The sequence below is a fragment of the Cutibacterium nasicola genome (assembly GCF_052654715.2).
Window position 1 is genome coordinate 1,838,398 of the sequence record NZ_CP199745.2, and the last position, 111,617, is coordinate 1,950,014.

The 111,617-nt window shown below is 62.9% G+C and carries 114 protein-coding genes, 3 pseudogenes and 2 riboswitches (2 of these 119 only partly in view); of the genes and pseudogenes, 60 read left to right on the forward strand and 57 right to left on the reverse strand.

Features of this window, described 5'->3' with window-relative positions; genetic code table 11:
- The 8 genes from cobM to ACUCCZ_RS08710 form a co-directional block, all read right to left on the reverse strand.
- Window positions 1-374, reverse strand: the beginning of a protein-coding gene (gene cobM, locus ACUCCZ_RS08675; RefSeq protein WP_063810876.1) for a precorrin-4 C(11)-methyltransferase. 598 nt of this gene lie to the left of the window's left edge; 374 of the gene's 972 nt are visible here — the first part of the coding sequence; it begins with the start codon at window positions 372-374; the stop codon falls past the left edge of the window.
- Window positions 371-1,099, reverse strand: a complete 729-nt coding sequence (cobI, locus tag ACUCCZ_RS08680; protein ID WP_428991949.1) for a precorrin-2 C(20)-methyltransferase — start codon at window positions 1,097-1,099, stop codon at window positions 371-373. The genes cobM and cobI overlap by 4 nt, the downstream gene beginning before the upstream one ends.
- Window positions 1,086-1,313: riboswitch (cobalamin riboswitch) on the reverse strand. It overlaps the preceding gene by 14 nt.
- A 16-nt stretch (window positions 1,314-1,329) precedes the next feature.
- The gene (locus ACUCCZ_RS08685; protein ID WP_002549709.1) at window positions 1,330-2,790 is read right to left on the reverse strand and encodes a cobyric acid synthase; all 1,461 of its coding nucleotides are present in this window, start codon (window positions 2,788-2,790) and stop codon (window positions 1,330-1,332) included.
- A gap of 1 nt (window position 2,791) precedes the next feature.
- Complete coding sequence (locus tag ACUCCZ_RS08690; RefSeq protein WP_241497669.1) at window positions 2,792-3,706, reverse strand: CobD/CbiB family cobalamin biosynthesis protein; 915 nt, start codon at window positions 3,704-3,706, stop codon at window positions 2,792-2,794.
- Window positions 3,707-4,145: 439 nt separating this feature from the next.
- Window positions 4,146-4,757, reverse strand: a complete 612-nt coding sequence (locus tag ACUCCZ_RS08695) for a response regulator transcription factor (RefSeq protein WP_002549688.1) — start codon at window positions 4,755-4,757, stop codon at window positions 4,146-4,148.
- Entirely contained in the window at window positions 4,754-5,860 is a 1,107-nt protein-coding gene (locus ACUCCZ_RS08700) for a sensor histidine kinase (RefSeq protein WP_063279365.1), read from the reverse strand. Before ACUCCZ_RS08700 ends, ACUCCZ_RS08695 begins: the two co-directional genes overlap by 4 nt.
- Before the next feature lie 27 nt (window positions 5,861-5,887).
- On the reverse strand, window positions 5,888-6,640 hold the full coding sequence (locus ACUCCZ_RS08705) for an ABC transporter permease (protein WP_063810873.1): 753 nt from the start codon (window positions 6,638-6,640) through the stop codon (window positions 5,888-5,890).
- Complete coding sequence (locus tag ACUCCZ_RS08710; protein ID WP_042842943.1) at window positions 6,637-7,560, reverse strand: ABC transporter ATP-binding protein; 924 nt, start codon at window positions 7,558-7,560, stop codon at window positions 6,637-6,639. The genes ACUCCZ_RS08705 and ACUCCZ_RS08710 overlap by 4 nt, the downstream gene beginning before the upstream one ends.
- A gap of 92 nt (window positions 7,561-7,652) precedes the next feature.
- Between ACUCCZ_RS08710 and ACUCCZ_RS08715 the strand changes: the two genes are divergently transcribed.
- Window positions 7,653-8,240 (forward strand): histidine phosphatase family protein, encoded by a 588-nt coding sequence (locus ACUCCZ_RS08715; protein WP_063279368.1) that lies wholly within the window; start codon window positions 7,653-7,655, stop codon window positions 8,238-8,240.
- 19 nt (window positions 8,241-8,259) lie between these two features.
- Here ACUCCZ_RS08715 and ACUCCZ_RS08720 read toward each other — a convergent pair whose 3' ends face one another.
- A complete protein-coding gene (locus ACUCCZ_RS08720; protein ID WP_435917157.1) occupies window positions 8,260-9,276 on the reverse strand; it encodes an NADP-dependent oxidoreductase in 1,017 nt (338 codons plus the stop codon).
- Between the two features lie 109 nt (window positions 9,277-9,385).
- Between ACUCCZ_RS08720 and ACUCCZ_RS08725 the strand changes: the two genes are divergently transcribed.
- A complete protein-coding gene (locus ACUCCZ_RS08725) occupies window positions 9,386-9,901 on the forward strand; it encodes an O-acetyl-ADP-ribose deacetylase (RefSeq protein WP_435917159.1) in 516 nt (171 codons plus the stop codon).
- A gap of 9 nt (window positions 9,902-9,910) precedes the next feature.
- Here the strand turns inward: ACUCCZ_RS08725 and ACUCCZ_RS08730 are convergent, their stop codons facing one another.
- Window positions 9,911-10,273 (reverse strand): DUF488 domain-containing protein, encoded by a 363-nt coding sequence (locus tag ACUCCZ_RS08730; RefSeq protein WP_016667025.1) that lies wholly within the window; start codon window positions 10,271-10,273, stop codon window positions 9,911-9,913.
- 24 nt (window positions 10,274-10,297) lie between these two features.
- Window positions 10,298-11,128 carry a DedA family protein gene (locus ACUCCZ_RS08735; RefSeq protein ID WP_036975756.1) on the reverse strand — a complete coding sequence of 277 codons (831 nt, stop codon included), beginning with the start codon at window positions 11,126-11,128 and terminating at the stop codon, window positions 10,298-10,300.
- A gap of 125 nt (window positions 11,129-11,253) precedes the next feature.
- On the opposite strand from ACUCCZ_RS08735, the gene ACUCCZ_RS08740 reads away from it, so the two are divergent.
- Genes ACUCCZ_RS08740 through ACUCCZ_RS08755 form a run of 4 tightly spaced genes read left to right on the forward strand, consistent with a single transcriptional unit; the run spans window position 11,254 to window position 14,357 of the window.
- The gene (locus ACUCCZ_RS08740) at window positions 11,254-12,078 is read left to right on the forward strand and encodes an ABC transporter ATP-binding protein (RefSeq protein WP_016667023.1); all 825 of its coding nucleotides are present in this window, start codon (window positions 11,254-11,256) and stop codon (window positions 12,076-12,078) included.
- Window positions 12,075-12,728: an ABC transporter permease gene (locus tag ACUCCZ_RS08745; RefSeq protein ID WP_435917160.1), complete on the forward strand. Its 654-nt coding sequence runs from the start codon at window positions 12,075-12,077 to the stop codon at window positions 12,726-12,728. The genes ACUCCZ_RS08740 and ACUCCZ_RS08745 overlap by 4 nt, the downstream gene beginning before the upstream one ends.
- Window positions 12,725-13,420: an ABC transporter permease gene (locus ACUCCZ_RS08750; RefSeq protein ID WP_435917161.1), complete on the forward strand. Its 696-nt coding sequence runs from the start codon at window positions 12,725-12,727 to the stop codon at window positions 13,418-13,420. Before ACUCCZ_RS08745 ends, ACUCCZ_RS08750 begins: the two co-directional genes overlap by 4 nt.
- A gap of 22 nt (window positions 13,421-13,442) precedes the next feature.
- Entirely contained in the window at window positions 13,443-14,357 is a 915-nt protein-coding gene (locus ACUCCZ_RS08755) for an ABC transporter substrate-binding protein (protein ID WP_435917162.1), read from the forward strand.
- A gap of 26 nt (window positions 14,358-14,383) precedes the next feature.
- On the opposite strand, the gene ACUCCZ_RS08760 is transcribed toward ACUCCZ_RS08755, so the two are convergent.
- From ACUCCZ_RS08760 to ACUCCZ_RS08785, 6 genes are all read right to left on the reverse strand, one after another.
- Window positions 14,384-15,574 carry a glycine C-acetyltransferase gene (locus ACUCCZ_RS08760; protein ID WP_435917383.1) on the reverse strand — a complete coding sequence of 397 codons (1,191 nt, stop codon included), beginning with the start codon at window positions 15,572-15,574 and terminating at the stop codon, window positions 14,384-14,386.
- Between the two features lie 35 nt (window positions 15,575-15,609).
- Window positions 15,610-16,647, reverse strand: a complete 1,038-nt coding sequence (gene tdh / locus ACUCCZ_RS08765; protein WP_435917163.1) for an L-threonine 3-dehydrogenase — start codon at window positions 16,645-16,647, stop codon at window positions 15,610-15,612.
- A gap of 106 nt (window positions 16,648-16,753) precedes the next feature.
- Window positions 16,754-17,647 carry a carbohydrate ABC transporter permease gene (locus ACUCCZ_RS08770; protein WP_004810671.1) on the reverse strand — a complete coding sequence of 298 codons (894 nt, stop codon included), beginning with the start codon at window positions 17,645-17,647 and terminating at the stop codon, window positions 16,754-16,756.
- Window positions 17,640-18,599, reverse strand: coding sequence for a carbohydrate ABC transporter permease (locus ACUCCZ_RS08775; protein WP_069101840.1), 960 nt, complete (start codon window positions 18,597-18,599; stop codon window positions 17,640-17,642). Before ACUCCZ_RS08775 ends, ACUCCZ_RS08770 begins: the two co-directional genes overlap by 8 nt.
- A complete protein-coding gene (locus ACUCCZ_RS08780) occupies window positions 18,599-19,894 on the reverse strand; it encodes an ABC transporter substrate-binding protein (protein WP_435917165.1) in 1,296 nt (431 codons plus the stop codon). Before ACUCCZ_RS08780 ends, ACUCCZ_RS08775 begins: the two co-directional genes overlap by 1 nt.
- A 25-nt stretch (window positions 19,895-19,919) precedes the next feature.
- Window positions 19,920-22,223: an ROK family protein gene (locus tag ACUCCZ_RS08785; protein WP_435917166.1), complete on the reverse strand. Its 2,304-nt coding sequence runs from the start codon at window positions 22,221-22,223 to the stop codon at window positions 19,920-19,922.
- Between the two features lie 255 nt (window positions 22,224-22,478).
- Between ACUCCZ_RS08785 and ACUCCZ_RS08790 the strand changes: the two genes are divergently transcribed.
- The 10 genes from ACUCCZ_RS08790 to ACUCCZ_RS08835 all read left to right on the forward strand — a co-directional run bounded on the left by ACUCCZ_RS08790 (window position 22,479) and on the right by ACUCCZ_RS08835 (window position 38,120).
- The gene (locus ACUCCZ_RS08790) at window positions 22,479-23,909 is read left to right on the forward strand and encodes an L-serine ammonia-lyase (protein ID WP_435917167.1); all 1,431 of its coding nucleotides are present in this window, start codon (window positions 22,479-22,481) and stop codon (window positions 23,907-23,909) included.
- A 197-nt stretch (window positions 23,910-24,106) separates the two neighbouring features.
- Window positions 24,107-25,303 (forward strand): S1 family peptidase, encoded by a 1,197-nt coding sequence (locus ACUCCZ_RS08795; RefSeq protein ID WP_252908462.1) that lies wholly within the window; start codon window positions 24,107-24,109, stop codon window positions 25,301-25,303.
- Window positions 25,304-25,833: 530 nt separating this feature from the next.
- Window positions 25,834-26,934 (forward strand): ABC transporter ATP-binding protein, encoded by a 1,101-nt coding sequence (locus tag ACUCCZ_RS08800; protein WP_435917168.1) that lies wholly within the window; start codon window positions 25,834-25,836, stop codon window positions 26,932-26,934.
- A gap of 286 nt (window positions 26,935-27,220) precedes the next feature.
- On the forward strand, window positions 27,221-29,119 hold the full coding sequence (locus ACUCCZ_RS08805) for a hypothetical protein (protein WP_069101844.1): 1,899 nt from the start codon (window positions 27,221-27,223) through the stop codon (window positions 29,117-29,119).
- A complete protein-coding gene (locus ACUCCZ_RS08810; RefSeq protein WP_435917169.1) occupies window positions 29,119-30,813 on the forward strand; it encodes a class I SAM-dependent DNA methyltransferase in 1,695 nt (564 codons plus the stop codon). The genes ACUCCZ_RS08805 and ACUCCZ_RS08810 overlap by 1 nt, the downstream gene beginning before the upstream one ends.
- Window positions 30,813-32,012 carry a restriction endonuclease subunit S gene (locus ACUCCZ_RS08815; protein ID WP_435917170.1) on the forward strand — a complete coding sequence of 400 codons (1,200 nt, stop codon included), beginning with the start codon at window positions 30,813-30,815 and terminating at the stop codon, window positions 32,010-32,012. The genes ACUCCZ_RS08810 and ACUCCZ_RS08815 overlap by 1 nt, the downstream gene beginning before the upstream one ends.
- 51 nt (window positions 32,013-32,063) lie before the next feature.
- Window positions 32,064-33,218, forward strand: a complete 1,155-nt coding sequence (locus ACUCCZ_RS08820; RefSeq protein WP_435917171.1) for an AAA family ATPase — start codon at window positions 32,064-32,066, stop codon at window positions 33,216-33,218.
- 5 nt (window positions 33,219-33,223) lie between these two features.
- Window positions 33,224-33,808 carry a hypothetical protein gene (locus ACUCCZ_RS08825; RefSeq protein WP_435917172.1) on the forward strand — a complete coding sequence of 195 codons (585 nt, stop codon included), beginning with the start codon at window positions 33,224-33,226 and terminating at the stop codon, window positions 33,806-33,808.
- Window positions 33,805-36,966 carry a type I restriction endonuclease subunit R gene (locus ACUCCZ_RS08830; RefSeq protein WP_435917173.1) on the forward strand — a complete coding sequence of 1,054 codons (3,162 nt, stop codon included), beginning with the start codon at window positions 33,805-33,807 and terminating at the stop codon, window positions 36,964-36,966. Before ACUCCZ_RS08825 ends, ACUCCZ_RS08830 begins: the two co-directional genes overlap by 4 nt.
- A 50-nt stretch (window positions 36,967-37,016) precedes the next feature.
- Window positions 37,017-38,120: a hypothetical protein gene (locus ACUCCZ_RS08835; RefSeq protein ID WP_435917174.1), complete on the forward strand. Its 1,104-nt coding sequence runs from the start codon at window positions 37,017-37,019 to the stop codon at window positions 38,118-38,120.
- A gap of 333 nt (window positions 38,121-38,453) precedes the next feature.
- On the opposite strand, the gene ACUCCZ_RS08840 is transcribed toward ACUCCZ_RS08835, so the two are convergent.
- From ACUCCZ_RS08840 to ACUCCZ_RS08875, 8 genes are read right to left on the reverse strand one after another with little or no spacing between them, the layout of a single operon-like run.
- Window positions 38,454-38,810 carry a hypothetical protein gene (locus ACUCCZ_RS08840; RefSeq protein ID WP_016667005.1) on the reverse strand — a complete coding sequence of 119 codons (357 nt, stop codon included), beginning with the start codon at window positions 38,808-38,810 and terminating at the stop codon, window positions 38,454-38,456.
- Complete coding sequence (locus ACUCCZ_RS08845; RefSeq protein WP_334354764.1) at window positions 38,803-39,327, reverse strand: Asp23/Gls24 family envelope stress response protein; 525 nt, start codon at window positions 39,325-39,327, stop codon at window positions 38,803-38,805. Before ACUCCZ_RS08845 ends, ACUCCZ_RS08840 begins: the two co-directional genes overlap by 8 nt.
- Entirely contained in the window at window positions 39,318-39,893 is a 576-nt protein-coding gene (locus tag ACUCCZ_RS08850) for an RNA polymerase sigma factor (protein WP_435917175.1), read from the reverse strand. Before ACUCCZ_RS08850 ends, ACUCCZ_RS08845 begins: the two co-directional genes overlap by 10 nt.
- Window positions 39,894-39,953: 60 nt before the next feature.
- Window positions 39,954-40,670, reverse strand: coding sequence for an alkaline shock response membrane anchor protein AmaP (gene amaP / locus ACUCCZ_RS08855; protein WP_435917177.1), 717 nt, complete (start codon window positions 40,668-40,670; stop codon window positions 39,954-39,956).
- The gene (locus tag ACUCCZ_RS08860; protein WP_435917178.1) at window positions 40,667-41,221 is read right to left on the reverse strand and encodes a DUF6286 domain-containing protein; all 555 of its coding nucleotides are present in this window, start codon (window positions 41,219-41,221) and stop codon (window positions 40,667-40,669) included. Before ACUCCZ_RS08860 ends, amaP begins: the two co-directional genes overlap by 4 nt.
- 1 nt (window position 41,222) lies before the next feature.
- On the reverse strand, window positions 41,223-41,636 hold the full coding sequence (locus tag ACUCCZ_RS08865; protein WP_435917179.1) for an Asp23/Gls24 family envelope stress response protein: 414 nt from the start codon (window positions 41,634-41,636) through the stop codon (window positions 41,223-41,225).
- Complete coding sequence (locus ACUCCZ_RS08870) at window positions 41,636-41,821, reverse strand: DUF2273 domain-containing protein (protein WP_435917180.1); 186 nt, start codon at window positions 41,819-41,821, stop codon at window positions 41,636-41,638. Before ACUCCZ_RS08870 ends, ACUCCZ_RS08865 begins: the two co-directional genes overlap by 1 nt.
- Before the next feature lie 11 nt (window positions 41,822-41,832).
- Window positions 41,833-42,348 carry an Asp23/Gls24 family envelope stress response protein gene (locus ACUCCZ_RS08875; RefSeq protein WP_435917181.1) on the reverse strand — a complete coding sequence of 172 codons (516 nt, stop codon included), beginning with the start codon at window positions 42,346-42,348 and terminating at the stop codon, window positions 41,833-41,835.
- 149 nt (window positions 42,349-42,497) lie between these two features.
- Here ACUCCZ_RS08875 and ACUCCZ_RS08880 point away from each other — a divergent pair, with 149 nt between their 5' ends.
- Together ACUCCZ_RS08880 and ACUCCZ_RS08885 are read left to right on the forward strand one after the other, a co-directional pair.
- Window positions 42,498-43,667, forward strand: a complete 1,170-nt coding sequence (locus ACUCCZ_RS08880; RefSeq protein WP_435917182.1) for a trans-sulfuration enzyme family protein — start codon at window positions 42,498-42,500, stop codon at window positions 43,665-43,667.
- A 54-nt stretch (window positions 43,668-43,721) separates the two neighbouring features.
- Window positions 43,722-45,140, forward strand: coding sequence for a DUF4032 domain-containing protein (locus tag ACUCCZ_RS08885; RefSeq protein ID WP_435917183.1), 1,419 nt, complete (start codon window positions 43,722-43,724; stop codon window positions 45,138-45,140).
- Between the two features lie 9 nt (window positions 45,141-45,149).
- Here the strand turns inward: ACUCCZ_RS08885 and ACUCCZ_RS08890 are convergent, their stop codons facing one another.
- Window positions 45,150-45,383: a hypothetical protein gene (locus tag ACUCCZ_RS08890; RefSeq protein WP_435917184.1), complete on the reverse strand. Its 234-nt coding sequence runs from the start codon at window positions 45,381-45,383 to the stop codon at window positions 45,150-45,152.
- 47 nt (window positions 45,384-45,430) lie between these two features.
- Here ACUCCZ_RS08890 and cysS point away from each other — a divergent pair, with 47 nt between their 5' ends.
- The 12 genes from cysS (at window position 45,431) to ACUCCZ_RS08950 (ending at window position 56,919) form a co-directional block, all read left to right on the forward strand.
- Window positions 45,431-46,861: a cysteine--tRNA ligase gene (cysS, locus tag ACUCCZ_RS08895; RefSeq protein WP_435917185.1), complete on the forward strand. Its 1,431-nt coding sequence runs from the start codon at window positions 45,431-45,433 to the stop codon at window positions 46,859-46,861.
- A 13-nt stretch (window positions 46,862-46,874) separates the two neighbouring features.
- Window positions 46,875-47,837 (forward strand): 23S rRNA (guanosine(2251)-2'-O)-methyltransferase RlmB, encoded by a 963-nt coding sequence (gene rlmB / locus ACUCCZ_RS08900; protein ID WP_435917187.1) that lies wholly within the window; start codon window positions 46,875-46,877, stop codon window positions 47,835-47,837.
- An 86-nt stretch (window positions 47,838-47,923) separates the two neighbouring features.
- Entirely contained in the window at window positions 47,924-49,399 is a 1,476-nt protein-coding gene (locus ACUCCZ_RS08905; RefSeq protein WP_435917188.1) for a glycine hydroxymethyltransferase, read from the forward strand.
- A 472-nt stretch (window positions 49,400-49,871) separates the two neighbouring features.
- Window positions 49,872-50,867: an asparaginase gene (locus ACUCCZ_RS08910; protein WP_435917384.1), complete on the forward strand. Its 996-nt coding sequence runs from the start codon at window positions 49,872-49,874 to the stop codon at window positions 50,865-50,867.
- 205 nt (window positions 50,868-51,072) lie between these two features.
- Window positions 51,073-51,366, forward strand: coding sequence for a PTS sugar transporter subunit IIB (locus tag ACUCCZ_RS08915; RefSeq protein ID WP_435917189.1), 294 nt, complete (start codon window positions 51,073-51,075; stop codon window positions 51,364-51,366).
- Window positions 51,367-51,623: 257 nt separating this feature from the next.
- Window positions 51,624-51,917, forward strand: coding sequence for a PTS sugar transporter subunit IIB (locus ACUCCZ_RS08920; protein ID WP_435917385.1), 294 nt, complete (start codon window positions 51,624-51,626; stop codon window positions 51,915-51,917).
- Between the two features lie 78 nt (window positions 51,918-51,995).
- Window positions 51,996-53,480 carry a PTS galactitol transporter subunit IIC gene (locus ACUCCZ_RS08925; RefSeq protein ID WP_435917190.1) on the forward strand — a complete coding sequence of 495 codons (1,485 nt, stop codon included), beginning with the start codon at window positions 51,996-51,998 and terminating at the stop codon, window positions 53,478-53,480.
- A gap of 6 nt (window positions 53,481-53,486) precedes the next feature.
- Window positions 53,487-53,906 carry a hypothetical protein gene (locus ACUCCZ_RS08930; protein WP_435917191.1) on the forward strand — a complete coding sequence of 140 codons (420 nt, stop codon included), beginning with the start codon at window positions 53,487-53,489 and terminating at the stop codon, window positions 53,904-53,906.
- Window positions 53,907-53,973: 67 nt separating this feature from the next.
- Window positions 53,974-54,432 (forward strand): PTS sugar transporter subunit IIA, encoded by a 459-nt coding sequence (locus tag ACUCCZ_RS08935; protein WP_435917192.1) that lies wholly within the window; start codon window positions 53,974-53,976, stop codon window positions 54,430-54,432.
- 2 nt (window positions 54,433-54,434) lie between these two features.
- A complete protein-coding gene (locus ACUCCZ_RS08940; RefSeq protein ID WP_435917193.1) occupies window positions 54,435-55,085 on the forward strand; it encodes a class II aldolase/adducin family protein in 651 nt (216 codons plus the stop codon).
- On the forward strand, window positions 55,082-56,116 hold the full coding sequence (locus tag ACUCCZ_RS08945; protein ID WP_435917194.1) for a zinc-dependent alcohol dehydrogenase: 1,035 nt from the start codon (window positions 55,082-55,084) through the stop codon (window positions 56,114-56,116). The genes ACUCCZ_RS08940 and ACUCCZ_RS08945 overlap by 4 nt, the downstream gene beginning before the upstream one ends.
- Window positions 56,117-56,169: 53 nt before the next feature.
- Window positions 56,170-56,919 carry a phosphoglyceromutase gene (locus ACUCCZ_RS08950; protein WP_435917195.1) on the forward strand — a complete coding sequence of 250 codons (750 nt, stop codon included), beginning with the start codon at window positions 56,170-56,172 and terminating at the stop codon, window positions 56,917-56,919.
- Window positions 56,920-57,011: 92 nt separating this feature from the next.
- On the opposite strand, the gene ACUCCZ_RS08955 is transcribed toward ACUCCZ_RS08950, so the two are convergent.
- Window positions 57,012-57,845, reverse strand: coding sequence for a polysaccharide deacetylase family protein (locus tag ACUCCZ_RS08955; RefSeq protein WP_435917196.1), 834 nt, complete (start codon window positions 57,843-57,845; stop codon window positions 57,012-57,014).
- A gap of 67 nt (window positions 57,846-57,912) precedes the next feature.
- On the opposite strand from ACUCCZ_RS08955, the gene ACUCCZ_RS08960 reads away from it, so the two are divergent.
- The gene (locus ACUCCZ_RS08960; RefSeq protein WP_435917197.1) at window positions 57,913-58,098 is read left to right on the forward strand and encodes a hypothetical protein; all 186 of its coding nucleotides are present in this window, start codon (window positions 57,913-57,915) and stop codon (window positions 58,096-58,098) included.
- A gap of 150 nt (window positions 58,099-58,248) precedes the next feature.
- Here the strand turns inward: ACUCCZ_RS08960 and phoU are convergent, their stop codons facing one another.
- A complete protein-coding gene (gene phoU, locus ACUCCZ_RS08965; RefSeq protein ID WP_435917198.1) occupies window positions 58,249-58,917 on the reverse strand; it encodes a phosphate signaling complex protein PhoU in 669 nt (222 codons plus the stop codon).
- A gap of 159 nt (window positions 58,918-59,076) precedes the next feature.
- Between phoU and ACUCCZ_RS08970 the strand changes: the two genes are divergently transcribed.
- From ACUCCZ_RS08970 to ACUCCZ_RS08980, 3 genes are all read left to right on the forward strand, one after another.
- Entirely contained in the window at window positions 59,077-60,258 is a 1,182-nt protein-coding gene (locus tag ACUCCZ_RS08970) for a sensor histidine kinase (RefSeq protein WP_435917199.1), read from the forward strand.
- Window positions 60,255-60,935 carry a response regulator transcription factor gene (locus tag ACUCCZ_RS08975; RefSeq protein ID WP_435917200.1) on the forward strand — a complete coding sequence of 227 codons (681 nt, stop codon included), beginning with the start codon at window positions 60,255-60,257 and terminating at the stop codon, window positions 60,933-60,935. Before ACUCCZ_RS08970 ends, ACUCCZ_RS08975 begins: the two co-directional genes overlap by 4 nt.
- A 375-nt stretch (window positions 60,936-61,310) precedes the next feature.
- Window positions 61,311-61,796, forward strand: coding sequence for a CarD family transcriptional regulator (locus ACUCCZ_RS08980; RefSeq protein WP_435917201.1), 486 nt, complete (start codon window positions 61,311-61,313; stop codon window positions 61,794-61,796).
- An 89-nt stretch (window positions 61,797-61,885) separates the two neighbouring features.
- Here the strand turns inward: ACUCCZ_RS08980 and ACUCCZ_RS08985 are convergent, their stop codons facing one another.
- On the reverse strand, window positions 61,886-62,182 hold the full coding sequence (locus tag ACUCCZ_RS08985; protein WP_435917202.1) for a PTS sugar transporter subunit IIB: 297 nt from the start codon (window positions 62,180-62,182) through the stop codon (window positions 61,886-61,888).
- A 198-nt stretch (window positions 62,183-62,380) separates the two neighbouring features.
- On the opposite strand from ACUCCZ_RS08985, the gene ACUCCZ_RS08990 reads away from it, so the two are divergent.
- Window positions 62,381-62,776 carry a PTS glucitol/sorbitol transporter subunit IIA gene (locus ACUCCZ_RS08990; RefSeq protein ID WP_435917204.1) on the forward strand — a complete coding sequence of 132 codons (396 nt, stop codon included), beginning with the start codon at window positions 62,381-62,383 and terminating at the stop codon, window positions 62,774-62,776.
- Here the strand turns inward: ACUCCZ_RS08990 and ispF are convergent.
- On the reverse strand, window positions 62,754-63,236 hold the full coding sequence (ispF, locus tag ACUCCZ_RS08995) for a 2-C-methyl-D-erythritol 2,4-cyclodiphosphate synthase (RefSeq protein ID WP_435917205.1): 483 nt from the start codon (window positions 63,234-63,236) through the stop codon (window positions 62,754-62,756). The two genes, ACUCCZ_RS08990 and ispF, sit on opposite strands and share 23 nt — an antisense overlap.
- Window positions 63,236-64,051 (reverse strand): 2-C-methyl-D-erythritol 4-phosphate cytidylyltransferase, encoded by an 816-nt coding sequence (ispD, locus tag ACUCCZ_RS09000; protein ID WP_435917206.1) that lies wholly within the window; start codon window positions 64,049-64,051, stop codon window positions 63,236-63,238. Before ispD ends, ispF begins: the two co-directional genes overlap by 1 nt.
- 236 nt (window positions 64,052-64,287) lie before the next feature.
- On the opposite strand from ispD, the gene ACUCCZ_RS09005 reads away from it, so the two are divergent.
- From ACUCCZ_RS09005 to ACUCCZ_RS09015, 3 genes are read left to right on the forward strand one after another with little or no spacing between them, the layout of a single operon-like run.
- Entirely contained in the window at window positions 64,288-64,977 is a 690-nt protein-coding gene (locus tag ACUCCZ_RS09005) for a triose-phosphate isomerase (protein WP_270236765.1), read from the forward strand.
- Between the two features lie 31 nt (window positions 64,978-65,008).
- Window positions 65,009-65,542, forward strand: coding sequence for a YjbQ family protein (locus ACUCCZ_RS09010; protein ID WP_016666977.1), 534 nt, complete (start codon window positions 65,009-65,011; stop codon window positions 65,540-65,542).
- 4 nt (window positions 65,543-65,546) lie between these two features.
- Window positions 65,547-66,389: a class II fructose-bisphosphate aldolase gene (locus tag ACUCCZ_RS09015; protein WP_435917207.1), complete on the forward strand. Its 843-nt coding sequence runs from the start codon at window positions 65,547-65,549 to the stop codon at window positions 66,387-66,389.
- A 65-nt stretch (window positions 66,390-66,454) separates the two neighbouring features.
- Here ACUCCZ_RS09015 and ACUCCZ_RS09020 read toward each other — a convergent pair whose 3' ends face one another.
- The 6 genes from ACUCCZ_RS09020 to srlA all read right to left on the reverse strand — a co-directional run bounded on the left by ACUCCZ_RS09020 (window position 66,455) and on the right by srlA (window position 71,821).
- Window positions 66,455-67,411 (reverse strand): sugar-binding transcriptional regulator, encoded by a 957-nt coding sequence (locus tag ACUCCZ_RS09020; RefSeq protein WP_435917208.1) that lies wholly within the window; start codon window positions 67,409-67,411, stop codon window positions 66,455-66,457.
- Between the two features lie 304 nt (window positions 67,412-67,715).
- Window positions 67,716-69,014, reverse strand: a complete 1,299-nt coding sequence (locus ACUCCZ_RS09025) for an NAD(P)H-dependent oxidoreductase (RefSeq protein ID WP_435917210.1) — start codon at window positions 69,012-69,014, stop codon at window positions 67,716-67,718.
- A gap of 60 nt (window positions 69,015-69,074) precedes the next feature.
- Window positions 69,075-69,503, reverse strand: a complete 429-nt coding sequence (locus ACUCCZ_RS09030) for a transcriptional regulator GutM (RefSeq protein WP_435917212.1) — start codon at window positions 69,501-69,503, stop codon at window positions 69,075-69,077.
- A gap of 1 nt (window position 69,504) precedes the next feature.
- Window positions 69,505-69,888, reverse strand: a complete 384-nt coding sequence (locus ACUCCZ_RS09035; RefSeq protein WP_016666971.1) for a PTS glucitol/sorbitol transporter subunit IIA — start codon at window positions 69,886-69,888, stop codon at window positions 69,505-69,507.
- Between the two features lie 59 nt (window positions 69,889-69,947).
- Window positions 69,948-70,982 (reverse strand): PTS glucitol/sorbitol transporter subunit IIB, encoded by a 1,035-nt coding sequence (gene srlE / locus ACUCCZ_RS09040; protein WP_435917215.1) that lies wholly within the window; start codon window positions 70,980-70,982, stop codon window positions 69,948-69,950.
- Window positions 70,979-71,821, reverse strand: a complete 843-nt coding sequence (srlA, locus tag ACUCCZ_RS09045; protein WP_435917216.1) for a PTS glucitol/sorbitol transporter subunit IIC — start codon at window positions 71,819-71,821, stop codon at window positions 70,979-70,981. Before srlA ends, srlE begins: the two co-directional genes overlap by 4 nt.
- Before the next feature lie 103 nt (window positions 71,822-71,924).
- Between srlA and ACUCCZ_RS09050 the strand changes: the two genes are divergently transcribed.
- The 3 genes from ACUCCZ_RS09050 to ACUCCZ_RS09060 all read left to right on the forward strand — a co-directional run bounded on the left by ACUCCZ_RS09050 (window position 71,925) and on the right by ACUCCZ_RS09060 (window position 74,689).
- Window positions 71,925-72,191, forward strand: coding sequence for an HPr family phosphocarrier protein (locus ACUCCZ_RS09050; RefSeq protein ID WP_435917217.1), 267 nt, complete (start codon window positions 71,925-71,927; stop codon window positions 72,189-72,191).
- Window positions 72,192-72,196: 5 nt separating this feature from the next.
- Window positions 72,197-73,870 carry a phosphoenolpyruvate--protein phosphotransferase gene (ptsP, locus tag ACUCCZ_RS09055; protein ID WP_435917218.1) on the forward strand — a complete coding sequence of 558 codons (1,674 nt, stop codon included), beginning with the start codon at window positions 72,197-72,199 and terminating at the stop codon, window positions 73,868-73,870.
- Window positions 73,871-73,951: 81 nt separating this feature from the next.
- The gene (locus tag ACUCCZ_RS09060; RefSeq protein ID WP_435917219.1) at window positions 73,952-74,689 is read left to right on the forward strand and encodes an SDR family NAD(P)-dependent oxidoreductase; all 738 of its coding nucleotides are present in this window, start codon (window positions 73,952-73,954) and stop codon (window positions 74,687-74,689) included.
- 31 nt (window positions 74,690-74,720) lie between these two features.
- Here ACUCCZ_RS09060 and ACUCCZ_RS09065 read toward each other — a convergent pair whose 3' ends face one another.
- The 3 genes from ACUCCZ_RS09065 to ACUCCZ_RS09075 are packed head-to-tail and all read right to left on the reverse strand — an operon-like array spanning window position 74,721 to window position 77,593.
- Entirely contained in the window at window positions 74,721-76,106 is a 1,386-nt protein-coding gene (locus ACUCCZ_RS09065; RefSeq protein WP_435917220.1) for a sugar transferase, read from the reverse strand.
- A 40-nt stretch (window positions 76,107-76,146) separates the two neighbouring features.
- Window positions 76,147-77,091 carry a CAF17-like 4Fe-4S cluster assembly/insertion protein YgfZ gene (gene ygfZ / locus ACUCCZ_RS09070; protein WP_435917221.1) on the reverse strand — a complete coding sequence of 315 codons (945 nt, stop codon included), beginning with the start codon at window positions 77,089-77,091 and terminating at the stop codon, window positions 76,147-76,149.
- A 1-nt stretch (window position 77,092) separates the two neighbouring features.
- A complete protein-coding gene (locus ACUCCZ_RS09075) occupies window positions 77,093-77,593 on the reverse strand; it encodes a nitrobindin family protein (RefSeq protein ID WP_435917222.1) in 501 nt (166 codons plus the stop codon).
- Between the two features lie 194 nt (window positions 77,594-77,787).
- On the opposite strand from ACUCCZ_RS09075, the gene dtd reads away from it, so the two are divergent.
- On the forward strand, window positions 77,788-78,225 hold the full coding sequence (dtd, locus tag ACUCCZ_RS09080; RefSeq protein WP_435917223.1) for a D-aminoacyl-tRNA deacylase: 438 nt from the start codon (window positions 77,788-77,790) through the stop codon (window positions 78,223-78,225).
- Window positions 78,226-78,247: 22 nt separating this feature from the next.
- On the opposite strand, the gene ACUCCZ_RS09085 is transcribed toward dtd, so the two are convergent.
- The gene (locus ACUCCZ_RS09085) at window positions 78,248-79,141 is read right to left on the reverse strand and encodes an NADase-type glycan-binding domain-containing protein (protein ID WP_435917224.1); all 894 of its coding nucleotides are present in this window, start codon (window positions 79,139-79,141) and stop codon (window positions 78,248-78,250) included.
- Window positions 79,142-79,190: 49 nt separating this feature from the next.
- Between ACUCCZ_RS09085 and ACUCCZ_RS09090 the strand changes: the two genes are divergently transcribed.
- The 11 genes from ACUCCZ_RS09090 (at window position 79,191) to ACUCCZ_RS09140 (ending at window position 90,214) form a co-directional block, all read left to right on the forward strand.
- Window positions 79,191-79,886: a winged helix-turn-helix transcriptional regulator gene (locus tag ACUCCZ_RS09090; RefSeq protein ID WP_435917225.1), complete on the forward strand. Its 696-nt coding sequence runs from the start codon at window positions 79,191-79,193 to the stop codon at window positions 79,884-79,886.
- A 125-nt stretch (window positions 79,887-80,011) separates the two neighbouring features.
- Window positions 80,012-82,117, forward strand: coding sequence for an RNA degradosome polyphosphate kinase (locus tag ACUCCZ_RS09095; RefSeq protein ID WP_435917226.1), 2,106 nt, complete (start codon window positions 80,012-80,014; stop codon window positions 82,115-82,117).
- A gap of 6 nt (window positions 82,118-82,123) precedes the next feature.
- Window positions 82,124-83,071, forward strand: coding sequence for an NUDIX hydrolase (locus ACUCCZ_RS09100; protein WP_435917227.1), 948 nt, complete (start codon window positions 82,124-82,126; stop codon window positions 83,069-83,071).
- A gap of 170 nt (window positions 83,072-83,241) precedes the next feature.
- Window positions 83,242-84,411, forward strand: a complete 1,170-nt coding sequence (gene pstS, locus ACUCCZ_RS09105; protein WP_435917228.1) for a phosphate ABC transporter substrate-binding protein PstS — start codon at window positions 83,242-83,244, stop codon at window positions 84,409-84,411.
- Between the two features lie 107 nt (window positions 84,412-84,518).
- Window positions 84,519-85,523 (forward strand): phosphate ABC transporter permease subunit PstC, encoded by a 1,005-nt coding sequence (gene pstC / locus ACUCCZ_RS09110; protein ID WP_435917229.1) that lies wholly within the window; start codon window positions 84,519-84,521, stop codon window positions 85,521-85,523.
- The gene (gene pstA, locus ACUCCZ_RS09115; RefSeq protein ID WP_435917230.1) at window positions 85,520-86,452 is read left to right on the forward strand and encodes a phosphate ABC transporter permease PstA; all 933 of its coding nucleotides are present in this window, start codon (window positions 85,520-85,522) and stop codon (window positions 86,450-86,452) included. Before pstC ends, pstA begins: the two co-directional genes overlap by 4 nt.
- A gap of 18 nt (window positions 86,453-86,470) precedes the next feature.
- Entirely contained in the window at window positions 86,471-87,247 is a 777-nt protein-coding gene (gene pstB, locus ACUCCZ_RS09120) for a phosphate ABC transporter ATP-binding protein PstB (RefSeq protein ID WP_435917231.1), read from the forward strand.
- Between the two features lie 113 nt (window positions 87,248-87,360).
- A riboswitch (cobalamin riboswitch) is annotated at window positions 87,361-87,477 on the forward strand.
- A gap of 56 nt (window positions 87,478-87,533) precedes the next feature.
- A complete protein-coding gene (locus tag ACUCCZ_RS09125) occupies window positions 87,534-88,556 on the forward strand; it encodes a FecCD family ABC transporter permease (RefSeq protein ID WP_435917232.1) in 1,023 nt (340 codons plus the stop codon).
- Entirely contained in the window at window positions 88,553-89,314 is a 762-nt protein-coding gene (locus ACUCCZ_RS09130; RefSeq protein WP_435917233.1) for an ABC transporter ATP-binding protein, read from the forward strand. Before ACUCCZ_RS09125 ends, ACUCCZ_RS09130 begins: the two co-directional genes overlap by 4 nt.
- A gap of 307 nt (window positions 89,315-89,621) precedes the next feature.
- Complete coding sequence (locus ACUCCZ_RS09135; protein ID WP_435917234.1) at window positions 89,622-89,876, forward strand: hypothetical protein; 255 nt, start codon at window positions 89,622-89,624, stop codon at window positions 89,874-89,876.
- A 29-nt stretch (window positions 89,877-89,905) separates the two neighbouring features.
- Complete coding sequence (locus ACUCCZ_RS09140; protein WP_435917236.1) at window positions 89,906-90,214, forward strand: hypothetical protein; 309 nt, start codon at window positions 89,906-89,908, stop codon at window positions 90,212-90,214.
- A 121-nt stretch (window positions 90,215-90,335) separates the two neighbouring features.
- On the opposite strand, the gene ACUCCZ_RS09145 is transcribed toward ACUCCZ_RS09140, so the two are convergent.
- From ACUCCZ_RS09145 to ACUCCZ_RS09160, 4 genes and pseudogenes are all read right to left on the reverse strand, one after another.
- On the reverse strand, window positions 90,336-91,157 hold the full coding sequence (locus tag ACUCCZ_RS09145; protein ID WP_435917237.1) for a DUF929 family protein: 822 nt from the start codon (window positions 91,155-91,157) through the stop codon (window positions 90,336-90,338).
- Between the two features lie 252 nt (window positions 91,158-91,409).
- Window positions 91,410-91,629: pseudogene (locus ACUCCZ_RS09150) on the reverse strand (hypothetical protein).
- Between the two features lie 41 nt (window positions 91,630-91,670).
- Window positions 91,671-91,910: pseudogene (locus tag ACUCCZ_RS09155) on the reverse strand (hypothetical protein).
- A gap of 41 nt (window positions 91,911-91,951) precedes the next feature.
- Complete coding sequence (locus tag ACUCCZ_RS09160) at window positions 91,952-92,095, reverse strand: toxin-antitoxin system toxin subunit (protein WP_435917238.1); 144 nt, start codon at window positions 92,093-92,095, stop codon at window positions 91,952-91,954.
- Window positions 92,096-93,132: 1,037 nt separating this feature from the next.
- On the opposite strand from ACUCCZ_RS09160, the gene ACUCCZ_RS09165 reads away from it, so the two are divergent.
- Window positions 93,133-93,276 (forward strand): hypothetical protein, encoded by a 144-nt coding sequence (locus ACUCCZ_RS09165; RefSeq protein ID WP_435917407.1) that lies wholly within the window; start codon window positions 93,133-93,135, stop codon window positions 93,274-93,276.
- An 11-nt stretch (window positions 93,277-93,287) separates the two neighbouring features.
- On the forward strand, window positions 93,288-94,283 hold the full coding sequence (locus ACUCCZ_RS09170) for an ABC transporter substrate-binding protein (RefSeq protein WP_462981538.1): 996 nt from the start codon (window positions 93,288-93,290) through the stop codon (window positions 94,281-94,283).
- A gap of 57 nt (window positions 94,284-94,340) precedes the next feature.
- Here the strand turns inward: ACUCCZ_RS09170 and ACUCCZ_RS09175 are convergent, their stop codons facing one another.
- Window positions 94,341-95,741, reverse strand: a complete 1,401-nt coding sequence (locus ACUCCZ_RS09175) for a mycothione reductase (RefSeq protein ID WP_435917240.1) — start codon at window positions 95,739-95,741, stop codon at window positions 94,341-94,343.
- Between the two features lie 278 nt (window positions 95,742-96,019).
- Here ACUCCZ_RS09175 and ilvD point away from each other — a divergent pair, with 278 nt between their 5' ends.
- Genes ilvD through ACUCCZ_RS09190 form a run of 3 tightly spaced genes read left to right on the forward strand, consistent with a single transcriptional unit; the run spans window position 96,020 to window position 100,250 of the window.
- Complete coding sequence (gene ilvD / locus ACUCCZ_RS09180) at window positions 96,020-97,897, forward strand: dihydroxy-acid dehydratase (RefSeq protein WP_435917241.1); 1,878 nt, start codon at window positions 96,020-96,022, stop codon at window positions 97,895-97,897.
- 11 nt (window positions 97,898-97,908) lie between these two features.
- Window positions 97,909-99,432, forward strand: coding sequence for a threonine ammonia-lyase, biosynthetic (ilvA, locus tag ACUCCZ_RS09185; RefSeq protein WP_435917242.1), 1,524 nt, complete (start codon window positions 97,909-97,911; stop codon window positions 99,430-99,432).
- A gap of 23 nt (window positions 99,433-99,455) precedes the next feature.
- Complete coding sequence (locus ACUCCZ_RS09190; protein WP_435917243.1) at window positions 99,456-100,250, forward strand: SDR family NAD(P)-dependent oxidoreductase; 795 nt, start codon at window positions 99,456-99,458, stop codon at window positions 100,248-100,250.
- Between the two features lie 33 nt (window positions 100,251-100,283).
- On the opposite strand, the gene ACUCCZ_RS09195 is transcribed toward ACUCCZ_RS09190, so the two are convergent.
- From ACUCCZ_RS09195 to ACUCCZ_RS09245, 11 genes and pseudogenes are all read right to left on the reverse strand, one after another.
- Entirely contained in the window at window positions 100,284-101,747 is a 1,464-nt protein-coding gene (locus tag ACUCCZ_RS09195) for a GerMN domain-containing protein (protein ID WP_435917244.1), read from the reverse strand.
- A pseudogene (locus ACUCCZ_RS09200) lies at window positions 101,734-101,829 on the reverse strand (c-type cytochrome biogenesis protein CcsB); the annotation flags it as partial. The pseudogene ACUCCZ_RS09200 and the gene ACUCCZ_RS09195, both read right to left, overlap by 14 nt.
- 77 nt (window positions 101,830-101,906) lie before the next feature.
- Window positions 101,907-102,575, reverse strand: coding sequence for a histidine phosphatase family protein (locus ACUCCZ_RS09205; protein ID WP_435917245.1), 669 nt, complete (start codon window positions 102,573-102,575; stop codon window positions 101,907-101,909).
- A gap of 67 nt (window positions 102,576-102,642) precedes the next feature.
- The gene (locus tag ACUCCZ_RS09210) at window positions 102,643-104,358 is read right to left on the reverse strand and encodes a bifunctional uroporphyrinogen-III C-methyltransferase/uroporphyrinogen-III synthase (RefSeq protein WP_435917246.1); all 1,716 of its coding nucleotides are present in this window, start codon (window positions 104,356-104,358) and stop codon (window positions 102,643-102,645) included.
- A 123-nt stretch (window positions 104,359-104,481) separates the two neighbouring features.
- Entirely contained in the window at window positions 104,482-104,676 is a 195-nt protein-coding gene (locus ACUCCZ_RS09215; protein ID WP_435917386.1) for a hypothetical protein, read from the reverse strand.
- Between the two features lie 162 nt (window positions 104,677-104,838).
- A complete protein-coding gene (locus ACUCCZ_RS09220) occupies window positions 104,839-104,940 on the reverse strand; it encodes a 30S ribosomal protein bS22 (protein ID WP_002550589.1) in 102 nt (33 codons plus the stop codon).
- Window positions 104,941-105,075: 135 nt separating this feature from the next.
- Window positions 105,076-105,867, reverse strand: a complete 792-nt coding sequence (proC, locus tag ACUCCZ_RS09225) for a pyrroline-5-carboxylate reductase (protein WP_435917249.1) — start codon at window positions 105,865-105,867, stop codon at window positions 105,076-105,078.
- On the reverse strand, window positions 105,864-106,895 hold the full coding sequence (locus ACUCCZ_RS09230; protein WP_435917250.1) for an aspartate-semialdehyde dehydrogenase: 1,032 nt from the start codon (window positions 106,893-106,895) through the stop codon (window positions 105,864-105,866). The genes proC and ACUCCZ_RS09230 overlap by 4 nt, the downstream gene beginning before the upstream one ends.
- A gap of 43 nt (window positions 106,896-106,938) precedes the next feature.
- Entirely contained in the window at window positions 106,939-107,772 is an 834-nt protein-coding gene (locus ACUCCZ_RS09235) for a CPBP family intramembrane glutamic endopeptidase (protein WP_435917387.1), read from the reverse strand.
- 2 nt (window positions 107,773-107,774) lie between these two features.
- The gene (locus ACUCCZ_RS09240; RefSeq protein ID WP_435917388.1) at window positions 107,775-108,671 is read right to left on the reverse strand and encodes a proline dehydrogenase family protein; all 897 of its coding nucleotides are present in this window, start codon (window positions 108,669-108,671) and stop codon (window positions 107,775-107,777) included.
- A 59-nt stretch (window positions 108,672-108,730) separates the two neighbouring features.
- On the reverse strand, window positions 108,731-109,561 hold the full coding sequence (locus ACUCCZ_RS09245; protein ID WP_435917390.1) for a sugar phosphate isomerase/epimerase family protein: 831 nt from the start codon (window positions 109,559-109,561) through the stop codon (window positions 108,731-108,733).
- A gap of 214 nt (window positions 109,562-109,775) precedes the next feature.
- On the opposite strand from ACUCCZ_RS09245, the gene ACUCCZ_RS09250 reads away from it, so the two are divergent.
- Both ACUCCZ_RS09250 and radA read left to right on the forward strand, forming a co-directional pair.
- Window positions 109,776-110,414 (forward strand): VOC family protein, encoded by a 639-nt coding sequence (locus ACUCCZ_RS09250; RefSeq protein WP_435917251.1) that lies wholly within the window; start codon window positions 109,776-109,778, stop codon window positions 110,412-110,414.
- Window positions 110,415-110,663: 249 nt separating this feature from the next.
- A protein-coding gene (radA, locus tag ACUCCZ_RS09255; RefSeq protein ID WP_435917252.1) for a DNA repair protein RadA crosses the window boundary here: on the forward strand, window positions 110,664-111,617 show its 5' portion. It continues 504 nt past the right edge of the window; only the first 954 of its 1,458 coding nucleotides appear in the window; the start codon lies at window positions 110,664-110,666; the stop codon falls past the right edge of the window.

The following is a 111,617-nucleotide window of genomic DNA, read 5'->3' on the forward strand; positions in this document are numbered from 1 at the left end:
GACGGGTCACCGGTGTGGACCCTCGCCACCACCAGCCCCTCGTCACGGGCGCGGGTGTAGAGGGGCTCGAGGTCCTCCAGCGGGATGGAGGCGGAGTCAATGAGCTCGGCTCCCGCCTTGTGACGGGCCACCATGTCGGGGTGAACGAGGCTGGAGGCCCAGATGATGATGTCAGCGGTCTCGATGACACGGGCTCCGCGCAGGCTCACCAGGTCCGGAGCGCCCGGTCCGGCACCGACGAAAACGACCCTGCCTGCTCCCTCGGGGATCTCCCGCCACGGTACCGGAGGCGGCTCGATGGCGTTGTGGTCCAGATCCTCCAAGACCCTCTCAGAGGCGTGCTGAGTGGGTCGTGCAGCTTGAGGTTCGTTCACAGTTTTCCTCCCGTGATGGTGCGCTCTGGAGTGGTGAGGACGGTCGAGAAGTACGGCAGAGCCTGAGTATCAGCGACCTCACCGAGGGTGACGATCTGCTCGGACTCCAGCGTGACGTCGGTGCCGATGACAGCCTGACGATCCCGCTGCCGCAGCTGCTCGACAACGTCTGGGAGTTTGCGTCCCCCCTTGTAAATCGCCACTGAGTCGACGAGGTCGAGGACCTGGCCAAGTTTTTCCATCCCGACGGTGGCCGGGACGAGGGCCAGGACCTCCTTGCCCTCCACCAGCGGGCGCCCGGACGCCGCCGACAGGGCCTGCATGGCGGTGATACCTGGGCTCAGCTCGACGCTGACGTCGGGGAGTCTCTCCTCGACATTGGCGCGCAGGTAGGTGAAGGTGGAGAAGACCGTCGGATCGCCGACGGTGGCCAGGGCGACAGTGCGAGCCCCTTCGTCGAAGGCCGTGATCGCCGCATCGGCGGATACCTGCCAGGAGGCCCTGCGCTTCTCGCCGACACCAGACCTCTCCCGCATGGAGAAGGGGATGCGCTTGATGCGCTCGACGATCTCCGGGGCGACGGCAGTGATGATGGTCTCGGCACGTCCGGGACCGTCGGTGGTGGCCTCGGTGTAGGGCACGAGGATGACATCAGCCTCGCGCAGGATGCGCACGGTTCTCAGGGTGACCAGCTCTGGGTCACCCGGCCCCACTCCGACCCCGATGAGGGTTCGTCCCGACTTGTGGTCAGGATGTACAGGGGCATAGCTCATGACGGCCTCCTCAGGTGTCCTCGCCCGATGACGTGCGCAACGAACCGTTCGAGTGTCTGGCTGCCATCACCGCGGCGATGGTCACAGTGGCGGGACCGCGCCGGACTCACACCGGCTTCCTCGAGATCGGTCGTTGTATCGATCCTCCCACATCGTGGCACCACACCACGACACGGCCGGGGTCAGCTCCCGCCTGCCAGGGAGAACAGACGGTCAAGACCGAGATGCTCCTCAACGGCGTCGGCCAGCACGTCGATCATCTGCTCGCGGCGCTGCCCATACCCGATGGCACCCTCCACCGGGCGCCACGCCGATCCGGCATGCTCGGCAGCCTCGGCCAGCCAGGCGCGCCGGAAATCGTCACATTCGAAGGCACCATGCCACATCGTCCCCCAGACACTTCCGACGCGGACTCCGTCGAGGAAGGGCTCCCCCGCCGACAGGTCGACATCCATTCGGCCGTGATGGATCTCGTAGCCGCCGACCTCGATCCCCCGCCAGGATCCGCTCGGGATGGCCAGGGTCTTGTCGGCACCGAAGGTCACCTCGACCGGCAGTAGCCCGAGTCCCTCGGTTCGCTCGGTCGGCGATTCCTGACCCTCGGGGTCGAGGATGAGGCGGGTGAGCATCTGGTAGCCGCCACAAATGCCCAGCACAGTGCGACCTTGACGGGCACGGCGGGCCACGACCTCAGCGATTCCGGTGGACCTCAGCCACTCCAGATCACGCACGGTGGACCGCGATCCGGGCAGGACGAGCACGTCGGCCAGTTCGCAGGTGTTGGGGTTGGTCGTCACCTGGACGTCGACCCCGGCCTCGGCGGCCATGGCGTCGACATCGGTGGCGTTGGAGATTCTCGGCAGCCGGACGACGGCAACCCGCAGATCGTCGGTGGAAACGGAGTTCCCGTCGTGACGCCAGCGTCCCACCTCCAACGCATCCTCACCGTCGAGCCACACCTCGGGGACCCAGGGCAGCACCCCAAAACTCGGCATTCCGGTGCGACGAGTGATCTCTTCCAGACCAGGAGCGAGAACGGACTCATCACCGCGGAATTTGTTGATGACGTACCCGGCCAGCAGGGAACGGTCCGCGTCGTCGAGCAGCGCCCAGGTGCCGAAGAGGCTGGCGAGCACCCCGCCGCGGTCAATGTCCCCGACGAGCACCACCGGCAGGCTCTTCTCCCTTGCCAGTCCCATGTTCGTGTAGTCACCGGCACGCAGGTTGATCTCGGCCGGGGAGCCCGCACCCTCGCAGATGACCATGTCGTGGGCGGCGGAGAGCTCGTCGTAGGCGGCCCATGCGGCTTCCGCGAGGTGACGTCGTCCGGTGGCGTACTGTCCCGCTTCCAGCACGCCTCCCGGCGTGCCACGCAGCACGATGAAGGAGCGACGATCGGTGCCAGGTTTGAGCAGCACCGGATTCATGGCTGATTCCGGAGTCACCCTGGCGGCGCTGGCCTGCAGGTACTGCGCCCGGCCGATCTCGGACCCGTCGGGGCAGACCATCGAATTGTTCGACATGTTCTGGGCCTTGTAAGGAACGACGTCGATCCCACGACGCCACGCGGCCCGGCAGAGGGCAGTGACGACCAGCGACTTCCCGGCGTCAGAAGACGTTCCGGCGACGAGGATTCCACTCATCTCACTTCTCCTTCGCGCTCGAGTCGTAACGACGAGGCAGGATGCCGCCGTAGAACCTGAGGTGGGCGATGGCCGCTACGCCGAGGCAGGCGGCAGCCGTCGCCATCCCGGTGACCCCGGTGACGAGGTCGGCAGCGTCCGCGACCTTCCGACCGTCCGGGCGTGCGCCGTCTCCCAGCAGGGGACGATCCTCGTGACGATTGCCGTAGTAGACATTGCGTCCGCCCAGTTGCACCCCGAGGGCGCCCGCCCAGGCCGACTCGCACCATCCCCCGTTCGGACTGGGGTGATGGCCATGATCACGCATCATGATCTGCACTGCCCGACGCCGGTCTCCCCCGACGGTGGGCGCCAGCAGGCAGGCGAACAGTCCGGTCAGCCGGGCGGCAGGGAGATCCAGCAGATCGTCAAGGTGGGCGGCAACCTTCCCGAAGTTCTCGTAACGCTCGTTGTGGTGTCCGATCATGGCATCGAGGGTGTTCGCCCCTCGATGTACCAGCATTCCCGGTACTCCGGCCACGGCTCCCCACCACAGGGATGCCACGGCGGCGTCGGCGGTGTTCTCGGCCATGGACTCCACGGTCGCCCGAGCCAGTTCCGGCTCGTCGAGCTGGTCGGCGTCACGGGAGCACAGGTGGGACAGCTGCTCGCGGGCCCCGGCCAGGTCGTCCTCGTCGAGCCGGACGTACATTCGCTGACCTTCGTCGGCCAGCGAGGTCGCCCCGATGACCGCCCAGGTCGTCGCAGCCGTCGTGATCACGCGCAGCATCGGGTGTTTCGCGGTGACCTTCTCGACCCCTGCCCCCAACAGGGCCAGAGGGACGAGACATGCAGCCACATGAGCACCGCCACGCGCGACGGAGTCGGCCCAGTCACGCTTCTCGAGGGCAGCGGCGGCATTGCCAAAGACCGCCACCGGGTGGTGTTCCTGCGGATCACCGAACAACCGATCGGCGACGACACCTACTCCCAGCCCCACTGCCCGGGCGGCCAACCCGAGCCCACGACGACGGTCACGATGACACAGCATGCCCACACCCTAGAGCAGCGGCCCGGACTGATGAGGAGAGGAGTCGCTGATGAAGGGTCCAGAGGGGATTGGTACCCGCCCCACGAAAGGACCGACCAGTGCGGCCCAATCCAGCAGGAGCCGACCGACACCTCATGCGGGGCTCTGGGTTGACGGCATGTGGTGACGGGCACCGGGACCGCACCACACGAGCAGCCACGAGTCGGAGGTTTGGTGTTGGTTCGACGCGGGGAGTGGGTGTCGGGCGCTTTCACGGTGCCTCCTTGAACTGCCTGCCACGGACCTGGACAATCGGTGGTTCCAAAAGCTGGGAGCACCTCCGCCTTCACAACCAGCCGCGTCTCCTGGCCTCGGCAACTGCCTGGGCCCGATTGACGCTGTTGGTCTTCGCGATCGCTGAGGACACGTGGTTACGGACCGTTCCGGTCGACAGGGAGAGCTTCCTCGCGATGACGGCGATCGGCTCCCCCGACTCCGCCTCCCGCAACACACCTCGCTCCCTCTCCGTCAACGGGTTGTACCCCTCCAGCAGGGACTCCGCGGCCAAGGATGGGTCGATGACGCGGCCTCCCTGATGAACCTTGCGCACTGCCTGGGCCAGTTCGGAGGCCGGGGTGTCCTTGACGACGAATCCCGCCGCCCCGGCATCCATCGCCCGGCGCAGGTACCCGGGGCGTCCGAAGGTGGTAACGATGAGAATCTTGACGTCAGCCCCAGCCAAGCGGTCCGCCACCTCGATGCCGTCCATTCCGGGCATCTCGATGTCGAGCAGCAGCACATCGGGACGGGTCTTCTCAACCGTCAGGACGACCTCGTCGCCACGACTGCACTGGCCGACCACCTCGATGTCGGGTTCCAGGGAGAGCAGAGCGACAAGGGCACCGCGTACCAAGGCCTGATCATCGGCGAGAACGAGTTTGATCGACTCGTCGGTCATAACACCACCACCTTGGTTCCCCGACCATTGTCCCCCGAACCGATGTCCAGCTGCCCACCGACGCCCTCGACCCGACGCCTCATCCCCGCCCGACCGGAACCTTCCTCGGCGTCGCCGACACCGATGCCGTCATCGATGATGCACATCCGGTCGTCGGACAGATCGATCCAACAGCACCTGGCCTGAGAGTGGCGGATGATGTTGGTGACGGCCTCACGCACCACCCATCCCCACACGGCGTCATGGTCGGACTCACCGGTCCGCTCGTCGCGGACCCGAAGGGAGATGCCAGCTGTCGTCAGGGCTGTCGCCGCGGTGGCGAGTTGGGAGTCCAGGTCAGCCTCGTTGAGGTCACTGACCAGGCCTCGAACCTGCGCCAGGGCCTCGCGAGTCAGGTTGTGCGTGTCCGCTGCCTGTTCCTTGGCAGCCTCCGGGTTGATGTCGATGAGTTTGCCGATGAGTTCGGCTTTCATGGAGATCACCGTCAGGCTCTGGCCGAGAAGGTCATGGACGTCGGAGGCGATCCTCTCCCGCTCGGCATAGGTGGCCTCGATCTTGTGCTGCTTGTTCTGCTCGAGTCGGTTGTTGCTCCACACCCGACTGATGCATCCGGCCAGCAGAATCATGGCCATTGACGGCAGTCCGATGAGCCACCACTGTCGCTGGTCGTCGATGATCCGGGCCACCAACAGCGCGGCGACCTCGAGCACGAGGATCATCAGGACTGCGGATGTCGACATTAGGAAGAGGGTGAAGGCCAGCGGAAAGGCGAACATCTCGACGGCCGCCGGCGGATCGACGAGGGCCACCCCGCCGTTGAGCAGGCATATCACGGCCAGAAATGCCCAGGGCCAGCGAGGCATCCAACGTCGCGAGAGCCAGGTCTCCAGCGTGTCGACCCCCAGCCAGAATCCCAACAGGTAGACCAGCACGAAGAGGCCGATGAGGACGAACCCGGTGACCCGCTGGGACCTCACGAGCTCGGGGTTGGCAGCTATGTGCTCGATGGGGTAAGCAAGGAAGATCGTCCAAATCCCGGCGTACAAGGTCTGCGTCCCGCGCGCGCCCCATATCGACAGCGAGCGTCTGGAGCGTTTGCGCATCGGCCTGTTCTCCTCCCAACTGGCCTCTCAGCAGTCCCTGTGACGGCGGGAGACCAGCCATGCCAACACGACGAAGACAACAGCCCACGCCACTGCGCTGATGATGGCACGGAAGAGGTCGACCTCGACCGGCCCCTGGGTCGTCATCTCGTATCCTCCCATGATCGGCCACCGCGGCAGCAGGTTGACACCCCACAGCGGGGTGAAGCGGGAGAGCTTGAGCATGAACCCGCCCAAGGGCATGAAGACATTGCCGAGAAAAGCGAAGGCCAGCACGAAGAAGGACACCAGGGAGGCAGCGTTCTCGTTGCGGATGAGTATCGCCATTCCAAGACCGAAGATGGTGTAGGGAACGCAGCACACCCATGCCAGGAGGAAGGTCCACAGCCATCCGATGCCGTCGATACGCGCACCCGAGAGGGCGCCGACGAGCAGCACGAGGGCCACCGGCACGGCCGCGACGACCTGGATCGAGACGATCTTGGTGACGAGGTAGTTCCACTGGGTCATCGGGGTGGTCGCCAGCTGCCGTCCCCATCCCGCCTGTTGCTCCAGAGCCGACGACGACCCCAGACCTGAGGCGGCGGTGGCAGTGCCATAGAGGGCCATCGACGCCATCACCGCGGCATTGACGTTTCCATGTGCCACCAGGATGGTGCCGTAGTCCTGGATTGCACCGAAGAGCACGTACATCGCGACCGGCATGACGAAGGCGAAGATGATGATCGACGGGGTGCGAACCATCCGCCGGATGTCGAGAAGGGAGTAGGTGATGTTCATGAGGCACTCTCCGCCCGGTCGATGCTCTCGCTGGTGAGTGAGAGGAATGCGTCCTCCAGAGTGGTGCGGGCGACCAGCACGTCGTGGGCCTCGGTGTGGTTGAGCAAATGGCGCACCAACTCGTCGGAGTCGTCGGTGGTGAAGGTGACGGTGTCGGACTTGATGTCGTAGTGGTTGACGTAGGGCAGGCGATCGAGGGTCGCGGGATCCACGTCGGGCCAGACGACGGTCACCGTCGAACCGGAGACCGACGCACGGATCTCGGCGATCGGTCCGTCTGCGATGATGCGGCCGTGGTTGATGAGGATGACCCGGTCGGCGAACTCGTCCGCCTCGGCAATGTAGTGGGTGGCGAAGATGATGGTGCGGCCGTCGTCAGCGGCCTTGTGCATCTGGGCCCAGAAGTGACGCCGTCCATCGACGTCGAGACCCATCGTCGGCTCGTCCAGAACCAGGAGATCCGGATCGGGCAGCATCGCCAGGGCGAAGCGCAACCGCTGTTGCTGACCGCCTGAACACTTTCCGACCTTCCGGGAGGCGAAATCCTCCAGCTCCCAGACCCGCATCTGCTCATCGATCCGGGAGCGCGGGAGCTTGAAGGTCGATCCGATGACTCGCAGGGTCTCGTGGACAGTGAAGTTGTCGAGCAGGCCACGGGTCTGTTGTACCGCCGAGACCCGGCCGGATCGGGCCCCCTCCTCGGCGTTCCGGCCCATCAACTCGACTCGGCCGGAGGTCGGGTCGGTGATCCCCAACAACATGTCGATGGTTGTCGTCTTGCCGGCGCCGTTGGGGCCGAGGAAGGCGACAACCTCCCCTTGCTTGATGGTGAAATTGATGTGGTCGACGGCCGTCAGGTGTCCTCCCTTGGCAGGGAAGGCCTTGACGAGATCCTCGACGACCACCGCTGTTTCGTTCATGCCTCCATGACACCCCACCAGGCGTGGTTCCGCCCATGGTCCGGCGTCACGACTTCGCCATGACATTCGTCATGGGGGGTTAGGCTACGGCAATGACTCGAATCGTCCTGGTACGCCACGGCCAGTCCACCTGGAACCTGGAGCACCGCGTCCAGGGACAGACGATGGAGGTCCCCCTGACCAGGAGAGGCCATCGTCAGGCCGGTGAGGCCGGACGGAAGGTCGCCGTATTGGTGCCTCGTCACACCGCACTGCTGAGTTCGGACCAGAAACGTGCCCTGCAGACCGCTCAACGTGTGGGTTGCGCGATCGGGTCGACACCTCAGGCTGACGCCCGGCTGCGGGAGCAGTACTTGGGTGACATGGAGGGCAAGCTGTCCAGTGAACTGCACGAGATGCCGATCCCCGAGGATGCCGACATTGCCGAGGTCGGCTGGGGTGGCGGGGAGTCACTTCTCGACGTCTGGCGACGCTGTCGCGATCTGTTGGACGAGCTTGCCCAGAATCCCCCCGAGGCCGTCGTCATGGTCAGTCACGGGGACACCCTGCGCGTCATGCTGTCGGCCCTGTCCGGAGGCACCCACCGTGACTGCGACTACTCCCTCGCGCTGACGAATGGGATCGTCATGTACCGGGATCTCGACCTGCACGAGCTGGTGGAGAGCCTTCCGAACCTGTGAGATTCCGTGCCGGGGAATCTCACAGTCTCACGAGCATCTTCCCGGTGTTGGCACCCTCGAGCATGTCGATGAAGGCCTTGGGCGCCACGTCGAGGCCATCCCGGTAGGTCTCGTCCCAGTGGATCTCGTCGTTGGCCAACCACTGGGCCATCTTCTGCTGGAACTCCGGACGGACTTCCTCGGCGTACTTGGCGATGACGAAACCCCGCAGCGTCAGCCGCTTGCCGATGGCCAGCCCCAGATTGCGCGGGGCACACGGCGGCTCGACGGAGTTGTACTGGGAGATCGCCCCACACATGGCCACGCGACCATCGGTGTTGAGGTGGTTGATGGCGGCCTCCAGGTGGTCTCCCCCGACGTTGTCGTAGTAGACGTCGATGCCGTCGGGAGCGGCCTGCCCGAGCAGGTCGGTCACCGGGCCGTCGTGGTAGTTGAAAGCAGCGTCGAAACCAAGGTCACGCAGTCGGGCAACCTTGGCATCGGTGCCGGCAGAGCCGATGACCCGAGTCGCCCCGAGCAGGCCTGCCAACTGGCCGACCATCGAGCCGACGGCCCCGGCGGCGCCGGAGACGAAGACGGCATCTCCGGCCTTCATCTCCGCGGCGCGGGTCAGACCCGCGTAAGCGGTGAGCCCGGTCATGCCCAGAACACCAAGGTAGGCCGAGGCGGGTGCGATGTCGACGTCGATGGCCCTCGCATCGGAGGCGTCAAGAACCGCGTGTTCACGCCATCCGAGCTGGTGGACGACGTGCATCCCTTCCAGAATGCCTTCGCTGCGCGACGCGATGACGGTGCCGACCGCTCCGCCGTCGAGGGGCTGGTCGACCTGGAATGGTGGCACGTAGGACTTGACGTCGTTCATCCGGCCGCGCATGTACGGGTCGACCGACATCACCTCATTGGCGACGAGGATCTGCCCGTCGGCCAGCTCGGGAAGGGGGATCTCCTCGATGCGAAAATTGTCCTCGGTCGGTGCACCGTGTGGTCGGGATGCGAGATGGACAGCGCGGGTGGAAGTCAGATGGGTGGTGCTCATGGGAGTGTTCCTCTCTCGACGCCGGTCAACATCTCGACCATCGCACGCCTCATGCCACCAGACCAGCAGATTCCGCGGAGGGTGATCGCCGGTCATGCACAATGGGGTCATGGCCGAGATCAGGGTCCTTCGCACTGACATCACCACTCTCGATGTCGACGCCGTCGTCAATGCGGCGAACCGTCGGCTGGCTGGCGGCGGAGGGGTCGATGGCGCCATCCACCGGGCTGCAGGGTCTGAGTTGTCGGCGGCTTGTCGCAAGCTCCGCGAGACCACCCTGCCCGACGGCCTACCCACGGGGCAGTCGGTGGCCACCACCGCGGGAAAGATGACTGCCAAGTGGATCATCCACACCGTCGGTCCGGTCTGGGCGAAGACCATCGACAAGTCTGACCAGCTCGCCTCCTGCTACCGCACGTCCCTGCAGGTGGCTGACAAGATCGGTGCGAAAACCGTCGCCTTCCCGACGATTTCGGCAGGGGTGTACGGCTATCCCATGGACGAGGCCACCCGCATCGCCGTCGAAACATGCAAGGAGACCGACACCTCGGTGGAGACGATCTACCTCGTCGCCTTCAACGCCGAGGCCGAAGCGGGATACCGCTGCGCCCTTGGAAACGGATGATCGGAATTCTCATCCAGCCAGATCGTTGAGGATTCGCTCCAACACGACGGCGTGGTTGACCTCGCGGTCGCCGGCACCGAAGAGCAGGATCACCTCGTCGTGGTCGGCGCACTCGTCAACGAACTTCTTCGCTGCTCCCGACTCGTCGAGATCAGCCTCGTAACGGCCTGCAAACTCGTCGAACCGGTCAGCGTCGTGGTTCCACCAGGTGCGCAGTTCCGAGGAAGGGGCCAGATCGGTGCGACGCTCATCGAGCTCAGCATCGTCCTTCTTGACCCCTCGCGGCCACATGCGATCAACGAGGACCCGATATCCCTTGGCCGGGCCCGCCTTGAGGTCGTCACGGATATTCACTGCGCGGAAGGTTGTCATGCCTTCCACTGTGTCACGCCGGGATCAAGCCTTCTTCTTGGACTTGAAGAAGAGGGGGGCGAGGATGACGACGAGCAGGATGATGGCCACCCAGTTCGCAATCTTCGCATAGTATTTCAGTGCGTCAACGATGGGATCACCGACTCCCCACCCCAGAGTGAGGTAGCCCAGGTTCCAGACTGTGGCGGCGACGAAGTCCAGCGCGACGAACCACTTCACCTTCATCCCGGAGGCACCCGTCAGGACGAAGACCACCGGCATGATCGGCAACGGAATCGGCACATAGGCGACGAGAACACCCAGCCAGCCGAGCTTGCGAGCCCACCTCTCCGCCTGGTCGTAACGGCGTCGGGACCGCTCGGATCGTCCGGCCCAGACCTCGATCATCCCTCGGCCCCACAGCTTTCCGGCCCACCAGTAGACCCAGTCAAGTTTGATCGACATGATCGAGCCCAACAGCAACCACCACAGCCAGTGCGGGGCCTGATTGACCGATGCCAGAGCTCCGGTCGCCGCTGCACCGGTACGGGATCCCGTGAGCCCCACGAGGATCGGCGGATCAAGGCCGAGCAGCCAACCACGCAGCGGGAGCATGGCCAACGAGAAGATGCCAAGGAAGCCGATCCACCCCATGCACCAGTAATCGGAGCGGCCTGGCTTGTGGTTCCAGGGCATGCCCTCGGCCTTCCACCACTCCTCGTCCTCGGCGGAGTCGTTACCGGCGGCGGACCTCTCCAGTTCATTCTCGGCCGCGGCAAGGGCGGTGGCGGCAACGGCGAAGGAATCCTTCTCCCCCGCAGCCGCAGTACTCATCTCGTCCTGCACGCCGTCGAGGATACCCAGTGCAGGTGACAGTCCTGCAGCTGCGATGTCTGCCGAGAGGGGAACACACTTCTCCTAACCTCGTACGGACGGTAGCGTGATCTCTCAACCGGCGTCACCCACAGCACACGCGAACTGGCCGGGCGGGGAAGGACCGCATGATCCGTTTCGACCACGTCAGCAAGCGTTTCGACGAGGACACTGTCGCCGTCGAGAATTTTGACCTGAAGGTGGAATCCCACCACCTGGTCGTCTTGTTAGGGTCCTCCGGATGCGGAAAGACCACCCTGCTGAGGATGGTCAACCGAATGGTCGATCCGTCCGAGGGCCGAATACTCATCGACGACACCGACGTCGCCACGGTTGATCCGGTCAAGCTGCGTCGTCAGATCGGATACGTCATGCAATCGGGTGGGTTGCTCCCCCACCGAACCGTGGTCGACAACATCGCCACAGTGCCGCTTCTCTCCGGGACTTCTCGGAGCGCTGCCCAGTCGCGGGCCATGGATCTGTTGGAGAGGGTCGGCTTGGACTCCTCGTTGGCCCGCCGCTACCCCACCCAGCTGTCCGGCGGTCAGCGCCAGCGGGTCGGAGTGGCCCGGGCCCTTGCCGCCAACCCTGACATCCTCCTCATGGACGAGCCCTTCGGCGCCGTCGATCCGGTGGTGCGTGCCGAGTTGCAGCAGGGTCTTCTACGTATCCAGGAGGATCTCGCCAAGACGATCGTATTCGTCACCCATGACGTCGACGAGGCCTTCTTGCTCGGCGACGAGGTCCTCGTGCTGAGACGCGGTGCCCAGGTCGCCCAGCGGGGCCGCCCCGATGAGATCCTGCTCCACCCCGTCGACGACTTCGTCTCCTCCTTCATCGGTGGAGATCGTCGCAGTCTCCACGTCGAACTGCGCGACGAGCCTCCCACCGTCGTCGACGCCGGTGGCCGACTCGTCGGTCGTCTCACGGGAACTCCCGAGGAGAACTCATGAACACCCGGTGGATCGACGAGAACCGGGACCAAATCTGGCAATTGACGAGCCACCATGCCGTGCTCGGCATCATTCCGGTGGTCGTGAGCCTCGTGCTGTCAGTCCCGCTGGGGTGGTGGGCGCACCGCTCTCGGACCGCACGCCGCCTCCTGGTACCCGGCGCCTCCATCCTGTACGCCCTTCCCTCCTTGCCACTGTTCGTCCTGTTACCGCTCATCCTCGGCACGAAGATCCTCGATCCGATCAATGTCATCGTCGCCCTCACCCTCTACGGCATCGCCCTGTTGGTGAGAACAGCCACCGACGCCTTCGACTCGGTGGGACGTTCGGTGCGTCGTGACGCCATCGCCGTGGGGCACTCCGATCCCCAGGTTTTCTGGCGGGTGGCCCTGCCACTGGTAGTACCCGCCCTCACCGCGGGAATGCGGGTGGTCTCGGCGTCCACATTGTCCTTGGTCAGCGTCGGTGCCCTCATCGGGGTCCCCTCTCTGGGCTACTTCTTCACCGACGGCTATCAGCGTTCCTTCCCGACCGAGATCTGGGTCGGGGTCATCGGAACCCTCCTCCTGGCGATTGTCTTCGACCTCATCATCGTCGTCGTCGGTCGCTTGCTGACGCCGTGGCAGCGTCGCAAGGAAGTGACGACATGAATCAGATTGCAGCCGCTTTCACCTGGTTGGCAACCTCGTCGCACTGGAGTGGCCCAGGAGCCATCGGGGTCCGGATCGGCGAGCATCTCTGGTACACCCTGTTGGCCATCCTCCTCGCCTCGGTCATCGCGATCCCCGCTGGTCTGGCGATTGGCCACACCGGCCGCGGAAGGACCGTCGCGGTGACCTGTTCAGGGGCTCTGCGCGCACTGCCGTCCCTCGGGCTGCTCACCTTGCTGGCCATCTCGACGACGATGGGAATCGAGCGTCCCATCGTCCCGGCCACCATCGTGCTGGCGATCTTGGCGATCCCGCCCCTGCTGGCCGGCAGCTACTCCGGGATTGAAGCCGTCGACGACGAGGTGACTGACGGAGCTCGAGCCTGCGGCATGACCGGGATGCAGGTCCTGCGCCGCGTCGAGTTGCCGCTGGCTGCTCCCCTGCTGCTGGGCGGGTTGAGGTCGGCCACCCTGCAGGTCATCGCGACGACGACCATCTGCTCGTACCTGGGTATGGGTGGTCTTGGACGTCTTGTCCTTGACGGTCTGGCGGTCTCCGATTACCCGCAGATGCTCGCCGGGTCCATCGTCATCATCGGACTGGCCCTTGTCATCGACGGCCTGCTCGCGCTGGCAACGCGTCTACTCACCAGTTCAGGTGTACGACACGCCCTGGCCCTCAACCCACAGTGACCCCTCGTCGAATGGAGCAAGCATGACCACGATGACTCGCCGAACACTGGTCACAGCAGCATTGCTGACCGGCCTGGCGGCGTGTTCCTCCCACGATCCTCTCGCGTCGAACGACTCCGGTTCCGGCGGAGCAGGTGTGACTGTCGGTTCGGCGAATTTCACCGAGTCCGAGATCATCGCCGAGGTCTACGCCCAGGCCCTCGAGAAAGCCGGCGTCACCGTCACACGTCGGATGCAGATCGGCGCCCGCGACGTCTACGTCAAGGCGCTCAAGGACGGCTCCATCGACCTCGTCCCGGAATACTCCGGGAATCTCCTTCAGTTCTTCCAGGGGTCCTTGACGGCCTCTGACGAGGAGTCCGTCATGTCTGCCCTGCGCAAGACGGTGCCGTCGGGCATGTCGCTGGGCGAACCATCAGCGGCTCAGGACGCTGATTCCTGGTGCGTCACCTCCGAGTTCTCCACTGCGCACAGGGTCACGTCCCTGGCAGATCTGGCCACGCTGGACACCGTCAAGGTGGGTGGAAATCCTGAGCTCAAGGAACGCCCCTACGGCCCCACGGGGCTGACGAAGGAGTACGGGGTTCCGGCATCCAAGATCAAGTTCACCGCCCTCTCGGATTCCTCGGGCCCGCTCACCGTCAAGGCGTTGACGTCGGGAACGGTCGACCTCGTCGACCTCTACACGACGACTCCGGCGATCAGGGAACAGAACCTCGTCGTCCTGAAGGACCCCAAACACCTCGTCGTGCCGCAGAACGTCGTCCCGCTGATGAACACAAAGGTCAACGACAAGGCCCGCGATCAGCTGGCCAGGGTCTCGAAGTCGCTGACCACCGACGATCTCATCACCATGAACCAGCGAGCTCAGGGGGAGGAGAAGGCCTCGGCGTCAACCATTGCCAAGGATTGGTTGGACACGAAGGGGCTGGCCTGATCGCCAGCCCCTCCCCTGGAGGATTCTCAGCCGATCTCCTCGCGAGCCTTCTCGAAGGCCTTGATGGCCTTGTCGAGCTGTTCACGGGTGAGCCCAGCAGACATCTGGGTACGGATACGGGCCTTGCCGCGGGGAACCACCGGGTAGCTGAAGGCGCGGACGTAGATGCCCTTGGCCAGCATGGAATCAGCCATTTTCGCGGCCTTGACGGCGTCACCGATCATGACCGGGCAGATCGGATGATCCGATTCCGGGATGTCGAATCCACGCTTGGTCATCTCGGCACGGAAGTACGCGGTGTTGTCGCGCAGACGATCCAGCAGGTCGGAGCTCGACTTGAGCAGCTCCAGGGTTGCCAGGGCAGCACCGGCTATCGACGGTGCCAGCGAGTTGGAGAACAGGTAGGGACGCGAGTTCTGACGCAGCATCTCGACGACCTCGCGATGGGAGCAGGTGTAGCCACCCGAGGCTCCCCCCAACGCCTTGCCGAGGGTGCCGGTGAGCACGTCGACACGTTCGCGGACTCCCCAGCGCTCCGGCGTGCCAGCACCGGTCTCGCCCACGAATCCGACGGCGTGGGAGTCGTCGACCATGACCATCGCGCCGTACTTCTCGGCAAGATCACAGATCTGCGGTAGCGGGGCGACGAAACCGTCCATGGAGAAGACCCCATCGGTGGCAACCATGATGTGCGTGCAACCCTTGGCCCGGGCGTCCTTGAGCTGGGTCTCCAAGTCGGCCATGTCCTGGTTGCGATAGCGAAAACGCTGTGCCTTGCACAGCCGGACACCGTCGATGATCGAGGCGTGGTTGAGCTCATCAGAGATGATGGCGTCGTCGGGTCCCAGCAACACCTCGAACAGACCACCGTTGGCGTCGAAGCAGGACGAGTACAGCACGGTGTCCCAGTCGTCAGGGTCGTCGGGGTGCAGAAATTCGGTGATGGCCCGTTCCAGCTTGTGGTGCAACGTCTGGGTGCCACAGATGAATCGCACCGAGGCCATACCGAAGCCCCACTCGTCAAGGGCTTTCTTGGCCGCGTCAATGAGCACCGGGGAGTCGGCCAGACCGAGGTAGTTGTTGGCGCACAGGTTGATGACCTCGCGTCCGTCGTCGACGGTGATCTCGCCCGACTGCGGGCCGGTCAACGGGGCCTCTGCCTTGTACAGCCCCTCCTCCTTGAGGGCTGTGATCTTGGCGCTGAGTTCGTCCTTCATGGATCCGTACATGGTGCTTGTCCTTCCTTCGTTCGTCAGTCGAGGCATTCCCAGTTCATGACGACCTTGCCGCCATGCCCCGAGCCGGCAACGTCGAATGCCTCGCGGAACTCCGTGATGGGGAATCGGTCCGTGATGACCCCGGAGATGTCCAGACCGGAACGGATGAGGGAGGCCATGGTGTACCAGGTCTCGAAGATCTGACGACCGGTGACTCCCTGGATCGTGATCATGTTGAAGATGATCTTGGCCATGTCGAGGGTGATGCCCCGGCTCGGGGTTCCCAGCAGGGCGATACGGCCACCATGAGTCATGTTGTCGATCATGGAGGTCAACGCGGCACCCGACCCGGACATCTCCAGGCCGATGTCGAAGCCCTCCTTCATGTCGACGCGGTTCCACACCGTCTCCAGCCCTTCACAGGAGACATTGACGGTGTTGTCCAGGCCGAGTTTCTGGGCCAATTCGAGTCTCTCGTCGAATAGGTCGGTGACGACGACGTTACGCGCCCCCTGGAACTGAGCGACAAGGGCCGCCATGATCCCGATGGGCCCGGCTCCCGAGACGAGGACGTCCTCAGCCAAGCAGGGGAACTGCAACGCCGTGTGAACGGCATTACCGAAGGGGTCAAAGATCGCCGCGACATCAGGGTCGAGGTTCGGGATGTGATGGACCCAGATGTTGCTGGCTGGCATCACGAAGTACTGGCAGTAGGCCCCGTCAACGGCATATCCGATGCCCTGGGTATTGCGGCACAGGTGTCGTTTGCCGGCCAGGCAGGCCCGGCAGCGCCCGCAGACGTAGTGGCCCTCACCGGAGACGAACTGGCCAATCTCCAGGTCATTGACCTCTGAACCGAGTTCGACGATCTCGCCGCAGAACTCGTGTCCGAGGACCAGCGGGGTGTGCACCGTCTTGGAAGCCCATCCGTCCCACTTGTCGATGTGTACGTCGGTGCCGCAGATACCACTGCGCAACACCTTGACGACGGCATCGTTCGGCCCCGGGGTCGGGTCGGGAATGTCAATGAGTTCAAGCCCCGGTTCCGGCCGGGTCTTCGCCAAGGCCTTCATGGCCCCTCACCTTTCCGGGGCGTGACCCCCTCAACCACATCTTTGTGACGACACAACTGTGCCACTACCCGAACAGTGCTGCACGTCGGGTGGTGAACTCCGGGGCTCAGCCCTTCAAACCCGAGCTGGCCAGCCCTTCGATGACCCTCTTCTGCATCGAGAAGAACAGCAGGAAGATCGGTGCCATGGCCATCACGGAGGCGGCCATCATGAGGGCGAACTCGCTGGAGTGCTGTCCGGCCAAGGTGGCTATACCCACGCTCAACGGCATGGATTCCTCCCGCGTGGTCACGATGAGTGGCCACAGCAGGTCATTCCAGGACCACAACACGGTCGTAATCATGACGGCGAACAAGCCTGGCTTGACGACGGGGACCATGACTCGCCAGAAGGTCTGCCACGGATTGCACCCGTCAAGGCGGGCTGCTTCCTCCAACTCGACGGGCAGGCTCATGAACGACTGCCGCATCAGGAAGACGCCGAAGGCCGAGAAGAAACCTGGCAACACGATGCCCCACGGGGTCTCCAGCAGGCCAAGGTCACGAATGATCTGGTACTGGCCAATGAGATAGGACTGTCCGGGCACCATGAGGATGGCCAGCACGAACCCGAAAAGGATGGACTTGCCTCCGAATTTCATCCGGGCGAAGGCGTATCCACCCATGGCGCACAGGATCAACTGCGCGACGGTTCGCAGGACGGTGATCGTCACCGAGACACCGAACTGCTTGAGGAATGGCAACCTCGTGAAAACGTCGGCATAGTTCTTGAACTGCCACTCGTCCGGGATGAACTTGGGCGGAACGGCCTGAATCTCAGCGTTCGTCGACAAGGACATGAGCACCTGGTAGACGAACGGGAACACCATGAAGATGCCGCCAATGATCAGTAATATGTGGACGCCAACCAGGCCTTTCTGGGAGTTTCGGTCGCCCTTCTTGACGAGCTGGTCGATCTCCTGCTCACTCAAGCCCTCGCCAGCCTGCGTGATCTCAGACATAGTTGACCCACTTCTTCTGACCCAGGAACTGAATGAAGGTGACGATGGCGACCAAGAGGAAGATGACAATGGCGATCGCAGCGCCTACCCCTTGGTCGTTGTTGACAAAGGCCTCCCGGTAGAACAGGGACACCAAGGACCTCGTTCTGGGCTCAGCCGGATTGCCGGTACCGATCATGGCGTATAAGGCATCGAAGAGCTGGAATCCGCTGATCGTCGTCATGATCACCAGGAAGAAGATCGACGGTGACAACAGCGGAACCGTGATTGACCGGAACTGGCGCCATCTCGAGGCACCGTCAATGGATGCGGCCTCGTACAACTCTCGAGGAATCGATTTCAGACCTGCCGACAAGATGATGACGTTGAAACCAATGGATGCCCACAGCCCGAACAGGGCAACCGCGAACAGCGCCCATCCCGGGGTGACGAGCCAATAGGGAGGATTGCTTGCACCAAGTCCACGAAGTATCTGGTTGAGGAGACCGAACTGGCCGTTGTACACGATCTTCCAGACCTGGGCGACAGCCATCGGCATGGCCAGGTAAGGCATGAAGTACAGCGCTCGATACAACCCCTTGAACTTCAGGCCTGGCAGTTCAATCATCGACGCGATGATGACCGACAGTGGGATCCCCAGCAGGACGATGAGCGTATACAGCAAAGTGTTGAGCATCGCCGAGCCCAGATCAGGACTCGAGAACAGGTCGTTGTAGTTCTGCAGTCCGACGAACTCGGGATTTCCTCCGAACGCATTGGTCTGCTGCACCGAGGCGACGATGTTCTTGACGATGGGCCAGTAGTAGAACACCGCGATGCCGAGCATGAGCGGACCGATGAAGAGGATGGGCCACGCTCCGACGCTCGTCGGATTTGGTCGTCCGGGCCGGTGGGATCCCGACCCGGAGGGCGAGGCAGCCGCCTGACTGCCTCGCACACCGGGCCGTGGCATCACTTCTCCTTGCTCAGAGCGTCGTTCATAAAGGCTGCCAGCTTCTTGGCAGCCTGAGGCACCGGGGTCTCGCCGGCAAAGGCCGGGTTGAGGAAATCAGCCTCACGGTTGACCCAGGCGTCGGTGTTACGGCTAACCGGGTAAGTCACGGCGTAGCTCGTCGCGGCGGCGACAAACATCTTGCAGTTCCACTTCGGGTAGCTCTTGATCCACGCGTCCTGAGTTCCGTTAAAGGCTGGGATGGCGGTGCCGTTCTTCGCCTCGACCTCCTGGCTCTCTTTGCCTGACATGTGAGCAATGAGGGCTAGGGCTGCTGCCTTGTTCTCGCTCTTGGCGGAGGCAACCCATCCGAGACCGTGGATGATGGTGCCTTTCTTTTCCTTCTTAGGCAGGTCGATGACGTCGTAGTCGTCCTCCTTGCCCCTGAACTCCTCGGCTAGCTCGGAGGCCGTCCAGTCACCAGTCCAGAACATGGCGGACTTGCCGCTCTTGAACATCTGGGACGGCTTGGTGTCAGTGACGACCTTCGGGGAAGCGACCGATCCATCCTTGACCCAGTCAGCCCAGCACTGCAGTCCTTCGATGCTCTTGGGGTCGTCGAATCCGGACTTGTTGTCCTTGATGACGTAACCACCGGCCTGGGCGATCGTGTTGTAATAAGTGCCCTGTCCGTCGCCGTTTATGGTGGTCGCACATCCGTAGATGCCCCTGGGTTTGCCCCAGTCGGAGATCTTCTTGGCCTTGTTGTGGAAGTCGTCCCAGGTCCAGTCAGCGGTCGGGAAGTCGACTCCGGCCTCCTTGAAGATCTTCTTGTTGTAGAAGACGCCAATGGTGTCGAAGTCCTTCGGCACTCCGTAATGCTTGCCCTCGTAGGTGTAGAGGTCGACAAGGGCTTTCGGGTAGTCCGACCACTTCACGCCGGCATCCGTGATCTTGTCGATCGGGGCGAGCATACCGTTGGCGGCGTACAGCTGGATGTTGGGACCGTTCATCCAGAACACGTCGGGAAGCTCGTTGCCCTGGGCCTGGGTGCGCAGCTTGTTCCAGTAATCCTTGAACCCGGCCAGGTTCGTCTTGACCTTGATGTTCGGGTACTTTTTGGCGAAGGACTTGAGGTTCTCCTCGATCGTCTTCGTCTGGTTCTTGTCCCAGTAGGCCAGGGTCAGCTCAGCGGACGTGTTCGAGTCGACGCTTGGCGAGACGTCCGTCTTGTCGTTCTTGCTCGACGACGAGCATCCGGCGATGGTCAGGGTGGCGAGGGCCGCCCCTCCCATGATGAAACCTCTGCGATCCATGATTGACCTCTCTGTCTCGTTGTGATCACTTGACCTGGTTGTTGTTGAAGTATTGGACGATCCCCTCGTCCAGCGTCGGCACCTGGCGCGGCGTCGACCCTTGACGCAACGACTCAGTGGCCTCGATCCCCGCTGCGACCGCATACCAGGCGCCCAACGGCGAAGTATCCGTACGGGTTCCGTTCCTCACGAAGTTGAGGAACTCGGTGACGGTCAACACGTCGGCGTCACCGTGTCCATTGGCGTCCCCGATGATCGGGACGGTCTCATCACCGTCGGCGTTGTAGTGGGTTCGCTTGTTCCACAGTCGAATGACACCTCCCTCACCGTCACCGAAGTTCTCGATGCGCCCCTCCGTGCCGATGACGGTGTAGTTGCGCCAGTAGTCCGGGGTGTAGTGGCACTGCTGGTAGGACGCGAAGACGCCGGACTCCATCCGCATGAGCATCATCGAGATGTCCTCGACGTCGATGACCGGGTTGAGTCCCTTCTGGGTCAGCGGAGGCCAGTTGTCGAGGGAGTACCAGTCGCCCATGAGCTGGTCAGAATTGTCGCGACGATCAGTGATCCGGTCGTAGAGGGTGAGCCCGCCCATCCCGACGACGTCAGTGGTGTGGGAATCGGCGAACCAGTGCATAACGTCGATGTCGTGGGCAGCCTTCTGCAGCAGCAGACCCGTGCCATGCTCGCGAGTGGCATGCCAGTCCTTGAAGTAGAAGTCACCGCCCGACCCGACAAAGTGACGACACCAGATGGCCTTGACCTCGCCGATCCGGCCAGAGCGGATGAGATCGCGCATCGACCGCACGACGTTCATGTGGCGCATGTTGTGACCGACGTAGAGCTTCGTCCCGGTCTCGTAGGCGGTGGTGAGAACCTTGGTCGCCGAATCCATCGTGATGGCCAGGGGCTTCTCCAGGTACACCGGGATCCCCGCCTCCAACAGCTGACAGGTGACCTCGGCATGGGTGTCGTCAGGGGAGGTGACGAAAGCGACGTCGATTCCCGATGCGATGAGCCCGGCAACGTCAGAGGTGATCGTGATGGAGTCGGGGTCCTTCCCGAGCCGGTCGGCCACCCGCTCGCGGGCCAGGTGATGGGGCTCGCAGACAGCGGTCACGAGGCCGTCGTTGCCCTCCAGCTCGGCGTTGAGAGCCAGGCGCGAGCGCGCGCCGACGCCGACGACGCCTACCCTCATGCGATCGCCAGTGTGTCCTTCTCGATGGGTTGTCGTCATGACGCTGTGCTGTCCTTTCTCGACTTCGGAAACGACTTTGGCCATGCCACGCAAGGCCACGGGATGCGGGTGTCCGGTACCGAGGGCCTTCCTCGTCACCAGTTCCAGTGCGGTGTTGAGGGCCCCGACGACCGATGCAGCCTGCCCCAATTCCTCGACCTCGGCGGTCATCGCCTCCGAGTCGAGAGGACGCCGAGCCATGAGCCGAGCGATGATGCGGCGAATCACCGTGACCGACGCATTCGTGGGTCCAGACATGACGATGACGTCCGGGTCGATGACGGCCGCGACCGAACCGGTCGTCAGGGCTGCTCGATCGATCCAGTCGTCGTCGGGCATCTCGTCGCCGTCCAGGCGAAGATCGAGCACGTCGCTGATCTCACCGGCGTTCCAGGTACGTCCGCGATGCAGTTGTCCGTCGAGGACCAGTCCGGTGTGCAGTCCGCGGGTCATCCGCACCAGGAGCATGTCAGCATCGGTGTCGAGGCGACCGCGCTGACGACGCTGGCAGAACTCGCCATAAGCAGCCATGTTGATGTCGTTGTCGACGGTGACCGGGACATCAAGGCGCCGGGAGAGCGTTCGGCCCAAGTCCAACCCGGTCCACTGCGGCACGAGGTCGCTTCGCACGATGCGACCATCGCCGTCGATGACGCCCGTCGTCGAGACCGCCAGGTGCAGCAACGGCCCCTTGTCCCCGCACGCATCTCGCAATGACTCGATCGCGCTCACGACGGTGTCGAGACGGGCTTCGGGTCGGTGCTGGTCGAGCCGAGAACTACGGGCGTCGAGGATCGTCCCGCCGAAAGTGGCCGCCACCAGGAGCATCGAGTCGACGAGGATGTCGGCCCCGATGACGATTCCGACGTCCTCACCCAACGACCACACCGAGGCAGGGCGCCCCAGACCGCCACCATCGGAGGTGCCACGGACCACCCATCCGGACGACTCGAGGTCATTGAGGATTGAGATGACGGTCGGACGTGACAACCCGGTGCCCTCGACGAGATCGGCCGCGCTCATGGCCTCTCCGGCACGCAGTTCGAGCAGGATGTCGTCGGCTCTCTCACTGCGTCGATCACGCTTCGCCACCGTCACCACTCCTTCTCCGCGACCAAGGTCACCGTGGGTCCATGCCCTCACGATCCTTGTAAAGGCATATTTCAAAACATGGTTTCAATTCTTGTTGGAAAGAGAATGGACCACCACGGCGAGTTGGTCAAGGGGTTTGTCGGAACTCGTCATCACGATGCCTTGCGGTGGCCCCTTCAGCGGCGGACAACCCAGTGCCACGGCATCATTGTGCTTCACTGACATTGCGCCTCGGTCTTTGGCAAAATCAATGCCGTGGCAGTCAGTGTTTTCGACATCTTCAAGGTGGGCATTGGCCCATCCAGTTCCCACACCGTCGGCCCGATGCGAGCCGCACAGATCTTCGTGACTGATCTGGCTCAATCACCGGTGTGGCCCGAGGTCACCCGGGTGTGCGCCGAACTCTTCGGTTCCCTGGGGGCGACCGGGCACGGACATGGCTCCGAGGCCGCCGTCCTGTTGGGCCTGGAAGGAGAAGACCCCGCCACCGTCAACACCGACCAGACCCCAGCTAGGGCCGCCACTATCGCCAACAGCGGCCGCATCACCCTCGATGCCATCCATGACGGCCGGGAGATTTCCTTCGACGTGACGACGGACCTCATCCTGCATCGCAACCGGTCCTTGCCCTTCCATCCCAACGGCATGACATTCACGGCGTGGTCGGGTCAGGAGGTCGTCGCCGAGCGCACCTTCTACTCCATCGGCGGTGGCTTCGTCGTCGAACACGGTGAGGACGAGCATCCCGCCATCGTCCGTGACTCGGCTCCGGTCCCCTACCCCTTCAAGACAGGCAAGGAACTGCTGGAACAGTGCTCTGATTACCGGATGAGCATCCCCGAGGTCACCATGGCCAATGAGATGACTGTCCGCGACGAGGAACACGTGCGCGGCGAACTCCTGGACATCTGGGCCGTCATGCACGCCTGCGTCGAGCGTGGTTGTTCCCGCTCCGGCGTTCTCCCAGGTGGACTGCACGTGCGTCGCCGCGCCATGAAGATGCACCGCGATCTCGCTACCCGGGAGCGCATCACCCCAGGCAAGCCAGAACCCTTCGGATCAGTCGACTGGCTGACGGTGTGGGCCTTGGCGGTCAATGAGGAAAACGCCGCGGGTGGTCGTATCGTCACCGCTCCCACCAATGGCGCAGCCGGCATCATCCCGTCCTGTCTGCACTTTGCGGTGAAGTTCCTCTCCCCCGGTTCCGACATTGACTCGGGTACTCCCGGCGTCAACACCGGTGACGACGACCTCATCGTCGACTTCCTGCTGGCTGCCGGGGCCATCGGCGAGATCTACCAGCAGTCGGCGTCCATCTCGGGAGCTGAAGTGGGCTGCCAGGGCGAGGTTGGCGTGGCATGTTCCATGGCGGCGGCCGGTCTGGCTCAGGTCATGGGCGGGACGCCTGCCCAGGTCTGCAACGCCGCCGAGATCGGTCTCGAGCACCACCTTGGTCTCACCTGTGATCCCGTCGGTGGCTTGGTTCAGATTCCGTGTATCGAGCGCAATGCCCTGGGTGCTATCAAGGCCGTGACGGCCGCCCGTCTGGCCATGGCAGGTGACGGCTCCCAGATCGTCAGCCTGGATCAGGTCATGAAGACGATGATGGAGACCGGGCGCGACATGAAGGTGAAATACAAGGAGACGGCACGGGGTGGCCTCGCGGTCAATATCGTCGAGTGCTGACGACTGCGCACATCAATTCTTGACGCGCATCCCTAAAATTGTCCAAGAGAAATGAAAATCTCCTAAGAAAACGCGATGCACCGTATCAATAGCTGGGGCACCGCAGTAGCGTGATGGCATCACCCAGCGCCTAGATTGAGCAAGGACGATCTGCCTGCTCAACCTGATGTCGTGCTCTGTTGGAGAGGAAGGACACGATGCCCAGCAGACGAAAGACAACAGTTGCGGCCGTAGCGGGGGTGTTGGTTATCAGTGCTGCACTAGCACCAAAGACCAACGCATCCCCGCCCCCGAGTGAGATGACACAGCCCGCGAGCACTCAGTTAATTGACGCCATGAAAAATGGCTTTCCCTATGTCGTTGATACAACCAACAGAACCATAACCATTGCAACTATCCACGGAGCCGTCACCTCCTACCCCAAGATGAGCCCGTCCATTGCAGCCACAGAACGAGCAGCGACAGACACCACACCGCCAGACGGCACATCCGAAAAATCACTCGCCGATCAGATATCGAATTTTCATGTAAATGAAATATCATCTCAATTCACCAAGAAGTCTCTAGAAAGCGGACTGATTGACGTAGAGAATAGTTACACCAACACAGCACACGAAAATGACTTCATCGCATACATGTACGAGCCTTCATTAGATAAGATCGTCGTCTACGCTGACCCGGACATCGCAAACCAAATAGCCGCCCAGCTACCATCTGACACACACCAAGTTTTTCCATCATCCGGAAGCCCAACCAAGGGCCGCCTAACGATGGGAACTCCCGTCAGAGGAGGCGGAAAGCTGAAGACATCAAAATTCAGCTGTACGTCTGGAATCGTGGCAACGAACACCAAGGGAACCAGAGGGGTTTTCACAGCGGCACACTGCTTCAACTTGAGACAACGAGTCCTGACCGGATCTGGCTCATACGCCGGAACCGTCACCCATTCGTACACCTACCCAAATGTCGATGCAGAATTCATTTCTGGATCAACATACTCCGCCAGCATCTTTACTGGAGGCAATCAATCAACAAAAACCAAACCGGTGCGCGGGGAATACTTTCCAACTGCCGGCGTTGGCAACCGCGTCTGTTTTGTAGGTATCACCAGCGGTGAAAACTGCGGAAACCAAGTTCATATGTACAATGCAAATACGTGTGGCTGGACACCAACAGGCAGCAAATGCGTTCGAAATGTCATTGCCCTTACAGGAGGAACTACATCGCGCCCCGGAGACTCCGGGGGAACGGTCTTCGCAAACTTCGGAAACACTGTCAAGGTCACAGGCATTGTCCAAGGACACAAGAATTCCACATTGCATGGACCGATGACATTCATAACAGATTGGCGCTCCATAAAATCATCATATAAAGCCAAGTTGGTGCTCGGATGAAGAATGAAAAGAACTGGACCATTCTCGCATGGGTTCTGGGAACGGTCGTCATGGTATTGTTTGTATTGTCCCTCTGGGGCCAAGTCAATGGAATTGGCTCATGCTTGGACAACGGCTCCAGTGAGGCTGTGAAATGTCAAAGAAAATAATGATCATCTTGATTGTCGAAGTCATCCTCTTGGCAGTGATGTGCTGGTGGTACGACGCCACGATCATTGCGGGGCTCAAGTGCAGGGGCCCGCTGTGGGAGCAGCCCTGACCCCCAGCTCGTAGCCCGATATGGGTGCGGCCCACCGGGCCGTGGGCCGCACCCACACGCAGGGTGGCCCACGGCTCAGCCCCGAGGTGCGCGAGCCGACAAGGCAAAACACTTCTTCCAGCCAGCCTCTTGCCACCATCGCGGGCAATGTCCCTTATGATCGACACCAGGTCCTCGCAATACCCGCGGGGATCCCGGCGGCACCCTTGGTCGTCGGATTTCCACAACGGATCGTCGGGCACGTACCTGCCCGTGGAAAGGATTAACGGTTATGGCAACCGTGCAGTACAAGGAGGCGACTCGGGTTTACCCGGGCACCGATCGCGCAGCCGTCAGCAAGCTCAACCTGGAGATCGGCGATGGTGAGTTCATGGTCCTCGTCGGGCCGTCTGGCTGTGGTAAGTCGACCTCCCTGCGAATGCTGGCCGGCCTCGAAGAGGTCAATGCCGGTTCCATCTGGATCGGAGACCGCGACGTCACCGATCTGCCCCCGAAGGACCGTGACATCGCCATGGTCTTCCAGAACTACGCCCTGTACCCCCACATGACCGTGGCCGACAACATGGGCTTCGCCCTCAAGATGCAGAACGTGCCGAAGGCTGAGCGTCAGCAGCGCGTTCTCGAGGCTGCCAAGCTCCTCGGTCTCGAGGACTTCCTCAACCGCAAGCCGAAGGCTCTCTCCGGTGGTCAGCGTCAGCGTGTCGCCATGGGTCGCGCCATCGTTCGTAACCCTCAGGTCTTCCTCATGGACGAGCCGCTGTCGAACCTCGACGCCAAGCTCCGTGTCCAGACCCGTACCCAGATCGCTGCCCTGCAGCAGCGCCTCGGTGTCACCACCGTCTACGTGACCCACGACCAGGTCGAGGCCATGACGATGGGCGACCGCGTTGCCGTCATGAAGGACGGCATCCTGCAGCAGGTCGACTCCCCGCTGGCCCTCTACGACACTCCTAAGAACCTCTTCGTCGCCGGCTTCATCGGCTCCCCTGCCATGAACCTCATGGAGGGCGACGTCGTTGATGGTGGCGTCAAGCTCGGTGACTACGTCGTTCCGGTTTCCCGCGAGGTCCTAGCCAAGGCCCCGAACGAGACCAAGCTCACCCTTGGCATCCGTCCAGAGGCCTTCACCCTCGCCAGCGAGGGCATCGGACTCGACGTTGCCGTCGTCGAGGAACTCGGCGCTGACGCCTACCTCTACGGCTCCCTCGTCGGTTCCGGCAAGGAAGCCTCGATCGAGGATGGTGAGGCCCACCAGGTCGTCGCTCGTATCTCGTCTCGTCGTCCTCCGCAGCGTGGCGAGCAGGTGCGCCTGGGTGTCGACCCGGCCGCCGTGCACGTCTTCAGCCAGGAGACCACTGAGCGCATCTCCTGATCCTCGGTTTCCGCAGACACGACGAGGCCCCCGGTTCTTCCGAGGGCCTCGTCGTGTTCTGTGTGGCCATGGGGGGCGTGCCCTGATTCTCGCCGTCGAACGCAGCGAACTCTTTCATCTCTGCTTGTGTGACACGGCCCCTCAGCGAGCTGCTGCGGCTATGTCCGAACGTCGATACAGCCTGTGCTTATTTCAATTTACATCACTTTGATAAGTCGCCTTATCAGCTACTTCATATATCAAAGGCGGCTACTCCAGTAAGCTGCTTGCAGCGGAAGGAGGAACCATGACAACTCAGCAGACGCTGTCTCTGGGGCAGATCGCCCGGCTGTGCCACGTCAAGCGCGCCGTGGCGACGATGTGGCTCAAGCGCCCTGTCGCCGGCGCCCCGTTTCCCTCCCCGTCCCCCACGGGCCGCTATGCAGCCGACGAGGTGCTCGACTGGCTGGAGCGGACCGGCCGGGGCAACAATCCCCAGCCCCGACTCGACCTCGCCCTCGAAACCACCTTCAACGCGGGCCGTGGCACGAAGGAAATGCAAGCCCTGACCGCGATGGTGGCTGCCCGGAGCATCGTCGACTGCCCGCTGGCGAGCATGGACACCGAGGATCTCCTCGATGCCGTCGAGGAGGCCGACCCCGACGATGACTGGCTCTGGTCGGAGGTCGAGGCGCTCGACGTCGAGAGGCTCTCTCATGAGGCTGACGCGCTAGTCGAGGCAGCCTGGACAACCTCCGACGCCCACGACCGGCTGGTGCAGGAGGTGACGCGTCGGACCGCGAACACACCCCGCCTCGCCGAAGACTTCGTCGCCCTGGTTAGCACAGCCGCCAAGGCCTTGCTGTCCCCGGGCGGGGAGCTCGTGGACGTTAACGGGACCGCCAACGACGTGCTGGTGAACCTGATGCGCGACGAGGACCTCCAGGATGTCGGGCTAGTCCTGCCCGGCGAGGGTGCCGGTCATCGGATGGCGCGACAGCGTCTGGCGGTGCGCCACCTCGTCGCGCGCACACCCTCGTTCGACGACGACTGGCAGCTAGCCGAAGGCAGCGTCATCCTCGCCCGCTTGGAGTCCGACGTGCACGCAGCACTAGATGACCTCGACCAGCTCTCGCTCCAACTCGCGCCGGGCACACGTGCCCTCGTGATTGGTCCAGCCCAGATCCTCGTCGACCCGCTGGGCAGCTCCACGAGCCGTCGCGACGCTGTCCTGCGTGACCACTTGGTGCGCGCTGTGGTGCGACTCCCCCAGGGTCTCTTGGCCGATGGGGCGCGGGGGCATCTGGCGTTGTGGCTGATGGATGGAACGGCGGATGCCCGCCCCTTCGTCGGTGACCTCAGTGGCACCCCGTTGAACAGCGCCTTACGCCAGCGGCTATTGGATGATCTGGTGGCTGTGGCCCAGCAAGACAGTCGCCGCTGCATCGAGTTGCTGCACCCGGTGGCACTCCCCTCCCTCCTAACGCGCTCCAGGTCGCTGGTAACGCTGGGCCAGACCGTGCCGGTGGGGCTGCCCAGTGCCCCCGGTGATGACGCGGCCAAAATCCAGCAACTGCTCACCAGGCTCACGGTTTCCGAGCCGAGTCCGATGGAGGGCATCACGGCGCGGGTGGCCACCGGCCGCACACCATCGTTGGTGGTGCTGGGTGAGCTGGCCCAGCAGCGGCTGGCGAAGGTGGTGTCCGGTACGCGCCTCAACGTCGAGGCGCTCCCCGAGGGGTCGTCCAGGCTGTGGACCGCTGCCGGGTTAGCCCGCCGCGCACCGCAACCCGTCGACATGCTGCAGCTGACCCGGCAGGCTCCCGAGGCGAAGGTGACCCAGCCTGGCGACGTGGTCTTCTGCTCGACCGGGAAGCCGGTCGCCCAGGTGGACGACGAAGGTAGCGCAGTCGTCGCTTATCCAGCGCGGGTACTCCGTCTCGATTCCCGTGCGCCCATCTCACCGCGGTCCGTCGCGGCCGTCATCAATGAGCTTCCTGCCGGGTGCGGTGCGTGGCGTACTTGGCAGGTCCCCATAGCCCGGGACCGCAGGGCTACCGACGACACGCTGGCTTTGCTGGAGCGGTGCGAGCGCCAGTTGCAGGACCGACAGAATGTGGTGGACGAGCTCCGCCGCGTGGTGATGCGTTGCGTGCCCTGTGGTGCAGTGACGCTCACCACGACCGAGAAGAAGGAGGGCCAGTGATGGCACCCAGGAAGAAACAGGACGCACTGTTACCCAGCACCGACAAGGAGCTGAAGGACACCCTGTGGAAGGCTGCCGACAAGCTGCGCGGCTCGATGGATGCTTCTCAGTACAAGGACGTGGTGCTGGGGCTGGTCTTCCTCAAGTACGTCTCGGATGCGTTCACGGCGCGGGCTAGCGCGCTGACCGCCGAGCTGACCGAGGAAGGCTATGACGCCGAGGCAATCGCCGAGACTCTGGAAGACCGTGACGAGTACACCGCCTCGAACGTCTTCTGGGTGGACGAGGATGCCCGCTGGCCCCATCTGGTGCAGATGGCGAAGGTGAACGATGTCAAGACGATCGGCCAGCGTCTCAACGAGGCGATGGACCTGTTGATGTCAGACAATCCGTCGTTGGCGGGCACGCTGCCGCGGGTCTTCAACAACTCCAGCGTCGACCAGCGTCGGCTGGCAGAACTGCTGGACCTGCTGAACTCGCTGCGGTTCAGCGGGCAGGGTGCTAGCCGGGCGCGGGATCTGCTGGGGGAGGTGTACGAGTATTTTCTGGCGAAGTTCGCCTTGTCGGAGGGACGCCGGGGTGGCGAGTTCTACACACCGGCCAGCGTTGTGCGCACCATCGTCGAGGTGTTGCAGCCCCGCGAAGGCCGGGTCTACGACCCGTGCTGTGGTTCGGGCGGCATGTTCGTGCAGGCGGAGAAGTTCCTGGCCGCGCACGATGACGACCCGATGAAGCTGTCGGTCTACGGGCAGGAGAACGTGGAGAGCACCTGGCGGATGGCGAAGATGAACCTCGCCATTCACGGCCTGAACGGCAACTTGGGGCCGCGCTGGGGCGATACCTTCTCGCTGGACCTGCACCAGGGCGTACAGATGGACTACGTCATGGCCAACCCGCCGTTCAACATCAAGGACTGGAACCGGGTGGAGTCGGACAGCCGCTGGACCTACGGCGTACCACCGGCTAAGAACGCGAACTACGCCTGGCTTCAGCACATCATCTCGAAGTTGAAGCCCACTGGCACGGCGGGCGTGGTGATGGCCAATGGGTCGATGACATCGAAGTCGGGCGGCGAAGGTGAGATCCGCGCCCAGCTGGTGGAAAACGACCTGGTGAGCTGCATGGTGGCGTTGCCCGAGAAGCTGTTTCGCTCCACCGGGATTCCGGTGTGCATCTGGTTCTTTGCCAAGGACAAGTCGGCCGGTCGGGGTGGTTCCGTGGACCGCCGTGGCGAGGTGCTGTTTATCGATGCGCGCAACTTAGGCCACATGGTTACCCGTGCCGAGCGCGCCTTCAGCGACGCCGACATCAAGCAGATCGCCGACGCCTACCACCTGTGGCGCGGCATGGAAGTGCTCGATCTGGGCACCAAGGACGCCACGGCGACCGAGTCTTCCTCCCCGGCTCCTGAGTCCGCCGAGGGGACGGGAACAGGTACTGAGCCTGTCGAGACCACTTTCCCGGACGGAGCCTACCGCGACATCCCGGGCTTCTACCGCTCGGTGAGCCTCGCCGAGATCAAGGAGGCCGGCTACGCGCTGACCCCGGGTCGTTATGTCGGCATGGCCGAGGCCGCGGCCGACGACGAGCCGCTCGACGAGAAGATCGCCCGCCTCACCGCCCAGCTCCAGGAAAAGTTCGCCGAGTCCGACCGCCTGCAAGCGGTTGTGCGTGAGCAACTGGGGAGGTTGTGATGGAGCGCGTCAGTCTCGCTGATCTAGCCACACCGGGCGGAATCGTTGGAGGCCCATTCGGGTCATCGCTTGTGGGCTCTGACTACGTCTCCAGCGGTGTTCCTGTCATACGGGGGTCCAACATGGGCGATCGCTTCGTAAGAGGTCCCTACACATACGTCACCGCAGAGAAAGTGGAGCGGGATCTAAGCAGAAACGTTGCACGGCCCGGAGATCTCGTTCTCACGCAGCGGGGCACTCTAGGACAGACCTCCCTCGCCGCAGGCCCGTTCGACACCTATGTCATTAGCCAGAGCCAGATGCGTGTCCGACTCGACCCCGAGAAGGCAGAGGCGCGGTTCGTGTACTACGCCGCTCAGACTTCGGATTTTATGAGCCAGATCGATCACTCCGCAGTTCGCACGGGCGTCCCCCATATCAACCTCGGAATTCTCGGAACGCTGGAAGTCCCGCTGCCTCCTCTCCCAGAGCAACAGGCAATCGCGGACGTCCTGGGCGCCCTAGACGACAAGATCGCCGCCAACCGCGCTCTTGTCTCGACCATGGAGGAGCTACTGCGTGCACAGTACCAGCACGAGATCCTCGATGCTGAGGCTCCTGACACGCCGATCTCAAAGATCCTGGACGTCAACCCGAAGCGCAAGATCACAAAATCAAAAGCGCCACAAATCACCATGCAGGACCTTCCCAGCCCCGGGATAGCAATCCCCAAGGCCACCTACGCCGAGCCCAACGGTGGTGTTCGATTCACCAATGGCGACACACTTCTCGCACGCATCACCCCCTGCCTCGAGAATGGCAAGACTGGATATGTAAGCAACCTTACCGACGGAGAAGTGGGATTTGGATCAACGGAATACATCGTACTGCGCTCGAAGGAAGGTTTTCCCCTCCCCCTGAGTTACTTCGTCGCCACCGAGAAGGCCTTCCGAGCAGAAGCAATCCAACGCATGGTGGGCAGCTCTGGTCGGCAGCGGCTAAAGGCCAACGATCTCACAGACTTCGCAATCAACATCACCCAGGACACGGCTGCACTAGCTGCGTTTGGTGATGCCGCGATCGCTGGGATTGAGCATGCGACTTCGCTGATCAATGAGTCCGCCACCCTCGCCGCTCTCCGCGACACCCTGCTCCCCGCTCTCATGGACGGAACGCTGCGCGTTAAGGATGCTGAGAAAGCTGCAGAGGACGCACTATGACCGCACCCCATAACCCGACCCTGACAACAACGCAATGGAAGGATTGAGCCCATGCGGATCACCCACATCACGGCCCACAACTGGCGCAACTTCAAAAACCTGGATTTCGACTTGAGTAATCGGCTCATCGTCGTGGGTCCCAATGCGGCTGGTAAGTCGAACCTGCTCGACCTGTTCCGCTTCCTCGCCGACATCTCTCGCCCAGGGGGTGGCCTGTCTGCCGCACTCACCGACCGGGGCGGGCTCTCGAACGCACGCTCCTTGTTCGCCCACAACAACGCCAAAGGCCAGCTGATAGTCGAGACAAGACTCGTCGACGACGACATCACTTGGACCTATCGACTCGCGGTTAAAGGCGAAGGCAGCGGTCGCAACCGCCCCATCGTCGCCGAGGAGACCGTCACCCGTAATGGCACAGTACTGCTCAGCCGCCCCGATGACGCCGACAAGGCGGATAAGGAGCGCCTGACCCAAACGCACCTGGAACAAATCTCTGCCAACCAAGCATTCCGCCCTGTAGCCGAGCACTTCGCGAAGGCGAACTACTTCCACCTGGTGCCGCAGTTGATTCGGCAGCCGCAGCCCATGAATACGGCCACCACTCGAGCCTTCGGCAGCACCATGATCGCCGACATGAATGGCACGCCCGAGAAGACAAGGAATGCATGGCTGGGCCGCATCCAGAAGGCTCTGGAGTCAACAGTCCCCGGATTCGAAAGCCTAAAACTCGAAGTGGACAAGTACGGGCAGCCACACCTAATCGCCGACTACCGCCACTGGCGGTCCCATCCCGTCGAGCAGAAGGAAGCAGACTTCTCCGACGGAACCCTCCGCCTGATAGGCCTGCTGTGGACGATCGTCAGTTCTCCCGCCACTGGTGGCGTGCTGCTGCTGGAAGAGCCCGAACTGTCCCTCAACAGTGCCATCGTCCGAAAGCTCGCGCCTCTTCTGGCCCTAGCCCAGCGGGACTCGAAGATGCAGGTCGTGATGTCCACACACGCCCCCGAACTACTCGACGACGAGGGCATTCGCCCCGAGGAAGTGTTGGTGTTGCAGGTGGGTAACGACGGCACTATCGCCACACCGCTCAGCGAGGTCGACGAGGCCATCGACCAAGTCGAGGCGGGTCTACCCCTCAGCGAAATCACCGCGGACCTGATCTCCCCCGGCGACATGTCCGGGCTCATGCGGGCAGCCCGAAAGTAGCCACCATGTACATCGTCGTCGAAGGCCCTTCCGACGGAGGCGCAGCACGCGCGGTCGTTGAACACGCGGGCCACCCCGTGACCCGGGTTCATGTCGCAGGTGGTAAGACCAAGCTGGACCCCAAGCTCGCTAAATACGCGCGCGCAGCCCGACGTGAACCGTGGGTTGTCTTCCGCGATACCGACACCAAATGCCCCGTGGCCCTGCGCCAGCAGCTCCTGCACGGGATCCCAGACAATCGGCTGTTCACCCTGAGGCTGGTCCACTGCATGACCGAGTCGTGGCTCATGGCGGACACCGAAGGATTCGCCCACTACTTCAAGGTCTCGCCAGACATAATCCCCCGGAACGTCGAGAACCCTAAGAAACACGCCAAGCACACTCTGCTGACACTATGCCTGCGCAGCAAGAGTCGTGACATCCGAGAAGAGGTGGCCCACGACTCCACCACTGCAGGCGAACTGTTCGTGCTGCACCTAAACGAGTTCGCGACCCACCACTGGGACGTCGAAGCCGCCGCCCAGAACTCCCCGTCACTACGCCGCGCCGTCGCAGCCCTCTCCTCTATGCCGAAAGGACCCAACCCATGATCCTGGAATCCGAGTGGGAGACCACCATGCTTGACTGGCTCGGTGAGCTCGGCTGGGAGCCGACCACCGGTTCCGCCGTCGAGGGCCGGCGGAAGGGCCTCGACGACCTGGTGCTGAGCGACGTCTTCCTGAACGCCCTGCACCGCCTCAACCCGGGGGTACCTGACACCTTCCTCGCCCAGGCGCAGGCCGAGATGCTTACCCCGAAGAGCCAAGATGCACTGGCCGAGAACAAGGCCTTCCACGCCCTGCTCGCGCACGGCTTCCACGGGCTCGCCTATGTCGACTCCTCGGGTGCCGAACAGACCCCCACCCTGCGCCTGGTCAGCCCCAACCCCGACGAGAACACCTTCCATGCGGTACAACAAGTCCGCATCGTGCACGGCCAAAACAGCCGTCGCTTCGACGTCGTCCTCTACGTCAACGGTCTGCCGCTGGCCGTCGTCGAGCTCAAGCAGGCCGGCGCAGCCAATGCCACCATCGCCAAGGCCCACGCCCAGATCGGAACCTACCTGGCAGAGTTCGGCACCGCCTTCCGTAGCGTGGTCACCACCGTCATCAGCGACGGGATCAGCGCTCAGTACGGCACGCCGTTCACCCCGCTGAACCACTACTCGCCGTGGAAGGTGGACGACTTCGGCACCCCCGTCGAGACCGGCCCTAACACCCCCGAGCTGGAGACCCTCACCTACGGCTTGTTCGACCTGCGCCGATTCCTCGACATGGTCCTCAACTTCACCGCATTCGACGAGGACTCCGGCCACATCACGAAGCGCATTGCCAAACCCCACCAGTACTTCGCCGTGCGCAAGGCCGTCGACTCCACCCTCAAGGCCATCGACTCCACCGGCAAGGCCGGCGTCGTCTGGCACACCCAGGGGTCCGGCAAGAGCATGGAAATGGAGCTCTACGCCAACCTGGTGATGACCCACCCCGAGCTACTCAACCCCACGATCGTCGTCATCACCGATCGCACTGAGCTCGACGGACAGCTGTTCGCCGGCTTCCGTCGCTCCACCCTGTTACCCGAGACGCCCGTGCAGGTCACCCGCCGGTCCGAGCTGCGCGAACGGCTCGCCAACACCGCTTCTGGCGGCATCTACTTCACCACCCTGCAAAAGTTCGGCCGCTCCGCAGCCGAACGTGACTCCGGCCTCGACCACCCCATGCTCACCGACCGGCGCAATGTCATCGTCATGGTCGACGAGGCCCACCGTAGCCACTACGACGACCTCGACGGCTACGCCCGACACCTCAAGGACGCCCTACCCAACGCCACCCTGATTGCCTTCACCGGCACCCCCATCAGCACCGCCGACCATGACACCCGCGCGGTCTTCGGCGAATACATTGACGTCTACGACCTCAGCCGAGCCGTCGACGACGGTGCCACCGTGCCCGTCTACTTCGAGCAACGGTTAATCAACGTCGGACTCACCCCCGACATGACCTCCGAGGACCTCGACCGCATCGCTGACGAGACCACCGAAGGCCTCGACGACGCCGAACGCAGCCGCATCGAGAAATCCGTGCTGGTCATCAACGCCATCTACGGCGCCCCCGAGCGCCTGCACGCCTTGGCCGCCGACATCGTCGCACACTGGGAGGCCCGACGCGCCACCGTCGAGCCCGCCCTACGCGACGGCGACTCCGCGACCACCCCGCACGGCAAGGCGATGATCGTCGGCGCAACCCGCGAGATTTGCGCAAACCTCTACACCGAGATCACTCGGCTGCGACCCGAGTGGCACAACGACGACATCACCAAGGGGCGCATCAAGGTCGTCTATTCCGGCAATGCCACCGACACGGAGCCGATCCGCAACCACGTGCGCCGCGACTCCGAAAACCAGGTAATTAAGAAACGCCTCACCGACGTCAATGATGAGGTCGAGCTGGTGATCGTCAAGGACATGATGCTTACCGGCTTCGACGCCCCGCCCCTGCACACCCTTTACCTCGACCGGCCGCTCAAGGGTGCCCTGCTCATGCAGACCCTCGCCCGGGTCAACCGCACCTTCCGCGGCAAACAAGACGGCCTGCTCGTCGGTTACGCACCCCTGGCCGAGAACCTGCGCGAGGCACTCGACGAGTACACCGAGACCGACAAGACCACCCGCCCCGTCGGTCGTGACGTCGACGAGGCCGCCGGGGCCACCCGCGACCTCCTCAATGCCCTTGACCGGCTACTGTCCGGCTACGACTGGATGGGCGTGCTCCGCTCCGGAACCAAAAGCGCCCGACGCGACGCCGTAGCCGGCGCAGTGGAGTACCTCCGCTCGCCCAGCACACCGGGTAACCGCGTCGACGACGGCGAGGAGACCCTGGCCGATCGTTACCGCAAACTGTCGGCCAGGCTCGCCCGCATGTGGGCGCTGTCCGCGGGCAGCCAGACCCTCGACGACAAGCGCATCGACGTCAATTTCTACGAGGAGGTGCGGGTCTGGATGGCCAAGTATGACGCCAAGGAACGCGAGGCCAACGGCCAGCCCGTCCCCGACGAAGTCCTGCGACTGCTGCGCGGTCTGGTCGCCGACGCCACTGTCAGCAGCGGCATCACCGACATCTATGAGGCCGCAGGCATCCCCAAGCCCAGCCTGCAGAACCTCACGCCGGCAATGGTGCAGCAGTTCAAGGATGCCACCAACCCGCACCTGGCTATCGAGGCCCTGCGCGATCTGCTCGTCGAGGAAGCCGACAAGGCCACCCGCAAGAACCTAGTGCGCAACCGCGACTTCAGCGAGCGCATCAACGAACTGATGCTGCGCTACACCAACCAGCAACTCACCTCGGCCCAGGTGATCAGCGAACTTGCCGAGCTAGCCAAGAGCATCAGCGAGGAGAACGCTCGCGGCGCGAAGTTCGACCCGCCGCTCAACCACGAGGAGATCGCCTTCTACGACGCGCTCGCCAATGACCCAGGAGCGTTGGAGACCATGGGCGACGATGTGCTGGCAGCCATGGCCCGCGATCTGCTCGCCATCGTGCGCAAGGACTCCCGCACCGACTGGACCAGGCGCGACGACGTACAGGCCAAGCTCCGCAGCTCGGTGAAACGCCTTTTGCGCCGGCACAAGTATCCGCCCAGCAAACAGCCCGAAGCGGTAAAACTGGTGCTCGAACAGATGGAGGCAATCGCACCGGATTTCCAAGCATGAGACTCGGAAAATATCTCAGCCCGACACAGCCGCGAACCGATACTGAATCCATGGAATGGCTTACCGTGGAGCGCGACGGGAGATTCCAGAAGTTTCTCGGAAAAAACATGAAACGTTATGACTGCACCGACGATGGCAGGCAGCTGGATTTCGCGCTCGCCGTCACATATCATTCACTGCACGACCTCGTCTGCAAATATGCGAATCATCAGCTTGCCATCAGCATGGCAGAGCTGGAGTGGTGCCGCTCAAAAAATGCCCCTATAGATCAACAGTATTACCTCCTTGAATCTGCCATCACGCGCCATTGTTGTGCGTGGGAATATCTCTTCCAGATGCTCACCTATATCCTGTCGCTCCAGGAAGAAGTCGCAGCAACCAAGGCGGACTACAACGCCATACTCGGCCTCTCTTCCTACGACGTGGAATTCATTCCAGGCCCCACCGGGACCAAGGTCCAATACACACCACGTGAGATACAACAGGCAGTCCGTGATATTCGACGCCGTCGCCAGGAGCTCGACTACGTACAGGTTGGAGCTCGAGCAGACAGGTTCTTCAGCAAGACCGACAAGAAGTTTGCGCGAGGAACATGGTTGGATGACGTCAAGCGCCTCGTTCGCGACTACCCTGTCCGCGAAGTCACGAAGATCCGGGATCAGATTATCCACCACCGGCCCCTTGGCAGCTCCTACCGAACAGGCTTGGGAGAGGCCCTCCCCGTCAACGGGATCACCTTCTCAAAACCAGCTGCCGAGGAGATCCCGGAGACCCTCAAGAAACTGCGCCAAGCCCAGAAACGCCTCTTCGAGGCGATAGGGATCGTAGTTCGCGAAACTTCCCGGTCAAACATTCCCAACATCAGAGAGAACGAAGGGGTGGAATACTGGATAGCTTTTTATCGGTGTCCTCGTTGCGGCAAGGATTCCCCCGAGCCCAACCGCAGCGAAGCCAAACCATTTCCACTCTTCTACTGCATGAACTGTAGTCTGTGGTCCCGACGCGAGGACGCAAAAGTCAAGCGCAAACTTTCCGTGTCGGAAATCTTATATTCGAGTCATTTGCGCGACTACTTGCCCCGCCTCAGGGAGTCAATCCAGTACATCCCACCCGAACTAAGAGATATCTTAGCTTCATCGCATCACACACAGTAAATGAAAGCTTCCTGCTTGTTTTCGTACCAGTGAACCTTACCGGCCGAGTCTCTCATCATCCGCTCGGATAATCGCAACGAATTCACTGCAGTTCGACGGCCAGGATGCGCTTCAGCGGAAGTTTCACGCGCCCCCTCACCAGCTGGTCGCCGTAGTCACGCAACGTCGTGTCTGGTCGGCAGCGCCAGGCGCAGCGGGTCCGTGAGCAGGTGGTAGTCCTGGCTCATGGGTATTTGCTCTTCGCCACCAGTTTGAAACCATGGCTACCGCGTCTCTCTTAGGAGCCAAAGCGACGCTTCATAATCCAGGGCGTAGGGCCGGTTCAGCCCGCCGTCACCCGTCCTTGCGCTCAACCTTGGAGACGGTGACGTCGATCTTCCCCGGGATGCGTCCGGAAGCGGTTATGGCCGTGGCAACCCGGTGACGAAGGTCCTGGGTGAGCCGCACGATAGGCACCGTCAGATCGACAGTGACCTCAATTCCCACGTCGGTATGCCCATCCTCCTCACTCACTCGGATTGCGCAGCGATCGTCGGATGTGCCGACCCGACGCCACCACGGCCGGACAAGCCGAGTCACTCCCGGGGTGTTAAGCACGGTGATGACGATGACCCCTTCCAGATCATCACTGGTGTCGTCGCCCGTCAGGACAGTCCCGGAGACGACAACGTCATTTTCAAGATCAGGCATGGATATCCCCCACACTGATGTCAATGGCTTCCGGACGTCCGCCCAGCTGCCGATACATTTCCGACGACACCCTCTGACGCACCTGATCGGCACACTCTGGGATACGAACACCGTGCGCAACCGACAGATCAATGCGCAATCTCAACGGGGCATGAGGCACCGAGAAACGAACTCGGCTCAACCTGCCATCCTCGCAATCAGCCAGGGTCTCGCGCACGATGGTGGTCAGCACGGTCTCTCTGACCTCGATGTCGCCATCGTCGTCACTGACGATGCAATGACGCGGCGAGAGATCAGCGCTGTAGGACCTCCACACCGACGACAGCTTCGGTGGATCAACGACTACCTTGGTCTTGGCATCCTCGGCAACCGCGTCGTCACGCAGTTGACCGGCACGAACGGCCACGGTGCGCACCGCCTGGCAGGCTGGGCACTCGACCTCGTGCTCGGTGGGAGGCTGTGTCGCGTTGTCCCAGACGTGGTTCATGTCCGCGCCACACGCGAGATTCACCTCCATGGTTCCATCTCCTCCGCAATGGTGGCCCTCGCCCGGGCCAAACGGCCACGGACGGTGGACACCGGTAATTCTTCAATCTCAGCAATCTCGGCGTATCCGAGACCGTCGATCTGAGCCATGACCCAGATACGCCTCTGGTTGTCCGGCAGCCGGACAACACTCTTCCTCAACGCCTTCATCGCGGCATCCCTGGTGTGTGCCCTTGCTGGGTCCTGAAGGGTGTCGATCCTCACCGGAACTTCTTCCGGTGCCACCGGATCGGTTGCGCGTCGCCCGGCGGTCCGGATGACTTCCCGGCAACGATTCCGAGCAATGGTGTACATCCACGCCCTGAACCGGGACCTATCGTCGAGATCGGGCAGCTTCTGCCAGGCGGTCAGCAAAACGTCCTGGACGACGTCCTCCGCGTCAATCGTGGCCGGCAAGTGGTTGTGACAGAACCTCAGGAGCGGCCCGCCCCATGACTCAACAACGCGAGCGTATGCCGCAGCATCTCCGTCCTGAGCAGCACTTATGTCTGCAAAAACGATCTCGTCGCCGTCGTCACCTTCGACCCCTCTGACCATGGATTCGACGCTAGCAGCGGTCGAGGACAACTACTGAGTCCTCGACCGCTAGCGCGCAGCTCAGGCGAGCACCTTTCCGTCACGAGTCCGAGGCTTGGTCCGTTCGGACTTCTCGTTGAGAAAGGTGGGCTTGGGCATCGGATTGGCGGGCAGGCTGTCCCCGGACTCGTCGACATTGGACACTTCAGTCACGCCGACGTGGCTCACGCCCATTCCGGTCACGTGCGCCCCCGTCCGCAACTTCACCCCGAAGCGCACCAACGTGGCATCCAGGGTGGTCTCGACGTCGTGAGCGACCTCGGACTCCAGCCAATTGACGAGCTTTCGCACGTCAGCACGGTCGTCAAGGTCGATCTGGACCATCATCTCGGGAGCAACACGGGCTCCGAAGAACCTGACATTGGCGCTGCTGACTCCGGGGAAATCCTCGATCTGTTCCTCGATGGCCCGTCCCAGGGCATCGGTGGACAGGACCGTGGATCCATGGTCCGTCTCGTGGCTGATGCCGTAGCTGTGAGCGCGATTGCTTGACGAGAACTGCCGAAGCAGCCAGGTCAACCCAATCGCCGTAGCCAGGACGCCCACGAGGAGCAGGGCCCAGGAGGCGTAGTCCGTGCGCCATGCCTGTGGCACGTCGGCAATGGGCGCGTCGGGTTCAGGTTGCCACCATCCCCACGACGAGGCGATGCTGAACCGCACCAGCATGAACCACGCGACCACCAGCAACAAGATGATCCCGACGACGGCAAGTCGTGTTCTGTTTGCGCGGCCCCTCATCGCAACCTCACTTTCACGCTCGGGGACTGTTCCAGGTCGAGCGAGTTGACGCGATCAGCAATCCTCCTGGTGAGCTGTTCCCGAATCACCTCAGGCTCATTGACGTCGGTCTCGACGTCAATGACGAGCGTGTTGCCGCGACGCTTCACCGACGAGGTTGCGACCCCGTCCTCCCCGTCAAGCCAGCGAGAAAGCCAGCCCGTCAGGTCGGAGTTGTCCATGACGATCTCTCGATTGTCGGGGGCGCCTTCAGCCGCCTTGAGGAAGACACCAGAGGTGCGTCCCGGTGTGAATGCCCAGATCACCAACACCAAGGCAATGACGCCGATGACGATGGCAACCGTCAGCGCGGTGTCGTTGAGCCACGAGGCGGTGGTCATGTGACCACGGCCCCAGTCCAACCACTGTGGCAAGGATCCGTGCTGGAGCCGGTGGACGGCAGCGATGATGGACACCACTCCTGCCACCATCAGCAGGACACCCAGGATCGTCACCGGAATCGTCCGGGAGGGACGACGAACGAGTGGCGGAGACATGTATCGATGACTCATCTCAGTTCAACTCCCTCGTCGTCGATGCCTTGTTGACAACTCGGCTCACCAGAATGTCGATGGTGCCGATCTCAATCCCGGACAGTGTCGGAACCTGCTCGGTCAAACGGGCTCTCAGGTCGTCACACCGAGCCTGGATGGGGGCGGGATAGCTGATGGCAACCTCCACCTCGAGATCAGCAGTACGGCCAGTGAGAACCGCACTCACCTTCGGGCCTCGGTCGAAGTCGGCACGCGACCCCGATCCGAACATCGACGAGGTGGGCGCCCCAAAACCCGCGCTCTGGGCCGCCACGCGGGCCGCCACTTTCTCGACAACCGCGGTGGACACCGTCAAGGTTCCGCGGCTGGCCTTCTCACGGTTGTGGACCGCCAGCGACGGCACCGAACGTACGCGTGTGGTGCCGGCAGACATCAACGGTTCCGCTGACTTGGCTTGCCGAAGATGTCGTGCACGTCAAGCTGACCGTCAATGATCCTCCCCGTGATCAGCCCGAGCAGACCCAGCACCAGCACGACGATGGCCTGCCACACGCCAACGCAGACCGCGACGACACCCAGCAACAGACCGACGAGTGCTCCGATGCGCGATGCATTCATACTGTGACCTTTCAGGAAAGCTCGGTGTTCTTACGCTGGGGGGCAACCTGGGCCGGTTGGTCGTCGTCGTCCTCGTCGTCGCCCTGGATGTACACATCGGTGACCTGGACGTTGACCTCGACAACCTCGAGGCCAGTGCCGTACTCGACAGCGTCAATGATGGTCTCGCGGAGCTTGTTGGCGACCTCGACGACCGAGTAGCCGTAATCGATGACGACGGAGAGGTCGATGGCGCATTGGCGCTCGCCCTTCTCGACCTGGACGCCATTGGAGACGTTGGTGGTGGAACCCGGGATGCGGTCAGTGATGGAGCTCAGCATGCGACGTCCGGTGGAGCCCATGGCGTGAATGCCAGGAACCTCACGGCACGCGATACCAGCGATCTTCTGGACGACCTGCTCAGCAATGAGGGTCGAGCCGTGGTCAGTGTGCAGCGGTGACGGGGCCAAGGACTCCTTGGTGGTGTCCGGCAGATTCTCGGTCTTGGTCTCGTCATTTTTTGCGGAAGCAGTCTTGTTGTCAGCCATGTCGGCTCATCTCCATTCGATCTGTGGCGACTTTCACATGTTCGGATGCTCGGCGAGCCGAATCGTCACGTTGAATCCGAGAATTGGGCAAAAAGAATTTCCTGAGCGTCCTCGGCTACCCTCGAAACCACCCGATGACAGGAGGGACCATGCCGACGTCCACCACCATGCAGGGACTGACGACCGGGCTGTGTTCGGATCACGCCCACTCCGGCGTCACCCCGCCCGCCGTCCTCTCCTCGAACTACTTCTACGACACCTTCGGGGAGCGCCCAACCTTCGACTATGGTCGCGGGGGCAACCCCACCCGGGCCCTGCTCGCCGACGCCCTCACGACGCTGGAGGGTGGCACGGGGGCTGTCGTCACCTCGTCGGGAATGTCGGCCATCATGTTGGTTCTGCAGGCCTTCGTGCCGATTGGAGGGCACGTCATAGCGCCACACGACTGCTACGGCGGAACCTGGCGCATCCTCGACACCTGGGCCACTGTCGGACGCCTGACGGTCGACTGGGTCGATGAGACCGATCTCGACGCGCTGCGCCCCGCCCTGGAATCCCCCACTGACCTACTCCTGGTGGAGACCCCATCCAACCCGATGCTACGCATCACCGACATCGCTGCCGCAGCCGACCTGGCTCATTCCTCGAACGGCGAGCGCACCGTCGTGGCCGTCGACAACACCTTCTGCTCGCCGATGCTGCAGCAGCCACTGGGCCTCGGAGCAGACCTCGTCATCGCTTCCGACACCAAGTTTCTCAACGGCCACTCCGATGTCATCGGCGGCTCCGTCGTCGCCGCTGTCCAGGAGGACGTCGACCTGATGGCCTTCCACGCCAACATGATGGGGTTGACGGCCTCTCCTCTGGATTCCTGGCTGACGCTGCGTGGCCTGCGCACCCTCGGTGTGAGGATGAAGGCCCACTGTGCCAACGCTGCCCGGATGGTCGAAATCCTCTCGTCCCACGGCGCCGTCGTAGCGGTGCACTGGCCCGGGCTGGCCGATCATCCCGGTCATGACCTGGCCGCACGTCAGCAGAAGGACTTCGGATCCCTGCTCAGCTTCGAGCTGGCCGGCGGGCTACCCGCTGTCAAGGCCTTCATGACCGGACTGGAGGGGTTCATCCTCGCCGAGTCCCTGGGAGGTGTGGAATCCCTGGTCTGCCATCCTGCGACGATGACCCATGCGGCCATGAGTCAGGAGGCCCGGGATGCCGCTGGGGTCAATGACTCCATGATCCGGATGAGTCCGGGAATCGACCCCGTCGAAGACCTCGCCACCTGCTTGTCCGAGGCTCTCGACAGGGCCGCTGCCGTCTGAGTTCTCGAGGGCTCAATGACGTGCTGACCAGGCCCATGCCCATGCGCGGGTCATGTGGGTGGCACACTGTCACCCGTGACCCGTTTCCTCAGCGCGAAGCCCGACTCCCGCCTGCTTCCGTTGCCGTGGAGCACACCGCTGGCACAGTGGCCGCAAGAGCTCCTGGTCGCGCTGCCCCGAGGCATCTCCCGTCACGTGGTGCGATTCATCACCGTTGGTGACGACGTCTACGCCGCCAAGGAGGTCGTCGAGAACCTGGCGATCCACGAATACCGGTTGCTGCACGACCTCATGCGTCTGGACACCCCCTCCGTCGAGCCCATCGGCGTCATCACCGACCGCTACCGCGCCGACGGAGAGCCCCTCGAACCGATCATCCTCACCCGACATCTGCAGTTCTCGCTGCCGTACCGGTCCCTCTTCCACTCCGGGGTGCGTCAGGAGACCGTCATGCGACTGCTTGACGCCCTCGTCGTCCTCTTGGTACGATTACACCTGGTCGGATTCTTGTGGGGAGACATCTCGCTGTCGAACGTGCTGTTCCGACGTGATGCCGAGGCCTTCGCCGCCTATCTGGTCGACGCCGAGACCGGCGAACTCCATGACCGCCTCACCACCGGACAGCGGGAACACGACCTGCAGATCGCCCGCACCAACCTCTACGGCGAATTCCTCGACCTGGAGGAGGGCGACATGCTCGACGCCGCCCTCGATCCGCTTGGCCTGGTGACGATCATCGAGGACCGCTACCACGACCTGTGGGACGAGCTCACCGCAGCTGAAGAGTTCGCCGGAGGTGACTATTCCCAGGTCGAGTCGCGGGTGCGTCGTCTCAATGCACTGGGCTTCGACGTCGCTGAGCTGGACATCCAGACCTCGCCGGACGGCCAGCGACTACGCATCCAGCCCAAGGTTGTCGATGCAGGGCACCATCAGCGTCGTCTGCTGCTTCTGACAGGCCTGGATACCGAGGAGTTCCAGGCGCGACGCCTCCTCAATGACCTCGACACCTTCCGGGCCCGCAATGGGCTGCAGGGAGTCGACGAGGCGGTGGCTGCCCATCGCTGGCTCACCGAGTGCTTCGAGCCTGTCGTCCAGCAGATTCCCCCGGAATTGTCCCGCAAGCGCGAGCTCGCGCAGTTCTACCACGAGGTGCTCGACTATCGCTGGTACGAGTCCCAGCGCCAGCAACGCGAGGTTCCTCACATCGAGGCTGCCCAAGGATACGTTCACGACATCCTGGCCCAGCTTCCTGACGAGGCCATGAGTGCCGAGTCAGTGGTGTCCGTCGATGGGTCGCAACCTCGTAACGGCCACGAGCTGGTCAACGTGTATGACCCGTCTCTGGGATACGTCGAGGATGAGGAGGACGATGCCCCCTACGACCCTTGGGAGGCCAATACCGAGTCCGTCGACGTGGAATCGGCCTCTCGTCTCGACATCGACGCCTTGCGCGCCCGTATGGAGGGCTAGAGACCCTCGTCACTGCGAGGAGGTCGGGGGCGTGGTCAGGGTGAACGATCCACCGTCGAAAGGTCCCCACTGTGTGGGAGCTGCTGCCGGCGAGGGACCGGCCTCAGGCTTCGTCCTGGACTCCTCGACGTCCTCGTCGGGACGCGATCCGGGGACGACCGGCTTGATGGATTCACCCATCGCGGCCTCCAGGGCCCGGGAGATGGGGCTGGACGACGGCTTGTGCTTGCGAATCTCGGCCATGCGGCCATGGTAGGCGATGTGTCGGGGTACACCGGTAGCCTTGAGGCGTGACGTTCAAGCTCTACAACACCGCTACCCATGGCATCGAGACCTTCGAACCCCTCCACAAGGGTCAGGTGTCGATCTACCACTGTGGCATGACGGTGCAGTCCAGTCCGCACCTGGGCCACATCCGCAAGGAGGTCGTCTTTGACGTCCTGCGGCGCTGGTTGGAGTGTTCTGGCTACCAGGTGACCGTCGTTGCCAACGTCACCGATATTGACGACAAGATCCTCGCCAAGTCCGCTGCCGCCGGTGTGCCGTGGTGGGCTCACGCCTACCACTACGAGAACGAGCTGCACGCGGCCTACAAGGCCCTGGGATGCCGTCCGCCGACCTACGAGCCGCGCGCCACCGGACACATCCCGGAGATGATCGAACTCGTCGAGACGCTGATCGAACAGGGCCACGCCTACCCCGCCCCCGACGGCTCCGGTGACGTGTACTTCGACGTCCGGTCCTGGCCGCGATACGGGGAGCTGTCCGGGATGCGCGTCGACGAGATGGTCCCGGTCGAGGACTCCGACCCGCGTGGCAAGCGCGACCCGCGCGACTTCGCGTTGTGGAAGGGGCACAAGGACGACGAGCCGGAGACGGCGTCCTGGCCCTCCCCGTGGGGGCGCGGTCGACCCGGTTGGCACCTCGAGTGCTCTGCCATGTCCGGGAAGTACCTGGGTGATGCCTTCGACATCCATGGCGGTGGCATCGACCTGCGTTTCCCCCACCACGAGAACGAGCTGGCCCAGTCAGCGGCAGCCGGGCGTCCCTTCGCCCACTACTGGATGCACAACGCGTGGGTGACGATGTCCGGGGAGAAGATGAGCAAGTCCTTGGGCAACACCGCTCAGGTGACCGAGGTCACCAAGACCTACGGCCCGCGAGCCGTGAGGTACTTCCTACTCGCCCCGCACTACCGTTCCATGATCGAGTTCAGCCCCTCCGACGAGACCGCCAAGGGCTCCCTTGACGAGGCCACCAAGGCCATCGAACGCATCGATTCCTTCCTTGACCGCGCCCACGTCCTCGTCGGCGAGGAGGTCGCGGCGTCGAAGGAGCTGCCGGAAGCCTTCGTCACGGCGATGGACGATGACTTGGGTACTCCGCAGGCGGTTGCAGCCCTCTTCAGCGAAATCACCGAGGGCAACAAGTCCGTCTCTGCCCACGACGTCGACGCCACCCGTGAGCACATAGCTCGGGTACGTGCCATGCTCGCGGTCTTCGGGCTCGATCCGCAGGCCCCGGAATGGGCGGATACCGCCGGGAACGAGGCCCGCCTCGAACCAGTCGTCGACGGCTTGGTCCAGGCCATGCTTGATCAGCGTGCCGAGGCCCGTTCCCGCAAGGACTGGGCGACTGCCGACGCGATTCGTGACACCTTGACCAACCTCGGACTGACGATCGAGGACACCCCCACCGGCGCCCACTGGTCGCTGAGCTGACGAGGAGACCGACATGGCAGGAAATTCCAAGCGCCGCGGCGCAGGACACAAGGGCAAGAGTTCCGCTTCCGGGTCCGGTGGCCGAGGTCGCAGGGGCCTCAAGGGCCGCGGACCCACCCCCAAGGCCGAGGATCGCACTTACCACAAGGCGTACAAGGCCAAGCAGGAGAAGCTGGCTCGCGGCGGCAACCGCAAGCCAGCCGAGAAGCAGGCTAAGGGTGCCGGCCCGGAGTGGGTGATCGGTCGTAATCCGGTGTTGGAGGCCCTGCACGCCGGTCTTCCGGTGCGCACCGCCTACGTCGCGGAAGGAGCCGAGCACGACTCCCGGCTGCGAGAGATCCTCTCCTTCGCCGCTGACAACGGCATCGTGTTGATGCAGGCCACTCGTGGTGAGCTCGACCGCATGACGGGTGGGTCCAATCACCAGGGTGTGGCCCTGCGCCTTCCCGAGTACGAGTACGCCACGGTCGACGACATCATCGATGCCGGCGCCCAGGCCTATCGCGGCGGTCTCGTCGTGGCACTGGACAAGATCACCGATCCACGCAACCTGGGAGCGATCATCCGCTCGGCTGCCGCTTTCGGCGCCCAGGGCGTGCTCATCCCGTCTCGCCGCTCGGCCTCGATGACCGCTGCGGCGTGGAAGACCTCCGCCGGGGCTGCCGCACGCATCCCGGTGGCGATGGCGTCGAACCTCAACCAGGCCCTCGGCAAGTTCGCCGAGGCCGGCTGGATGATCGTCGGGCTGGCTGGCGAGGCCGACTCCGACATCGCTGCCGCTCCCGGTCTGGATGGTCCACTGGTGCTCGTCGTCGGTTCCGAGGGTGAGGGCTTGGCCCGTCTCACCCGGCAGTCCTGTGACGTGCTGACGTCGATCCCGATCAGTAGTGACGTCGAGTCCCTCAACGCCTCGGTGGCAGCATCGATCGCGCTGTACGAGGCGTCGAGGGTGCGCGGCAACGCATCGGAGGGCTGAGGCCTGCCCCTGACGGCCCCAGGAGACACGTCAATTTGAGGACGGGTAGATTCGTGCTCACCATCCCGTCATGACAGGAGCCATCCGTGAGTGAGCCCAGTGCCGTCGATCCCACCGCCCGCGACATCGCTGAAAAGCTGGCCCCGGCCTACCGCACCATGCTCGACGCGATCGCACAGGTTGAGCCCCGGATTGCGGAAGCCACCCGAGCCGAACTGACCGATCAGCGTCATTCCCTCAAGCTCATCGCCTCCGAGAACTACGCCTCCCTGCCGGTCCTGGCGACCATGGGCACCTGGTTCTCCGACAAGTACGCCGAGGGTACAGCCGGGCACCGTTTCTATGCCGGTTGCCAGAACGTCGACACCGTCGAGACGATTGCTGCCGAGCATGCCTGCGCCCTCTTCGGCGCCGAGCACGCCTATGTGCAGCCGCACTCCGGTATTGACGCCAACCTCACCGCCTACTGGACGATCCTCGCCCATCACGTCGAGACCCCCGCCCTTGAGGAGTTCGGCGCTCGCACCGTCAACGACCTCACCCAGGACGACTGGGACGCTCTGCGCCACCGCTTCAATGACCAGCGCGCCATTGGCATGGGCCTGGACACCGGCGGCCACCTCACCCACGGCTTCCGTCCGAACATCTCCGGCAAGATGTTCGACCAACGTTCCTATGGCACTGACCCGCAGACCGGTCTGCTCGACTACGACAAGGTCGCTGAGTTGGCCCGCGAGTTCAAGCCCCTGGTCATTGTCGCCGGATACTCCGCCTACCCGCGTCGGGTGAACTTCGCGAAGATGCGTGAGATCGCCAACGAGGTCGGAGCCGTGCTCATGGTCGACATGGCTCACTTCGCCGGCCTGGTGGCCGGCAAGGTCTTCACCGGGGACGAGAATCCGGTCCCCCACGCCCAGGTGGTGACGACGACGACCCACAAGTCGCTGCGCGGCCCGCGTGGTGGCATGGTACTGACGACCAAGGAGTACACCGACGACGTCAACCGTGGTTGCCCCATGGTCCTCGGCGGCCCGCTGTCCCATGTCATGGCTGCCAAGGCCGTCGCCCTGGCCGAGGCCCGCACCCAGGCCTTCCGCGACTATGCCCAGCGCGTCGCGGACAACTCCAAGGCCCTGGCCGAGGGACTCATGAAGCGCGGCGTCACGCTCATCACCAACGGCACCGACAATCACATCAATCTGCTCGACGTCAGCACGAGCTTCGGATTGACCGGTCGTCAGGCCGAGGCAGCCCTGCTGGATTCCGGCGTCGTGACCAACCGCAATTCCATCCCAGCCGACCCGAACGGTGCCTGGTACACCTCTGGGGTACGTATCGGCACCCCGGCGTTGACCTCGCGCGGATTCGGCGCTGACGAGTTCGACCACGTTGCCGAGCTCATCGTCACGGCTCTGAAGGCCACCACCCCGGTGACGGCATCCAGCGGTGAGCCGGGCAAGGCCAAGTACGAGATTGTCGACGGCGTGGCCCAGAAGGTCCATGACGCCGCGGACGAGCTGCTCGGGAACTTCCCGCTCTACCCGGGACTGGATCTGGCCTGAGGGCTGTGACGTCCTCGTGCTGGAATCCTTGTGGCGCAATTCTCGCACGCCTTAATTTCCACACACTGTGATATCGATCCCTCGACGGTCCGTGTTCCCCGAGACAGAACATGGACCGTCGAGTTCTCGTCGGTGCCTTTTCCCATTCGACGACACGATCCCGATCTTGCGATTTCGATCATGTGAATCCATGGAGACCAGAAGGGCCACCTAGCCAGACCATTGAACCTGGCACCACAGTCACGGTTGGAACACCGCGTGAAAAATCACGGCGGGTGGCAAACCAGGTGGGTCTCCCTGGCCTTGCTCGTCGTCGTCCCTCATCATCGTCGTGCGGAATATCACGAAGGAGCCGGGCCACTGTACCCTTCTCCTGTCCGCCCTCGTGGCAAAAGCGACAGTCATAGGCTGGTATTCCGTGCGAGACGATGTGTTGTCTGACAACGCCGTCAAGAACTCCCCAGGGGTTTGAATCATGCGTACTCACATCCTCTACACCGGGGGAACTCTCGGCATGGTCTCCACCCCAGACGGACTGGCACCTGGGGCCGACCTGACGGGATGGCTCGGTCAGCTGCTCTCGGGCACAGAACTCGCGGGAACGTTCGAGACCCTGAGCTTTGAGCACCTCATTGACTCTGCCAATGCCACGCCGGACGACTGGCGTCGGATTGTTGACGATCTGTGGGAGCATCAGGAGGACGCCGACTCCTTCGTGGTCCTGCACGGAACCGACACCCTCGCCTACACCTCAGCCGCGCTGTCCTACGCCCTCACCAATTTCGGCAAGCCGGTCGTCGTCACGGGGGCGCAGTACTCGCTGGGGGTCGTCGGAACCGATGCTGCCCCCAATGTCACCGGCGCCCTGCGCGCTGTCACCAGCGGACGTCTCGACGGTGTCGCGGTCTTCTTCGGCCACAAACTGCTGCGCGGAAACCGTGTCACCAAGCTGTCCTCCTGGGCCTACAACGGATTCGACTCCCCCGCTGTGCCCCAACTGGCCCGCACCGGTGCACCGTGGCAATGGGTCGAGAACGACTCGACCGGCTGCGGCTGGCTGGATCCGAAGCCGTACCGACGCCACGACGTCCTTGTCGTCGATCTCTCCCCGGGAATCAGCGCGGCACGGTTGCGCGCCGTCCTTGACCCGTTGCCCGAGGCCGTCATCCTACGAGCCTTCGGCGTCGGGAACATCCCCAGCGACGAGCCGGGCCTGGTCGACGCCATCCTCGACGTCATCAATGCCGGGACCCCCGTCGTCGTCGCCTCCCAATGCATGCAGGCCGATGTTCTGCTGGGCCGATACCAATCGAGCCATGCTTTGACGGCAGGGGGAGCCATCAGCGCCCATGACATGACCCTTGAGGCCCTTTACGCCAAGCTCGTGTTCCTGCTGTCCCAGGGCCTGCGCGGCAAGGAGTTGGGACGATGGATCGAGACGGATGTCGCCGGGGAGATCAGCATCTGAGTGCCGCACTTTCCCACCGGCACCACGGATGACTGCACGTTCGTCACGAATTGCTGTGAAGTTTCCCGATACGGCTGGCTACTGCCCCCAGATGTGAATAATCATGGATGCATCACAGGTGGTCACGGGGCACTGTCGCCCCTCCACCACCACACCCAGACCGACTGACGAGGTGGGCTCGTCATCTACGCGAGGAGAGGTACTGATGGTCAACAAGAAGGTTCTGGTCTGCTGCGGCACCGGCATCGCCACCTCCGTCCAGGTGGCCAACAAGCTGCAGCGAATGCTGCGCGATCGTGGGGTGGCCGCGACGATGAAGGAGTGCAAGACGGCCAACGTCCCCGCTCAGGTGGAGACCTTCCAGCCGGACGCCATCGTCGCCACCACCGCCATCCCCCTTCCTGACGAGGAGATCAAGGTCTACCGGGGCACCCCGCTGCTGACTGGCGTAGGCGCCGATGAGCTCGCCGACCAGATCGCTGACGACCTCAAGGCGTGAGCCATCGATTCCTGCGTTGATGTCCACACGCGACGGCGGGACAGGCATGGCACCTCCCCATCCGTTTCCTGCCAGATCATCATGAAGGTCTGCACATAAGTGCATTGACCGTCCATTAATGGTTGGTCTTCCTCACTGTGAGGCAGGATCATCCTGTCAGACACCCGGCGGTTGAGGCATTGACGCCTCACTGCTGCGTCCACCCATCACGACAGGTGGAGCGAGGTTCGCTCACCTCTGATCAAGGGAGTCACATGATGGCCAACAAAAAGGTTCTGGTCTGCTGCGGCACCGGCATCGCGACCTCGGTCCAAGTGGCCAACAAGCTCGAGAAGATGCTGGAGGAGCGCGGGATCAACGCTGTCATGAAGGAGTGCAAGGCCATGGAGGTGCCTGCTCAGACGGCATCATTCCATCCGGATGCCATCGTTTCGACGACGATGGTCAAGTCTCCTGACGAAGGCATCAAGGTCTTCAAGGGGGTTGCCTTCCTCACCGGAGTCGGCGCCGACAAGCTCGCTGACGACATTGCCGCCTACCTCAAGGGCTGAGCGCGCACCGACCATACTGACGGAATCCTCGCTGCCCACGACGGTCGAGGATTCACCTGGCAGAAGGAATCCCCCACCATGGACCACGTCACAACTGTTATTCAATACTTCTTGGGCCTGGGTGCCAGCGTTGTCCTTCCCATCATCATCTTTCTGTTGAGCATGTTCTTCAGGATGAAGATCGGCAAGGCCATCCGAGCTGCTCTGACCATCGGCATTGGATTCATCGGCATCAACTTGGTCATCGGCCTACTCACCAAGAGCCTCGGCCCGGCTGCCGAGGCAATGGTGCGCAACACTGGCCTCGACCTCCCCATCATCGACGCCGGCTGGCCGGTTGCCGCTGCCATTTCCTTCGGAACGGCAAAGATCGTCCCGTGGATCTTCATCATCGGAATTGCCATCAACCTCGTCATGATCGCGTTGAAGTGGACGACCACCCTCAACGTCGACATGTGGAACTTCTGGCACTTCATCTTCTCCGCGGCGTTCGTCTACATGGTGACGCGGAACTTCTGGCTAGGACTCGCTGCAGGTCTTGTTACCCTCGTTGTCGTCCTCAAGCTTGCTGACATCGTCGCCCCTGTCATCCAGGATTACTACAAGATCCCAGGTGTCACGACGGCCCACACGGACACCGTGTCCTGGGCGCCGGTGGGCTGGACCATCAACAAGATGCTCGACCACGTCCCCGGGTTCAAGAACAACAGGATGACCCCCGAGCACATCCAGGAAAAGTACGGTTCTTGGGCTGAGCCCATGGTCATGGGTACCCTGCTCGGCCTCGTCATCGGCGTCCTCGCGTACTATCCGCAGTTCAACGGCGCATGGGGAACTGCCATCAAGGACATCCTCACGGTGTCGATCTCCATGGGCGCCGTCATGCTCTTGCTGCCTCGCATGGTCGGTCTCCTCATGGAAGGCCTCATCCCACTGTCCGACGCAGCCCAGGAATGGATCAAGTCGCGCTACCCGGATCGTGAGCTCAACATCGGCCTTGACGCCGCCATCCTCGTCGGTTACCCGGCCAACATGTCCGTCGCCATCATCCTCGTGCCCATCACGCTGGCCCTCGGCATTCTCATGAGCTACCTGCACCTCAACCAGATGCTTCCCTTCGCAGACCTTGCTGACACCCCATTCTTCGCGGTGTGGGCGACCACGTGGTGCCGAGGGAACATCGCCCGAGGCACAGTCATCGGGTCCTTCTTCGTCGCCTGCATGCTGACCATCGGAACCTTCATGGCCCCGGCCACCACCGAGCTGGCACGCCAGGCGAACTTCACGATCCCCAATGGTGCGAGCCAAATCTCCGCCATTGACTCGGGAGCTCACCTGATCGCGTACTTCATAGCCTTCTTCTTCGTATTCGGACAGGCCAAGGCCTACGGCACCGCGTTCATCGTGTTCAGCGTCTTCCTGCTCGCCTTCGCCGTCGTCTGCTACATCGCCTTCTTCGTCTACATCGCCAAGGGCAACACCCCCGGCATTACTGACCGTGAGATGTACATGAGCAAGGAAGAACTCGCAGCCGAAAAAGAAGCAGCGGAAGCAGGGTGGTGATCCCCCATGGTTGAGTCCATGCTCGACATGGTCCTCGGCCCTTGGTGGCGCTCAGCCATCGAAGGGTTTCAGGAACACTTCCTCTGGTTCATGGTGCCGCTGCTCGCATGGATGGCCATCATGATCATCGGAAATCGCGTCGTCAAAGAGGCCGAGAAGGCGATGAGGTCCGAGATCACCACGTGGTCCAAGGCGGGTCGGGCAGGCCCCAACCTGTTGGCTGATCACCTCACCCCGATCATCCGCGCCGAAGCTGCCCGACATCGCTGGATGCCAGCAGCCAACGGTCTGTGGTTGAAGCGCTGTGATGCTGATGCCCTCGTCGTCTACATGACGCGAATGCCGAACTATTTCATCCGATTCCGGGACGACGTCCTGGGCATCAGACCCCAGACCAAACCACGCAGACGCGTCCGTGCCCGCTGACCCCAACCTTCGTGCCGGCGACCACAGCTCGCCGGCACGAGGTCCAATCCGAACAGGAGTTTGAGCAATGACGACGCCCCGTCTCATCGTGGCCGATGTGACCGCCACCACCCAGGATGGCCTTTACGCCCAGGTCAACAACCGTCTCACCGCCGACAACATGGTGAAGCCCAGCTTCCTCGAGGCTGTCAGCGCTCGAGAGAAGAAATTCCCCACCGGGCTCGACTTCGGCTACGTGTCCATCGCCATTCCCCACATCGACCCCGAGCATGTCATCTCCCCGGGTGTGCTGATCTGTCGAAACAGCGAGAGCACCGCCTTCCATGCCATGGACGACCCGGAACGCAGTATCGACGTCCAGCTCAGCATCTGGCCTCTCGTCACTGATCCTGCCAACCAGGTCGGGATGCTCGGCGCTGTCATCGCCCTCATCCAGGACGAGTCCTCCTACCAGATCTTGCTGCACGGCGGCCACAAGGAGGTCGCCGACAAGCTCGTGGATGTCTTGGCAACCGTGGAGGATTGACGATGCTGCACAAGAATGAGCGACAACAGGTCATTGATTACTGCCTCAAGATGACGGAGGACGGACTGACCCTCGGGACGTCCGGAAACATCAGCCAACGTGTCGACGACCACGTCGTCATCACGCCATCGGGAGTTCCCTATGACCAGCTCACCCCCGATTCGATCTGCGTCCTGGACATGAGCAGCAACGTCATCGAGGGAGGCCTCAAGCCCTCGACCGAGGTTCCGTTCCACGAACTCATCTACTCCCGCACTGATGCCCGGGCGGTCATCCACACGCATCCGGTCTTCGGTACCGTCGCAGGCACGCTGTGCGACGAGCTCCCCCTCATCCACTACATGCTGGCCCCTCATGGCGGGCCGGTACGGGTCGCCAATTACGCCCGGTTCGGCACCCAGGAATTGGCAGACAACATCGCGACGGCGATGGTCGACCGCAAAGCCGTGTTGCTACGTAACCATGGGGCCGCATGTTGGGACGACACCCTGGCATCGGCCTACAACCTCTGCCAGTACCTGGAGTGGGTGTGCAAGGTGTGGGTCATCGCCCGCGCTGCCGGAAACCCGTCCCTTCTCACCCCGGAGCAGTTCGACGAAGCAATGGTCGAAATCACCGGATCGAGCTGTCTGGGAAAGCCGGGTGCACGATGAGGGCATGGATTTACAATGGTCCCGGAGACGTCAGCCTGGACGACGTCCCTTCCCCGGCGCCGGGCCGCGGGGAGATCCGCATCGACGTCAAGGCAGCCACCACCTGCGGCACAGATCTCAAGACGTACCGCCGCGGGCACCATCTCATGCCTCCAGCTCCGAGCCGGTTCGGACATGAGGTCTCGGGCATCGTCGAGTCCATCGGCGAGGGGGTGACAAAGTTCAAGCCCGGTGATCGCGTGGTGGCCGCCAACACCGTGCCATGTGGCCATTGCTGGGCGTGCCAGAAGGGCCGGGAATCCCTCTGTGAGAACCTCGAGTTCCTCTGGGGCGCCTTTGCCGAGCAGCTCGTCATCAGCGCTGGCATCACCGCTCGCAACACCTATTTGCTACCTGACGACATTGACTTCTCCGCGGCAGCTCCCCTGGAACCGCTGGCATGCGTCGTTCACGGCATCGCCGAAGCTGGCATCCAGCTCGGGGACACCGTCGTCGTCCACGGCGCAGGGCCAATCGGACTCATGTTCGTGCGCCTGGCCACCGCGTCCGGTGCCCACGTCATCAGCGTCGACACCAGTGTGTCCCGTCTCGAGCAGGCCAGCCATGCAGGTGCGGTCGACATCGTCGCCCTGGCCCCTGGCCGAATGCCGCGGGAGTACGGGGACATCATTCGCAAGCGCACCCCTGCTGGGCGCGGGGCCGACATCGGCATCGAGGCGACCGGATATGCCCCTGTGTGGGAACAGAACATGGCATGTCTGCGTCCAGGGGCGACCGCAATCATGTTCGGAGGCACGAAGGCTGGATCAAGCTTGCCGCTCGACACCACGGCAATGCACTACAACGAGTACCTCGTCAAGGGGGTTTTCCACCACACCCCGAAGTACGTGGCTACCGCGCTGGACATGCTGACAAGCGGAATCATTGACGGCCACGACCTCGTCACAGAGGAGCGTCCCCTCAACGCCTTGGTCGAGAGCCTGGAGGACATGGCTGCCGGTCACGGGGCGAAGTACGCGCTGATTCCGTGAACAGATCACAGACCACCTGCGAGCCCGTCGCCGATGCGCACTATGGTGGAAGCATGACTGCAAAGCTCATCCTGCTCCGCCACGGCGAGAGCGAGTGGAACTCCAAGAACCTTTTCACCGGCTGGGTGGACGTTGATCTCAATGAGAAGGGCGAGGGCGAGGCCCGCCACGCCGCTGACCTGCTCAAGAAGGAGAACCTCCTCCCCGACGTCGTCCACACCTCCCTGCTGCGTCGCGCCATCCACACCGCCTACCTGGCTCTGGACGGCTGCGATCGTCACTGGATCCCGGTGCGTCGCTCCTGGCGCCTCAACGAGCGACACTACGGCGCTCTGCAGGGCCTGAACAAGGCCGAGACCAAGGAGAAGTACGGCAACGACCAGTTCATGGCATGGCGTCGTTCCTACGACGTCCCTCCGCCAAACCTCGAGCACAATGGTGAGTACAGCCAGTTCAATGACCCGCGCTATGCCGACATCCCGGAGGCCGAGCGTCCCGTCTCCGAGTGCCTCAAGGACGTCGTGGCCCGCATGGTGCCGTACTTCACCTCCGACATCGCTGCCGACCTCAAGGCAGGCAAGACGGTGCTGGTGGCTGCCCATGGCAACTCCCTGCGCGCCCTCGTCAAGCACCTCGACGAGATCAGCGACGAGGACATCGCCGGACTCAACATTCCAACCGGTATCCCGCTGCTCTACGAGCTTGACGACAACCTCAAGCCCGTCACCAAGGGTGGCCGTTACCTCGACCCGGAGGCTGCTGCCGCCGGCGCCAAGGCCGTCGCCAACCAGGGAAACAAGTGAGTTCGTGACGGCATCCAAGTCCTGGAACCACATGGAGCGGCGCCCCGGAGATCATCTCCGGGGCGCCGCTCCATGTGCAGATGAAGGTGGGATCAGGAGATCACACCGAACTCGTAGCCCTCGCTCTTGAGCCACTTGAGGATGGACGGCATGGCTTCGGCCGTCATCTGCTTTCCGTAGGTGTCGTGGTTGAGGATGACGACGACATTCGGGTCACCAGACTCGTTGATGGTCTTCTTGACCATCTTCAGGTAACCGTCGACGGTCTTGGGACGCTGGACGTCAGCGTCGCCGCTCATGGCGTTCCAGTCGATCCAGGCAACGCCGCGCTTGGCCAGAGCCTGGTCAGCCTGGGACAGCTTGGTCCAGGACATGTGACCGCCCGGGTAGCGGAAGGCCGAGGAGAAGTAGCTCGATCCCAGGATTGCCCGCGACTGGGCAGTGGCCCAGTCCCAGTCACAGCTGATGTGCTTGGCGTTGGCGGCGTGGCCGGGGTAGAGGTAATCGTAGTCGTGCGAGTAGGAGTGCGAGGCGAGGGCATTGCCCATCTTGAGCGAACGGCTGAGCATCTCCTTGCTTACGTCACGCAGCTGCGGGGCGATCATGAAGAAGGTCGCACGGGCACCGGCCTTCTCGAGGTTGTCGAGCTGCTCGGCGGTGAACTTGGTCGTCGGACCATCGTCGAAGGTCACGAAGACGATCTTCTTGTCCTTCGGCTGGGTCGACGGCTTCGCCAGCCACTCGTTCACCACGGAAGCGGGGTAGACGTACTTGTCAGCAGCTGTGCCATGGTTCGTTCCGGGCTCCAGGCCGTCGATGTCCTTGACCACGGTGCCGGGGGCCTTGAAGGACGAGTAGTTCGAGGGCGGTTCTGCGCAATCCGGCTTCGTCACAGCGGCGCCAACGCCATATTTACCAGCGGGCACCGGGCCACTTGGCATTCCTGCCGACACACTCGCGCCACTCGAGACGCTGGGTTTGGCGGCAGGAGTCTTGGAAGTCGGGACCTTGGATGCCGGAGCCTTGGATGCCGACTGGGCTGAGCTGGCGACCGGCTTCGACGGAGAATTGGCAGACTCCGGATCGCTACTGGCGCACCCGGCGATGGCCATCGAAACGGTGGTGACGAGAACGACAGCTCCAGCCGTCGTTTTTCTGCGGAAGGCAAAAGCCATGTGACGAGACCTCACTGAAAACTATCAGCCGTGTACCACGGCAGGTTGGGCACCCCGATTCTAGGTACTCAGTACGAGGTGTCCCAATTCGCGACACGCCCCTCATGTCACCGGCAGTACAAGCCGACGCAGGATGCGTCACGCCTCGATGCGATCAGTAGGCAGTGGGCCAGTCCTCGCCAGCCGGCCCATGGCCGGTGACGATGTAGATGACGCGAGAACCGACGGCAACGGCGTGGTCTGCAATGCGCTCGTAGTAACGGCCGAGCAGAGCGGTGTCGACAGCACTCTCGACGCCATAGGTCCAGTCGTCACCCAGCAACAGACGGAACTGGTCACGACGCAGCTCGTCCATCTTGGAATCCTCCGCCGCCAGGGACTCGGCAGCCTCCGCGTCGCGATCGGCGAGGGTCTTCTCAGCCTTGACAATCATGGAGTCGGCGATCTTCGACATCTCGACGAACTCGTCGGCCACGACCGGCGGCACCGCGACCTCGGGGAAACGCAGACGAGCGATCTTGGCGACGTGGGCCGCGAGGTCGCCCATTCGAGCGAGCTCGTAACACATCCTCAACATCGCGACGACGGTGCGCAGCTCACCGGCGACCGGGGCCTGACGGGCGAGCAGATCGAAGCAACGACGCTCGATCTCCCCGTTGAGGGCGTCGACCTTGGAATCATCAGAGATGACGCGCTCGGCGGTGGTCAGGTCCGCTCCGATGAGAGCCGCGGTGGCGTCCTTGACGGCAACTCGGACCAACTCGGCCATCGTCAGGATCCTGCCACTGGTGGCATTGAGCTCGTCGTGGTAGCTCTCGCGCATGCCGGTGTCCTTCCGTAGTGGGCTCTCACCAAGCCTATCGACCCTGTCGACCAGGATGTTTCTCCCACGTGGCGCCGCTGTGAACCTTGAGTGAACGGCCAGTGACCATGGCATCCCTTTGTGACAGTGGGTGACAAGGATGACGACCGCCCCCCTATCATGCAAAGTGTGGGCATGATTCTGGCAACGATCATTGGTGCCGTCGTCGGCGCCGGATTGACGGTCCTCATCATCCGGGCAGTGGACTCATCTCGTCACCCCGTCGACACCCTCGCCACCGAGATTGAAGCCCTCGAGGTCGATCCGACTCTCGCCCGAGCACTTGACCTGGCCACTGAGGCAGCCGTCATCGCCGGACCCCATGACGAGGTGCTCCACACCACTGTGGGCGCCCGGTCAATGGAACTCGTGCGCGGCTCACGGATCGCCGACGACGCCCTCCTCAATGCGGTGCGCACCGCACGACGGGAAGACCGCGACATCGTCGACACCCTGGAGGTGAAGCGGGCATCCACCGGGGCCAACCTCAACCTGACCGTCCGCGTGGGCCCCCTTGACGGCCACGGCAACGCGATCATCTCTGCGACGGACAGCTCCCGGCACATCAGGCTCGCCGAGACACGCCGGGACTTCGTCGCCAACGTCTCCCATGAATTGAAGACCCCCATCGGCGCCGTGTCCATCCTCGCCGAGGCCATCGAGGGCGCCGCCGATGATCCAGACGCCGTCCGCCACTTCTCCCAGCGACTGACTGCGGAGTCGACGAGGCTGTCCGACCTCGTGACGCAACTCATCGACTTGTCACGATTGCAGGCGGACGAGCCCCTGCTCCGCGCCGAGCCGGTGTCCGTCGCCGACATCATCGACGAGGCCGTCTCCCGCCATCGTGAACTGGCGACCAACCGGGAGGTCTCCCTGGTAGCACGCTGCGACGACGACCTGTGGGTGCTCGGGGACCAGAATCAGCTCACCGAGGCCATCGCCAACCTCGTTCAGAATGCCATCGTGTACTCCGAGTCGAAAGCACGGGTGGCAGTCTCGGCCAGACGAGTCCGTGACGTCGACACCGACGTCATCGAGATTGCTGTCGCCGACAACGGAATTGGCATCAGTGAGGCCGACCAGGAACGCATCTTCGAACGGTTCTACCGGGTTGACTATTCCCGCTCCCGGGAAAACGGTGGAACCGGCCTGGGCTTGTCGCTGGTCAAACACACCTGCCAGGCGCACGGGGGATCCGTCGACGTGTGGAGCAAACTGGGCCAGGGGTCCACGTTCACCCTTCGACTTCCCACCCTTGACGCCGACCATTACAACGAATCCGCTCAGGAGGAGTCATGAGCCGCGTACTCATCATCGAGGACGAGGAGTCCTACCGCGAGGCCACCGCCTTCATGCTGCGCAAGGAGGGATTTGAGGTCGACACCGCGGCCAACGGCACCGACGGACTGGAAAGTTACTCCCGCAATGGCGCCGACATCGTCCTGCTTGACCTCATGATGCCGGGAATCCCGGGGACCGAGGTCTGTCGGCAGCTGCGTCAGCGTGGCAACGTCGGGATCATCATGGTGACGGCCAGGGATTCCGAGATCGACAAGGTCGTCGGTCTGGAGCTGGGAGCTGACGACTACGTCACCAAGCCCTTCAGCCACCGCGAGCTGGTCGCGCGAATTCATGCCGTCACCCGTCGCGGTTGCCCAGAGATCGAGGTCGCCCCCGACGTCCTTGAGGAGAACGGGGTGCGGATGGACGTCGAGCGCCACGAGGTCAGTGTCGACGGGAAAACCATGCGCCTCGCTCTCAAGGAATTCGACCTGCTCGAGGTGTTGCTGCGCAATGCCGGACGAGTCATGACCCGGGCGTCCCTCATCGACCGGGTCTGGGGAGTCGACTACGTCGGCGACACCAAGACCCTCGACGTCCACGTCAAGAGGTTGCGTGCAAAGATCGAGGAGGATTCCTCTCACCCGGTGCGGATCATCACCGTGCGTGGACTCGGTTACAAGTTCCAGGCGTGAGACGACTTCCACCAAACGGCGAACGCGGTCCCGGCCCTGACCGGGGCCGTGTCGTATGTTCGAGGGATCCGTCAGGGAGTTGTTCGAGTTGAGCGGCTACCCAGTAATTCCGACGGCAGCAAGGGCAGCGGTCGTCCAGCGAAGGTCGATCATCGTGGAGTCTCCTCCCCCAGGGTGCTTCATCGCTGCTGCGTTGAGCCGGATTGGCGTCTGCTGTGCGTCCCTGATCAATCCAGACAGCCGAGGACCTCTCGCCCCACTGCGTCGACGACGTGACGAACAACGGTAGCACCGTTTCGGAGGCCCGTGCGAAACAACAATTGACTTCACTAACTATTATGTGATATAATTAATTTATCGAAAGGGGCCACACACATGACTTTCAACGTTGGTGAAACCGTTGTCTACCCAAATCATGGCGCTGCTGTGATCGAAGACATCGAGACTCGCACTATCAAGGGAGAGGAAAAGCTCTACCTCGTTCTGAGAATTCTTGGGCAGAACGATTTGGTTGTGCGAGTGCCAGCCAGCAACCTCGACCTTGTCGGCGTTCGTGACGTCGTTGACGACGAGGGCCTCGAGAAGGTTTTCGAGGTTCTTCGCAAGACCAACGTCGAGGAGCCGTCCAACTGGTCTCGTCGCTACAAGGCCAACCTCGAGAAGCTCCACTCCGGCAACGTCCTGAAGGTCGCCGAGGTTGTTCGCGACCTGTGGCGCCGGGAGCGCGACCGCGGCCTGTCGGCCGGCGAGAAGCGAATGCTCTCCAAGGCTCGCCAGATACTGGTCTCCGAACTCGCCCTCGCCAAGAAGGTGGAGGACGACAAGGCCGAGGAGATGCTCGACGAGATTCTCGCCTCCTGAGGCTGTTCACCCTGATTGTGTGACGGGGGTTCACCACATTTGTTTTGTGGTGAACCCCCGTTACTTGTGCCCGATATTGTGTCACGGGCTTATGACGACTTCAGCGTGTCTGCAATCTCGTCTGCCAACTGGCCTTCATCAACACCGGTGAGGAATGCAACGCCACGGAACATCTTGACATTCTCATTGGGCTGCTTCACTGCAGTCGTTGAGACGATTGCGTCAGGGCTGAATTCCTCGACGACTCGCGGCACTTCTGCAACGCGGCAGTGCTCCATCTTGGCGTTGACTCCGCGCTCACGCAATAGCCGCTGAAGCTTGTTGGCGACCTGCACCGACGTCGCGATACCAGTGCCACAGCAGACGAGAACCTTCTTCTCGATCATGGTGACCACCCCTCCTCAGGGAAACCTCGTCGCCCTTGGATGTGGTCCACCAAGGGGTTCCTTCATGATGGTAAACGCATCCCGTCCACGCACTTCGATGGGGGGTGGGTCCCCTGGTGACAGCGGGTCTTTGGAAGACTGGGAGGGATGGTACCGTGCCGTCACGGGCACAGCGCCCATCTCAAGGAGGGGTCCGCCATGGCGACTACGTGCAGCACACTGTGGAATGCCGTGGTGCTCCGCGTCGGCAACGGAGCTCAGGACATGCTGAACACTGGCGTCGTCGTCCTGTTCGGCGAACCCGTGCCTGATGCCCTGTCGGACATCTGCGTGCTCCACAACCGCGGTGGCCGCACCCCCATGCCTCCCAGGCGCGAGATCGTTCCCGGCGACGTCCTCAACGTCGCCGGCACTCGTTTCACGATCGATGAGGTCGGGCAGTCAGCCACCTCGAACCTCGGCGACCTTGGCCACGTCGTGTTGTACTTCAACTCCCCCAACCAGTCCCTGCTCGCAGGGGCCATCAAGGTTTCCGGGCCTCAGCCGCAGTTGCCTGACCAGGGCGCGATCCTCACGATCGAGCCTGCCGAGTGACGAGGGCTGATGCGATTGCTGCCACCCCTTCACCACGTCCGGTGAATCCGAGATGATCGGTCGTCGTCGCAGACACTGACACGGGGGCACCCACCGTCTTCGCCAGCGTGGCTTCCGCCTCAGCCCGGCGCGCCGCCATGCGCGGGCGTTGTCCCACGATCTGCACCGCGGCGTTCTGGATCGTCCATCCGTCGGCGGTGACGAGTTCAATCACGCGGCCAAGCAGAACCACTCCGGCAGCTCCGGCCCATCGCGGATCCGAGGTTCCGAAGACGGAGCCAACATCCCCCAGTCCGGTAGCCGACAGCAGGGCGTCACACATGGCGTGGCAGGCGACGTCACCGTCAGAATGACCGGCCAGGCCGACCGTCTCGTCAGGGAAGTGAAGGCCAGCAACGTGCATCGGCACGCCGTCGCTCAGCTGATGGACGTCGGTCCCGATCCCGGTCCGAATTTCCATCACTCCTTGCCCCCGTGGCCCAACTTGTCGACGACATTGCTCGGGGTGACCGCCCGCAACATCCGACCGACGCGACGACCAGAATGGTGACCGGCCCCAGCCGCAGCCTTGGCCAGGACCTCGGCGATGTCGAGATCGACCGGTTCAGTGATCTTGAGCGCCATCCGCGAGCCCTCCACCAGGGTGGCTCGGTGACCGTACCGCTCACAGCAGGAAATGTCATCGGTCACCGCCCCACCTTCAATCAACAGTTGCTCATGACACTCGGTGATGACGGCCCGGTTGAACCCCTGTGGGGTCTGGACTGCCCGCAGGGTGGACCGGTCAATGACCGACGACGTATCCCCGTCAACTTGGCGGATGGTATCGACCACATCGATGACAGGAGTCACTGCAACAGCGCCGTTCTCGACTTTCGCGATGACGTTCTCAACAACGTACGCAGGCACCAATGGCCGCACCGCGTCATGGATGAGCACCGTCGTGGCTGCGCCCAAACGATGATGCTTCGCAACGAACCTCAGGCCGTTACGAACCGACTCCTGACGCGTATCCCCTCCAGTCACGAAGTGAACCGGGATGGGAGACGCAGCCAATGCCAGCTGCAGATGATTGTGCATCCCTTCCTTCACCACCACGACGGCCTCATCGCAACCTCCAGCGGCCAGGGACTCCACCGCAACCGCGACAACGGCCTTCCCGGTCAACGAGGTGACTTGCTTGGGGACAGGACCACCGAACCGTGTTCCCAGACCGGCTGCAACGACAACCGCCACTCGTGGGTGCGTAGCGGTGACGGATTGTGTAGGTGTCATGGATCGAACAATAGCGGTCGCGACGACCGGGAAGGGTGGCGGTCGCGACGTCACCGGATCAGATGTGTGACCTTCTCGGACCACCAACGCACGCGAGTTCTCCGCCCGACCCACAGTACGGGATCATCACCATCTGTTGCGCAACCTCTTGCACCTTGGATCCGAGCATGTCAAAATTGCCATATAGCAACTTTGCCCACTGTAACTGCAACTTTATGCACCAACGGAGGCGCGTCATGATCCGACAGGCACCTTTCCTCATCATCAACCCCAAGGCATACCTCTTCGGCGACGAGATGCTTCGCATGGCGATGTTGGCAGACGAACTGTCAGCCACCCACGGTGTTGACATCATGGTGACCGCCCAGCACACCGACCTCCGTCTTATCGCCGAGAAGACGAACCACATCATCGTGGCAGCCCAACACATGGACCCGATCACGCCGGGCCGGGGAATGGGACATGTCCTTCCCGAGTCCTTGGTGGCAGCAGGTGCCAAGGCGGTCGTACTGAATCACGCTGAGCATCCGCTGACCCTGGCGGACCTGGATGCCAGTATCACGCGCGCCCGCGAAGTCGGGCTTCTCACGGTTGTCTGCGCAGACACCCTCGTGCAGTGTCGCGTCGTCGCAGAAATGGGCCCCGACGTCATGATCTGTGAACCCACTGCGCAGATCGGTAAAGGCGCACTTACGGCAGACGACTACATCGCAGACTCGACTCTCGCAGTCAAGAAGGTCAATCCATCCATCATGGTTCTCCAGGGCGCTGGAGTTTCTTCCGGGCACGATGTCGCCCGAGTGCTGTCACTGGGCGCAGATGCATCGGGCGGAACGTCGGGAATCGTCTGCGCACCCGATTGGCGAGAACGCATCACCGACATGCTCATCCCGCTCAAGGCCGAGAAGAACCGTCGCAACAGCTGATCCACACCTTCACAACTAGAAAGGCACCATCATGACAGTCCACACAGACACCATCCAGGTCCGTTCCAAGGCCGGACGCCCGACCTACTTCGAGATCACCAATGACGTCCGCAGGATCATCACCGAGTCGGGCATCAAGAACGGCATCTGCACCGTTGCATCGACCCACACGACGTGCTCGGTCTTCTTCGAGGAGTACTGCCACGACGTCGACTTCGCGGGCGACGAGTACCTCCAGGCCGACCTCAACGAGGGGCTGGACAAAATCTTCCCCCGGTGCATGACGAACAACCAGTATTACCATCCTGGTCCAGCCCACGTGGAGGCCGTCGAGGCGATGACCGATGCCGGCCATGCCACCGGTGACACCATTCTCGTCCCGGACCTCGGGAGCCTCCTCAACACCGAGGCACACCTGCGAGGAACCCTCATCGGCGCGTCGCAGACCTTCGTCATCGAGGATGGCGAGCCCCAGATCGGCGCCGTCGGTTACATCTACTTCGTGGACTGGGACCCCAACCGGGAGCGTGATCGCAAGGTCAAGGTGGCCGTGATCGGGGAGTGACACCATGCTCGTCGAACTGTCAGAGGCCCTGACGTGGGCCGAACAGCACCACCTCGCTGTCGCAGCGGTGAACACACCCATCTTCGAGTCGCTCACCGCGGCGATACGCGTCGCCGAACGCCACGACACCCCGATCATCCTCGCCCACGCGCAAAGTCACGAGGGCATCAACCGGATCGAGGACATCGGCCCAGCCATGGTCGCACTGGCCCGACGGTCCAGTGTGCCCTGCGTGGTCCACGTCGACCACGGTGAAGACCTCGACTACCTCCAGAAGGGACTCGACGTCGGCTTCAACTCATTCATGCTGGACGGGTCCCGTCTCTCGTTCGAGGAAAACATCGCGATCACCAGCGCAGCCGTAGAACTTGTGGGCCCGCACGGTGTGGAGGGTGAACTCGGAGTCATGACGGGCAATGAGAACGGCGACCCCAGCCAAGGGGTGGCGGACTCCGCACTCTTCACCGACCCTGCGGTAGCCGGCGAATTCGTGAAGCGCACCGGGGTCACCGCCCTCGCAGCGGCCTTCGGCACAGTTCACGGCCTGTACCACCGCGAACCCCACCTGAACCTCGATCTCATCACACAACTTCGTGAGACCACGGGCGTCCCGATCGTCATGCACGGCGGGTCGGGCCTGTCGATCGAGGAGTACCAGCAGTCGATCCGGCACGGTGTTCGCAAGATCAACTACTACACGTACTCGGTCAAGGCAGCCTTGGATGCCACGAGGACGATGCTCACAGACGATCCGGAGGTCCTCGTCTTCTCCGACGTCGCCGCCCGTGCGTCCCATGCGATCGAGAAGGACGTCGAGGCGTTCGCCACCGCCCTGACCGCGAGCTGAGGCCATTCACCGTACGTGGGTCGGTGCCCTGATGGGTTCCGGCCCACGCTCACGTCCTGGTGTGGTCAGGTCGACAGGACCACATCCGCAAGCTGCTCGTCGACGACGACCGACTGCACAATCCCGGACCGCAGGACCCCGGCAACGCCTCGTGACTTCTCGGCGCCCGCAGCAATCCCGATGACCTCTGGTATGTCCCGCAACTCGTCGAGAGTCAGGCCGATGAGGTGGTCGTCGACCGACGTGCGGACCGCCTCGCCGTCATCATTGAGTGTTCGTCCGCACACGTCGCCAGCTATTCCAGCGGCCCTCACCTCGGCCATCTCTGCCGGTGACAGCACGGCAGCCAGTGACAGCGTCGCCGACCAGTGAACACCCATGCTGCCGATACCGACAACAGCAAGTTCACACGACGCCGCGTCACGCAGGGCCTCCAACACAATCGGCTCGGCCAGCATGGCCGCACAGACCTGCGCCGACGAAACGATGACCGGGGCGTCGATCCGGTGGGCCTTACCACCGCAGCGTCGGGCCAGGGCCTGCACCGAGGCGTTCCCCGAGACGTCAGAGTCCTTGACTGACATGCCACCGGAAAGCGGGTAAATGTCCAACGGGGTCATGGAGCGTGGCCGCTCGAAGCAGTGGGCGAAGGCGCTGACCGTCCGGCCCCAACTGAGCCCGATTGAACTGACCTGGGAAAGCCGTCCGTTGACGACCTCCGCGGCGAGCCGAGCCACGAGATCCATCGGAGCGACCCCGGGACGGTGGGCTGCGACGTACGCCGACTCCAGGCAGAAGCGGGCTGCGAGGGCCTCCTCGAGGTCCTCCCTACGGCCCACTCCCTCACGAGGGTCGTTGATCGCGACTGTCACCAGACCGGTCTCACGGGCCTGGTTGAGCATTCGGGACACCGACGAGGTGGAGATTCCCAGTGTCTTGGCGATACGGGACTGGTTGATACCGTCGAGGTAGTACATCTTGGCAACCTCGACGAGGGTACCCAGGTCACGCCTGCCAGCCATGGTTTCTCCCGTCACTCATCATCGCCCTCTTGTTGTGACTGGAGAATAGCCCCTCCCCCATCACGAGGTGCCCCATACCTCCCTGGAGATCTCGTTCGTCAGTCGAACAGCCGCCAACCACCCTGCCTACGATCTTCGTGCCCCATCGTCATCACTCGGGTCATCGACTCCCAGACCTCTTCCAGGCTGATGTCATCGGGGGGCGTGACAACGCATGGAGAGCATTCCTGAGCTCTTTCGCTCCCAGCCGCTCAAGGGCGGGGCAGGGGCCGACTCTCCCCTGCCCCGCCAGCCAGACCGCTGGTCAGCCGATCGTGCCGTTGTCCAACAGGGCGTCCTGCAGACGGCGCATTGCCACGATGGGACGGGTCTCGTCGATCTCAACGTCGTCCTCGGTCAGGATCGTTCCAGCCGGAACGTCACGCTTGAGCACACATCCGGCCACGACACCAATCGGGACCGCGTGCTTGTCCCGCGCATCCGCTGCGTCGATCGTCCACCCATGGACGTGGTGCCCACCGATACCTTCCAGCGTCGTACCGGCCTTGAGATCGGTCTTGGCCCGGGCCGTGACCTCGGAGGTCCACGTCTTTGACTGGAACGACGCGCTGCGATCCAGCACGGCCTCGCCGATGGACAGGTCGGCCTCGATCGACGCGAGGTGGAACGGACGATAAAGGGCGAAGTACGGGCCGTCGCCGAGGTGGAGGTACTGCAGCTCCTCGGTGACCACGGGGCTGTCGGACCTCACGATGGCGAATACTCCGGGAGCGACGTTACCGGTAACGTACTCGACGACCTTCTCCTTGCCTTCGATGATGCCCCCATCCTTCGCCGGGACGAGCTTCTTGGTGAGGTCGTCGACGTCACACTCAATTCCATGCATGCCCGGTACCTCGACCTTGTAGCCCGAGGCATTGGATAGAGCGCACATCTCGATCTGTGTCTTGGTGCCGTCAGTGAACGAACACAGCATCTTTGGGTTCATCTTCTTGTCATGTGCCTCGGCCATGACATCCTCGGGTACGTCGGTGGGACGGTTCGGGTTGTTCTTGCCCTTGCCAGCGGCGACAACGTCCAGACCTAGATCCTCGGCGTACTCGATGAGCTTGACGCACTCGATCGGCTCGTCACCTCGGCAGACCGTGTACACCGAGTTCCCGGAGTTGGCCATCGAGGACAGCAGCAGGCCGACAGTGACGTCCGCCTCGACGGTCATCAGTCCGACGTCCTTGCCGTTGACGATGGAGGCGTAGGCGATCTGAGCTGCGACCTCCGGGATTCCGGAGACCTCGAGCACGAAGTCGATTGGCAACTTCGGCATGGTGAGACCGTCGTCAATGGCGACCGACCTGCCCTCCTCGATGAGCCGGGCGGCCTCTTCGACATCTTGGGCGAAGACGACGTCATCGCACCCTGCATCCTTGAGGGCTCCTGTCGCTCGGTCGACGTCGATGTCCGCCACCGCGACGACCTCCATGCCCTTGGCTAGGTGGACCTGCGCAATGAGACCTCGCCCCATCTGCCCGGCTCCGACGATACCGACCCTCACCGGTCGTCCCAGCTTGGCCTGCCTGTCCAGCAGTCTTGTGGTGTATCCCATAACTATCTTCCTCTCCGAACAAGGTGTGTTGATGACGGATGTGTGTGGTGCGTCGGTGTCTCAAGCCACGACGGGGACCGAAATGCGTTGGATCATCTTGGGCGACGAGGTGCCAGCGACGTTGTCGAACTGCTCGGTCGCCTGAGCCAGGGCTCGCCTCACCTGCTTGTCACGTGTCCTCGTGGCGATGTCGTCAAGTGGTCCCAGGAGCTGGTCCACTCCTCGCAGTCGCGCCAGCACCGTCGATCCCGACATGACCTTGGCCGAGACGACACGCTTGGTAGCCCGCTCCACGACGAGTAGGACGATGGCTCCACGCAGCCTTCCCCTGCCCCTCCCGGTCACGAGGACGTGATCCCCAGTTGAGTACTCGGCGGCGGCACGTCGGACCGCCCGTTGGAAAGTACGTGATTGATGCACCGACATCACGCCGCAGAGCACGAGTGCGACACCCAGGAACAGTGCGAACTGCCATTCCACGGTCGTCACCTCACCCACGCACGAAAGCGATCGGGTTGCCCACAGACATCGTGGGCAGCTCCGGGCCCGAGGCCTTGACGGCTCCAGGCAACAGGGGCTGATCCGGACTGTTGACGTAGACGACGACGTGTCCCAAGCTCGCCAAGTTCGGATTGGCCTCCGACCCGACCTCGTCGATCACGTACTCGGCGGCCCCGAGCCTGACCCGGTCACCGGGGACCACATCCTCCGATGGTGGCACCGCCCGGTCACCCCCCAGGCCATGCACCAGGCTCACCTCTGCGAGCTCATCAGGGACCGGCGATCCGAACAGGATGACGACTCCTGCTTCCAGCATCTCGGCCGCATCAGCGCCGATACTGTCGACGGTCGAGTTCCACAGCGTTGTCGACATGATTGACCTCCTTGTCATCGTTGGTGTTGTCAGGATTGGCGTTGGTCGTTCTGGCCGCCTCAGATGAGGAAGCTGACGACATATGCCAGGGCGACCGCCACGGGTGAAGTGATGAGCCGGGAGAACAGGACCGCCGGGACACCGACGTCGACGGTTTCCGTCTGCGCCTCTCCCAGTCCCAGACCGACCGGGACGAAGTCGCATCCGACCTGGCCGTCGATCGCGAAGAGCGTCGGCAGCGCATACTGAACTGGCAGGGCTCCTTGCGCGATCTGCGTCCCCATGAGGACGCCGATGATCTGGGCGATGGCTGCTCCCGGCCCAAGGAATGGTGACAGGAACGGCAGGGCCGTGATGAGTCCCAGGAGGATCAGGCCCAAAGGATTCGCCGCGAGCGGTGAGACGCCCCGGGCAATCCAGTTCGCCAGCCCGGTGTAGTTGACGAACCCGATGAGGAGCGCCACGTAACAGATGAAGGGCAACACTGTGTTGAGGCACAGTTTGATGGACTCGCGACCGGAGTTGAGGAGGGTCGTGATGATGCTTCCGATGGCGGTGCCAAAGCGAACCACCCACGCAGAGAACCCCTTTTTCTTGGGCGTCGCCTCGGCGCTGGGCCCTCCACTCGTCCGCGTCGTGGTGTCCGCGGCGACAGCGGTGGAGGCCGCTGCCGTGGCTCCCTTCTCGGTCGACTCCTCGTGACTGTTGACAACGGACGTCGGATCGATGGGCTGAACCTGGTTGAGCCCGACTGCCGACACGAAGATGTCCTCGGTCATGAACGTGGCCAGTGGCCCACCTGGGGACCCGGCAAAGACATTGACGGTCGGGATCCGCTTCTTGGGGTATATCCCCGACCTTGCGGTGCCACCACAGTTGATGACGGCGCACATGATGCGATCCTCTGGCACCGACGTGTTGAAGCCGTTGATGGCCTCCGCGCCGGTGAGTTCAGCGATCTTGCGGGCCACCGGGTGGATCTCACCACCGGTCACGGACAGCACGACACTGCGCTCACCGTTGACCTGGAGTGTCAGTCCGGGACCCCAACCTCCCGGTCCCTTGTTGACACGGACAGCCCGTTCGGTACTCATGCCGGGCTCCCCTCAGGGCCCTGGACGTGGCCAGCTGCGTATTCGACGTCATATCGCTTGAACGTCTCGGTGTGACCACCTCTCTTGATGAGAATGTTGGTGATCCATTGGGTAACCATTCCGCGGATGCAGATGACCACAAGACCAACGAGGAAGTAAAGGGCTGCCAGGCGCGCGTAGGCGCCGTTGTCCACCTTCATGACTCCAGCGGCAACTCCTGTCCAGACAAAGAGTTCTCCGCCGTTTGCATGCGGGAAGAATGCTGTTACTGGATGCACGAATGACACGGTGGCGTCGTAGTACGCAGGCTTGTACCGCTCTGGAAGAAAGCGCCCAAACGTGTAACACATTGGATTGGTCAGCATGATCGTCGCGATCAGGGGAATGATCGTGTACCGCGTCACGGCATGTTTGTCGGCCCACTGGACCGCATGGGTGACTCTCTCCTCACCAATCCACGTTGTCACCGCATACATGAACGTGAGCAGGACAAGGAGCAACGGAATGATCCCCGTGGCCATGTCCACGAAGCTCTTTGCCGACGCGTTGAACAGACCTATGAAGTGAGTGGCAGCCCAAGTGATGCCCTTCATTACCGGATTGGATCCAGCATCTAATGGCACCAACAGGGCACCGTGCGCGAGTGCACCAGCCCCTGCCGTCGTTACCATCTGGAGACTCCTTCGTCTCAAGGAACTGCAATAATTTGCAGTTCTACCGGTTCGTTTTGCATTACTGCCATCGTGCCACAGCGCACAAGCTCGAGCAATACCTTTCGAGATAAATTGCGCAATTTTACCCGGGCGAGATGCAGGTTCGCCGATCACGGCGTCAGCCATCTCGTCACAACTCCCGCACACACGCGCCGAGGGCGGCTTAAAATGCGTTCCTGTCGTCGGCTATCGTCGACCCTGACGTTTCACCCCACCAAGGAGGCACACCATGCCGAGTCGCACCACCACCATTGCAGCCGCGAGTGGCCTGCATGCCCGTCCCGCCGCCATGTTCGTTCAGGCCGCCTCGAAGTCTGGCCTGGCCGTCAAGATCGGCCGTCCTGGCGAAGAACCAGTGGATGCTCGCTCGATCCTGTCCGTGATGGGTCTTGGCGCCAAGCACGGCGAGACCGTCGAGCTCACCGCTGAGGGAGACAACGCCGATGAGGTGCTCGACGCCCTCGTCGCCAACCTGCAGACCGACCCGGAGGCCTGATACCCATGCGGACCCTCTTGGGGCTCGGGGTCTCGGCCGGAGTCGGACAGGCACATGCCCTTCTCGTCTCCCCCGCCCCCGGACTGCCCGCTTCTGATCCCAGCCAGGGCGCCGAGGCCGACATGGCCCGAATCGAATCGGCGCTGAACAAGGTCGCCGATCGGCTCGACGAACGCTCCCTGCACGCCGATCCGTCGGCTCTGGCCGTGTTGCAGGCCACCGCGATGATGGCCCGTGATCCGGGACTGCTCACCGGCATCAGGTCCCACTTGGCCGATGGCCATGGCCCGGCCCATGCTCTGTGGGCAGCCTTCGATGACTTCTGTGCCCAGCTGAGTGCTGCCGGCGGCTACCTCGCCGAGCGCGTCACCGACCTGCGCAACGTCCGAGACCGCGCCGTCGCGGTCATGCAAGGTTTGCCTGAGCCCGGCGTTCCGTCCTTTGACTCACCCGTGATCCTCGTCGCCGAGGACCTCGCCCCGGCTGACACCGCGACCCTCAATCCTGAGTTAGTCCGCGGTCTCATCACTGCCGCTGGCGGGCCGACGAGCCACACCGCGATCCTGGCCTCCCAGATCGGCATCCCAGCCGTCGTCCGCTGCAGCGATGCTCGCGAGATCGAGGACGGCACCCCGCTGGCCCTCGACGGAGTCACCGGAACCGTCCTTGTCGAGCCCGATGAAACCGCCGTCGCCGAGCTGACCTCACGGGCGAATCGTCGCGCTGAGATACTTGCATCCGCTCCTGAGGGCGACGCCACGCTATCCGACGGTGAGCGCGTCCTGGTCCTGGCCAACATCGGCAACCCGTCCGATGCCCCCACGGCAAAGAAGAAGGGCGCCGAAGGAGTCGGCCTGTTCCGCACCGAGTTCCTCTTCCTGGATCGCCAGGACGCCCCGACCATCGACGAGCAGACGGAGGCCTACGCCACCGTGCTCAACACCTTTGTAGAGGGAGCCAAGGTCGTCTTCCGCACCCTCGACGCTGGTGCCGACAAGCCGCTGGCCTTTGCCGACCTCGGCCCGGAGGAGAACCCGGCCCTGGGGCGCCGAGGACTGCGTCTGTCCCAGGTGCGCACAGACCTCATCGACGCACAGCTCGAGGCTCTGGCCAAGGCTGCTGAGCAGACCGGTCGTGATCCCTACGTCATGGCTCCGATGGTCGCCACCAAGGCTGAGGCCGAGTGGTTCTCCTCGCGTGCCCGCGCCGCTGGGATCAAGACGGTCGGCATCATGGTCGAGGTGCCCTCGACGGCCCTGCGTTCGGCCCAGGTACTGGAGTCGGTGGACTTCGCGTCCATCGGCACCAACGACCTCACCCAGTACGCCATGGCCGCCGACCGTCTGCAGGGCGAGCTGGCCGAGCTCCTGACGCCGTGGCAGCCTGCCGTCATCCAATTGGTCAAGGCCACCTGTGATGGAGCGGACGGGCGTCTCATCGGAGTATGTGGTGAGGCTGCCGGTGATCCACTGCTGGCCCTGGTTCTCGTCGGCGTCGGCGTACGTTCGCTGTCAATGGCTGCCGGCAAGATCACTGCCGTCAAGGCCACCTTGTCGCGCCACAACCTGGATCAGTGCCACCAGATCGCCGAGGCCGCGCTGGCTGCCTCCAGCCCCGAGGAGGCCCGCGAGGCCGCTCTGGCGTTGGCGGACACAAGTGTCGAGGTTCTCGTCAGCTGACGTCACCGTCATCCTTGTGAAAGCCCCTGTCTCGTCGGGCAGGGGCTTTCACATGCCCTTGACCTGCAGGACAATGGGGCCATGACAAAGACTGCAGTGGTCACAGGAGCAAGTTCGGGAATCGGCGCGGCCACGGCACGCGCCTTGGCCAAGGATGGCTGGCATGTCATCTGTGCGGCTCGCCGCGTCGAACGCATCGAGGCCCTTGCCTCTGAGATCGACGGGCAGGCCGTGGTCTGCGATGTCACCAGCGACGAGTCGGTCGCCCATCTCGTCGAGACCATTGGCGGCAAGCTTGACCTTCTCGTCAACAATGCCGGAGGCGCCGTCGGACAGGAGCCGGTCACCGAGGCCGACCTCGACGCCTGGACGACGATGTACCACACCAATGTGCTGGGCATGGGACGGGTCACCAAAGCCCTTCTGCCAGCTCTTGAGGTCGCCGAGGGAACCATCGTCACGATTACGTCCACCGCTGCCGAGTGGGGCTACGAGGGTGGTGCCGGATACTGCGCCGCGAAGTCCGGCGAGCGTGCCGTCGTCGAGGCACTGCGCCTGGAGCTGTGTGGCCATCCGGTACGGGTCTGCGAGGTGAGCCCCGGCATGGTGCACACCGAGGAGTTCTCCCTCGTCCGTTTCCACGGCGACCAGGCCAAGGCAGACAACGTCTACCAGGGAGTTGACTCTCCCCTGGCAGCCGAGGACATTGCCGAGTGTGTGCGATGGATTTCCGGACTCCCCGGCCACGTCAACATCGACCGCATGATTGTCCGGCCCCGCGCTCAGGCTGCCCAGTACAAGGTGGCCCGCGAGTCGTGATCCGAGGGACCCGCTACTCCAGCTGCAGGGATCAGTCCAGCTGCTGGACCTGGGCGGGTAGATGAATGCTCTCGTCGGGCTCGGCCGTCTCGTCAACGCCTCGCGAGGACACCTTGTCGAAGAGGATCTTGATCGTCTGGATCATGATCTTGATGTCAAGGACGAGCGAGTACTGCTTGATGTAGATGAGGTCGAAGTTGAGCTTGGCTGCGAAGTCCGAGGCGTACTTGCCGTAGACCTGCGCGTAACCCGTGATGCCGGCACGCACGTTGTGGCGCAGCTTGTAGTGGGCGTTCTGTTCCTGGAACTGATCAACGAAGAAGGGACGCTCCGGGCGCGGCCCCACAATCGACATGTCGCCGATGAGCACGTTGATGAGCTGCGGGATCTCGTCGATACGCAGGCTGCGCAGGTACCTGCCGACCGGGGTGACGCGCGGGTCATTGGAGGTGGCCAGCATCGGGCCGGATTCCTTCTCAGCCGTCACTCCCATGGAGCGGAACTTGAGGATCTTGAATTCCTTGCCGTCCTTGGTGATACGGGTCTGACGGTAGAACACCGGGCCGGGAGAGCTGGCCTTCACCAGGATCGCAGTGATGAGCATGATGGGCGAGAGGATCACCAGGGCAATCAACGACAGCACAATGTCGGAAACCCTCTTGACGATATCCATTTCTGCTGGAATCTTGAAAGGACTGGCAGCAATGATCGTCTCATCCTCAATCGACATGATTGTCGGATTAATGAGCACCATATGCTCAAACGAGGTCGACATGAAGATTTCTTTGTCCTCACTCAGCAATAAGTCATAAATAGCGACTCGCTCGGACGCAGGAATGTCATCGGAGACATGGGCGGTGTCGAATTCATCAATGTGAGCCCGAATCTGCTCCAGGTAGTGACCACGCACCACATGGGTGAGGCGATGGCGGGTGGCCTTGTTGGCCATGTAGTTCATGACGGCCCGATTGAGCATTGCCGGAGGACCGAGCAGCATCACTCGTTTGGCCCCTCGCAGGCGACGATAGGCAACGAACTCGATACTGCGCCAGATGAGCAGCAGAATTATCCCGACCAGCAGGTTGATGAGGAGGACCGAGCGCGGGAAGGCAAACCAGCGTCCGAAAAATGTCAGCGCCATGATGACGATCGTCACCATGACCTGGTCCACGACGGTGATGATCCCGATGTCAAGGAGCGTCTTGTTGTACAAGACATAAACGCCTGACAGAACGTTGATAATGAGGAACGCGATGACCGACGCCATCAACGCGGCTTTTCCGTCGTCCAGATTTCTCTGCGGAATGACCATTCCGAAACGCATCCAGAACGACAGGAATATTCCAGCCACAAAGACGATGACATCGACAAGGACCGTCACAAATTTCTGGGTGCGGTTGAAATAATCCTTTTTCACGTATTTCCTCCTCGGCCCTGCTGATCACAGGGGCACAGGCTCACACTATCGGGCGAACATGCAAGCCGACCTCCGGGTCGACCAGCGGTTCCTGAGCAGCAGCGATCCCGTCAATCTCCAAATCCAGGTTCACGTCGACCCCGCGACGCACCAGGGCAAGGCCGATGGGGCCGTCGACATGGTGAGTCGCAGACGATCCCATGACGCCGACACGACGCCCACCTGCGTGGACCTCAGAACTGACGGTCGGCAGCTCAGCGCCGGACCCGTCGAGCTGCAGCAAGGTCAGCCGACGCGGCGGACGTCCCAGGTTGTGCACCCGGGCGACGGTCTCCTGACCGCGGTAGCACCCCTTGTCGAGGTGGGTGCCGTACAGGCCGATCTCGTTGGGGATGGTGCGTTCGTCCGTGTCGATGCCAATGCGGGGAATCCCGGCGGCGATGCGCAGCGCCTCCCATGCCTGCACCCCGACCTGGTCGACGGCATCAGGGACGGGACGACCGACCAGGGCGATGGCCTCGTGTCCCTTGGCCACCTCGGAATCGAGGATGACGGCATCCGTCGGCGTCGCAACCCTCGCCCCGAGCCAGCGAACGGTCATGTCCGGTCGCAGCGCCACCTCGACGCGCATCATGAAACGCATCGAGTCCAGCCAGGCGACGAGGTCGGCTCCCCGTCCCGGTTCGGTCCAGCCCCAGAAGGTCTCGCCGTCGTCGACACCGTGTATGACGTGCTCGACGTGGCCGTTCGGGGAGAGCACCAGACTCGTCGTCGTGCGACCTGGCGCCAGGCCGTCGAGGTGTTGAGAGGTCAAGGAGTGCAACCATCCCAGTCGGTCAGCACCGGTGACCGTGAAGACCTCGCGGTTGGACAGTGCCAACCATCCGCCGCCGTCGCTCATCAGACGCTGCTCAGCGACCGGATTGGCGACGTGCGAGACCAGACCAACGTCGGGGCCGTCGGTCAGCAACACGGGACCAGCCATGTCAGGCCCTCTTGAGGCGAGCCCACATGTAGGGCTGCAGCGGGGCTTCCGTGGTCGCACGATCGAAGGTCCACAGCAGGTCTCCCTCGACCTGGCCGTAGAGACGCTGACCACCGGTATAGGGCACCAGGGCGTCCTCTGTGCGGGCGACGGCATCGGTGACGAGCTCGATCTTGGCTCCATCGATGTTTCCTGTCCAGACCTCGACCCAGCCCTCCGGGGCAGCCATCAGGACGTCGATCTTGCGCGTGTCGACATTGGGACGCCAGAAACCGGTCTCCATACGCAGCGGAGCAGCCGGGGTGCCGTCGGGGTTCGTGGTGAAGGTCTGGCAGATGTAGTGCAGGTAATCCCCACCGTTCTCCGTGAAGTCGACCTGGCACCCGAAGCTGAACTCACCGTCCTCGGGGGTGTTGCCGTGTCCTTCACCTTCCCAATGGCCAATCATCCAGGCCAAGGGCATGAGATCACGATTCAGGTCGTCAGGAATCTGGAAGGGCATGGGTCCTCGTGTCGGGTAGCAGTTTCGTCAGGTACTGGGAGTGGCGGATTCAACCGCGCCAGGCTGCCATAAGAACTCGCGTCACAGCAACGAGCGGCACCACAGCGCCTATCACAGCGACGGTCACCAGAACCACGAGATCAGCCACAGCCACACCCTGATTCTACGAGGTTTGCTGCGTAGACTCGATTTCCGTGCGAGTCGTCATCCAGAGAGCAAGCAGTGCGGAGGTTCTCGTCGAAGGTCACACGGTCGGTACCCTGGCGAGTCCCGGACTCGTCGTGCTGGTGGGAGCGACCGGTAACGACACCGCTGCCGACGCCGAGAAACTCGCTGAGAAGATCTGGGGCCTGCGCATCCTTGACGACGAGAGGTCAGCCAGCGACATCGACGCCCCGGTCCTTGTCGTCAGCCAGTTCACCCTTTACGCACGCACACGAAAGGGCCGCCGACCGTCGTGGAGCGACGCCGCGCCCGGACCCGTCTCGAAGCCTCTTGTCGACCACTTCGTTTCCCACCTGCGTGGGTTGGGAGCGCATGTCGAGACCGGTGTCTTCGGCACTGACATGAAGGTCAGCCTGGTCAACGACGGCCCGATGACGATCCTCATCGACACCGACGACTGGCGCTGATGAGTGTCGCTGGGCCCGCCCGTCAGTCCTCCCCATAAATCTGAATCGAGGATATGAGGACGGAGTCGCGCGTTGGCTCTCCGAGCAGCCCCGGCTCGGTTGTGGCAATGATGGTCAATGTGATGTCCCCCTTGACGGTGTGTGGGGAGATCATGACCTTTTGGATCGACTCGTCGTCATCGGTGAAGTCCTGGTTGAACCACGTGCCGTCCGGCAACGTCCAGCGCATCGTCCGCACCCGTCGATACTGCGGATACAGGTGGACGTCGCCGTAGACCTTGGCATAGCCATTGATCAATCCGACCCCGACGATCCGGGAACGCCGCGGCATGGTCAGGGTGATCTGTTGACCTTCGCCGGATCCGTTGCATCGCCAGGCCGTCTGCGGTTCGTCGTCAACCAAGAACTCGGAGTCGTACCTCACCAGGTGATGCTCGGAGTCGACGGCCGGATCGGACACACACGAGGCCGTCGCCTTGAGACCACGAATGGGCTTGCCCGCGCCCTGGTAAGGCATCGCTTCCGAGACCGTCGACGCAGGCGAGACCGGGATCGGCGCCGTCTTGACCGCGTCAGTATCGTCGCGGGACTGGGTGATGAAGGTGCCCAGTACCAAACCGACGACGAGGGCTGCCGCGACCATCAGTGTCCAGACGGGGAATCGATGTCGCCGGACAGCTGCGGTCGCCCCGGTGACGTGGGGGTGACCGATGACGACGCTTGGTCCGGTGTCGTCGCTGACGACACGGATCGACCCATTTGTCGTCGTGCTGACAGAACTGTCCCCTGTGTCAGAGTGCCGGGGGGCTGAATCGGACGACTCGGACGACGGTTCGGACTCGTCCGCACGACGAGGCTCATCCGGCCCGGAATCCTCCTCGTCCGGACGGAACCACTCGTCAGGCATCCTCGTCACTCCAGCCATGGTAGTGCTGACATCATGAGAAGGCCCAGATGGTCGTGGGATGATGGGGCCATCACGGCTCTGGCATTTAGACGACATGGAGGGCATCCAGATGGCACGACTGTCCCTGCTGGGCCCCCTGGACGCTCCTCTTCCCCAGGCCCTGGAACTCCTTCCACACAGCATCACCCGCTACGACGACCTACAGGAATGCCTGTCCCACCTCGAGGGAGTCGACATCGTCCTGGTCGACTGCCATGACGAACCTGCCGAGGCCCGGGAGGCGTGCCTTCGGCTGTCATCTCATGAGAGACGAGTTCCTATCCTGTTGCTGACCAGCCCGGACACCCTGTCAGTCATCAGTCCCGACTGGGGGATGGACGATTTCCTATGTGACTCGGCCACCCCACTCGAGGTGGAGACCCGACTGCGCTGCCTGTTCACCGTCCAGGTGACCAACCTGCTTGTCGTAGGACCGTTCACCGTTGACGAGGACGGTTACACCGCGACCGTCGGTGGCAAGGACCTTGACCTCACCTATACCGAGTTCGAGCTCTTGAAATACCTCGTCAGCCACCCCGGGAGAGTGCTCACTCGCGACATCTTGCTGTCGGACGTGTGGGGATACGACTACTACGGCGGCACCCGAACCGTTGACGTACACATCCGTCGTCTGCGAGCCAAGGTTGGCCCCGAGTACGAGGGGCACATCCAGACGGTGCGATCTGTGGGGTACCGATTCCAGGCTGAACGCTGAGTTCGTTCACACAATTCTCCGAGCGGACGTCGGGTTGCACCCGTTGTGAACAGCTACCGTCAGATAGATTGTGTCCTGCTACGCCCACCACGTCGCGGGCGGACAGATCTCCAAGGAGTGTGTCCATGGCCAAGAAGTCCAACCCCGGAGTTTCCCCAACTCCTTCCGACGAGCTGCCAGAGGATCGCTACAGCGATCGCGAACTGTCATGGCTCGCCTTCAACGAGCGGGTGCTGGATCTTGCCCGAGATGCCGAGCGCATTCCACTGTTGGAACGGGCGAAGTTCCTGGCCATTTTCTCATCCAATCTTGACGAATTCTTCATGGTGCGCGTCGCCGGACTCAAACGTCGTATCGACGCCGGGGTCGCCGTCCCGTCGGTTGCCGGTCTACTGCCCCGCGAGGTCCATGACGCGATCCTCGCTCGGACCCGCGAGCTTGTCGCTGAGCAGTCCCGCGTCTTCGCCGAGGAGGTCCGTCCCGGCCTGGCCGCCGAGGGCATCGAGATTCTGCGCTGGTCGGAGCTGACCGACGACGAGAAGGGCCGGATGCGTACCCTCTTCTCGGAGCGGATCTTCCCGATCCTCACCCCGCTGGCCGTCGATCCCTCACACCCCTTCCCCTACATCCGCGGCCTGTCGATCAACCTGGCCGTCATGCTGGCCAACCCCATCACCGGGGCCGAGCAGTTCGCCCGGGTCAAGGTGCCGTCGGTGCTGCCGCGTCTGGTCAACCTCGGCAAAGGACGATTCCTTCCCCTTGAGGAGATCATCAGCCGTCACCTGGACCAGTTGTTCACCGGCATGCATGTGCTGCAGCACACCACCTTCCGCGTCACCCGCAATGAGGACCTCGAGGTCGAGGAGGACGACGCCGAGAACCTGCTCTTCGCCCTCGAGAAGGAGTTGCTGCGTCGCAAGGTGGGGCGTCCCCCAGTACGCCTCGAGGTGCAGGACGACATCAGCGACGAGATGCTCGCCCTGCTCACCCGTGAGCTCGACATCAAGGACAAGGAGGTCTTCCGACTTCCTGCTCCGCTCGACCTCACCGGTCTGTTCTCCCTTGCTGACGTCGACCGTGACGACCTGTCCTACCCGAACTTCCTGCCCATCACCCATCCGCACCTGGCCGAGGTCGAAACGGCTCGTCCGGCAGACATGTTCGCCGCAATTCGTCGTCGGGACGTCCTGGTGCATCATCCGTACGACTCCTTCGCCACCAGCGTGCAGAGGTTCATCGAGCAGGCCGCCCACGATCCCCAGGTGTTGGCCATCAAGCAGACCCTGTACCGCACCTCTGGCGACTCCCCGATCATCGATGCCCTCGTTGACGCCGCTGAGGCCGGCAAGCAGGTGTTGGCCGTCGTGGAGATCAAGGCCAGGTTCGACGAACAGGCCAACATCACCTGGGCGCGGGTCCTGGAACGCGCCGGAGTCCACGTCGTCTACGGCATGGTCGGCCTCAAGACCCATTGCAAGCTGGCCCTGGCCATCCGTGACGAGGGTGAGGGTCTGCGTCGTTACGCCCACATCGGCACTGGCAACTACAACCCCAAGACCGCTCGTCAGTACGAGGACCTGGGCCTGCTGACGTCCAATCCGATCATCACCGAGGACGTCGCAAGGCTCTTCAACCACTTGTCCGGGATGACCGCCGAGAAGCAGTACCGCCGACTGCTGGCGGCCCCCGAGGGCATTCGAAGCGGCATCATTGACGCCATTGAGCATGAGATCGAGAGCAAGAAGGCTGGTCTGCCAGCGGGCGTGAGGATCAAGGTCAACTCGATTGTCGACGAGCGCGTCATTGACGCCCTCTACCGGGCCTCTCGCGCCGGAGTGCCAGTGGACCTGTGGGTGCGCGGCATCTGCGCCATCCGCCCCGGGGTGCCCGGTTTGAGCGAGAACATTCGCGTCATCTCGGTGTTGGGACGGTTCCTCGAGCACTCCCGCATCTTCTGGTTCGCCAACGGTGGTCGTCCGATGGTTGCCATTGGATCAGCCGACCTCATGCACCGCAACCTCGACCGCCGTGTGGAGGCCCTCGTCGGGCTGTCGAACAAGCAACACGTGGCCGAGGTCGAGGAGTTGTTCGAGATGGCCTTCGACGCGGGGACGGTGTCCTGGCACCTGCACGACCGCACCTGGACCGAGGTCTCCCGCGGCCCCGACGGAAAGGTGTTGACCGACCTTCAGGAAGAACTCATTCGACGAACCCGTGACAGGAGGCGATGAGCCGAGATGGGAGGACACAAGGGCCCTGTCCAGGCTGCTGGTGCCGTCGTGTTTCGCGACATTGACGGCACCGAGGGCACCCGTGAGGTCCTCGTCGTTCATCGTCCCGCCTATGACGACCTCTCCCTGCCCAAGGGGAAGGTCGAGCGGGGAGAGGATCTCCCCGTCACCGCTGTCCGTGAGGTCGCCGAGGAAACCGGGATCAACATTCGGTTGTCGGCGCCTTTGCAACCCACCGAATACACCGTCAAGTCCTCCACCGCCGGCGGCAAGCCGAAGTCGTGGGCGAAGGTGGTGTCGTGGTGGCTCGGGGTTGCTGTCGGCGGATCAATCGAGGAGGCGACGGCCAGCCCGGAAGAGATCGACGGCGCATTGTGGATGCCCACCGACCAGGCTCTGGAGGCACTCAGCTATCCCACCGACGTCCAGGTCCTCGAGGAGGCCCTGGAGCTACCGCCGACGTCGACCGTCGTCCTGGTACGTCATGGCAAGGCCGTCTCGCGCAAGGAATGGGGCTCTCGCAAGAAGAAGGCCAAGGACGCCAGGCGTCCGCTGGAAAGGCGTGGACGTCGTCAGGCCAAGGCGTTGATTGACCTGCTCGGCGCGTTCGGGGTGTCTCGTCTTGCCAGCTCGTCGTCCACCCGATGCATGCAAACTCTCAAGCCGTACGCCGAGAGCATTGGGGCCGACATCGTCGCGATCGACGCGCTGAGCGAGGAGGCTCACGAGGCCAATCCCGCCAAGACCGTGTCCGCCATGAGGAAGATTGCCGGTCGCGCCCTCTCCGACCCCTCACATCCCATCGCGGTGTGCGGTCACAGGCCAGTTCTGCCGACCATGCGGGACGCTCTCAGCGGGGCGAATCACCCGATGTCGACCGCGGAATGCCTGATCGTTCACCTGGACGAGGCCGGACACACCATCCGCCAGGAGTGGTACCGCTCAAAGTACTGACACAGGAGGTCACATTCGGGCCCTGAGGGACTTTCTTCAATCAGGATGTCGCCGGTATTCACCTTGGGTTCACCTTGACGCGGTTGTTGCGACATGTTCAAACCCTAGCGTCAGCCCTGTACCAAGGACCGCAACGGCGGCTCCAGGAGATCACTCGAAAAGGATGTGCCGTGACGAATCGTCTCGCCAAGATCACTGCCCTGGCTGCTATCAGCGCCATCTCCCTCACCGCTTGTGGCGCCAACGGCGACAAGGGCTCCAGCTCCGCCTCGTCGTCCGAGGCCACTTCGGCTGCCGCCAGCTCGGCGACCAGCGCTGACACCCAGTCCAGCGGCTCCTCGGCTGATGCCGCCTCGTTCAAGCCGGCCTGCCCTGGTGGCAACATCTCCGGTGCTGGCTCCTCGGCCCAGCTGAACGCCATCAACCAGGTCGTCTCTGACTACAAGGCTGCGTGCTCCTCGGCCACCATCAACTACTCTCCCACCGGCTCCGGCGCTGGTGTGAAGTCCTTCATCGGCAAACAGACCGACTGGGCGGGCTCCGACTCCGTCCTCAACAAGGACAAGGGCGAGCCCGACAAGACCAAGCAGCGCTGCAATGCCGATCCGTGGCACCTCCCGATGGCTGCCGGCCCGATCGCCGTGGTATACAACGTCGACGGCGTCAAGGATCTGACCCTCTCGACCCCGACCCTCGCCAGAATCTTCTCCGGCGCCATCAAGAAGTGGGATGACCCGGCCATCAAGAAGGAGAATCCCTCCGCCAAGCTGCCGTCCTCCCAGATCGAGGTCTTCTACCGCAAGGACGAGTCGGGCACCACCGACAATTTCACCAAGTTCCTCAACAAAGCCGCCGGTGACATCTGGACCGAGAAGCACTCCAAGACGTGGAAGGGCACTGGCAAGGGTGCTGACAAGTCGGCCGGCATCGCTCAGGCCGTCAAGAGCACCAAGAACTCGATCTCCTACGACGAGTGGTCCTACGCCACCAAGAACAGCCTTGACATGGCTGCCATCGACAACGGCAACGGCCCGGTCAAACTGACCGGCGAGTCCGCTGGTAAGGCCGTCTCGGCCGCCAAGGTGGTGGGTCAGGGCAACGACCTGCAGCTCGAACTCCAGTACAAGGACACCCCGGCTGGCGTGTACCCCGCGGTTTTGGTGACCTACGAAATCGCGTGCTCCAAGGGCCAGGATGCCGGCAAGACTGCCCTCCTGAAGGACTTCCTCTCCTTCTACGCCTCCGAGCAGGAGCAGAAGAAGATCCAGGATCTCGGTTACGCTCCGCTGCCTTCCGATGTTGCCTCGAAGGTGCTGACCGCCGCTCAGGCCCTCTCCTGATCAACTTCGCCCGGGTAATTTGGCCCCGGTGCTCTGGGGCGGGAGGACACGCGACGTCCTCCCGCCCCAACCCACGAGAACAACCATGAACGCGACGAAGGAAGCCCATGGCTGAAACCACATCGACGGCGCAGCGAAGGCCAACAGCCGCATCTCGCATGAAACCGGTCTCCAGGGTCGGGGACAGGATTTTCGCCGGTGCCTCGTCGGTCATAGCCATTGCGCTGGCCATCATCGTCATCCTGATGTTCATCTTCCTCATCAAGACGGCGGCACCGACCCTGTCGGCCAACACCGACAACTTCTTCACCTCTCGCGCCTGGACGACCGACCAGAATCCGCCGGCCTTCGGTATTCAGGCCCTGCTGTGGACGACGCTCATCTCGTCTGTGCTCGCACTGCTCATCGCAGTTCCCCTCTCAGTGGGTATCGCCCTCTTCATCACCCAGCTGGCGCCCAAGAATCTCGCCAGCCCCGTCGCCTTCGTCGTCGACCTGCTGGCCGCTGTGCCCTCGATCGTCTTCGGCCTGTGGGGCGGCATCGTGTTCGGATCGTCGGGCGTCGTCACTGGCCTGCGCGACATCATCATCGCGGTACTCGGCTGGATCCCGATCTTCTCGGACGATCCGTCCTGGTCCTCCGCCACCGGCACGGTCTATCTCGCCAGCCTGGTTCTGGCCATCATGATCCTGCCGATCATCACCGCCGTCAGCCGCGATGTCATGGCCCAGACCCCGCACGACCAGGTCGAGGCTGCGCTGGCCCTGGGGTCGACCCGCTGGGAAGTCATCAAGCTCGCAGTACTCCCCCACTCCCGCTCCGGAATCATCTCGGGAGCCATGCTCGGTCTGGGGCGCGCTCTCGGCGAGACGCTGGCCGTCACCCTGATCCTGCAAACGATCAGCCCCATGGCCCTCAAACAGAAACTCAACCTGTCAATCTTCGTCGGCGGCGAGACCTTCGCCTCGAAGATCGCCGGTAACTTCTCCGAGGCCATCAGCGATCCCACCTCACTGGGCGCCCTGGTGGCGTCGGCCCTGGCCCTGTTCGTCATCACCTTCGTGGTCAACGCAACTGCCCGCCTGATCGCAGCGAAGGGAGTCAAGCGATGAGCGCCACCACCCCCGATCACATCCCCGCACGCGCCGAGGACATGCCCACGGTCGGGACGCTGGACCTCTCCCGTCCGTCCGGCAAGCGGACCACGAAGAGCGGTTGCGCCTCGATCTTCATGATCGTCGCCACCCTGCTCGCGGTCATCCCGCTGGTCTGGTTGTTGTTCGCTGCCGTCCGACGCGGTATCGCATCCCTCGTCCATGCCTCTTGGTGGACCCACTCGATGGACCCGTCCTGGGACCTCGTTGAGCAGGGTGCCATCCACGCCATCGTCGGAACCATCGAGATCGGTCTCATCACCTCGATCATCTCCGTGCCGATCGCACTGCTGACCGCCATCTTCCTGGTGGAGTACGCACGAGGCACCACGATCGCCAAGGTCATCAGCTTCGCCGTTGACGTCCTGACCGGGGTGCCGTCGATCGTCGCGGCCCTGTTCATCTTCGCGGTGGTCGTCACCACCCTCGGTGGAACTCAGTCGGCCTGGGCATCTTCCCTGGCCCTCATGATCCTCATGGTGCCGACGGTACTGCGATCCACCGAGGAGATGCTCAAGCTGGTGCCGGACTCGTTGCGCGAGGCCTCCTTCGCCCTGGGCGTCTCCAAGTGGAAGACGATCATGAAGGTCGTCCTGCCGACCTCAATGACCGGCATTCTCACCGGCATCGTGCTCGGCCTGGCCCGGGTCATGGGCGAGACAGCACCGCTCATCGTGTTGCTGCAGTTCAACACCGAATTGACCTTCAACCCGTCGACCCCGAACTTCGCAACCCTGCCGACCGTCATCACGAACGCCTACACCCAGGGCGGCGTGGACACCCCGGTCGTCTGGGGCGCTGCGATCACCCTGATAATCCTCGTCATGGGACTCAACCTCATTGCCCGTGGCATCTCCCGCCGCTACATGCGTCGCATGGGCAAGTGACACGAAAGAGAGCTGAACATGGCAAAGCGGATCGAGGTCAAGGACCTCAACATCTACTACGGCTCCTTCCACGCCGTTGAGTCGGTGAACCTGACTGTCGAACCCCGTACCGTGACGGCCTTCATCGGCCCGTCCGGCTGTGGCAAGTCGACGGTGCTGCGGACCCTCAACCGCATGCACGAAGTCATCCCCGGCGCCTACTGCACCGGCAAGGTGGAGCTCGACGGCGTCGACCTCTACGGCAAGGACGTCGACCCAGTGGCCGTGCGCCGCAACGTCGGCATGGTCTTCCAGCGAGCCAACCCGTTCCCGGCGATGTCGATTCGCGACAACGTCGTGGCTGGTCTGAAGCTCAATGGTGTGCGCGACAACACGTTGCTTGACGAAGCCTGCGAGAAGTCGCTGCGCGGTGCCAACCTGTGGAACGAGGTCAAGGATCGCCTGGAGCGTTCTGGGGCGTCCCTGTCTGGTGGCCAGCAGCAGCGTCTGTGCATCGCCCGCGCCATCGCCGTCGAGCCTGAGGTCCTCCTCATGGACGAGCCGTGCTCGGCTCTGGACCCGATCTCGACCCTCGCCATCGAGGACCTCGTCGGGGAGCTCAAGGACCGCTTCACCGTGGTGATCGTGACTCACAATATGCAGCAGGCAGCCCGTGTCTCAGATCAGACCGCTTTCTTCAACCTCAAGGCCCAGGGAGAGCCCGGCCACCTCGTCGAGATTGGCTCCACTGACAAGATCTTCTCCAACCCGAAGGAGAAAGCCACCGAGGATTACATCTCAGGCCGCTTCGGCTGATCACCCGGGCCTCACATCGCCTTCATGGGCTACTGGAGGCAGGGCCATGACCCCATGCAGGGGGCGCCGAGCACCCATTGTTAGGCGATGCTAGGCTACCGATCGTTCGACGTAGGGAACCTCGTGCAACTCGAGGACTGACGCGCAGCGGTGAGGCGGACGAACAGGCACATGGCCACTGGGGTAACCCGGGAAGGCGCCCGTTCGGATGATGCCGAGTCCGAAAACCTCTCGGACTGGATCTACCCGACGGCCGCGCGACTCGGCCCTGACGAGGACGGCTTCCTTGGCTCGACCCCAGCACCGGATACCGGCGCGTTTCACACTGTTGACGACCCTGCTCGTCCTCACGCCCGTACTATCCATCGCCTTTGGCGCCGCCCCCATACCTATTGGCCAGGTCTTGGGCGTCCTTGCTGACCGTTGCGGCATCCCGGTGCATGTGACGTGGGATGCCATTACCGACGCCATCGTGTGGCAGAACAGAATGCCCCGAATCGTCACTGGCCTTGGGGTGGGGGCGATCCTCGGGATATCCGGTGTCGCTCTGCAAGCAGTGGTGCGCAACCCGCTTGCAGAGCCATATGTCCTCGGTGTCAGCGCTGGAGCATCGTGCGGGGCCGCCGCCGCCATCATTCTCATCGGCATCTCGTCAGCCGTCGGCGTCGCCGGAATGGCCTTCCTCGGGGCATTGCTGTCCACCGCCGTCGTGTTGTTCATGGGGGGAGGACGGAATTCGTCAACCTTGCGACTCATCCTCGCCGGTCTGGCAGTCGGGTTCATTTTTCAGGCCACCACCAACTTCATCATTTTCTCCTCGGACTCCCCGGAGACGGCCCGAGCCGTCATGTTCTGGACGCTCGGCGACCTCTCCCGCGCCAGCTGGACGCAGGGATGGACGAGCATCGTCGTCGCTGGTGTGCTTGCGATACTGATGTGGGCCTGCGCACCATGGCTCGACGCGCTGGCATCTGGCGATTCCACCGCCACTGCGGTGGGAATCGACCCAGCGATAATACGAGTCATCCTCCTCGTCCCAGTCTCGGCAGGGGTGGCCATGGCTGTCGCGATCTCGGGTGGGATCGGATTCGTCGGACTGGTCATTCCCCACCTGATGCGATCCTTCATCGGCCACGGGCACCGTCGGCTGGTCGCGTCTTCAGCCATTTCCGCCGCCATCTTCCTGGTGTGGGCCGACACCTTCTCCCGTACCGTCTTCAGTCCGGCAGAACTGCCGATTGGCGTCATCACCGGTCTTCTTGGCGCTCCTTTCCTACTGGTCTTGGTGAGGAGAGGCACGCTGACATGATCTGCGCCACTGACGTAGTTGTCCGTCGCGGCGAGCGGATTGTCCTCGACAGGGTCGATGTCACCGCGAACCAAGGTATGACGATTGGGATTATTGGCCCAAACGGCGCGGGCAAGTCCACCTTGTTGTCTGCGTTGTACCGCAACGTCTCCATCTGCTCCGGACAGGTCACGGTCAGCGAGCGTGACGTGGCTGTGATGAGTCGCCGCGACATCGCCCGCGAGGTAGCTGTCGTGGCGCAAACCCCAGATCAGGCCCTGCCGCTGACAGTCCGCGACACCGTCGGTCTGGGACGGTTACCGCACCGCTCGCTGATGGGATATGGGGACGCGGCTGACCGCGAGATCGTCGAGGATGCCCTAGCGCGCACCGATCTCACCAGGCTGGCATGTCGCCTTGTCACCCAGCTCTCAGGTGGCGAGCGTCAACGCGTTCTTGTCGCTCGCGCCATTGCCCAGCAAGCTGGCCACTTACTCCTCGACGAGCCCACCAATCATCTCGATATCGGCCACCAATTTGACCTGCTCAATCTCGTCCACACGATCGACGCAACCACCATCATCGTGCTGCACGACCTCAACCTGGCAGCCCGGGTAGCAGACCAGTTGGTGCTTCTCAACAAAGGTTGTCTGGTTGCCTCCGGCCCCTGCGAGGAGGTTTTGCGTCCCGATCTGCTGTCCGAGATCTACCGGGTCGACGTCGAGCACATTACCCACAACGGTCGTATCCACCTCTTGTTCAATCCCCCAGACCGCTGAACCGTCCTCAACGCCCACTACGCAGAGCCCCTACCCGACTCCGAGGCCGCCTGCATCGCCCGGTCCATCACCGACTGGATCACCACAGAATCCCGCCTGTGGGTGCAATCCAGCACAGTCACGCAAACCACCTTCACCACCATCCAATCCGCACGCGGACACAAAGGCGGCACATGCAGCGGAGAGATGAGACGAGCAACAACCATGCAAGAGCTCGCGAAGGCTACCAATGATGATCCGTCCTGAGGATCGTGTCATGCGTGGCTCCTTGACCGCCCGTGAACTAGCAGTACGGTCTGGATTCTCGATGAGGACAATGCAACGCTGGACCTCTCGAACTCGAGAGCAGTATCTCCGCGACCAAGAGCAACGACGCGAAGCGATTCGGGCCTACCACGACAATCAAGGCCACACCTGGCCACAACCTGCCAACCACTACAGAATCACCGAGTCGACAGCTAAACAGCTTGCCTACCGCACCCGCAAAGAACGAGCCCGTGAGGCCGAGGAAGCCGCCAAGGGGCCAACTCTGTTCGACGTCATGGACGACGAGGTGTCATGACATGAGCACCTACGGCGAACAGAAAAAGCATGGGCCGGGCATGGACTCGCCTCCGTCGCGAATACCTCGACGGCAAGATCCTCGACGCGGTGGTCCTGCCCTCCGGGGCCGGCACGCGATGGGAATGCCCCGTGTGCGGCGAGGTCGGCACCAACGTGACCAGCAGCCGACTCGCTACGACAGCCGGGCGCAACCACATGCAGACCCACATCAGCGCCGACGACCACACCACCATGGAAGCCCTCAAAGTCACCCACATACCCGAGGCGCTGTTAACGCCCTATCAACGCACCCTCCGCAACCAGCTCCAGACTCGACCCGATCAAGACACCCCGTAGACGATGAAGTCACGGCCTGAACCACACCCCCAACCAAGCCTGCACTCACAGAAACCCCTCCTGAACTGGACTTGCTCAGGAGGGGTTTTGTCTTGCTCTGCGCCTAGACCAAGGCCGCGGGTCACCTCAGTTTTTCAGCTGCTGCCTTCACGCCAGGCGACGTGCAGACGTTCGTAGGTTTGTTACCAGTCCTAGAGCAGATTTCGGCAGTGAAGAGATTCGCCCCTCCTACGATCGCTTGCGCTTCTTTTGAATTTGGATTAGAAAGAGCTTTTACCACGTTTTTCGGATCTTCCCTCGCCATCCAAGGCGTGTAGCTGGGATTCGATGTGGTGATGTCGCCCCAGTAGGCGAAGGGGATGCCTCCTTCTGGGTTGTACTTGCTAAATATATCCTGCTTAGATTCCGGCAAGCTCGCTATTTGTCGACCTTCTCTATCGGCTAACTCATAGGCATCCAAGTCAACATACTTGCTGCTGTACTTGTAGTTCCTAAAAGTAATCGTAGGAATATTGGAAAGCTCCTTTTCTGCCGGGCTTGACAGGGTGTCTTCTAGCCCGCTGAAGGTTCCGAATCGAGACAAAGCTGCCGCGAGAGGGAGTCTTTCCATCGCGCAGAAGGGACAGAATTCTGACCCTACATAGAAGAGCTTTACCTTGCCGTCTCTGTCAGGTTTATTCCCAGTCTTGGTGACCTGAAGCTCCGAAGAACCGGGGCCAACCTTGTCATAAACGCTTTTAGGGATGGAGACAATCGCCTTGGAGATCGTACCCTGGGAAGTCTCTATAGCGGGACCCTGGCGGGACTTATTAATAGCAAGTACCGTGCCAACGATAATAAGGGAGAGGGCCAGTACACCTGCGGCGACATAGATGATCTTACGGCGCTTCATCTTGAGTGATTCGCGCTCTTGTTCCCTGCGGAGAGTTTCTCGTTTGCTCATAAATTTATCAGTAGAGAGAAATTGAGCTAATGTTCAACGGAGGATTAATAAATGCGCAGCGGTTAGATTTGATGGCATACTTCCTCCACCCGCTTGAAGTACGAGATACCCACATGTGACCCTTTTTGCCGCGGGTGATCCACCCATTACCCCCCTAAGAATGAGATCCATTGTTTTTCTTTCTGTCGATTTAATCGAAAAGCGATATAATACTAGCACATGAGGGCAACGGGTCGCCGATTCGGAGGTGGTCTATGTCCAGGAATCGTGTCGCAACTGTGTCCGGTAAACCCGGTTCTGGTCGATACGTCGGGCACGTCCACGTTCGGACGTAGCGAGTTTTCCCTCTGCGGTCTGAGCACGAGCCAGTGCGCATCTCGATACTTTTCGCACCTCGGCCAGCAGGCCTCACCATGACATCTGGTCTGCCGTTTTCGAGCACCTGACCCACGTCAGCCTCGACGGAAACCACGGCCCCCAGAACGACTCCACGCGCCCCTGGCTCTTGGACCCTCAGCTAGCTTTGAAGGTCTGGGTAACCTCACGGGTGAGCGCTTGACGAGTCCACGCAGACACGGTCATGCCCTACCGAGAAGCATCCCGTTCAATCAACCTCCACACGCTGGCACTCACTCGGATCGTGCGAGGCTCCAGGGGTTCAGTCTCCACTTCCTCCCAAGCTCGACCCTCGAAGGGGTCGACCTGCATCCCCTCAAAACCTGACTCGGCTTCACTGGCCCACTGGCGCACCATCTCGTCGGTGACTCGAACACCATTGTCGGCAACAAACTCACTCATCTCGCCCTCCTCATCTGAGCCAGAAACCCTTTCGTCAACCAATTCGCGTGAATCACCAATACGGACCCGTCAGCGCCACGAACAAACACCACCTCGATCGCCCGCCCCGCACTATCAAATCCGATCGTGGCCCATCGCACCGGCTCAACATCCTCATCACCTCGACGCACCCGAGCACCACCAGAACCCGTCTCATACGCCTGCCGAACCTGCTCCACACTTAACCCGTACTTCAACGCATTCGGGACGCACACACAGCAGCATACGCACACGTCGTCGCTAATAGAACACACTGCAGACGACAACCAGAACAAGGCACACCATCCCCTATTCCGACGCACCTAGTGCATTCTTGACGCCTGCCCGAGTTTTTCGCCCGACAGACGACACACACCACACGCGCCAAGGCCGCACGATCCGGCCCGGATCGTGCGGCGGATCGATCATGTCACGACCACAAACCAGGCCGATACTGGCCACGAAGCCGGGCACGCATCGTCCGATCTTGGTTGACCAACCGGCTTCGCTCGCGATCTGATTTAGCAAGTTTTCGTTCCGCTGTTTCGGCTCGAACGCATGCCTCTCGTAGCTGGGTGTGAGCTTCAGCTAGACGCGCCCGCACATCGGCAAGTTTGCGATTCCAGATGTGGGACTCGCCCCGATTCGATCTGCACTACACGCACCGGAACCGACACTCCTCGGGCCACCATGCGTTCATCTCGGGCACGTCGACGGCACTCGTCCGAACACCAGATCCGGGGTCGGCCTCGACCCGAACGGGACTCGATTCGGCGTCCACACCGGGGACATGTTCGGGGCGACGAGTAGCAGGCCATGACCCCAATCTATTTCCGCCGGACGATATCCACTACCCCCGGCACAAACTGTGCAAATAGTGCGACGAGCCTAGAGGACCCTGAGCGAGCTTACGAGTGAGGGGGGTATCCCTACTCGACAAAACAGGAGGACACTCTCTTGGCATCGGGACCGCTAACCGGTCGCCGACACGAGGCACGCTCGAGTTTGGGTGGGCCGCGCAGGAGCCCACCAGGAAGGAGGAAGTCGCTTCGCTCCTGCAGAGGATCCCCCTGGGGAGCCCCCAGACCCCAGAACTATCTGACTTGGCTCTTCGGGACGTACTCTCGACAGGTGATTCTTTTCGTGCTTGGCTGGTCTCATGGACGCGGCATCCGCAGAACAGTGGGAACAGATGTGGCTGCCGCTATGGCCGCTAGCCACCGATGACCTAGCCACGGGCATCTACCGCACCAGCCGATCCAAAGCCCTCGGCGTGCGCTACATCGAGACCAACCCCCAATGAAGGAGAACACGATGTCACCATCGCGCGCACGCGTCACCGCGGCTGCAATTTCCGGTCTGTGCCTGCTGACGACTGCTTGTGCTGGGTCTTCAACCGAGCACCCTGGCGCCTCCTCGACGGCAGGCCGCACCGTCATGAGCTGCAATGAGAAGCTCACATTCACCGATCCACCCAAGCGCGTCATCATGATGGGAGACACCGACGCCTCCACCATGAACGCCCTCGGAGTACTCGATCGCGTCGTCGCCAGGGCCGGGCACATCGAGGAGGACGCCTATGACGCCAAGACCCTCGCCAAGCTCAAGGCGATCCCGACGATCGCATCGCAGCAGCTTGACACCGGCGGGGCCAAGATATCGACCGAGACGATCCTCGACCAGCACGCAGACCTCGTCATTGGCTACGACACCGGCGTCAATCGCGACGCTCTGCGCAAGTCCGGCGTCAAGGTGTACAGCACCGACGCCATGTGCCCCGACAAGAAACCACCCGCCCCGGCCTCCTTCTCCCAGGTCAAGGACGAGGTCACCAAAGTCGGGCAGATCTTCAACGTTGCGGACAAGGCCACCACGATCAATGAAGATCTCGACACCAAGATCTCCACCATTGAAAAACACACTGCGTCGGAGAGCAAGGCCGATGCCGTCGCCCTTTACATCACTCCGGGTAGCACCGATTTCTACACCTACGGATCCTCGAGCATGATTGAGCCGATGTTTGCCGCCAATGGTCTGCGCAACATGTATCACTCGAACACCACCCGGGTCTTCGACGCCGCGATGGAGGACGTCCTGCACAAGGACCCGGAGTGGATCGTGCTGTTGGCCGGTGGTGGCGCAATGTCAAAGGTGGAACCCACCTTCTTGTCCTTCAAGGGCGCCAACGAGCTCAAGGCTGTCAGGAAGGGGCACGTGGTGACGATGCCCTTCGCCTTGACCGACCCTCCCACCCCGCTGACGATCGAGGGTACAGAGAAACTGCACGATCTCATCACGGACAAGAAGTGACCATGAGCCAATGACACACCGGCATCTCTGAGCGCTCCTCAAGGGCGCTCAGAGATGTCACTGTGCACCGTCCATCTCCTTACCGAGTCCCAGCAGGGCGTTTTCGACGACCTCGGGCAGAGCAGGATGAATCCAATACTGGCCGCGCGCCATCTGGTCGACTGTCTGGCCAGCGCTCATTGCCTGGATGCACGTCTGAATGAGGGTTGATGCCTGCGGTCCGATGATGTGGGCACCCAACAGCGTCCTTGTCCGTGGGTCTCCCAACAGCTTGACGCAGTGTCCCTCATTTTCCATCGCCCAGCCATAGGCGACGTCCGCGTATTCCTGAAGGTAGGCGGCGTAAGGAGTGTCGGACTGGAGCAATTCCTGTTCTGTGGCACCTACTGACGCCACCTGCGGATTCGAGAACACCGCATGCGGCACGAAGCGATGATCGGAACTGGTCAGGTCGTCGGGGTGCAAGAGGTTGTGGCGCACCACTCGAGCTTCATGGTTGGCCACATGCTTGAGCTCCCAGTGGGAACACACGTCGCCGAGCGCCCAGATGTGGTCCACACTGGTGCGCTGATGCTCGTCGACGACCACGAATCCGTCGTCGTCAACGTCAACCCCCGCAGCCGGAAGGTTGAGACGATCACCATTGGGCACCCGACCCATGGCGTTGAGGACGACGTCAGCTGGATAGTCGTAGTCGACCCCATCACCGTCAACCGTCAGGACGACGAGGTGACCACCCGGATCACGATCGATGCCCACCAAGCCCTCGGACATCCGCAGCCTCACGCGGTGGCCAATCTGTTCGGTGAACCGCTGAGAGATCTCCCGGTCCTCATGACGCAGCATCCGCCCGGACCGGTTGATGACGGTGACGCTGGATCCCAACGCGGAGAAGATGTGTGCGAACTCGGCAGCAATGAACCCACCGCCGAGAATCACCAGGCGATGGGGCAACTCATCCAACCTCATGATGGTGTCGGAAGTGTGAATTGCCCCCGCCAGGCTCGGGTCGTCGAGACCGAGGACATCCGGGACACGCGGACGCGACCCGGCTGCCAGGACGATCTGATCAGCTGTGATGCATGTGCTCCCGACCTCGATGGTGTGGGGATCGACGAACTTCGCCTCGCCGGTGTGGACGTCGACGTTCTCCAGGCCCTGGCGGTACTCGAGCCCGCCTTGAGAAATGGGATCGATGCGTCCGAAGATTCGGTCACGGATGGAGGTGAAGGATGCCCCGCGAAACTGCAGATTGACCCCCAGCCTGGCAGCCTCGGACGGCGAGGTTGCCAGGTCGGCCGGAATCACGAACATCTTCGTCGGTATGCAGCCGACGTTGAGGCAGGTGCCTCCGAAGGTGCCCGAGTCGATGATGGCGGCGCGCCGGTCAGCAAATTCCTCGTCCAGGATCGTGTTTCCCGAGCCCGAACCAATGACGACGATGTCGTAGTGCTCCATGACCCCAGTGTGTCATCCCAGGCAATGACAGATCGCCCAACCCGCTGCCGACACTGATCATGCCATTCATGGCACATCGTCATTCCTGAGTGATGTCTCGGGATATGAACGACCGTGTCATTGTCCCGAAAACTGCTAGCGTCACACCCATGATGAACGGCTGGAGTCTCATTACCGGACGCGCGGTCTGACCACGCACCGGAATCCAACCGCGCGCCCTCCTTCCACTTCCGGATGGAGGGCGTCGTCATGTGTACGCAATTGTCGAGGGGAACACGATGCCCACGCTGAGATCCGCCACCAGCACCACCGGGCGTGCCATGGCCGGAGTCCGCGCCCTCTGGCGTGCCACCGGCACCAAGGACAACGAATTCGGCCGTCCCATCGTGGCGATCGCGAACTCCTTCACCCAATTCGTCCCGGGCCACGTGGGACTGCGCGACGTCGGCAAGATCGTCGCCAAGCACGTTCGCGCCGCTGGCGGCGTCCCCAAGGAATTCAACACCATTGCCATTGACGACGGCATCGCCATGGGCCACGACGGCATGCTTTACTCCCTGCCGAGCCGCGAGCTCATCGCCGACTCGGTGGAGTACATGGTCAACGCCCACTGTGCCGACGCCCTCGTCTGCATCTCCAACTGCGACAAGATCACCCCCGGCATGCTCATGGCCGCCATGCGCCTCAACATCCCGACCGTCTTCGTCTCCGGCGGCCCGATGGAAGCCGGCAACGCCACCCTGGCCGACGGGGAGCACAAGCTCGACCTCATTGACGCCATGGTTGCCGCCGGAGACGAGACCGCAGCTGACCGCGACGTCAAGCTCATGGAGGCCAACGCCTGCCCCACCTGTGGGTCCTGTTCGGGCATGTTCACCGCCAACTCGATGAACTGCCTGACCGAGGCGCTTGGCCTCTCCCTGCCCGGCAACGGTTCCCTGCTAGCCACCCACTCGGACCGTCGCAAGCTCTTCGAGATCGCGGGACGAACCATCGTGTCCCTGACCAAGCGCTGGTACGACGAGGACGACGCCTCCGTGCTCCCCCGCTCCATCGCCACCAAGGCAGCTTTCAACAACGCCATGAGTCTGGACATCGCGATGGGCGGCTCGACGAACACCGTCCTCCACCTGCTGGCAGCTGCCCAGGAGGGCGAGGTCGACTTCACCATGGCCGACATCGACTCCCTGTCGCGCAAGATCCCCCACCTGTGCAAGGTGGCCCCCTCGACCAGCGTCTTCCACGTCGAGGACGTCCACCGTGCCGGCGGTGTGCTCGGCATCCTCGCCGAGCTCGACCGAGGCGGGCTGCTCGACACCACCACCTCGACGGTGTGGTCCCCCGACGGCACCCCGACGACGATGTCCGTCGAGATCGCCCACCACGACCTCATGTCCGATCCCGACGAGGGCGTCCGCACCCTCTACGCAGCCGCTCCCGGTGGGGTGCGCACCACCGAGATGTTCTCCCAGTCCTCGCGCTGGAAGAGCCTCGACACCGACCGTGACAACGGCTGCATCCGCGACATCGGGCATGCCTACTCGTCCGACGGTGGCCTCGCGGTACTCTTCGGCAACATCGCCGAACGCGGCTGCATCGTCAAGACCGCAGGCGTCGACGAGTCCATCCTGACCTTTTCCGGGCCTGCCGTCGTCTATGAGTCCCAGGACGACGCCGTCACCGGCATCCTCGGCAAGAAGGTCAGGGCCGGGGACGTCGTCATCATCCGCCACGAGGGCCCGAAGGGCGGCCCCGGCATGCAGGAGATGCTGTACCCGACGAGCTACCTGAAGTCGATGCACCTGGGCAAGGAGTGCGCCCTGCTCACAGACGGCCGGTTCTCCGGTGGCACCTCGGGGTTGTCCATCGGTCACGTCTCCCCCGAGGCTGCCTCCGGGGGTCTCATCGGCCTGGCCCGCGATGGCGACACCATCAGCATCGACATCCCCAACCGCACCATCAGACTTGACGTCGATGACTCCGAGCTGGCCCGTCGTCGCGATGAGGAGGAAGCTCGCGGAATCGATGCCTGGACGCCACGCACACCCCGCCCGCGTCACGTCTCCGCCGCTCTGCGTGCCTATGGGATGCTCGCCTCCTCCGCCGACCGCGGTGGGGTGCGCGACCTGTCCCAGGTGCGCCCAGTGGCTGAGTGAGGAGATCGCCGATGTCTGTCATGAGTGACCAGGAGTACCTGCGTGCCGTGCTGCGAGCACCGGTCTACGAGGTGGCCGAGAAGACCCCACTCGAGCCGATGCCCAATGTTTCCAAGCGCCTCGACAACACCGTGCTGGTGAAAAGGGAGGACCGTCAAGCAGTCCACTCCTTCAAGATTCGCGGCGCCTACAACCGAATGCGCAACCTGACCGAGGAGGAGCGTCGCGCGGGGGTGGTGACGGCTTCAGCCGGCAACCATGCCCAGGGCGTTGCCCTGTCGGGTGCCCGGCTCGGGGTCAACGCGAAGATCGTCATGCCAAAACCCACCCCGTCGATCAAGGTTGACGCGGTGCGTCAGCTCGGCGGCCAGGTGGTGCTGGCCGGGGAGTCCTTCGACGAGGCCAAGGCTCACGCCCTGGACCTGGCCGAGAACGAGGGGCTGACCTACGTCGCCCCCTTCGACGACCCAATGGTCATCGCCGGTCAGGGAACCATCGGTCTGGAGCTCATCCAGGACGCCGCCGACGTCGACCGGATCTTCGTGCCGGTCGGTGGCGGTGGCCTTGCCGCCGGGATCGCGGTCCTCGTCAGGCAGCTCATGCCTCAGGTCAAGATCATCGGTGTGGAGCCGGCTGAGTCGGCATGTCTGGCGGCTGCGATGACGGCCGGTGAACCCGTCACCCTGGACCGGGTCTCCCAGTTCGCCGAGGGCGTTGCCGTCGCCCGGATCGGTGACGAGACCTTCCGCATCCTCATGAATCACCTCGACGACGTCGTCACCGTCGACTCGGACGAGATCAGCGCCGCCGTCAAGGATCTCTTCGACGACGTGCGTGCCGTTGCCGAGCCAGCCGGTGCCGTCGCGCTGGCCGGACTCAAGAAGTACGCCCATGCCCACGGCATCCACGGCGAGCAGCTCACCACTGTCCTCAGCGGGGCCAACCTCAACTTCGGATCCCTGCGTCACATCGCAGAACGCGCCGAGATCGGTGGGCGTCGCGAGGGGATGTTCGGAGTCATCATCGACGAACGCCCAGGAGCCTTCCTGGACTTCTGCAGACTGCTGGGTGGCCGCATGGTCACCGAGTTCAACTACCGCCTTGCTGACGACGACTCCGCCGCCATCTTCGTCGGCGTGCAGTTGGCCCACCGCGACGAACGCTCCGAGATCGTGGAGATCCTGAGCAACGCTGGACACCGCGTGGTCGACCTGTCCGACGACGAGGCAGCCAAGACCCACGTCCGTTACATGGTTGGTGGGCATCCGTCGCGGGCCGTCGGGGAAAAAGTTGTCTCCTTCGTCTTCCCAGAGTCTCCGGGAGCGCTGACCCACTTCCTCACAACCCTGGGAGCCCGGTGGAACATCTCGCTGTTCCACTACCGCTCCTTCGCGATGGACACCGGCCGGGTGCTGGCCGGGTTCGAGGGTGCCGCTGACGACCCAGACCTGCCGGCTCACCTTGACGACATCGGGTACCCGTGGAGTGATGTCTCGGATTCTCCCTCTTATCAGATGTTCCTCCGGGAGCGTTGAGAGCTGCGTGGAAGACTTGTGACATGACTGAGAAGGATGCGACTCGCGACGAACGCCCGTGGGCACTGGTGAGCGGGGCCAGTGGTGGTCTGGGGCAGGCCTTCAGCCGTCACCTGGCCAGCTGCGGAGTCAACCTCGTCCTTACGGGACGCCGTCAAGACGTCCTTGACGATCTTGCCACCACACTCACCACCCGATACGGGATCCGCACCATCGTCCATCCCTGCGACATCGCCTCGGCATCTGACCGGTTGGCCCTGGTGGAGGACGTCACCGGGCGCGGCATCGTCATCGACACTCTCGTCAACAACGCTGGATTCGGTGCAGCTGGCCGGATCGCCGAGACCGACCCGGTTCGCCAGACCTCCCAGGTGGAGGTCAACTGTGAGGCCGTCGTCCACCTGTGCGGTCTGCTGCTGCCCGGAATGATCGCGGCCAAGCAGGGATCGATCATCAACGTCGCCTCCACCGCTGCCTTTCAGCCCATCCCTCAGTTCGCCACCTACTCGGCGTCGAAGTCCTTCGTGCTGTCGTTCACGAAGGCGCTGTGGACCGAGACGAATGGCACTGGGGTGCGAGTCACGGCGATCTGTCCTGGTCCGACGGAGACCGGATTCTTCGATGTCGCAGGTGTGCCGGAGATGGGAGCTGGAAGCCGTCGCCAACCCGACGATGTGGTGCGCACCGCCTTCGACGCACTGGCCCACCATCGTCCTTACGCGATCGACGGGTTCCTCAACCGTACCGTCGCACGGCTGGTGCCGCTCCTGCCACCGCGTCTGGTGATGGCCGAGGCGGAGAAGTACCTCAAGGTCTGACGACCGCTGCGTCGACGATTGCTTGTTCGACGACTACTTCGCCGTCACAACCTTCTCGTCAGCGATCCGGTTTCCTTCCCGGATCACCACGTCATATTCCCCCTTGGGCATGATGACGGTGGCGCTCCACGGGCGCCAGTTGTCACCGTCGGTGGCGGAGATGTTGATCTGCCCGCTGGTGACCATGTGACCGCCCTTGGGAGATCTCACTTCGTAGGTCATGGCGGAAACCGTCGGCTGGGCGAGGCCACTGATCGTCATCTTGCCGGACGACACATTGGCACCGGCTTGGGGCGCGTCGACCCACACCGGGGCGCACTGGGCAAGACCCTCGTCAACGAAATCCGCGGCGGGTTTGCCAATGATCGGCAGGTTCGGCGAACCATCAACGAGAATGCGCACCGACTTGTCCCCAGTGCGGTCACCGACGGCCGCCGTCGCGGTCACGACGAGCTGCTGGATGGCTCGTTGTACTTGTTCGCCATTCTTGAACTGGCTGAAAGCGGATGCCGAAAGGTCGAGGGTGATACGTTTTCCCTCGACCGACGCCCGGTTCACTTGGCCAGCTGCCCATCCGGATGTGTAATTCGGGTCGAGGGGCGCGACGTTGAGTACGGCCCCCACCGCTGTTCCCAATCGATCGCCCAGAGTCGGTAGGTCACGCAGCTCACGGTGGATGAACCCGTCGTCACGGCCCAGGTAGACGACGTCCAGCCCGGTCTGAACGGTTGACAGAGACCGATCGCTGGCCTGGGGGGTTCGGGCAGCCGGCGCCGCCTCCGAATCATTCGTCGTCGAGCTGTGATTCGAGCCCAGCAGGGGGAACAGAATGCCCAGCCCCAGTGCCACCAGACAGGTCAGGGCGACGATCCAGGTGGCGGGACGGCCCCGCCACGTCTTCCGGGAAATCTGGGAGATGATGGCGTCGTAGCGGGAGTTCGGGTGGACCGAATCCACGATGGTTTCCAGGGCCGAGCGCACAACCGCCTCAACCCTGGGATCGGCATGGCCGGGATTCGTGTGGGAACCAGGACGCAGAGTCTCGCCGATGGTGGTCAGAGCCTTCGTCTCATTGTTGTGAACGCCGTTGACGCTCATGCCCAGGGTCTCGGCGATCTCGTCGTCCGACAACTCCACTGTTGCGAATTTGAGGATCAGCACCTCACGCTGTCGGGCTGGCAGTCCCCGTAGGCACCAGTAGGCCAACTTGTCGGGGGTTTTGGGAGGAGTTGTGTCTCGTTCAGCCGGCTGTCGTCCCCTGGACTTGTTGACGACGGCGGTGCGCAGGTACGACACGGCATGCTGATGGGAGTGCAGCCGCAAATCACGTCGGTAACTGGTGGCAAAGGCCGCTATGACGGCGTCCTCGGCCGCCCGCTGGTCTGCCAGCAACAGGGTGGCCAACCTGACGAAGGCGTCCCACTTCTCTTGGTAAAGCTCGGGAAGCCAATCGTCACGGGATTCGGAGAAGGAACCCTTCATGTCAGGCTCCGGCATACGAGTGCGAGCCGCCGAATACCGGGCTGAGACCCATGAAGTTGGCCCAGGAACAGGCCACACCGATGATCGCGATGATGGCTACCGCCAGGGTCGACGACCACGTCGAGGCCCCAGGCACCATCGGGACCGCCGCGAGGACAGCGACAAGCCGAGTCCTCACTTGGGTGCACCGCCTGCGGAGATGTTGGCCCGACGGTCCTTGGCCGGGATGAGGTCGCGAGCAGGCTCGCAGTAGTCGATGCGCACAATGCGACCGTCGAGTACACCGAAGCTCGTCACCGAGGCAAGGGTGCACTGCCGGGATCGCGGGTCGTGGGGAAGACGTCGCCCCTCAGCTGAGCACCGTGCAATCCAGATCGGCAGCTGGTGGGAGACGATGAGGGCCTGTCCGCCCTCAGGAACCTCCTCGGCAGCACGCAGGATCGCCCGTGTCATCCGCTCGGCGATCTCGACGTAGGGCTCTCCCCAGCTCGGAGTGAACGGGTTGGAAAGGTGACGCCAGTTACGAGGGTTGCGCAGGGCCTTGTTGCCCTTGCCGAAGACTTGGCCCTCGAAGACATTGGCCGCCTCGATGACCTCGGAGTCGATGCGCACCTCGAGCTCCGGGTGCAACGCAGAGATCGGGGCCATCGTCTCCCGGGCGCGCTCCAGCGGGGAGCTCACCAGGGCAGACAGCTCAACATCAGCGAAATGTTCGGCAGCGCGAGCGGCCATCCGTCGCCCCAGTGGAGACAGATGATATCCGGGCATGCATCCGTACAGAACCGCGGTCGGGTTGTCGACCTCACCGTGGCGCAGCAGGTGAACGGTCGTCATGGCGCTCATCGTCTCCCCTTCCGATACTCGCGGGCCGCAGCCCACCTCTGCCCATGACCCTACGTCATGGGGATGCTCAGCGTGATGGGTGACGGCCCCGACGCTTGCGCTGGGAAGGCCGAGTAACCGGCAGACCCTTGATGACCATGTCGTCACGACGCTTTGCGGCGAAATCAGCGAGGGCGTCAGCCAGGCTCAACGCCGTCGGCTCGGGGGCGATGACGTCAACCGCCAGGCCGTGCTCCCGACAGGTCTCGGCAGTGCGCACACCCACGGCAGCGACGACGGTGTGTTTGTGTGGCTTGCCGGCGATACCGACGAGATTGCGCACGGTCGTCGAGGAGGTGAAGACGACAGCGTCGAACTTGCCGGTCTTGATGGCCTCGCGGGTCTCGGCTGGCGGCGGTGCAGCACGAACGGTGCGGTACCCGACGACGTCCTCGACCTCCCAGCCCAACTCGGACAGGTCGGCTGACAGGGACTCGGTGGCAATGTCGGCGCGCGGCACGAAGACCCGGTTGATGGGATCAAGGGCGTCGTCGAAGGCCGGGAACACTGCGGCCAAGGCCCGGGTGGACTGCTCTTTGGATGGCACCAGGTCGGGTCGCACTCCCCACTCGGCCAAGGCGTTGATCGTCGACTCGAAGATGGCGGCGATGCGCAGGCCCGAGTAGGCGCGGGCGTCCAGACCAATTTGTTCCAGCTTCTCGGAGACGGCCCGCACGGCGTTGGCGGAGGTGAACACGACCCACTCGTAGCGTCCCTCGACGAGACCGCGAATGGCTTTGTCCATCTGCTGCGGGGTGCGTGGGGGCTCCATCGAGATCGTCGGGACGTCGAGGGAATGGGCGCCGTAGCTCTGCAGGCGCGAGGGCAGGGTGGCCGAGTGGTCGCGGGTGCGCGGAATGAGGATGCTCCAGCCGAACAGCGGCTTGGACTCGTACCAGTCCAGCTGTTCTCGCTCAGGAGCCTCAACGACCTTGCCGATGGCAATGTGGATCGACTCGGCGTTGGCCAGTCGAGCGGACTTGGCGGTCTGCGGCAGCTCGCCAAGGGTCGTGGTGTGGGTGGTCTGCTGGGTCGTCGCGCCGTGACAGATGAGGGCTGCCGGCTCATCCTCGCTGCGGCCCGAGACCACCGCGTACTTGACGACCTCCTTGATCCGGCCAGCCGAGGTGTTGACGACGATGAATCCGTTGGCCGACCACGTCGATCCGTCGCCGGCGATGTCTCGCTGACAAGCGGCGTCGCCAATGAGCTGGACGTCATGGCCATGGAGGGTCAGACCGGCGTACTCCGGGACTGCCGTCATGCCGGTGACACCGGGAACAACGTCGACGTCGTGGTCGGCGCGAGCCACCGCAGCAGCCTCGGCGCCGATATCCCCGTCGAGGAAAGGATCCCCGCTGACGAGGCGAACGACCTCAAGTCCTTGGGAGGCCGCATCGATGATGGTGGCGGTGACGTCGGCGCAGTGCTCGTTGACGTCGACCGGAATGGGTGCACCCGTTCCGGGCTGGCTGGGCAGGACGACTTCCTCTTCGTCGGCACTACCAGCCGAAACGATCCTGACGTCAGGGCGGAGCTCCAAGAAGTCACTGCCGAGCAGGATGCGGTGCTCCGGGCACGAAATGACGATGACCTGAGCGCGATTGATGGCGTCAACGGCTCCCAGGGTCAACAGATTCGGGTCTCCTGGGCCAGTGCCCACGAACTCAACCCGGGCCTGGGCCGACGCGGTGCCCAGATCACCGGCAGGCTGCGGCATCGGCTGGTGAGCCTCGTCAGTCATCTGGAGTCCTTCCGGTGTCTGCCGTCATGCCGGGCGGTGTGCTCCAGCTTTGGGCATCGAGGTCAATAGTGCTGGTCTGTGAGGAAAGGCGCAAACCTGCCCGCTCACTGAACATTCCGGATGTCAGGGCAGCACCGCTGGAAGAGTGGGACCATCACGCAGGGTCGGCATGAAGGCGTCGACGTCAAGGGTCCAGTAGGAAATGGGGTCGCCGTCAACGAAGGTCACCGGGACGTGATCGCTCCAGCGGGAGCGCAGGCCCTCAGCAACGTCAACGATCGTCGGTTCGCATCCGAGACTGCGGTAATCCTGTCTCATCCGTGCAACGAATTCGATGGCCTCATCGCGCAGATGACGGCACTGGCGGGTGACAATGACGACACGCCCCTCGACCGGCGGGTCGAGGGGCCGTGATCCACCACTACGAGAGGCAGTCGTGTCATGCCGATGCCATCGCCACATGCACAACCGCCCGAAGTGTCACTTGCCGGCGCGACGACGCTGAATACGCGTCTTCTTGAGCAGCTTGCGGTGCTTCTTCTTCGCCATGCGCTTGCGACGCTTCTTGATCACGGATCCCACGGTCAACCTCTTTCGTTGGAACTGGAAGTCTGGTGCACCCGGGTGGGTGCGAAGTTCCTGGCCCACCGACAAGGCGGACAAAGGGTTACTTTACGCTGTGACCTGCAATCGAGCCAAAAACGCCGCACCGACCCGTCAGGACAAGCCAGCAGCACGGTCGCGACATACCGTCATTGCATCAGCGAAGGTGGCTCGCACTCCCCCGGCCTCCAACTTGGCCAGGGCAGCAGCGGTGGTACCGCCGGGGCTCGTCACCTTGGATCGCAGCACTGCCGGATGCTCCCCACCGGACAACAATTCGGCTGAGCCGACCAGAGTGGCGACGGTGAGCTGGCTCGCCTTGTCTCGCGGTAGTCCCATGGCGACGGCGGCGTCAATCATCGCCTCCGCCACCAGGAAGACGTAGGCAGGGCCGGAACCCGACACGGCGGTGGCGGCGTCATGCAGTTTCTCGGGCACCTCGACGACGGTGCCGACCGTCTCCAGAATCTTGACGACCTTCTCGCCAGCCCCCTCAGCACCTGGTGCAGGGCTGACGATGAACGCACCCTTGCCCACCTGAACCGGGGTGTTGGGCATGACACGCACGACCTTGGCCTGCCCAGCAGCCAGCAACTTCTCGGTGGTCACACCGGCAGCGATGGAGATGACGGTCGCGTCATCCGTGAGGTACTCCGCGACCTCCTCCAGCACATCGACAGCGGCATAGGGCTTGACCCCGAGAATGACGAGCTCGGCGTCGCGAACGGCCTCGGCGTTGTCCGCCGTCGTTTTCACGCCCAGAGTTGAGGCGATCTCGTCGCGATGTGACTCGCAACGCGCCGTCGCCACGACGTCGTCCGCCGTGACCGTGCCAGCGTCGATGAGCCCACCAATGAGGGCTCCGGCCATCGTTCCGCAACCCAGGACCGCGATCTTCCCGCTCACTCGGCAGCCACCAGCTCGGCCAGCTGCACGGCATTGAGGGCAGCACCCTTGCGCAGGTTGTCGGCGGTACAGAAGAACACCAGCCCCTTGCCTGCCGGAGCGGACTGATCAGCACGGACACGCCCGACCAGGGACGGATCAGTTCCGGCGGCAGACCGCGGGTCCGGGACGTCGACAACATTGACTCCCGGAGCATTCGTCAACAGCTCGGTGGCCTTCTCAGGGCTCAGATCGTCGCGGAACTCCGCGTGCACGACCAATCCGTGACCGCTGTACACCGGCACTCGCACACACGTTCCGGCCACCGGCAGATTCGGGATGTGGAGGATCTTGCGCGACTCGTTGCGCAGCTTCTGCTCCTCGTCGGTCTCACCGGTGCCGTCGTCAACGAGGTTGCCGGCAACCGGCACGGCATTGAAGGCGATCGGGGCGACATAGGGCCCGAGGTCGTCGACCGGAACTCCTCGTCCATCAATGGCCAGGGCGGAGGGATCGTCAATGGCTGCGGTCTGCTCGGTGAGGGCGCGCACCCCGGCGACACCCGACCCGGACACGGCCTGGTAGGTGGCGACGACGAGACGGGTCAGCTCGGCAGCGTCATGCAACGGCTTGAGCACCGGCATGGCTGCCATCGTCGTGCAGTTCGGGTTGGCGATGATCCCCTTGGGACGCTTGGCGACGTCCTCGGGGTTGACCTCGCTGACGACCAACGGGACGTCAGGGTCGCGTCGCCAGGCCGACGAGTTGTCGATGACGACAGCCCCGGCAGCAGCCACCTTGGGGGCAAACTCGCGAGAAGTGCCGCCACCGGCGGAGAAGATCGCAATGTCTAGGCCCGCGACATCAGCAGTAGCGGTGTCCTCGACGACGACCTTCCCATCTCCCCACGGCAAGTTCTGTCCAGCTGAACGAGCAGAGGCAAAGAACCTCACCTCGTCAGCGGGGAAATGACGCTCCGCCAGCAAGGTGCGCATGACCCGGCCGACCTGTCCAGTGGCTCCGAAGACTCCAAGCTTCATGCCGCCCATGGTAGGGGCATGACACGACAGGACCGCGCAGTGTCCGAATGGCTCACAACCAGCTGACGTGACCAGCCAGACAGGCATATCCGACGAAGGAGACGATGTCGAGGAAGGCATGGGCGCCGATGAGGGGCAGGAGTCTGCGCCTCGTGGAGAAGACCCACCCGAGGAACAGGCCCATGATGATGTTGCCGAGGAACCCACCCCACCCCTGGTAAAGGTGGTAGGTGCCACGGATCACAGCCGAGACGACGATGACCATCGTCGTCGACCACCCGATCTGACGCCACCGCGTGAAGAGGTAGCCGACCATGACGGTCTCCTCCAGGACCGCATCCATGAGGGCCAGGCCGACGAGTACCGGAACCGTCCACCAGACGTGCTGAAGATGGGAGGCCTCAACAGTCGTGTTGAGGCCCAGGGCGCGAGCAGCGAGGTAGAAACCAAGGCCAGGAATGCCGATGATGGCGGCCAGAATCGCTGCGGCCCCGACATCCTGTCCCCATCCTGGACCTTCCAGGCCAAGAGCGTGACGAACACCCTTGCGAGGCGGCTTGACCTGGGCGAGTAGGAGCAACGCCAGGAAGGCCGGCGCGACACCGAAGACGATGTCAGACAGCTGATAGAGCAGATCGAGCCAAGGACGTCCGGGGGTCACCGAGGAATTGAGCTCAGAGGTCTGCTGATCCATCGGCACGCCACGGGTGAGCCTCTCGATCATTCGCAGAATCGAGTACCACGCGGATTGCCCCAGGCTCACGGCCAAGAGAAATATCGTCTCCCACAGCAGGCGCCGATCAGTCGAGCGATCCCCCGAGAGTCCCCGGCAAGGAGTCTCGTCCCGGCGCGAATGAGGGGGGACGGTACTCGTGCCATTCCACATCCTCAACGCCTCTCCACCAGCGACCTTCCGAACAGCCACACATTGCTCGGTCTCTCGACGATCCGTCGGGTGCAGTACCGGTACCAATCGTGGCCATAAGGCAGATAAACCCGCACCTGGTGGCCAATGTCCACCAGTCTTCGTTGCTCGAGGGGACGAATTCCTTGCAGCATTTGGAATTCCAGGGGGCGATCCAGGCTCGACATGAGCTGTTCCCCGAGGGCGACGAAAACCGGATCGTGGCTGGCCAGCATCACCATCGAGGGACCGGTCATGAGGGCGCGCAGACATGCCGACATCCTCAGATCCACGTCATGGGGACGGATCAGGGTGACCGAGCGGGGACCGGTGTAGGAACCCTTGCACAGCCGGATGCGTCGCCCGGGAGCTGCCAGTCTTCTCACTTGGACGAGGGAGTCGTGACGGGCCGCCTGAATGACGATGCCGGTGTTCTCGTAGTTCTCCAGCAGATCCATGACGATACGGTGAGAACGATCGTGGATGTCGGGGCCCTCGTCGTCCACCGTCACGGCGACATGATTGTCGCGAGCAGTCTGGCAGATCTGCCTGGCGTTCTCCCAGGCGAGATCGTCGTCAACTCGCAGTCCCAGTGCCGCGAGGCCGATGGACACCTCGCTGTGGCCGTCAAACGCCGGGTCGGCGCCGAGCTTCTCGATCACCGTGCACAGTCCGACCGTCGACCGGCGGGCCTGAGCGACGTCAACGGCGTCGGGGGCGAGGGGATGCAAACTGACGTCCAGGCCCTTGACTACCTGATCGGCGGCCTTCTCGACTGCCGTCTCGACGTCCTCACCAGCGACATATGTCGCGGCGATCTCGCGAGCCAACCGTGACTGGGAAACCTTGTCGGCAATGGTCGGGTCCATCGCCAGCTGCATCGCCAGTCGTCGACCCCGTGCCAGCAGGGCTCCGCCACGGAAATCGTGTCGATCCTCGGTCACCGATGGGCCTCCTGTCGCGCCTGGACGTCGCGACGCGCGAAAACGCCACGATCGACGGCCATGCGGGTCTGCATCAGAACTTCGGACAGCGCCTCGATCCGGGCCCCTTGCCCAGCCCTCTCCCCGGAAAGTTTACGGGTGTTGACCTCCAGGACGATGTCCCCGTTGAACCCGCCTGCCACGGCACGCTCGACGACCTTCCAGGCGTGCTGATTCCCCTGACCAGGCAGAAGATGCTCGTCCTTGAAGGTGCCGGATCCGTCAGTCAGGTGGATGTGACGCAGCCTCGACCCCCACAGGTCCACGAGCTTGCGGGAATCCATCTGCGCCGTGGCGGCATGGGACAGATCGAGGACGAGGTGGTCGTAGCTGAGCTTGGTGGGGTCGAATCCCGGCAGATATGCGGCAAAACGACCGGCCGGGGTACGCCAAGGGTACATGTTCTCGACGGCGAAAACCAGTGGGGCGTACTTCTCGTTGAGCTCGGCGATTCCCTCCTCGAACCGGCTCGCGTAATCGCGCTGCCAGCGGAAAGGCGGATGGATGACGATGAGTTCGGAGCCAAGTCGCCCCGCGGCCTCGGCAGCCTTGTCCAACTTGCCCCAGGAGTCGCTACCCCACACATTCGGGGTGACGAGCAGGCACGGCGCATGGATCGACCACACCTTGACGCCGTGTTCTGCCGACAATTCGACGATCCGGTCGACATCTGCGGCAACCGGGTCGATACCGACCATGAGTTCCACACCGTCATAGCCAATGATCTTGGCTCGGGCGAAGGCGTCGGCGGTTGACTCGGGATAGACCGAGGTCGTCGACAACGTCACGCGAGGAACACTGGAAGCAGCCGTGGTCGAGGGATTGTCAGGTCCGACACTGTCAGGCACATGCTCAACCTACCTTGTCGGGATCGACCGCGTGTCGCAAGCCAGGGAATGCGCACCTCGTCCACATTCCCTCATGACCTCACTCGAACCCGCTTCGTTGCAGCCATCCGGGGGCGGATTTCATCATGGGCAGGACACAGGAGACAATACTGCCATGCACGTCGACCATCTCATGTTCGCCGCTGGCCCTGCAGGTCTCGATGAGGATGCCGCTCGCCTGGGCGAAATCCTGGGGACCTCATTCATCAACGGGGGAGTCCATCCGAGCTTCGGCACCCGCAACCGCATCCTGCCGCTGGCCGGGCCGCGTTACATCGAGGTTGTGGAGGTGCTCGACCACCCCGCAGCCGAGAAGGCCGTCTTCGGCCAGGCCGTGCGCGCCCGTCAGGAGCAGGGCGGCGGATGGATGGGGTGGTCCGTCTCCGTCGACGATCTCGCCCCGTACGAGACGCGACTCGAGCGCGAGTCGGTGCCCGGCAGGCGCACCTTCCCCGATGGCCGCCACCTCGAGTGGCGTCAGATCGGCGTCAAGGGACTGATGGCTGACCCGCAGCTTCCCTTCTTCATCAAGTGGACCTCCCCGGTCGCGCTGTTGCCCTCCAGCCTGAGCGGAAACGTCACCCTTGCCTCGGTCGAGGTGTCCGGGTCGCGTCAGCGCGTCGAGGACTGGCTGGGAGAAAGGATTCCCGACGAGGTTGAGGGCATCTCCTTCGAATTCACCAGCCCGAATGGTCACCCCGGCATTGACGCCGTGACCTTCAACACCCCGTCTCGCGGACGAGTTCGCATCTGACGTCAAACACCTGACAGCACCTCCCGGTAGTGCACGAAAAGACGTCACCACCGGGAGTGTGCCGTGTTCCGGATATCCGAACCCCTGACGACCCCGATCACGACTCGGGAACGGCTTTGATCCGTGCGGAATGACTGGATCACCGGCTGATCGGACGGCTCCCGACAGCCATCGAGACCTTCGAGATGAGGTCTGAGGAGAACACCACCATCGTCGGACCTGTCAGCTCCTGCTGGCAGGGTATGGGCCATGGCGAAGAAGACGCAGACTCCGACGTGGATGTGCACCGAGTGCGGCTGGACGACGTCCAAGTGGGTCGGTCGGTGCGGTGAGTGTCAGACCTGGGGTTCGGTGGTCGAGAAGGGGACAGCGAAACTCACCGAGGTCGCCTCATCAACGCCCACGTCCAAGGCCGTGCCCATCGGTGAGGTGAGCAAGCAGGCCACCAACCGTCACCTCACCGGGATCAGCGAGCTGGACCGGGTACTCGGAGGCGGCCTGGTACCTGGAGCTGTCATCCTGCTTGCCGGCGAACCCGGAGTCGGAAAGTCGACCCTGCTCCTCGACGTCGCCGCCAAATGGGCCAAGGCCGGACGACGCACCCTCTACGTCACGGGCGAGGAGTCGGCGGCCCAGGTGAGGCTGCGCGCTGGCCGTACGAATTCCCTGGCCGATGAGCTCTACCTGGCCTCCGAGACCGACTTGGGAACGGTACTGGGACACATCGAGCAGACCGAGCCCTCCCTCATGGTGTTGGACTCGGTTCAGACAGTCGGGACGAGTCAGGCGGACGGCTCCCCCGGCGGAGTCTCCCAGGTGAGGGAGGTCACCGGTGCGTTGGTGCGGGTGGCCAAGAGGCGTGGCATGGCCGTCATCATCGTCGGTCACGTCACCAAGGAGGGGTCGATCGCTGGGCCGCGCACCATGGAGCACCTGGTCGACGTCGTCCTCAACTTCGAGGGCGACCGTCACTCCGGATTCCGGATGGTTCGCGCCACCAAGAACCGCTACGGCCCGGCAGACGAGGTGGGCTGCTTCGAGATGACCGACAGCGGAATCATGGAGGTCCCCGATCCGTCGGGACTGTTCACCTCGGACAATGCCGATCCTCAGCCGGGCACCTGCGTGACGGTGACGATGGAGGGACGCCGTCCCCTGCTCTCGGAGGTGCAGGCCCTGGTGGCCCCATCGGCGTCCGAGAAG

Excerpts from the sequence above, each read along its gene's own strand:
- ygfZ (WP_435917221.1), bottom strand. The coding sequence starts at position 77,091 with ATGGCTGGTCCCGTGTTGCTGACCGACGGCCCCGACGTTGGTCTGGTC.
- pstB (WP_435917231.1), top strand. The coding sequence starts at position 86,471 with ATGGCAAAGCGGATCGAGGTCAAGGACCTCAACATCTACTACGGCTCC.
- ACUCCZ_RS09170 (WP_462981538.1), top strand. The coding sequence starts at position 93,288 with ATGTCACCATCGCGCGCACGCGTCACCGCGGCTGCAATTTCCGGTCTG.
- ACUCCZ_RS08930 (WP_435917191.1), top strand. The coding sequence starts at position 53,487 with ATGGTTGAGTCCATGCTCGACATGGTCCTCGGCCCTTGGTGGCGCTCA.
- ACUCCZ_RS08710 (WP_042842943.1), bottom strand. The coding sequence starts at position 7,560 with ATGAACGAAACAGCGGTGGTCGTCGAGGATCTCGTCAAGGCCTTCCCT.
- ACUCCZ_RS09095 (WP_435917226.1), top strand. The coding sequence starts at position 80,012 with ATGGCCAAGAAGTCCAACCCCGGAGTTTCCCCAACTCCTTCCGACGAG.
- ACUCCZ_RS08740 (WP_016667023.1), top strand. The coding sequence starts at position 11,254 with ATGATCCGTTTCGACCACGTCAGCAAGCGTTTCGACGAGGACACTGTC.
- pstA (WP_435917230.1), top strand. The coding sequence starts at position 85,520 with ATGAGCGCCACCACCCCCGATCACATCCCCGCACGCGCCGAGGACATG.
- ACUCCZ_RS09050 (WP_435917217.1), top strand. The coding sequence starts at position 71,925 with ATGCCGAGTCGCACCACCACCATTGCAGCCGCGAGTGGCCTGCATGCC.
- ACUCCZ_RS08795 (WP_252908462.1), top strand. The coding sequence starts at position 24,107 with ATGCCCAGCAGACGAAAGACAACAGTTGCGGCCGTAGCGGGGGTGTTG.
- ACUCCZ_RS08865 (WP_435917179.1), bottom strand. The coding sequence starts at position 41,636 with ATGTCTGCCGGCACCACACGCGTACGTTCGGTGCCGTCGCTGGCGGTC.
- rlmB (WP_435917187.1), top strand. The coding sequence starts at position 46,875 with ATGGCAGGAAATTCCAAGCGCCGCGGCGCAGGACACAAGGGCAAGAGT.
- ACUCCZ_RS09250 (WP_435917251.1), top strand. The coding sequence starts at position 109,776 with ATGCACGTCGACCATCTCATGTTCGCCGCTGGCCCTGCAGGTCTCGAT.
- ACUCCZ_RS09145 (WP_435917237.1), bottom strand. The coding sequence starts at position 91,157 with ATGAGCAAACGAGAAACTCTCCGCAGGGAACAAGAGCGCGAATCACTC.
- ACUCCZ_RS09020 (WP_435917208.1), bottom strand. The coding sequence starts at position 67,411 with ATGGCTGGCAGGCGTGACCTGGGTACCCTCGTCGAGGTTGCCAAGATG.
- ACUCCZ_RS08695 (WP_002549688.1), bottom strand. The coding sequence starts at position 4,757 with ATGACCGACGAGTCGATCAAACTCGTTCTCGCCGATGATCAGGCCTTG.
- ACUCCZ_RS08920 (WP_435917385.1), top strand. The coding sequence starts at position 51,624 with ATGGCCAACAAAAAGGTTCTGGTCTGCTGCGGCACCGGCATCGCGACC.
- ACUCCZ_RS09175 (WP_435917240.1), bottom strand. The coding sequence starts at position 95,741 with ATGGAGCACTACGACATCGTCGTCATTGGTTCGGGCTCGGGAAACACG.
- phoU (WP_435917198.1), bottom strand. The coding sequence starts at position 58,917 with ATGCGCGAGAGCTACCACGACGAGCTCAATGCCACCAGTGGCAGGATC.
- ACUCCZ_RS08890 (WP_435917184.1), bottom strand. The coding sequence starts at position 45,383 with ATGGCCGAGATTCGCAAGCACAAGCCGTCGTCCAGCCCCATCTCCCGG.
- ACUCCZ_RS09165 (WP_435917407.1), top strand. The coding sequence starts at position 93,133 with ATGGACGCGGCATCCGCAGAACAGTGGGAACAGATGTGGCTGCCGCTA.
- ACUCCZ_RS08700 (WP_063279365.1), bottom strand. The coding sequence starts at position 5,860 with ATGCGCAAACGCTCCAGACGCTCGCTGTCGATATGGGGCGCGCGCGGG.
- ACUCCZ_RS09090 (WP_435917225.1), top strand. The coding sequence starts at position 79,191 with ATGATGGGGCCATCACGGCTCTGGCATTTAGACGACATGGAGGGCATC.
- ACUCCZ_RS09130 (WP_435917233.1), top strand. The coding sequence starts at position 88,553 with ATGATCTGCGCCACTGACGTAGTTGTCCGTCGCGGCGAGCGGATTGTC.
- ACUCCZ_RS08755 (WP_435917162.1), top strand. The coding sequence starts at position 13,443 with ATGACCACGATGACTCGCCGAACACTGGTCACAGCAGCATTGCTGACC.
- srlE (WP_435917215.1), bottom strand. The coding sequence starts at position 70,982 with ATGAGTACCGAACGGGCTGTCCGTGTCAACAAGGGACCGGGAGGTTGG.
- ACUCCZ_RS08845 (WP_334354764.1), bottom strand. The coding sequence starts at position 39,327 with ATGGAGGTGAATCTCGCGTGTGGCGCGGACATGAACCACGTCTGGGAC.
- ACUCCZ_RS09015 (WP_435917207.1), top strand. The coding sequence starts at position 65,547 with ATGCTCGTCGAACTGTCAGAGGCCCTGACGTGGGCCGAACAGCACCAC.
- ACUCCZ_RS08685 (WP_002549709.1), bottom strand. The coding sequence starts at position 2,790 with ATGAGTGGAATCCTCGTCGCCGGAACGTCTTCTGACGCCGGGAAGTCG.
- ACUCCZ_RS08980 (WP_435917201.1), top strand. The coding sequence starts at position 61,311 with ATGACTTTCAACGTTGGTGAAACCGTTGTCTACCCAAATCATGGCGCT.
- ACUCCZ_RS08815 (WP_435917170.1), top strand. The coding sequence starts at position 30,813 with ATGGAGCGCGTCAGTCTCGCTGATCTAGCCACACCGGGCGGAATCGTT.
- ACUCCZ_RS09075 (WP_435917222.1), bottom strand. The coding sequence starts at position 77,593 with ATGCCCTTCCAGATTCCTGACGACCTGAATCGTGATCTCATGCCCTTG.
- ACUCCZ_RS08935 (WP_435917192.1), top strand. The coding sequence starts at position 53,974 with ATGACGACGCCCCGTCTCATCGTGGCCGATGTGACCGCCACCACCCAG.
- ACUCCZ_RS09135 (WP_435917234.1), top strand. The coding sequence starts at position 89,622 with ATGAGGACAATGCAACGCTGGACCTCTCGAACTCGAGAGCAGTATCTC.
- ACUCCZ_RS09025 (WP_435917210.1), bottom strand. The coding sequence starts at position 69,014 with ATGGGATACACCACAAGACTGCTGGACAGGCAGGCCAAGCTGGGACGA.
- ACUCCZ_RS08835 (WP_435917174.1), top strand. The coding sequence starts at position 37,017 with ATGGAATGGCTTACCGTGGAGCGCGACGGGAGATTCCAGAAGTTTCTC.
- ACUCCZ_RS09205 (WP_435917245.1), bottom strand. The coding sequence starts at position 102,575 with ATGAGCGCCATGACGACCGTTCACCTGCTGCGCCACGGTGAGGTCGAC.
- tdh (WP_435917163.1), bottom strand. The coding sequence starts at position 16,647 with ATGAAGGCCTTGGCGAAGACCCGGCCGGAACCGGGGCTTGAACTCATT.
- ACUCCZ_RS08705 (WP_063810873.1), bottom strand. The coding sequence starts at position 6,640 with ATGAACATCACCTACTCCCTTCTCGACATCCGGCGGATGGTTCGCACC.
- ACUCCZ_RS08950 (WP_435917195.1), top strand. The coding sequence starts at position 56,170 with ATGACTGCAAAGCTCATCCTGCTCCGCCACGGCGAGAGCGAGTGGAAC.
- ACUCCZ_RS09190 (WP_435917243.1), top strand. The coding sequence starts at position 99,456 with ATGACTGAGAAGGATGCGACTCGCGACGAACGCCCGTGGGCACTGGTG.
- ACUCCZ_RS08880 (WP_435917182.1), top strand. The coding sequence starts at position 42,498 with ATGCCGACGTCCACCACCATGCAGGGACTGACGACCGGGCTGTGTTCG.
- ACUCCZ_RS08745 (WP_435917160.1), top strand. The coding sequence starts at position 12,075 with ATGAACACCCGGTGGATCGACGAGAACCGGGACCAAATCTGGCAATTG.
- ACUCCZ_RS08875 (WP_435917181.1), bottom strand. The coding sequence starts at position 42,348 with ATGGCTGACAACAAGACTGCTTCCGCAAAAAATGACGAGACCAAGACC.
- ACUCCZ_RS08730 (WP_016667025.1), bottom strand. The coding sequence starts at position 10,273 with ATGACAACCTTCCGCGCAGTGAATATCCGTGACGACCTCAAGGCGGGC.
- ACUCCZ_RS08970 (WP_435917199.1), top strand. The coding sequence starts at position 59,077 with ATGCAAAGTGTGGGCATGATTCTGGCAACGATCATTGGTGCCGTCGTC.
- ptsP (WP_435917218.1), top strand. The coding sequence starts at position 72,197 with ATGCGGACCCTCTTGGGGCTCGGGGTCTCGGCCGGAGTCGGACAGGCA.
- ACUCCZ_RS08820 (WP_435917171.1), top strand. The coding sequence starts at position 32,064 with ATGCGGATCACCCACATCACGGCCCACAACTGGCGCAACTTCAAAAAC.
- ACUCCZ_RS08725 (WP_435917159.1), top strand. The coding sequence starts at position 9,386 with ATGGCCGAGATCAGGGTCCTTCGCACTGACATCACCACTCTCGATGTC.
- ACUCCZ_RS08775 (WP_069101840.1), bottom strand. The coding sequence starts at position 18,599 with ATGCCACGGCCCGGTGTGCGAGGCAGTCAGGCGGCTGCCTCGCCCTCC.
- ACUCCZ_RS08985 (WP_435917202.1), bottom strand. The coding sequence starts at position 62,182 with ATGATCGAGAAGAAGGTTCTCGTCTGCTGTGGCACTGGTATCGCGACG.
- ACUCCZ_RS08760 (WP_435917383.1), bottom strand. The coding sequence starts at position 15,574 with ATGAAGGACGAACTCAGCGCCAAGATCACAGCCCTCAAGGAGGAGGGG.
- ACUCCZ_RS08945 (WP_435917194.1), top strand. The coding sequence starts at position 55,082 with ATGAGGGCATGGATTTACAATGGTCCCGGAGACGTCAGCCTGGACGAC.
- ACUCCZ_RS09210 (WP_435917246.1), bottom strand. The coding sequence starts at position 104,358 with ATGACTGACGAGGCTCACCAGCCGATGCCGCAGCCTGCCGGTGATCTG.
- ACUCCZ_RS08800 (WP_435917168.1), top strand. The coding sequence starts at position 25,834 with ATGGCAACCGTGCAGTACAAGGAGGCGACTCGGGTTTACCCGGGCACC.
- ACUCCZ_RS09100 (WP_435917227.1), top strand. The coding sequence starts at position 82,124 with ATGGGAGGACACAAGGGCCCTGTCCAGGCTGCTGGTGCCGTCGTGTTT.
- ACUCCZ_RS08720 (WP_435917157.1), bottom strand. The coding sequence starts at position 9,276 with ATGAGCACCACCCATCTGACTTCCACCCGCGCTGTCCATCTCGCATCC.
- ACUCCZ_RS09230 (WP_435917250.1), bottom strand. The coding sequence starts at position 106,895 with ATGGGCGGCATGAAGCTTGGAGTCTTCGGAGCCACTGGACAGGTCGGC.
- ACUCCZ_RS08715 (WP_063279368.1), top strand. The coding sequence starts at position 7,653 with ATGACTCGAATCGTCCTGGTACGCCACGGCCAGTCCACCTGGAACCTG.
- ACUCCZ_RS09035 (WP_016666971.1), bottom strand. The coding sequence starts at position 69,888 with ATGTCGACAACGCTGTGGAACTCGACCGTCGACAGTATCGGCGCTGAT.
- ACUCCZ_RS09235 (WP_435917387.1), bottom strand. The coding sequence starts at position 107,772 with ATGTGGAATGGCACGAGTACCGTCCCCCCTCATTCGCGCCGGGACGAG.
- ACUCCZ_RS08825 (WP_435917172.1), top strand. The coding sequence starts at position 33,224 with ATGTACATCGTCGTCGAAGGCCCTTCCGACGGAGGCGCAGCACGCGCG.
- ispF (WP_435917205.1), bottom strand. The coding sequence starts at position 63,236 with ATGGAAATTCGGACCGGGATCGGGACCGACGTCCATCAGCTGAGCGAC.
- ACUCCZ_RS09195 (WP_435917244.1), bottom strand. The coding sequence starts at position 101,747 with ATGCCGGAGCCTGACATGAAGGGTTCCTTCTCCGAATCCCGTGACGAT.
- ilvD (WP_435917241.1), top strand. The coding sequence starts at position 96,020 with ATGCCCACGCTGAGATCCGCCACCAGCACCACCGGGCGTGCCATGGCC.
- ACUCCZ_RS08805 (WP_069101844.1), top strand. The coding sequence starts at position 27,221 with ATGACAACTCAGCAGACGCTGTCTCTGGGGCAGATCGCCCGGCTGTGC.
- amaP (WP_435917177.1), bottom strand. The coding sequence starts at position 40,670 with ATGAGGGGCCGCGCAAACAGAACACGACTTGCCGTCGTCGGGATCATC.
- pstC (WP_435917229.1), top strand. The coding sequence starts at position 84,519 with ATGGCTGAAACCACATCGACGGCGCAGCGAAGGCCAACAGCCGCATCT.
- ACUCCZ_RS09140 (WP_435917236.1), top strand. The coding sequence starts at position 89,906 with ATGGGCCGGGCATGGACTCGCCTCCGTCGCGAATACCTCGACGGCAAG.
- ACUCCZ_RS08810 (WP_435917169.1), top strand. The coding sequence starts at position 29,119 with ATGGCACCCAGGAAGAAACAGGACGCACTGTTACCCAGCACCGACAAG.
- ACUCCZ_RS09060 (WP_435917219.1), top strand. The coding sequence starts at position 73,952 with ATGACAAAGACTGCAGTGGTCACAGGAGCAAGTTCGGGAATCGGCGCG.
- ispD (WP_435917206.1), bottom strand. The coding sequence starts at position 64,051 with ATGACACCTACACAATCCGTCACCGCTACGCACCCACGAGTGGCGGTT.
- ilvA (WP_435917242.1), top strand. The coding sequence starts at position 97,909 with ATGTCTGTCATGAGTGACCAGGAGTACCTGCGTGCCGTGCTGCGAGCA.
- ACUCCZ_RS08840 (WP_016667005.1), bottom strand. The coding sequence starts at position 38,810 with ATGCCTGATCTTGAAAATGACGTTGTCGTCTCCGGGACTGTCCTGACG.
- ACUCCZ_RS08975 (WP_435917200.1), top strand. The coding sequence starts at position 60,255 with ATGAGCCGCGTACTCATCATCGAGGACGAGGAGTCCTACCGCGAGGCC.
- ACUCCZ_RS08990 (WP_435917204.1), top strand. The coding sequence starts at position 62,381 with ATGGCGACTACGTGCAGCACACTGTGGAATGCCGTGGTGCTCCGCGTC.
- ACUCCZ_RS08830 (WP_435917173.1), top strand. The coding sequence starts at position 33,805 with ATGATCCTGGAATCCGAGTGGGAGACCACCATGCTTGACTGGCTCGGT.
- ACUCCZ_RS08860 (WP_435917178.1), bottom strand. The coding sequence starts at position 41,221 with ATGAGTCATCGATACATGTCTCCGCCACTCGTTCGTCGTCCCTCCCGG.
- ACUCCZ_RS08925 (WP_435917190.1), top strand. The coding sequence starts at position 51,996 with ATGGACCACGTCACAACTGTTATTCAATACTTCTTGGGCCTGGGTGCC.
- srlA (WP_435917216.1), bottom strand. The coding sequence starts at position 71,821 with ATGGCTGACGCCGTGATCGGCGAACCTGCATCTCGCCCGGGTAAAATT.
- ACUCCZ_RS08770 (WP_004810671.1), bottom strand. The coding sequence starts at position 17,647 with ATGTCTGAGATCACGCAGGCTGGCGAGGGCTTGAGTGAGCAGGAGATC.
- ACUCCZ_RS09010 (WP_016666977.1), top strand. The coding sequence starts at position 65,009 with ATGACAGTCCACACAGACACCATCCAGGTCCGTTCCAAGGCCGGACGC.
- ACUCCZ_RS08780 (WP_435917165.1), bottom strand. The coding sequence starts at position 19,894 with ATGGATCGCAGAGGTTTCATCATGGGAGGGGCGGCCCTCGCCACCCTG.
- ACUCCZ_RS09240 (WP_435917388.1), bottom strand. The coding sequence starts at position 108,671 with ATGCAGCTGGCGATGGACCCGACCATTGCCGACAAGGTTTCCCAGTCA.
- ACUCCZ_RS09215 (WP_435917386.1), bottom strand. The coding sequence starts at position 104,676 with ATGAGACAGGATTACCGCAGTCTCGGATGCGAACCGACGATCGTTGAC.
- ACUCCZ_RS08870 (WP_435917180.1), bottom strand. The coding sequence starts at position 41,821 with ATGAATGCATCGCGCATCGGAGCACTCGTCGGTCTGTTGCTGGGTGTC.
- ACUCCZ_RS08850 (WP_435917175.1), bottom strand. The coding sequence starts at position 39,893 with ATGGTCAGAGGGGTCGAAGGTGACGACGGCGACGAGATCGTTTTTGCA.
- ACUCCZ_RS08915 (WP_435917189.1), top strand. The coding sequence starts at position 51,073 with ATGGTCAACAAGAAGGTTCTGGTCTGCTGCGGCACCGGCATCGCCACC.
- ACUCCZ_RS08940 (WP_435917193.1), top strand. The coding sequence starts at position 54,435 with ATGCTGCACAAGAATGAGCGACAACAGGTCATTGATTACTGCCTCAAG.
- ACUCCZ_RS09005 (WP_270236765.1), top strand. The coding sequence starts at position 64,288 with ATGATCCGACAGGCACCTTTCCTCATCATCAACCCCAAGGCATACCTC.
- ACUCCZ_RS08750 (WP_435917161.1), top strand. The coding sequence starts at position 12,725 with ATGAATCAGATTGCAGCCGCTTTCACCTGGTTGGCAACCTCGTCGCAC.